General features: G+C 68.8%; 112 protein-coding genes (2 of these 112 cut by a window edge). 42 read left to right on the top strand and 70 right to left on the bottom strand.

The features are described 5' to 3' along the window. Both T333_RS30695 and dapA read right to left on the bottom strand, forming a co-directional pair. A protein-coding gene (locus T333_RS30695; protein WP_496426667.1) for a ribonuclease J crosses the window boundary here: on the bottom strand, positions 1 to 550 show its 5' portion. The gene continues 1,580 nt to the left of window position 1, outside the view; the window shows 550 of its 2,130 coding nt (coding positions 1-550); it begins with the start codon at positions 548 to 550; the stop codon falls past the left edge of the window. 43 nt (positions 551 to 593) lie between these two features. Continuing rightward, positions 594 to 1,502, bottom strand: coding sequence for a 4-hydroxy-tetrahydrodipicolinate synthase (gene dapA, locus T333_RS30700; protein ID WP_354999495.1), 909 nt, complete (start codon positions 1,500 to 1,502; stop codon positions 594 to 596). Between the two features lie 147 nt (positions 1,503 to 1,649). Between dapA and T333_RS30705 the strand changes: the two genes are divergently transcribed. Beyond that, entirely contained in the window at positions 1,650 to 2,093 is a 444-nt protein-coding gene (locus T333_RS30705) for a toxin-antitoxin system HicB family antitoxin (RefSeq protein ID WP_354999494.1), read from the top strand. Between the two features lies 1 nt (position 2,094). Here the strand turns inward: T333_RS30705 and T333_RS30710 are convergent, their stop codons facing one another. Further along, on the bottom strand, positions 2,095 to 3,294 hold the full coding sequence (locus tag T333_RS30710) for a winged helix-turn-helix domain-containing protein (RefSeq protein WP_496426668.1): 1,200 nt from the start codon (positions 3,292 to 3,294) through the stop codon (positions 2,095 to 2,097). Between the two features lie 64 nt (positions 3,295 to 3,358). Here T333_RS30710 and T333_RS30715 point away from each other — a divergent pair, with 64 nt between their 5' ends. From T333_RS30715 to T333_RS30730, 4 genes are all read left to right on the top strand, one after another. Then, positions 3,359 to 4,327 (top strand): haloalkane dehalogenase, encoded by a 969-nt coding sequence (locus T333_RS30715; RefSeq protein ID WP_496426669.1) that lies wholly within the window; start codon positions 3,359 to 3,361, stop codon positions 4,325 to 4,327. Positions 4,328 to 4,530: 203 nt separating this feature from the next. Beyond that, positions 4,531 to 5,427, top strand: a complete 897-nt coding sequence (locus T333_RS30720; protein WP_496426670.1) for an RNA polymerase sigma factor — start codon at positions 4,531 to 4,533, stop codon at positions 5,425 to 5,427. 190 nt (positions 5,428 to 5,617) lie between these two features. Further along, positions 5,618 to 5,776, top strand: coding sequence for a hypothetical protein (locus T333_RS30725; protein WP_496426671.1), 159 nt, complete (start codon positions 5,618 to 5,620; stop codon positions 5,774 to 5,776). 43 nt (positions 5,777 to 5,819) lie between these two features. Beyond that, the gene (locus T333_RS30730) at positions 5,820 to 6,851 is read left to right on the top strand and encodes an RNA polymerase sigma factor (RefSeq protein WP_496426672.1); all 1,032 of its coding nucleotides are present in this window, start codon (positions 5,820 to 5,822) and stop codon (positions 6,849 to 6,851) included. Between the two features lie 6 nt (positions 6,852 to 6,857). Here the strand turns inward: T333_RS30730 and T333_RS30735 are convergent, their stop codons facing one another. The 7 genes from T333_RS30735 to T333_RS30765 form a co-directional block, all read right to left on the bottom strand. Further along, positions 6,858 to 7,877, bottom strand: a complete 1,020-nt coding sequence (locus T333_RS30735) for a DUF8320 family protein (protein ID WP_496426673.1) — start codon at positions 7,875 to 7,877, stop codon at positions 6,858 to 6,860. Then, on the bottom strand, positions 7,870 to 9,192 hold the full coding sequence (locus tag T333_RS30740; RefSeq protein ID WP_496426674.1) for an ATP-binding protein: 1,323 nt from the start codon (positions 9,190 to 9,192) through the stop codon (positions 7,870 to 7,872). The genes T333_RS30735 and T333_RS30740 overlap by 8 nt, the downstream gene beginning before the upstream one ends. Continuing rightward, positions 9,156 to 9,842 (bottom strand): DNA-binding response regulator, encoded by a 687-nt coding sequence (locus tag T333_RS30745; RefSeq protein ID WP_253798495.1) that lies wholly within the window; start codon positions 9,840 to 9,842, stop codon positions 9,156 to 9,158. The genes T333_RS30740 and T333_RS30745 overlap by 37 nt, the downstream gene beginning before the upstream one ends. Positions 9,843 to 9,973: 131 nt before the next feature. Then, positions 9,974 to 10,426, bottom strand: coding sequence for a flavodoxin family protein (locus T333_RS30750; protein ID WP_354999486.1), 453 nt, complete (start codon positions 10,424 to 10,426; stop codon positions 9,974 to 9,976). Between the two features lie 6 nt (positions 10,427 to 10,432). Beyond that, a complete protein-coding gene (locus T333_RS30755; RefSeq protein WP_496426675.1) occupies positions 10,433 to 10,936 on the bottom strand; it encodes a hypothetical protein in 504 nt (167 codons plus the stop codon). 25 nt (positions 10,937 to 10,961) lie between these two features. Then, positions 10,962 to 11,708 carry a 4-hydroxy-tetrahydrodipicolinate reductase gene (gene dapB, locus T333_RS30760; RefSeq protein WP_496426676.1) on the bottom strand — a complete coding sequence of 249 codons (747 nt, stop codon included), beginning with the start codon at positions 11,706 to 11,708 and terminating at the stop codon, positions 10,962 to 10,964. Between the two features lie 232 nt (positions 11,709 to 11,940). After that, positions 11,941 to 12,351, bottom strand: coding sequence for a winged helix DNA-binding protein (locus tag T333_RS30765; protein ID WP_496426677.1), 411 nt, complete (start codon positions 12,349 to 12,351; stop codon positions 11,941 to 11,943). A gap of 52 nt (positions 12,352 to 12,403) precedes the next feature. Between T333_RS30765 and T333_RS30770 the strand changes: the two genes are divergently transcribed. Further along, the gene (locus tag T333_RS30770; RefSeq protein ID WP_496426678.1) at positions 12,404 to 12,865 is read left to right on the top strand and encodes a MarR family winged helix-turn-helix transcriptional regulator; all 462 of its coding nucleotides are present in this window, start codon (positions 12,404 to 12,406) and stop codon (positions 12,863 to 12,865) included. Here T333_RS30770 and T333_RS30775 read toward each other — a convergent pair. Both T333_RS30775 and T333_RS30780 read right to left on the bottom strand, forming a co-directional pair. Then, a complete protein-coding gene (locus T333_RS30775) occupies positions 12,846 to 13,730 on the bottom strand; it encodes an NAD(P)-dependent oxidoreductase (protein WP_496426679.1) in 885 nt (294 codons plus the stop codon). The two genes, T333_RS30770 and T333_RS30775, sit on opposite strands and share 20 nt — an antisense overlap. A gap of 145 nt (positions 13,731 to 13,875) precedes the next feature. Then, positions 13,876 to 14,982, bottom strand: a complete 1,107-nt coding sequence (locus T333_RS30780; RefSeq protein ID WP_354999480.1) for a zinc-binding dehydrogenase — start codon at positions 14,980 to 14,982, stop codon at positions 13,876 to 13,878. Positions 14,983 to 15,176: 194 nt separating this feature from the next. On the opposite strand from T333_RS30780, the gene T333_RS30785 reads away from it, so the two are divergent. After that, positions 15,177 to 15,572, top strand: a complete 396-nt coding sequence (locus T333_RS30785; RefSeq protein WP_496426844.1) for a VOC family protein — start codon at positions 15,177 to 15,179, stop codon at positions 15,570 to 15,572. 133 nt (positions 15,573 to 15,705) lie between these two features. On the opposite strand, the gene T333_RS30790 is transcribed toward T333_RS30785, so the two are convergent. Then, positions 15,706 to 17,211 (bottom strand): pentapeptide repeat-containing protein, encoded by a 1,506-nt coding sequence (locus T333_RS30790; RefSeq protein WP_496426680.1) that lies wholly within the window; start codon positions 17,209 to 17,211, stop codon positions 15,706 to 15,708. On the opposite strand from T333_RS30790, the gene T333_RS30795 reads away from it, so the two are divergent. Then, complete coding sequence (locus T333_RS30795; protein WP_496426681.1) at positions 17,201 to 17,611, top strand: hypothetical protein; 411 nt, start codon at positions 17,201 to 17,203, stop codon at positions 17,609 to 17,611. The two genes, T333_RS30790 and T333_RS30795, sit on opposite strands and share 11 nt — an antisense overlap. A 152-nt stretch (positions 17,612 to 17,763) precedes the next feature. Here T333_RS30795 and T333_RS30800 read toward each other — a convergent pair whose 3' ends face one another. Then, complete coding sequence (locus T333_RS30800; protein WP_496426682.1) at positions 17,764 to 18,981, bottom strand: MFS transporter; 1,218 nt, start codon at positions 18,979 to 18,981, stop codon at positions 17,764 to 17,766. Between the two features lie 94 nt (positions 18,982 to 19,075). Here T333_RS30800 and T333_RS30805 point away from each other — a divergent pair, with 94 nt between their 5' ends. Beyond that, the gene (locus T333_RS30805) at positions 19,076 to 19,417 is read left to right on the top strand and encodes an ArsR/SmtB family transcription factor (protein WP_496426683.1); all 342 of its coding nucleotides are present in this window, start codon (positions 19,076 to 19,078) and stop codon (positions 19,415 to 19,417) included. A 127-nt stretch (positions 19,418 to 19,544) separates the two neighbouring features. On the opposite strand, the gene T333_RS30810 is transcribed toward T333_RS30805, so the two are convergent. The 5 genes from T333_RS30810 to rpsO form a co-directional block, all read right to left on the bottom strand. Then, a complete protein-coding gene (locus tag T333_RS30810) occupies positions 19,545 to 20,921 on the bottom strand; it encodes a tetratricopeptide repeat protein (RefSeq protein WP_496426684.1) in 1,377 nt (458 codons plus the stop codon). A 186-nt stretch (positions 20,922 to 21,107) separates the two neighbouring features. Further along, a complete protein-coding gene (locus tag T333_RS30815; protein WP_496426685.1) occupies positions 21,108 to 21,851 on the bottom strand; it encodes a tetratricopeptide repeat protein in 744 nt (247 codons plus the stop codon). Between the two features lie 50 nt (positions 21,852 to 21,901). Beyond that, the gene (locus T333_RS30820; RefSeq protein WP_354999852.1) at positions 21,902 to 23,197 is read right to left on the bottom strand and encodes a M16 family metallopeptidase; all 1,296 of its coding nucleotides are present in this window, start codon (positions 23,195 to 23,197) and stop codon (positions 21,902 to 21,904) included. Positions 23,198 to 23,292: 95 nt separating this feature from the next. After that, the gene (locus T333_RS30825; protein ID WP_496426686.1) at positions 23,293 to 25,563 is read right to left on the bottom strand and encodes a polyribonucleotide nucleotidyltransferase; all 2,271 of its coding nucleotides are present in this window, start codon (positions 25,561 to 25,563) and stop codon (positions 23,293 to 23,295) included. A gap of 524 nt (positions 25,564 to 26,087) precedes the next feature. Next, positions 26,088 to 26,357 (bottom strand): 30S ribosomal protein S15, encoded by a 270-nt coding sequence (rpsO, locus tag T333_RS30830; protein WP_067782467.1) that lies wholly within the window; start codon positions 26,355 to 26,357, stop codon positions 26,088 to 26,090. A 162-nt stretch (positions 26,358 to 26,519) separates the two neighbouring features. Here rpsO and T333_RS30835 point away from each other — a divergent pair, with 162 nt between their 5' ends. Next, a complete protein-coding gene (locus T333_RS30835) occupies positions 26,520 to 26,789 on the top strand; it encodes a nuclear transport factor 2 family protein (protein ID WP_496426687.1) in 270 nt (89 codons plus the stop codon). A 15-nt stretch (positions 26,790 to 26,804) separates the two neighbouring features. On the opposite strand, the gene T333_RS30840 is transcribed toward T333_RS30835, so the two are convergent. Continuing rightward, positions 26,805 to 27,797 carry a bifunctional riboflavin kinase/FAD synthetase gene (locus T333_RS30840; RefSeq protein ID WP_354999471.1) on the bottom strand — a complete coding sequence of 331 codons (993 nt, stop codon included), beginning with the start codon at positions 27,795 to 27,797 and terminating at the stop codon, positions 26,805 to 26,807. A 455-nt stretch (positions 27,798 to 28,252) separates the two neighbouring features. Between T333_RS30840 and T333_RS30845 the strand changes: the two genes are divergently transcribed. Further along, the gene (locus T333_RS30845; protein WP_354999470.1) at positions 28,253 to 29,023 is read left to right on the top strand and encodes a metal-dependent transcriptional regulator; all 771 of its coding nucleotides are present in this window, start codon (positions 28,253 to 28,255) and stop codon (positions 29,021 to 29,023) included. 81 nt (positions 29,024 to 29,104) lie between these two features. Here T333_RS30845 and T333_RS30850 read toward each other — a convergent pair whose 3' ends face one another. Next, positions 29,105 to 29,908 carry a hypothetical protein gene (locus tag T333_RS30850; RefSeq protein ID WP_496426688.1) on the bottom strand — a complete coding sequence of 268 codons (804 nt, stop codon included), beginning with the start codon at positions 29,906 to 29,908 and terminating at the stop codon, positions 29,105 to 29,107. Positions 29,909 to 30,231: 323 nt separating this feature from the next. Further along, positions 30,232 to 31,338, bottom strand: coding sequence for a LuxR C-terminal-related transcriptional regulator (locus T333_RS30855; protein WP_357253949.1), 1,107 nt, complete (start codon positions 31,336 to 31,338; stop codon positions 30,232 to 30,234). A 162-nt stretch (positions 31,339 to 31,500) separates the two neighbouring features. On the opposite strand from T333_RS30855, the gene T333_RS30860 reads away from it, so the two are divergent. Continuing rightward, positions 31,501 to 33,012 carry an FAD/NAD(P)-binding protein gene (locus T333_RS30860; protein WP_496426689.1) on the top strand — a complete coding sequence of 504 codons (1,512 nt, stop codon included), beginning with the start codon at positions 31,501 to 31,503 and terminating at the stop codon, positions 33,010 to 33,012. Here the strand turns inward: T333_RS30860 and T333_RS30865 are convergent. From T333_RS30865 to T333_RS30895, 7 genes are all read right to left on the bottom strand, one after another. Next, entirely contained in the window at positions 32,961 to 33,383 is a 423-nt protein-coding gene (locus T333_RS30865) for an EF-hand domain-containing protein (protein ID WP_496426690.1), read from the bottom strand. The two genes, T333_RS30860 and T333_RS30865, sit on opposite strands and share 52 nt — an antisense overlap. Before the next feature lie 163 nt (positions 33,384 to 33,546). Continuing rightward, entirely contained in the window at positions 33,547 to 33,951 is a 405-nt protein-coding gene (locus T333_RS30870) for a DUF4345 domain-containing protein (RefSeq protein ID WP_354999465.1), read from the bottom strand. A gap of 172 nt (positions 33,952 to 34,123) precedes the next feature. Beyond that, entirely contained in the window at positions 34,124 to 35,047 is a 924-nt protein-coding gene (gene truB / locus T333_RS30875) for a tRNA pseudouridine(55) synthase TruB (protein WP_496426691.1), read from the bottom strand. Next, complete coding sequence (gene npt, locus T333_RS30880) at positions 35,047 to 35,715, bottom strand: 4'-phosphopantetheinyl transferase Npt (RefSeq protein ID WP_354999463.1); 669 nt, start codon at positions 35,713 to 35,715, stop codon at positions 35,047 to 35,049. Before npt ends, truB begins: the two co-directional genes overlap by 1 nt. A gap of 141 nt (positions 35,716 to 35,856) precedes the next feature. After that, the gene (locus tag T333_RS30885; RefSeq protein WP_354999462.1) at positions 35,857 to 36,813 is read right to left on the bottom strand and encodes a metallophosphoesterase family protein; all 957 of its coding nucleotides are present in this window, start codon (positions 36,811 to 36,813) and stop codon (positions 35,857 to 35,859) included. Between the two features lie 256 nt (positions 36,814 to 37,069). Then, entirely contained in the window at positions 37,070 to 40,045 is a 2,976-nt protein-coding gene (locus T333_RS30890; protein WP_496426692.1) for a SaeA-related protein, read from the bottom strand. Positions 40,046 to 40,051: 6 nt separating this feature from the next. Then, complete coding sequence (locus tag T333_RS30895) at positions 40,052 to 41,734, bottom strand: Hsp70 family protein (protein ID WP_496426693.1); 1,683 nt, start codon at positions 41,732 to 41,734, stop codon at positions 40,052 to 40,054. 104 nt (positions 41,735 to 41,838) lie between these two features. Between T333_RS30895 and T333_RS30900 the strand changes: the two genes are divergently transcribed. Next, a complete protein-coding gene (locus T333_RS30900) occupies positions 41,839 to 42,321 on the top strand; it encodes a nucleotide exchange factor GrpE (protein ID WP_496426694.1) in 483 nt (160 codons plus the stop codon). A gap of 1 nt (position 42,322) precedes the next feature. Here T333_RS30900 and T333_RS30905 read toward each other — a convergent pair whose 3' ends face one another. The 10 genes from T333_RS30905 to rimP form a co-directional block, all read right to left on the bottom strand. Next, positions 42,323 to 43,072, bottom strand: coding sequence for a TIGR03943 family putative permease subunit (locus tag T333_RS30905; RefSeq protein ID WP_496426695.1), 750 nt, complete (start codon positions 43,070 to 43,072; stop codon positions 42,323 to 42,325). Beyond that, positions 43,069 to 44,070, bottom strand: coding sequence for a permease (locus T333_RS30910; protein ID WP_496426696.1), 1,002 nt, complete (start codon positions 44,068 to 44,070; stop codon positions 43,069 to 43,071). The genes T333_RS30905 and T333_RS30910 overlap by 4 nt, the downstream gene beginning before the upstream one ends. Positions 44,071 to 44,122: 52 nt before the next feature. Next, a complete protein-coding gene (locus tag T333_RS30915) occupies positions 44,123 to 45,496 on the bottom strand; it encodes an MATE family efflux transporter (protein WP_496426697.1) in 1,374 nt (457 codons plus the stop codon). Continuing rightward, positions 45,493 to 46,494, bottom strand: coding sequence for a DHH family phosphoesterase (locus T333_RS30920; protein ID WP_496426698.1), 1,002 nt, complete (start codon positions 46,492 to 46,494; stop codon positions 45,493 to 45,495). The genes T333_RS30915 and T333_RS30920 overlap by 4 nt, the downstream gene beginning before the upstream one ends. Before the next feature lie 12 nt (positions 46,495 to 46,506). Then, the gene (gene rbfA, locus T333_RS30925) at positions 46,507 to 46,950 is read right to left on the bottom strand and encodes a 30S ribosome-binding factor RbfA (protein ID WP_354999454.1); all 444 of its coding nucleotides are present in this window, start codon (positions 46,948 to 46,950) and stop codon (positions 46,507 to 46,509) included. Positions 46,951 to 46,998: 48 nt separating this feature from the next. Beyond that, on the bottom strand, positions 46,999 to 47,289 hold the full coding sequence (locus tag T333_RS30930) for a DUF503 domain-containing protein (protein ID WP_067782782.1): 291 nt from the start codon (positions 47,287 to 47,289) through the stop codon (positions 46,999 to 47,001). Positions 47,290 to 47,401: 112 nt separating this feature from the next. Continuing rightward, positions 47,402 to 50,416, bottom strand: coding sequence for a translation initiation factor IF-2 (infB, locus tag T333_RS30935; protein WP_357253970.1), 3,015 nt, complete (start codon positions 50,414 to 50,416; stop codon positions 47,402 to 47,404). A 109-nt stretch (positions 50,417 to 50,525) separates the two neighbouring features. Beyond that, on the bottom strand, positions 50,526 to 50,804 hold the full coding sequence (locus T333_RS30940; protein ID WP_354999452.1) for a YlxR family protein: 279 nt from the start codon (positions 50,802 to 50,804) through the stop codon (positions 50,526 to 50,528). Between the two features lie 188 nt (positions 50,805 to 50,992). Beyond that, positions 50,993 to 52,021: a transcription termination factor NusA gene (nusA, locus tag T333_RS30945; protein ID WP_067782429.1), complete on the bottom strand. Its 1,029-nt coding sequence runs from the start codon at positions 52,019 to 52,021 to the stop codon at positions 50,993 to 50,995. Then, positions 52,018 to 52,686, bottom strand: coding sequence for a ribosome maturation factor RimP (gene rimP, locus T333_RS30950; protein WP_354999451.1), 669 nt, complete (start codon positions 52,684 to 52,686; stop codon positions 52,018 to 52,020). The genes nusA and rimP overlap by 4 nt, the downstream gene beginning before the upstream one ends. 301 nt (positions 52,687 to 52,987) lie before the next feature. On the opposite strand from rimP, the gene T333_RS30955 reads away from it, so the two are divergent. Continuing rightward, positions 52,988 to 53,494, top strand: a complete 507-nt coding sequence (locus T333_RS30955; RefSeq protein ID WP_496426845.1) for a hypothetical protein — start codon at positions 52,988 to 52,990, stop codon at positions 53,492 to 53,494. Then, positions 53,491 to 53,925 (top strand): ferritin-like domain-containing protein, encoded by a 435-nt coding sequence (locus T333_RS30960; RefSeq protein ID WP_357253974.1) that lies wholly within the window; start codon positions 53,491 to 53,493, stop codon positions 53,923 to 53,925. The genes T333_RS30955 and T333_RS30960 overlap by 4 nt, the downstream gene beginning before the upstream one ends. A gap of 214 nt (positions 53,926 to 54,139) precedes the next feature. On the opposite strand, the gene T333_RS30965 is transcribed toward T333_RS30960, so the two are convergent. After that, complete coding sequence (locus tag T333_RS30965) at positions 54,140 to 55,891, bottom strand: acyl-CoA dehydrogenase family protein (protein ID WP_496426699.1); 1,752 nt, start codon at positions 55,889 to 55,891, stop codon at positions 54,140 to 54,142. Positions 55,892 to 56,124: 233 nt separating this feature from the next. Then, a complete protein-coding gene (locus tag T333_RS30970; RefSeq protein WP_354999447.1) occupies positions 56,125 to 57,882 on the bottom strand; it encodes a proline--tRNA ligase in 1,758 nt (585 codons plus the stop codon). A gap of 135 nt (positions 57,883 to 58,017) precedes the next feature. Between T333_RS30970 and yaaA the strand changes: the two genes are divergently transcribed. Continuing rightward, complete coding sequence (yaaA, locus tag T333_RS30975; RefSeq protein WP_496426700.1) at positions 58,018 to 58,761, top strand: peroxide stress protein YaaA; 744 nt, start codon at positions 58,018 to 58,020, stop codon at positions 58,759 to 58,761. Positions 58,762 to 58,841: 80 nt separating this feature from the next. On the opposite strand, the gene T333_RS30980 is transcribed toward yaaA, so the two are convergent. Beyond that, positions 58,842 to 59,477, bottom strand: coding sequence for an HD domain-containing protein (locus tag T333_RS30980; RefSeq protein WP_496426701.1), 636 nt, complete (start codon positions 59,475 to 59,477; stop codon positions 58,842 to 58,844). Positions 59,478 to 59,765: 288 nt separating this feature from the next. Between T333_RS30980 and T333_RS30985 the strand changes: the two genes are divergently transcribed. The 3 genes from T333_RS30985 (at position 59,766) to T333_RS30995 (ending at position 62,709) form a co-directional block, all read left to right on the top strand. Further along, positions 59,766 to 60,341, top strand: a complete 576-nt coding sequence (locus T333_RS30985; RefSeq protein ID WP_496426702.1) for a DUF7873 family protein — start codon at positions 59,766 to 59,768, stop codon at positions 60,339 to 60,341. A 268-nt stretch (positions 60,342 to 60,609) separates the two neighbouring features. Continuing rightward, on the top strand, positions 60,610 to 61,422 hold the full coding sequence (locus T333_RS30990) for a hypothetical protein (protein WP_496426703.1): 813 nt from the start codon (positions 60,610 to 60,612) through the stop codon (positions 61,420 to 61,422). Between the two features lie 111 nt (positions 61,423 to 61,533). Further along, positions 61,534 to 62,709, top strand: a complete 1,176-nt coding sequence (locus T333_RS30995; RefSeq protein WP_496426704.1) for a protein kinase family protein — start codon at positions 61,534 to 61,536, stop codon at positions 62,707 to 62,709. A gap of 533 nt (positions 62,710 to 63,242) precedes the next feature. Here T333_RS30995 and T333_RS31000 read toward each other — a convergent pair. The 6 genes from T333_RS31000 to T333_RS31025 all read right to left on the bottom strand — a co-directional run bounded on the left by T333_RS31000 (position 63,243) and on the right by T333_RS31025 (position 66,479). Continuing rightward, a complete protein-coding gene (locus tag T333_RS31000; protein ID WP_496426705.1) occupies positions 63,243 to 64,397 on the bottom strand; it encodes a hypothetical protein in 1,155 nt (384 codons plus the stop codon). Positions 64,398 to 64,444: 47 nt separating this feature from the next. Next, on the bottom strand, positions 64,445 to 65,011 hold the full coding sequence (locus T333_RS31005; protein WP_496426706.1) for a hypothetical protein: 567 nt from the start codon (positions 65,009 to 65,011) through the stop codon (positions 64,445 to 64,447). 156 nt (positions 65,012 to 65,167) lie between these two features. Further along, the gene (locus tag T333_RS31010; protein WP_496426707.1) at positions 65,168 to 65,476 is read right to left on the bottom strand and encodes a hypothetical protein; all 309 of its coding nucleotides are present in this window, start codon (positions 65,474 to 65,476) and stop codon (positions 65,168 to 65,170) included. A gap of 6 nt (positions 65,477 to 65,482) precedes the next feature. Continuing rightward, positions 65,483 to 65,848: a hypothetical protein gene (locus T333_RS31015; RefSeq protein ID WP_496426708.1), complete on the bottom strand. Its 366-nt coding sequence runs from the start codon at positions 65,846 to 65,848 to the stop codon at positions 65,483 to 65,485. Positions 65,849 to 65,853: 5 nt separating this feature from the next. Beyond that, positions 65,854 to 66,084 (bottom strand): hypothetical protein, encoded by a 231-nt coding sequence (locus tag T333_RS31020; RefSeq protein WP_496426709.1) that lies wholly within the window; start codon positions 66,082 to 66,084, stop codon positions 65,854 to 65,856. Further along, positions 66,081 to 66,479, bottom strand: coding sequence for a DNA-directed RNA polymerase subunit beta (locus T333_RS31025; protein WP_496426710.1), 399 nt, complete (start codon positions 66,477 to 66,479; stop codon positions 66,081 to 66,083). Before T333_RS31025 ends, T333_RS31020 begins: the two co-directional genes overlap by 4 nt. Positions 66,480 to 66,754: 275 nt before the next feature. On the opposite strand from T333_RS31025, the gene T333_RS31030 reads away from it, so the two are divergent. After that, positions 66,755 to 68,119, top strand: coding sequence for an NsdA family TPR-like regulatory protein (locus T333_RS31030; RefSeq protein WP_496426711.1), 1,365 nt, complete (start codon positions 66,755 to 66,757; stop codon positions 68,117 to 68,119). A gap of 446 nt (positions 68,120 to 68,565) precedes the next feature. Continuing rightward, positions 68,566 to 68,979: a PPOX class F420-dependent oxidoreductase gene (locus T333_RS31035; protein WP_496426712.1), complete on the top strand. Its 414-nt coding sequence runs from the start codon at positions 68,566 to 68,568 to the stop codon at positions 68,977 to 68,979. A gap of 51 nt (positions 68,980 to 69,030) precedes the next feature. On the opposite strand, the gene T333_RS31040 is transcribed toward T333_RS31035, so the two are convergent. Both T333_RS31040 and cobA read right to left on the bottom strand, forming a co-directional pair. Further along, on the bottom strand, positions 69,031 to 70,491 hold the full coding sequence (locus T333_RS31040; RefSeq protein ID WP_354999851.1) for an MFS transporter: 1,461 nt from the start codon (positions 70,489 to 70,491) through the stop codon (positions 69,031 to 69,033). 220 nt (positions 70,492 to 70,711) lie between these two features. Further along, a complete protein-coding gene (cobA, locus tag T333_RS31045) occupies positions 70,712 to 71,977 on the bottom strand; it encodes a uroporphyrinogen-III C-methyltransferase (protein ID WP_496426713.1) in 1,266 nt (421 codons plus the stop codon). A gap of 466 nt (positions 71,978 to 72,443) precedes the next feature. On the opposite strand from cobA, the gene T333_RS31050 reads away from it, so the two are divergent. Further along, positions 72,444 to 73,907: an MDR family MFS transporter gene (locus T333_RS31050; RefSeq protein ID WP_354999429.1), complete on the top strand. Its 1,464-nt coding sequence runs from the start codon at positions 72,444 to 72,446 to the stop codon at positions 73,905 to 73,907. A 102-nt stretch (positions 73,908 to 74,009) separates the two neighbouring features. On the opposite strand, the gene T333_RS31055 is transcribed toward T333_RS31050, so the two are convergent. After that, the gene (locus T333_RS31055; RefSeq protein ID WP_496426714.1) at positions 74,010 to 75,365 is read right to left on the bottom strand and encodes a DoxX family protein; all 1,356 of its coding nucleotides are present in this window, start codon (positions 75,363 to 75,365) and stop codon (positions 74,010 to 74,012) included. 346 nt (positions 75,366 to 75,711) lie between these two features. Here T333_RS31055 and T333_RS31060 point away from each other — a divergent pair, with 346 nt between their 5' ends. The 3 genes from T333_RS31060 (at position 75,712) to T333_RS31070 (ending at position 78,231) form a co-directional block, all read left to right on the top strand. Further along, the gene (locus T333_RS31060) at positions 75,712 to 76,842 is read left to right on the top strand and encodes a phosphotransferase family protein (RefSeq protein WP_496426715.1); all 1,131 of its coding nucleotides are present in this window, start codon (positions 75,712 to 75,714) and stop codon (positions 76,840 to 76,842) included. Then, on the top strand, positions 76,839 to 77,954 hold the full coding sequence (locus T333_RS31065) for an Rv3169 family protein (RefSeq protein WP_496426716.1): 1,116 nt from the start codon (positions 76,839 to 76,841) through the stop codon (positions 77,952 to 77,954). The genes T333_RS31060 and T333_RS31065 overlap by 4 nt, the downstream gene beginning before the upstream one ends. A gap of 142 nt (positions 77,955 to 78,096) precedes the next feature. Next, positions 78,097 to 78,231: a hypothetical protein gene (locus tag T333_RS31070; RefSeq protein WP_496426717.1), complete on the top strand. Its 135-nt coding sequence runs from the start codon at positions 78,097 to 78,099 to the stop codon at positions 78,229 to 78,231. Between the two features lie 73 nt (positions 78,232 to 78,304). Here T333_RS31070 and T333_RS31075 read toward each other — a convergent pair whose 3' ends face one another. The 6 genes from T333_RS31075 to mqo form a co-directional block, all read right to left on the bottom strand. Continuing rightward, entirely contained in the window at positions 78,305 to 78,685 is a 381-nt protein-coding gene (locus T333_RS31075) for a cobalamin biosynthesis protein (protein ID WP_496426718.1), read from the bottom strand. Between the two features lie 381 nt (positions 78,686 to 79,066). Then, positions 79,067 to 80,767, bottom strand: coding sequence for a cobyrinic acid a,c-diamide synthase CobB (locus T333_RS31080; protein ID WP_496426719.1), 1,701 nt, complete (start codon positions 80,765 to 80,767; stop codon positions 79,067 to 79,069). Positions 80,768 to 80,804: 37 nt separating this feature from the next. Beyond that, positions 80,805 to 81,419 carry a cob(I)yrinic acid a,c-diamide adenosyltransferase gene (cobO, locus tag T333_RS31085; protein WP_354999422.1) on the bottom strand — a complete coding sequence of 205 codons (615 nt, stop codon included), beginning with the start codon at positions 81,417 to 81,419 and terminating at the stop codon, positions 80,805 to 80,807. A gap of 42 nt (positions 81,420 to 81,461) precedes the next feature. Next, positions 81,462 to 83,429, bottom strand: a complete 1,968-nt coding sequence (locus T333_RS31090) for a magnesium chelatase subunit D family protein (RefSeq protein ID WP_496426846.1) — start codon at positions 83,427 to 83,429, stop codon at positions 81,462 to 81,464. A gap of 250 nt (positions 83,430 to 83,679) precedes the next feature. Beyond that, positions 83,680 to 84,129, bottom strand: a complete 450-nt coding sequence (locus T333_RS31095; protein ID WP_141809591.1) for a GNAT family N-acetyltransferase — start codon at positions 84,127 to 84,129, stop codon at positions 83,680 to 83,682. An 18-nt stretch (positions 84,130 to 84,147) separates the two neighbouring features. Next, complete coding sequence (gene mqo / locus T333_RS31100) at positions 84,148 to 85,656, bottom strand: malate dehydrogenase (quinone) (RefSeq protein WP_354999421.1); 1,509 nt, start codon at positions 85,654 to 85,656, stop codon at positions 84,148 to 84,150. Between the two features lie 297 nt (positions 85,657 to 85,953). On the opposite strand from mqo, the gene T333_RS31105 reads away from it, so the two are divergent. Then, positions 85,954 to 87,018 carry an alpha/beta hydrolase gene (locus T333_RS31105; RefSeq protein WP_496426720.1) on the top strand — a complete coding sequence of 355 codons (1,065 nt, stop codon included), beginning with the start codon at positions 85,954 to 85,956 and terminating at the stop codon, positions 87,016 to 87,018. Here the strand turns inward: T333_RS31105 and T333_RS31110 are convergent. The 3 genes from T333_RS31110 to T333_RS31120 are packed head-to-tail and all read right to left on the bottom strand — an operon-like array spanning position 86,998 to position 89,169. After that, positions 86,998 to 87,561 (bottom strand): alpha/beta hydrolase, encoded by a 564-nt coding sequence (locus T333_RS31110; RefSeq protein WP_357253998.1) that lies wholly within the window; start codon positions 87,559 to 87,561, stop codon positions 86,998 to 87,000. The two genes, T333_RS31105 and T333_RS31110, sit on opposite strands and share 21 nt — an antisense overlap. A gap of 56 nt (positions 87,562 to 87,617) precedes the next feature. After that, the gene (locus tag T333_RS31115; protein WP_354999418.1) at positions 87,618 to 87,890 is read right to left on the bottom strand and encodes a hypothetical protein; all 273 of its coding nucleotides are present in this window, start codon (positions 87,888 to 87,890) and stop codon (positions 87,618 to 87,620) included. 46 nt (positions 87,891 to 87,936) lie between these two features. Beyond that, a complete protein-coding gene (locus tag T333_RS31120) occupies positions 87,937 to 89,169 on the bottom strand; it encodes a serine hydrolase (RefSeq protein ID WP_496426721.1) in 1,233 nt (410 codons plus the stop codon). A 118-nt stretch (positions 89,170 to 89,287) separates the two neighbouring features. Between T333_RS31120 and T333_RS31125 the strand changes: the two genes are divergently transcribed. Further along, positions 89,288 to 89,977, top strand: coding sequence for an LppP/LprE family lipoprotein (locus T333_RS31125; RefSeq protein WP_496426722.1), 690 nt, complete (start codon positions 89,288 to 89,290; stop codon positions 89,975 to 89,977). An 86-nt stretch (positions 89,978 to 90,063) separates the two neighbouring features. On the opposite strand, the gene T333_RS31130 is transcribed toward T333_RS31125, so the two are convergent. Together T333_RS31130 and map are read right to left on the bottom strand one after the other, a co-directional pair. Further along, positions 90,064 to 91,635 (bottom strand): cobyric acid synthase, encoded by a 1,572-nt coding sequence (locus tag T333_RS31130; RefSeq protein ID WP_496426723.1) that lies wholly within the window; start codon positions 91,633 to 91,635, stop codon positions 90,064 to 90,066. 43 nt (positions 91,636 to 91,678) lie between these two features. Further along, entirely contained in the window at positions 91,679 to 92,542 is an 864-nt protein-coding gene (gene map, locus T333_RS31135; RefSeq protein WP_357254007.1) for a type I methionyl aminopeptidase, read from the bottom strand. Between the two features lie 115 nt (positions 92,543 to 92,657). Between map and T333_RS31140 the strand changes: the two genes are divergently transcribed. After that, positions 92,658 to 93,668 (top strand): LLM class flavin-dependent oxidoreductase, encoded by a 1,011-nt coding sequence (locus tag T333_RS31140; protein ID WP_496426724.1) that lies wholly within the window; start codon positions 92,658 to 92,660, stop codon positions 93,666 to 93,668. 4 nt (positions 93,669 to 93,672) lie between these two features. On the opposite strand, the gene T333_RS31145 is transcribed toward T333_RS31140, so the two are convergent. Beyond that, entirely contained in the window at positions 93,673 to 94,440 is a 768-nt protein-coding gene (locus T333_RS31145) for a GntR family transcriptional regulator (protein WP_496426725.1), read from the bottom strand. A gap of 97 nt (positions 94,441 to 94,537) precedes the next feature. Between T333_RS31145 and T333_RS31150 the strand changes: the two genes are divergently transcribed. From T333_RS31150 to T333_RS31180, 7 genes are all read left to right on the top strand, one after another. Further along, the gene (locus T333_RS31150; RefSeq protein ID WP_496426726.1) at positions 94,538 to 95,665 is read left to right on the top strand and encodes a TIGR03364 family FAD-dependent oxidoreductase; all 1,128 of its coding nucleotides are present in this window, start codon (positions 94,538 to 94,540) and stop codon (positions 95,663 to 95,665) included. A gap of 10 nt (positions 95,666 to 95,675) precedes the next feature. Then, a complete protein-coding gene (locus T333_RS31155) occupies positions 95,676 to 96,365 on the top strand; it encodes a phosphonatase-like hydrolase (protein WP_496426727.1) in 690 nt (229 codons plus the stop codon). Positions 96,366 to 96,421: 56 nt separating this feature from the next. Then, positions 96,422 to 97,483, top strand: coding sequence for a 2-aminoethylphosphonate ABC transporter substrate-binding protein (locus T333_RS31160; RefSeq protein WP_496426847.1), 1,062 nt, complete (start codon positions 96,422 to 96,424; stop codon positions 97,481 to 97,483). Between the two features lies 1 nt (position 97,484). Continuing rightward, positions 97,485 to 98,705 carry an ABC transporter ATP-binding protein gene (locus T333_RS31165; RefSeq protein WP_496426728.1) on the top strand — a complete coding sequence of 407 codons (1,221 nt, stop codon included), beginning with the start codon at positions 97,485 to 97,487 and terminating at the stop codon, positions 98,703 to 98,705. A 175-nt stretch (positions 98,706 to 98,880) separates the two neighbouring features. Further along, positions 98,881 to 99,774: a 2-aminoethylphosphonate ABC transporter permease subunit gene (locus T333_RS31170; RefSeq protein WP_496426729.1), complete on the top strand. Its 894-nt coding sequence runs from the start codon at positions 98,881 to 98,883 to the stop codon at positions 99,772 to 99,774. Positions 99,775 to 99,776: 2 nt separating this feature from the next. Next, positions 99,777 to 100,574, top strand: a complete 798-nt coding sequence (locus tag T333_RS31175; protein ID WP_496426730.1) for an ABC transporter permease — start codon at positions 99,777 to 99,779, stop codon at positions 100,572 to 100,574. A 101-nt stretch (positions 100,575 to 100,675) separates the two neighbouring features. Further along, positions 100,676 to 101,293, top strand: coding sequence for a DUF4126 domain-containing protein (locus tag T333_RS31180; protein WP_496426731.1), 618 nt, complete (start codon positions 100,676 to 100,678; stop codon positions 101,291 to 101,293). Between the two features lie 237 nt (positions 101,294 to 101,530). Here T333_RS31180 and T333_RS31185 read toward each other — a convergent pair whose 3' ends face one another. Further along, positions 101,531 to 101,890 carry a DUF4254 domain-containing protein gene (locus T333_RS31185; protein ID WP_354999847.1) on the bottom strand — a complete coding sequence of 120 codons (360 nt, stop codon included), beginning with the start codon at positions 101,888 to 101,890 and terminating at the stop codon, positions 101,531 to 101,533. A 619-nt stretch (positions 101,891 to 102,509) separates the two neighbouring features. Here T333_RS31185 and T333_RS31190 point away from each other — a divergent pair. After that, entirely contained in the window at positions 102,510 to 102,998 is a 489-nt protein-coding gene (locus tag T333_RS31190; RefSeq protein ID WP_354999405.1) for a PaaI family thioesterase, read from the top strand. 9 nt (positions 102,999 to 103,007) lie between these two features. Here the strand turns inward: T333_RS31190 and T333_RS31195 are convergent, their stop codons facing one another. Continuing rightward, positions 103,008 to 105,965: a protein kinase domain-containing protein gene (locus T333_RS31195; protein ID WP_496426732.1), complete on the bottom strand. Its 2,958-nt coding sequence runs from the start codon at positions 105,963 to 105,965 to the stop codon at positions 103,008 to 103,010. A gap of 186 nt (positions 105,966 to 106,151) precedes the next feature. Further along, positions 106,152 to 106,421 (bottom strand): hypothetical protein, encoded by a 270-nt coding sequence (locus tag T333_RS31200; RefSeq protein ID WP_496426733.1) that lies wholly within the window; start codon positions 106,419 to 106,421, stop codon positions 106,152 to 106,154. Positions 106,422 to 106,563: 142 nt separating this feature from the next. Here T333_RS31200 and T333_RS31205 point away from each other — a divergent pair, with 142 nt between their 5' ends. After that, positions 106,564 to 107,154, top strand: coding sequence for a hypothetical protein (locus T333_RS31205; protein WP_496426734.1), 591 nt, complete (start codon positions 106,564 to 106,566; stop codon positions 107,152 to 107,154). 13 nt (positions 107,155 to 107,167) lie between these two features. Here T333_RS31205 and T333_RS31210 read toward each other — a convergent pair whose 3' ends face one another. Next, on the bottom strand, positions 107,168 to 108,124 hold the full coding sequence (locus T333_RS31210) for a helix-turn-helix transcriptional regulator (RefSeq protein ID WP_496426735.1): 957 nt from the start codon (positions 108,122 to 108,124) through the stop codon (positions 107,168 to 107,170). Positions 108,125 to 108,187: 63 nt separating this feature from the next. Between T333_RS31210 and T333_RS31215 the strand changes: the two genes are divergently transcribed. Then, a complete protein-coding gene (locus T333_RS31215) occupies positions 108,188 to 108,604 on the top strand; it encodes a VOC family protein (protein WP_496426736.1) in 417 nt (138 codons plus the stop codon). Positions 108,605 to 108,663: 59 nt separating this feature from the next. Here the strand turns inward: T333_RS31215 and T333_RS31220 are convergent, their stop codons facing one another. Beyond that, positions 108,664 to 109,149, bottom strand: a complete 486-nt coding sequence (locus tag T333_RS31220; RefSeq protein WP_496426737.1) for a hypothetical protein — start codon at positions 109,147 to 109,149, stop codon at positions 108,664 to 108,666. A gap of 45 nt (positions 109,150 to 109,194) precedes the next feature. Beyond that, positions 109,195 to 109,500, bottom strand: coding sequence for a hypothetical protein (locus T333_RS31225; RefSeq protein ID WP_496426738.1), 306 nt, complete (start codon positions 109,498 to 109,500; stop codon positions 109,195 to 109,197). Positions 109,501 to 109,714: 214 nt separating this feature from the next. Between T333_RS31225 and T333_RS31230 the strand changes: the two genes are divergently transcribed. Both T333_RS31230 and T333_RS31235 read left to right on the top strand, forming a co-directional pair. Next, positions 109,715 to 110,341, top strand: coding sequence for a hypothetical protein (locus T333_RS31230; protein WP_357253654.1), 627 nt, complete (start codon positions 109,715 to 109,717; stop codon positions 110,339 to 110,341). Positions 110,342 to 110,394: 53 nt separating this feature from the next. Beyond that, a complete protein-coding gene (locus tag T333_RS31235; protein ID WP_496426739.1) occupies positions 110,395 to 111,864 on the top strand; it encodes a hypothetical protein in 1,470 nt (489 codons plus the stop codon). 63 nt (positions 111,865 to 111,927) lie between these two features. Here the strand turns inward: T333_RS31235 and T333_RS31240 are convergent, their stop codons facing one another. After that, complete coding sequence (locus tag T333_RS31240; protein WP_354999396.1) at positions 111,928 to 112,692, bottom strand: oxygenase MpaB family protein; 765 nt, start codon at positions 112,690 to 112,692, stop codon at positions 111,928 to 111,930. A 388-nt stretch (positions 112,693 to 113,080) separates the two neighbouring features. On the opposite strand from T333_RS31240, the gene T333_RS31245 reads away from it, so the two are divergent. Together T333_RS31245 and T333_RS31250 are read left to right on the top strand one after the other, a co-directional pair. After that, the gene (locus T333_RS31245) at positions 113,081 to 113,812 is read left to right on the top strand and encodes a DUF8817 family protein (protein ID WP_496426740.1); all 732 of its coding nucleotides are present in this window, start codon (positions 113,081 to 113,083) and stop codon (positions 113,810 to 113,812) included. 288 nt (positions 113,813 to 114,100) lie between these two features. Continuing rightward, positions 114,101 to 114,609, top strand: the 5' portion of a protein-coding gene (locus T333_RS31250; RefSeq protein WP_354999392.1) for a TetR-like C-terminal domain-containing protein. Its footprint extends 109 nt past the window's final position; only the first 509 of its 618 coding nucleotides appear in the window; its start codon is at positions 114,101 to 114,103; the stop codon falls past the right edge of the window.

Consider the following 114,609-nt stretch of genomic DNA (forward strand, 5'->3'; position numbering starts at 1 on the left):
AAACGGTCATGTTGCGGCCGATCTCGCCGATACCGCCGAGCGCGAAGACGCGCAGACCGTTCTTGGGCAGCTTCGGCGGAGTGCCGAGCCGGTCCTGCGCCGCCACCACGGGCGTCGGGGCGGGCGGCTGTTCGCCGCGGCGGCCCTGGCGACCGCGGCCGGATCTGCGGCTCTGGCCGTTCTGCCGTGCTTGTTCCGGCTGCCGTTCCTGCGGGGCCTGCGATCTCTTGGCCTTGTCGGACCTTCTGCCCGACTCCGCACGCGGGGATTCGGCGGGCTCGGGCCGCTGTGGGGTTTCGGCCCGGCGCTGGGCGGCGGTCTCCGGCTGCGCGGCGACTTCAGGTTGCGTGGAGACCTCGGGCTGCGCCGGGGTCTGCGGCGGCGCTGCGGTCTCGGGCTGCGCTGCGGTCTCGGGCTGCGCTGCGGTCTCGGGCTGCGCGGCCACCGGTTCGGCGGCGGGTCTTTCGGTGCGTTCCCGTTCGACGGGAGCGGGTTCGGGCGCGCCCGCGGGGCGGGACGCGGTGCGACGGGGGCGGCGCGGAGTCGTCATGCCGACACCTCCTGTGCTGCGGCGGATTGGTCCCGTAGGTCGTTCATGCCAGCACTCCCGCGGTCTGCAGGTCCGCGGCGAGGCGGTCCAGGGCGTCGGTATTCGGCATCAGCTGCGGCAGTCGCGGCTCGCCCACGTCGACGCCGAGCAGGCGCAGCCCGCCCTTGGTCATCGCGACGCCGCCGAGGCGCGCCATCGCGTGGTTCAGCGGGACGAGTCGCGCGTTGATGTCGCGGGCACGCGCCACATCGCCCGCCTGGTAGGCGTCGACGAGTTCACGCAGCCGTTCGGGCACCAGATGGCCGATGACGCTGATGAATCCGACCGCGCCGATGGACAGCCACGGCAGGTTCAGGCAGTCGTCGCCGGAGTACCAGGCCAGACCGGTGCTCGCGATCAGTTCGGCGCCCGCGTTCAAGTCGCCCTTGGCGTCCTTGACCGCGACGATGCGGGGATGCTCGGCGAGCGTGCGGATCGTGTCCGGACCTATGGGGATGATGGAGCGCGGCGGAATGTCGTAGAGGGTGACCGGCAGGTCGGTGGCGTCGGCGACCGCGGTGAAGTGCGCGATCAGGCCCTCCTGCGAAGGGCGCGAGTAGTACGGCGTCACCACGAGCAGACCGTGCGCGCCCGCCCGCTGCGCGTTGCGGGCGAGTTCGATGGAGTGGGCGGTGTCGTAGGTGCCCGCTCCCGCGATCACGGTGGCGCGATCGCCAACGGCGTCGACGACGGCGCGCAGGAGGTCGTACTTCTCCGACTCGGTCGTGGTCGGCGATTCACCGGTGGTTCCGGAGATCGCGAGCAGATCGACACCGCGGTCGACGAGACGGGCCGCCAGCGCGACCCCGGCATCGACATCCAGCTTGCCGTCGGCACTGAAGGGGGTCACCATCGCGACACCTACTGTGCCGGACGCGCGCAGCTCCGCTGGCGTCGATTCACCGTTCGTCATGGTCAGAAAGGCTACCCGGTCCACAGGGCACCCTCGACACCCTGACCGGCGATCCGGCTGCCCGCGCGGGTGATTCACCTCCCACCGACGCCGCCGAGACATCAATCCTTCCTTGAATGATGTCATTTTTGACGCCACACTGATGTCATGGATCTGAACAAGTACACCGCGCAGCTGCGCGAGAACCTGGTGGCGGCCGCGGCGCTCGGCGACGAGAAGACCCAGGCCACCGCCGCCGCGCTGGCCTCGGCGACCGAGGCGTCGGCCCGGCTCGTGCTGCTCGCGGCGCTGTCCGAGCTGGCGGGCGAGGTCAGCTCGGCGCTGGAGGACCGCACCGTGCACGTCTCGGTGGATGGCACCGACGCCACGGTCGACGTCCGCAAGAACGCCACCGCCGAGGAGCATCCGACCTTCGAGGAGATGACCGGTGACATCAGCCGCGTCACGTTGCGCTTGGTCGAGCAGATGAAGGCGAAGGCGGAGGAGGCGGCCGCGGCGAGCGGGGTCTCGCTGAACTCGTGGCTGTCCAACGCGGTGCACGGCGCGTTGCGCGACCAGATGCGAGGCTACGGACCCAAGCGCGACTTCTGATCTACAGCAGCGCGGCCAGCTCTCCGCGCTCGCCGATCACCACCTCGTCCAGCTCGAGCCAGTCCGCCATCTCGCGCAGGGCCGTGCGCAGCGCCGCCGCGGTCTCCGCGCTGGCGCGGCTGGGCTCGGCGAACGCGCCCGGCACGAGCAATCGTCCGCTCGCACGTTCGGCGCGCAGGTCGACGCGGCCGACCAGCTCCCCGTCCAGCAAGAAGGGGAAGACGTAGTAGCCGTGCACCCGCTTGTGCTCGGGGGTGTAGATCTCGATGCGGTAGTGGAAGTCGAAGATCCGCTCGGTGCGCGGCCGGAAGAAGATCAGCGGGTCGAACGGGCACAGCAGCGCGGCCCCCTCGACGCGGCGCGGCGTGGCGGCACCGGACCGCAGGTAGGCGGTCTTGCCCCAGCCCGCGACCTCGACCTCTTCCAGTTCGCCCGCGTCGACCAGCGCCGCGATCGCCGGTTCGGTCTGCGAGCGGTGCAGGCGGTAGTAGTCGCGCAGGTCGGTCTCGGTGCCGATGCCCAGCGCGGTGGCGGCTCTGCGGACGAGTTCCACGACGGCGTCGGCCTCCGAAACGTCGCGTGCCAACACCTCCGGGGGTAGCACCCGCTCGGCGAGATCGTAGTGCCGGGTGAAGCCGACGCGCTTGTCGACGGAGAGCTCACCCGCGGCGAAGAGTTGTTCGCAGATCATCTTGGTGTCGCTGAGATTCCACCAGGATCCCTTGGGCCGCGGCTTGTCCAGCTCCAGATGCCGCTCCACCTCACCGGCGGTGGCGGCGCCGACATCCCGGATCACGTCCAGGATGTCCTTGCCCAGCGTCGGATTGCGGTCCAGCACCTTGCGCATCCCCGACCAACGGCCGTGCTGGTACTGCACCATCCGCCAGCGCATCAGCGGCCAGTCCTCGACCGGAATGAGGGCGGCCTCGTGCGCCCAGTACTCGACCAGCCGCCGCGGCCGCTTGGCGCTGTGGCTCCAGGCCGCCTCGTCGAGCAGCGCGCGGTCGTAGCCGCCGATCCGGCTGAACACCGGGGCGTAGTGCGCGCGGACCACCGCCGACACCGAATCGATTTGCAACAGCTGGGTTCTGGCGAGCACGTCGGCCATCGTCCGGCGCGTGACGGCGGCCGGGCGCCGCCTGCCGAACCCCTGCGCGGCCAAGGCCGTTCGCCGCGCGGCCGCCGCACTCATCTTCCGCATATCCGAAGGATGCCATGGGGGTCCGACATTGTTCGGTCGGCGCATTTCTACCCCGAATCCTTCGATGAGGCGCGATGTGTCGAGCGTCACATGTCGCGCGGTCACAGTCTGCGCGGTCGCTGTGTCGAAACGGGTGCAAGCAGCTGAAAGGAGCTTTCCCGTGGCCACCATCGACGTTCTCGATTCCTTCATTTCCTACACCGACACCGGCTCGGGGTCCGTGCCCGTGGTGTTCCTACACGGCAACCCGACCTCGTCCTATCTGTGGCGCAAGGTGATTCCGCACGTCACCGACCAGACCAGGGCGCTCGCTCCCGATCTGATCGGCATGGGCGACTCGGGCAAGCCCGACATCGGCTACCGGTTCGTCGATCACGCGCGCTACCTGGACGCCTGGTTCGACGGCCTCGGCTTGGACGAAGTGGTCATCGTCGGCCACGACTGGGGCGGCGCACTCGGAATGGACTGGGCCGCGCGTCATCCCGGCCGGGTGCGCGGCATCGCGCTGATCGAGACCTTCCTGCGGCCGATGGAGTGGTCCGAGATGCCGCCGCTCGGCGCCGAGCTGTTCCGCAAGTTCCGGACCGCCGAGGGCGAGCGAATGGTGTTGGAGGAGAACATGTTCATCGAATTCAATCTGCCGAGGGGTGTGACGAATCTGTCGCAGGAGGTCCACGACGTCTACCGCGCCCCCTACCCGACCCCGGCCACACGCAAGCCGCTGCTGATGTGGCCCAGGGAGATTCCGCTCGGCGGCGAGCCCGCCGACGTGGTGGACATCGTGCGGAACTACGGCCGGTACCTCGCCGAGACACCCGAGATCGCGACGCTGATCATGGTGTTGGAGAACGGCGTCGGCCTCGGCTCGGCGGAGTCGGCGCGGTGGGCGGCAACCACTTTCGCCAGCGCGGAGGTGGTCTCCATTCCGCCCGCCGGGCACCACGCACCGGAGGATCGGCCGCACGAGATCGGCTCGGCGGTCGCCGAGTGGTTGCGCGAGCACGCGCTGGTCTCGGCGGTCGCGCGATCTTGAATCCGCCCGCGCGGTCCACGACGCCCCGGACACTCGTGGGGCGCACCACGGTCATCGCAGGTGCGCCCAGGTCCACGCGGAAACGATCTGATGGAGCTGCACGGCTCCGCGCACGGAAGGGGGTTCACGTACCCGACATTCACGCCGAAAGCCAGAGTCTCAGCGGGCTTGCGGGACCGCGGCAGGCTACCGAAGATGACCCGATGAGCAGTGCAGACGTCGCGGCGGGCGACGATCCGGTCGACGACACCGCGACAACCGAGGAAGTCCGGCGCGCGGAAGCGGAATTGGTCGCCCGCGCGGTGGACGGCGATCGAGACGCAGTCGCCCAGATCATCCGGATGCTCCAGGACCCGATATACCGGCTGGCCCTGCGGATGGTGTGGCGTCCCGCCGAGGCGGAGGACGCCACCCAGGAGATCCTGATCCGCGCGGTCACCCGCCTCGCCACCTTCCGCGGCGAGGCGAAACTGCTCACCTGGGCCTACCGCATCGGCGTCAACTACCTGATCAATCTGCGCACGCGGACGCCGCAGGAGGAGCGCCAGCTCAGCTTGGAGGAGTTCGGCGCCGGTCTCACCGACGGCTTGGCAGCGGAGGACTATCAAGGGCCACAGGCGGCGTTGCTGTCGAGCGAGGTCCGGCTCACCTGTAGCCAGGGCATGCTGCAATGCCTCGCTCGTGCGGAACGCGTCGCGTTCGTGCTCGGCCAAGTCTTCGAACTGAGCTCGCCGGACGCGGCGTGGATCCTCGACATCACTCCCGCCGCGTACCGAAAACGACTGGAGCGAGCCAAGAAACGCCTCGGCGCGTTTCTCGGATCCTCGTGCGGCCTGGCCGACCCGCGGGCGGCGTGCCGCTGTTCGAGACGGGTCGAGAAGGCGGTCCGGCTCGGCCGCATCGATACGGCGGCGCCGCAATTCGCCACCCACCCGGTCAGCCCCGGCGGGCGGACGGTGCTCGAAGCCGAGGAACAAATGATCCGCTTGCACGATGTCGCCGCGGTGCTGCGCGGGCACCCGGATTACGCCGCGCCACGGGAACGGATGGACGCCATCGCCGGGCTGTTGCGGTCGGGGCACTTCCCGCTGCTGACCTGAGCGGGCCAGCCGGACGCTGGGACGAACTGCCGCAGGGCTCGGCCGACATGTTCCGCACCTTCCGCTCGCCGGCGAACCCGCCGACGTCGCGCAGCGGGTCCGTGACTATGGACGATGGATGGCGGAGAGCCCGGAGGTGCCCAAGCTGCTGATGCGCGTCGAGCCCGGAGTCGGCCTCGGGTAGCCCGAGGTGATCGCCTGGGCGGCAAAGACTTTCGCCGCCGTCGAGGTCGAATCGGTGGGGCCGGGCGCGCACCACAGCCCGGAAGACCAGCCCGACGCCATCGGACAGGCAGTCGCGAGCTGGCTGCGCAGGCACGCATTGGTCGCGCGGCCCGTCCCGGTGTGACAGACGCGGCCCGCCGCGGTGTGAGCAGAGAGGAAGAAGAACGATGCACGAGGCGCGCGAGCCGATCGACCGGCCCGGCGAGAGCACGATCGGGGGCGCGCCATCGGGCACCACGACGGATGCGGCTCGGCGCGCCCTGCGGCGCCCAGCGCGCGGCGTCCATGGCTGTGCCGCCTCCCCGGACACGATCGGCTTGCCCGATGAACTCGCCGACGTCGCGATCGACGACAGTGCGACCGGCCCGGACCAGGAAGAACTGCGGCTGGTCGCGCTGGCCGTCGACGGTGACACGGCCGCGCTGCGCGAGGTGATCGGCCGCTTGCAGGATTCGCTGTACCGGCTGGCGCTGCGCATGGTCGGGCGGCCCGCCGATGCCGAGGACGCCGTGCAGGAGATTCTGCTGCGCATAGTCACTCGGCTGTCCACTTGGCGCGGCGAGGCGAAACAGCTGACGTGGGCCTACCGGGTCGGCGTCAACTACCTGCTGAACCTGCGCAGGCGATCACCGCAGGAACACGCCGAGATCGGCCTGGACGACTTCCGCGACGACCTCGCCGACGGTCTCGCCGCCGCCGACTACCGGGGACCGGAGGCCGCCCTGCTGGCCGAGGAGACGCGGCTGAGCTGCACGCAGGCGATGCTGCAATGCCTCGGCCGCGAGGAGCGCGTCGTCTTCGTCCTCGGCGAGATCTTCGAGCTGACCGCCGCCGAGTCCGCCTGGATCCTCGACATCACCCCGGCGGCCTGCCAGAAACGGCTGGAACGGGCCAAGCAGCGCCTCGGCGCGTTCCTGCGTTCCACCTGCGGACTGGCCGAGCCGAAGGCGTTCTGCCGCTGCTCGCGCCGCGTCGACAGGGCCCGCGCCCTGGGCCGTGTCGACCCCGGCAAGCTCGCCTTCGCCACCCACCGAATCAGCCCGGGCGGACGCGATGTCGCCGAAGCCGCCACCCAGCTGCACCGGCTCCGCGACGCCGCGGGCGTGCTCCGCGCCCACCTGGATTACGCCGCGCCGCAAGCGAAGATCGACGCCATCACCGGCTTGCTCACCTCGGGTCGTTTTCCGCTGCTCGAGTGAGCGGGCTCAAGTGGTGACGGTGACCTCGCCCGCCGCGTCGATCTCGGTGCGGCGGGCGGTGGCGGGGGCGTTGGCGAGCACCGTCGCCAGGATGCGGCGGCCCATCGGAAGCACGCGGACGGTGACCGTGCCCGCGTTCGCCGCGTCCAATTCCTTGATCGCGGCGTCGATCACCCGTTGCCGCACCCAGCGCGGCACACCGGCGAAACCACCGTCGTCCAGCAGCACCACCTCCACGCCGCGGGACCGCGCGCCGCGGGCGGCGCTGCTGAGTTCGTCCGTGACCAGCTGGGGCGCGCGCAGGCCGTCGCGCAGTTCGGCTTCCAGCAGTCGGCACTGTTCGCGCTCGGCGGCGGTGAGCTCGACGCCGTCGGCGATGCGCTCCAGAATCGGCCGCGCCACCTTGTCCAGCCTGGCCAGCTGCCGATCGCGTTCGCCGTTCTCCGCAGCCATGGTGGCCTCGGCCGCCGCGCGCATGGTCGCTTCCTCGCGCAGCAGACGCAGTGAGCGCTGGGTTGGTCGCATGATCGCGGCGCACACCGAGACTCCGGCGACCGTCGCGATCGGCACGACGGTCCCGGCGATGAACCCGCCGCGCAGCCCGGCCGTTGCGCCGACGGCAGCGACCACAAGGGCCACGCCCGCGACGCCTAGCCACGCGGCGCCGAGCCTGCCGCGCAACACGAGCACCGCGAGCACGTACGAGGAGGCGAACGCCGACCAGACCGGCTTCGACCAGCCCTGCTCGATGTGCGTGGTGGTCAACGCGGTCGCCACCGGCCCGGACGCGGCCACGAAAACCGTTGCGGGCCATGGCAAGGGGTCCACGGGGATGACCAGCACCAAAAGGCCCGCCACCGCGAGCAGGATCAGCCCCGTGACGGCGGCGAACGGCGACGCGTCGGAGAAGTTGCGGACCATGTACAGGACGATGGTCACCTCGAGGATGAGCAGGAACAGCCAGGCCGCCGCGTCGCGCAGACCGAGCAGATCACGCACCCCTAGGTTGGAATCGGCGTCAACCATCGCTACCCCACACCAGCGTCACCGACGTGCCCTCTCCCGGCTGCGATTCGACGAACGCCGCGCCGCCGGGCAGCTGCCGCATGCGACCCAGGATGCTCACCGAGATGCCGAGCCGGTCCGCGGGCACCCTGCCCGGGTCGAAACCCGCGCCGTCGTCGCGAAAGACCACCCGGATGCCGCCCGCGCTCACCGTGACCGTGACGGTGCGCTGCACCGTGCGCCCCGGCACCGTGCCGTGCCGCAGACTGTTGCGCATCGCCTCGGCCAGCGCGGCGGCGATCGTTCCCGCCGCGTCCACCGGCAGCCGCAGGTCGTCCACTCCCGACCAGCGCCGCGCGCTGAACCCGATGCCCGGATTGACCTCGTGCACCGCCGCGCGCAGGAAACCGACCGCGCCCTGCGCGTTCAGCCGGTCGGGTTCGGTCTCGCCGCCGCGCAATTGGTCGAGCTGGGCGAGTGTGCGCTCGGCTTGCTTGCGCAGCACCGGCGAATCGGTGCCGGTGCGCGAGGCGTCCAGCAACGTCGAGAGCACCGCGTCGTGGATCAGCGCCGCGAAACGGGCCCGCTCCCGGTCTCGCGCCGCGGCGCCCGCCACGGCGGCGGCCCGGCTGCTCGCGATCGCCGACTCCCGGTCGACTCGGGCGGCCGCCGCCCTGGCATAGACCGCGCACCACAGGAACAGCGCGCACAACCCGACCGATCGCGCGAAATCACCGAGCAGCGCGAAGGTCGATCCGTCCGGCACCACGTACTTGTTGGCGACAGCCGCCACCGCGCCGCCGATGATCAGATAGCCCACCGCGACCAGCGGCCGCCACGCCAACGCCGCCGCGAGCACGCCGAGCGCGAACACCCGGTACAGCCACACCGAGGTGGCGTCGGTCGCCGGCTGGCGGTAAGCGAACGGGATCAGCGCCATCGCGACGACGTAGCCGATCGCCGCGGCGCCCGCGACGGACTGGATGACGTACCTGCTCATGCCGACCGACACCACGGCGAGCACCGGGAACAGCCCGAAGGCCAGCACGAACGCGAGCACGGTCCAGCCGAACGGTGCGAAGCGACTCTGATCGGCGATCTCCGGCAGCTCGACCACCGCGGCGATCATCCCCGCGATGCCGAAGGTCAGCCCGAGCCTGCGCAGGATCCGGTCCGAGGCGGCCTCGTCGATGTCGCTTCCGCCCACCACACGCAGCAGTCGACGCCACCGGCACGCCGACGTCGAGTCGGGGCCGGGTTCGAGTGCGGTCGTTGCGGTGTCCAGCGCGCTGGACGGGATCATCCGCGCGGATGCCGCTCGGGAACCGGTAGCCATCCGTCCTCCACGGCGCGCTTGTAGAGGTCGGTCTTGGTCGGGGCGGGACGACCCGCGTCGGCGTACTTCTGGCGGATGCGGCCGAGGTAGTCGTTGACGGTCTGCTCGGACAGACCGGTCAGGCGCGCCACGCGGGAGGCCTTCTCACCCGAGGCGTACAGGGTGAGCACTTCCTCCTGGCGCGGGCTCAGACCGACATCGGAGAGTTGCGGGTCGCCGTCGATGGCGGCGGCCCAGTCGGTGGTGACGACCTGCTGACCCGAGGCGGCGCGCCGCACGGCCGCCACGACCGTCGGGACGTCCTCGGATTTGCGCACCACCCCGAGTACACCGGCGCGGGCCGCGGAACGGACCAGGAAGGCGTTGTCGGCGCCCGTGAACACCAGCACCTCGATGCCGCGTTCGCGCAGCGCGCGCACGTTGTCCTCCGGCGCGGAGCCGTCGGCGAGGCGCAGATCCAGCACCACCAGGTCCAACGCCGGAGCCGGTCCGGCCGCCGCGAGCAGCTCCGGCACCGTTCCGGCCGTACACACCAGATCGAGGTCAGGCTCCGGCGCAAGCATCGCGGCGAGACCGATCGCGACCGATTCGTGGTCTTCGACCAGCCCGATCCGTCGCACCGCTCTCTCGCCGCCGTCGGCCCACGTCACCCTCGACACTCCCATCCCGAGCAAATCGCCCACAGTCCCCCCGCTACAACGTCACCACGCAGTATGACCGCCGCGGGCGCCCGGTGGTCAGACACCAAAAATCGGGGCCGACAGGTCCGTGGTCACCCACGTCAGCCCATCAGCTGCGCCGCGACGGTCGCCCCCAACTCCCAGCAGCGCTCGATGTCCTCCTTCGACGGCGGCCCCGAAACCACCACCGGCGCAACCACCTTCACCCAGCCGAGGCCGGTGGTCACCCGGTCGACCCCGCGCTCGGCGCCCTCGGTGCCCTCGTTGCCGTGCAGGTACAGGCCGAACGGGCGGCCCTTCGTGGAATCCAGGCACGGGTAGTAGAACGTGTCGAACGCGTGCTTGAGCGCACCCGACATGTAGCCGAGGTTGGCGGGGCTGCCGAGCAGGTAGCCGTCGGCCTCGAGCACGTCGGGCGCGGTGACGGCCAGTGCGGCGCGGCGCACCACCTCGACGCCCTCGATCTCCGGATCGGTCGCGCCGGACACCACCGCCTCGAACATCGCCTGCATGTGCGGGGACGGGGTGTGGTGAATGATCAACAGTCGGGCCACGTTTCGCTACCCTTCGCGCTGCTCGCGTTCCAGTTTCTCCAGCGCCACCGCGCGGCGCATGGTCTCGCGGGCCCTGGTGCGGTCGCCCGCGTAGTCGTAGGCGCGGGCCAAGCGGTAGGAGACCCGCCAGTTGTCCGGGTCGGCCTCCCATTCCCGCTTCACCTGCTCGAACAGTTCATCGGCCGCGCCGCGCTCGATGCGCCCGGACGGTCGCCGCGCCAGCGTGGAGGTGTCCAGTTCCAGACCCTCCTCGTGGATGCGTCGGGCCAGGTACTGGTGGGCCAGTGCGGCACGCACGGTGGCGGCCGTGACCCACACGCCGAGAATCGGCAGCAGAAGCACGCCGACGCCCATCGCGATTCCGGCCGCCTCGCCGGAACCGATCAGCGCGAACGCGATTCGACCGAGCAGCAGGAAATAGAACCCCAGCGCGAACACCAGCGCCGCGATGAGACCCACGACGCGGAAGATCTCACCTCGGCCGGCATTGGCCTGCTGTTCGGCGTTCACGGGCATGCCTTCGGCTGTTCGGCGTTCACAGGTCCAAGAACGGATCGAGCCCGACGGTCAGGCCCGGCCGACCGCCGATCTCCCGGACACCGAGCAGCACGCCCGGGGCGAAGGAGGAGCGGTCGATCGAGTCGTGCCGGATGGTCAGCGTCTCGCCCTGGGTGCCGAAGAGCACCTCCTGGTGCGCGACGAGTCCGGCCAGCCGCACCGAGTGCACCCGCACGCCGTCGACGTCGGCGCCGCGCGCGCCCTCCAGTTCGGTGGTGGTCGCGTCGGGGCTGCGGCCCACGCCCGCGCGCTCCCTGGCCTCGGCGATCAGGCCCGCGGTCCGGTAGGCGGTGCCGGACGGCGCGTCGGCCTTGTTCGGGTGGTGCAACTCGATGACCTCGACGGATTCGAAGAACCGCGCGGCCTGCTCGGCGAAGCGCATGGACAGCACCGCGCCGATGGCGAAGTTGGGGGCGATCAGCACGCCGGTCTCGGGACGCTCGGCCAGCCAGCCGCGCACCTCGGCGAGCCGCGCGTCGTCGAAGCCGGTGGTGCCGACGACAGCGTGAATGCCGTGCTCCACCAGGAACTTCAGGTTGCCCATCACCACGTCGGGGTGGGTGAAGTCGACGACGACCTGGGTGCCGCTCTCGGTGAACGTCTCCAGCGCGTCGCCCTTGTCGGCCTCCGCGACCAGTTCCAGATCGTCCGCCGCCTGCACCGCCGCGCAGATCGCCTGACCGACTTTCCCGCGTGCTCCGAGCACTCCGACCCGAATGGTCACCGCACCTCCTCGTTCCGCTGGTGTTGCGGCAAGCCTATCGAGGGGTGTGTGGACCGCACCGCCCCGGGTTTCCACCCGCTCGCGCCAGCCGCGTGGCAAAGCTGCGGCGGCGCTGTCGTCCAGCCGCCGATGTGCCATACGGGTCGATCCATCAATCGATGCGCATAGCCCCATATGGCTATGTCCAGGGCTCCCGCTTCGGATAGCAAGTCCACTCCCGTGCGGATCTCCCCTAGCTTGCGGCGGCCAGATTTCCGATCATCCGTTCCAAGACCCGCAGGGTGGTCGCGAATTGATCGGGTCCGATTCCCCGCGCCATTGCGCGGCGGCGATCGCCGATGCGGAGGAAGGTGGCGTCGTGGATCGCCCGGCCTGCGACAGTCAGGGCAAGCGCATCGGCATCCGCGGCGACCAGGCCAGCCGACGACAAGGCGCGGATCTCGATGGCCCACTCCCCCTGGGCTTTCCAGAAAGGAGCCAGCGCCTCGCGCAACTCCGCCGCCGAGCGCGGCCCCTCGGACAGCGAATGCAGCAACTGCCAGTGCCGTCGGCTCAGCCCGCCCACCGCGAGGTCGTCGTCGAACCGCGCTTCGATCAGGCGGTCGAGTTCCTTCAGCAGGTATCCGATTCTGCGCTCGGCCATCGGGCCCTCCATATACATGTAGAATTACATCTATATGTAGTCTGACATGGAGATGAGTTCGATGGAAGAGCGCGATGCGTGCACCGAGGCGGTCGCGGCCGCAATGGTCCGAATCCGGCGCAGGCAGACGCGCGGCGCGCTGGCGGGCGAGAGTCGGGTTCCCCCTACGGTTTTCCGCGTCCTCGACGCCGTGTCGTCCCTCGAAGACGCCACCGTCGGAGCGCTGGCCCCCGCCCTCGGCGTGGACCAGCCACGCGCGAGCCGGCTTGTCGCCCAGGCCGTTTCGGAGGGCTGGCTGGAGCGGGTCGCCGACCAGCACGACGGCCGCCGGGCGGTGCTGCGGCCGACCGCGCTCGGCGACCGGATCCTCAGCGAAGCCCACCGGCGTCGCGCGACGGCGACCGCAGCCGCGATGGCCGACTGGACCGAGCGCGAACGCGCCGAATTCACCAGGCTGCTAAGCCGTTTCGTGGACGCGATGGATGCCGCGGAAGCTACGCCGCCGGGGTCTTGAGCACCTCGATCAGCGCTGTCACGCTGTGTTCGCGGTGCCCGCGCGCGATCGCGCGGCGCAGCAGTTCCGCCATCGGCGCGTGCCACGACATGTCGACGCCCGCTTCGACACCGATCCGCACGTCGCTGTCGATGGTGTCGTGGAACAGCCCGACCGAGGAACCGAGCTTCGTGTAGTCGCCGGTGTCGATCTCCTCGGCGAGCAGCGGCAGCAGCGACTCGATCATCCGCAGCCACTTGGTGGAGTACGGCACCATCGCGCGGGCTTCGATACCGCGCGAGGCGAGCACCGCGGCGCCCTCGAAGAAACCGAGCAGGGTCGGCAACAGCGTCGCGCCGACGGCCGCCTCGTACAGCGCGGCGAGATCGGGTTCGGCACCCAGGTGGACGTTCTCGCCGCCGAGAACGCCCAGGACGGAACGGTATTCGTCGTACACGCCGCGGTCGCCGCCGTAGTACAGCAGCGTGTCGGCGGCGCCGACGGCCGCGGGCACGTTCTTGATCGCGCCGCCGAGGAACCGCGCACCGTGCGCGTCGGCCCATGCGGCGACATCCCGCGCGCCCGCCGGTGTGCCGCTGTTCAGCGTGATCAGTGTGCGTCCGGCCAGCGCCGCACCCGCCGGGGCGAGCGCCTCCAGGGTGGCCTCGAATCCGGTGAGCACCGAGACGATCAACGGGCTCGCCGCGACCGCCTCGTCGATCGTCGCCGCGTGCGTCGCGCCCAGCGCCACCAGCGGCGCGGCCTTGCCAGGGGTGCGATTCCACACGGTGGTCGGGTGCCCGGCCGCGACGAACGCCACGGCCACCGCGCTGCCCATCGAACCGAGACCCAGCACGGTCACGGGCCCGCGTGTCTCGTCGGTCATCTTGCCTCCCAAGCTGTTTCGTCCCTTGCGAAGGCGAGTCTGCGCGGGGCCGCGGGTGGCCGACAAGTACCTACTTTTCGGTCGAATACGCACGTCCGGGTAAGGAACGAGCTACCGGCGACGAGGTGGTGACGACCGTCACCGGTCAGTCGAAGACGATCACCTGCCGCAGCGCGTGTCCGGCCGCGAGTTCGTCCATGGCCCGGTTGATCTCGTCCAACCCGATGTGCGCCGACACCAGCCGCTCCACCGGAAGCCGACCCTCCCGCCACATCCGCACGTACTCGGGGATGTCGCGCGAGGGCACCGCGGAGCCGAGGTAGCTGCCGACGATCGAGCGACCCTGCGCCACCAACGCCAACGGGGAGATGCTCGCGCGGGCGTCGGGGGCGGGCAGACCGACGGTGACGGTGGTGCCGCCCGCCGCGGTCGCCGCTACCGCGGTCTCGAACGCGCGCACGTTGCCCGCGGCCTCGATCACCACCTCGGCCTGCACGCCCTGCTCGGCGACCTCCGCGGGGGTGTAGGCGGCAGTGGCGCCGAGATCCTTTGCCAGCGCCAATTTTTCGGGGACGGTGTCGACGGCGATCACGTCCTTCGCCCCCAGCGAGACCGCCACGAGCACCGCGGCCATGCCCACCCCGCCGAGACCGACCACCATGATCCGGTCCGCGGGCCCCGGACGCGCCGAATTCAGCAGTGCGCCACCGCCGGTGAGCACCGCGCAACCGAGCACGGCCGCGACCTCCGGCGGCACGTCGTCGTCGACCGGGACCACCGAGCGACGGTCCACCACGGCGTGCGTCGCGAACGCGGAGACACCGAGGTGGTGATGCACCTCCGCGCCCGCGCGCCGCAGCCGCCGTCCGCCGTTGAGCAGCTCTCCGGCGTTGTTGGCCGCGCTGCCTGGCACGCACGGTGTGCGGCCCTCGCTCGCGCAGCCCGCGCACTCGCCGCAGCGCGGCAGGAAGGTCATCACCACGCGCTGTCCGATCGCGATATCGCCGTCGCCGGGGCCGACCGCCTCGACGCGGCCCGCGGCCTCGTGGCCGAGCAGCATGGGCACCGGCCGCACCCGGTTGCCGTCCACGACCGAGAGGTCGGAATGACACAGCCCAGCGGCCTCGATCCGCACCAGCAGTTCGCCCGGACCGGGTTCGCCGAGCTCCAGCTCACAGACGTTGATCGGCGCCGACTCGGCGAACGGTACCGGCGCCGCGATCCGCTCCAGGACCGCCCCACGAATCTTCATGGCTGCGACGCTACCGGGCACGGCCCCGAGCGGAGCCAGCACCGCCGAAACTCGGTCGGCGCGAACAGCCCCGGTAACCGGGGGTTGGCGAGACCGGGAATCGACCGCTATCGTCGATCGACGTGACGGTGCTCCTGTAGGCCGCCTTGTACCGAGCCCAGGGTCGGGACCGTCACGATTCGAGGAGAAATCCACTGTCCATTCAGTTCAATCACACCATCGTCGGCTGCCGCGACAATCGAGTTTCGGCGGAATTCTGGGCCGACATCCTGGGCCTGGAAGTAGGCAAGGAGTGGGGTCCGTTCATCGAGCTCCGGATGAGCCACGGCGTCGGTTTCGACTTCGCGGTCGTGCCGGGCGAGGACCCCGAAATCCAACCCCAGCACTACGCCTTCCTGGTCTCCGAGGCCGAGTTCGATGCGGCCTACGCCAAGATCCAGCGCTACGGGCTGGAGCACTGGGCCGATCCGCGCCAGCAGGCGCCCGGCGAGATCAACCACAACGACGGCGGGCGCGGGGTGTACTTCCTCGACCCGAGCGGTCACTTCATGGAGTTGATCACCGTTCCGTACGGCGGTTGGCCGGAGTAGCGGCCTGAAGCCGAGCGCACAGCGTGGGGCGTAACCTGGCGGCGTCCGTCGATCGACGCGGCGTTCGCCGCTGGGTTACGGCCGCAGGACGCTCCAGCGGCGGGTGGAATTCCTCGGAGAGGCCACCCGCACGTCATGCGCTCGGCGTGGGTGCGGATTCCGGGACCGGCGGCCACGGATTCGGCTTGACGGAAGTCGGTTTGCCGGTGGGATTGTCGTCCCAATCGAAACGCACGCCCACCCACGCCTTCGGCCGGTCGAAATCGGTTTCGCCCGCGGTGAAGCGGGTCGCGGCGAAGGAGATCTCGCCGAAGAAATCGCCCTCGCGGAAATCGGCGGCGCGTCCGGCGATGGTGCTGCGGGCGAAGCTCACCGCGCCGTGGAATTCCGCTCCGACGAAATCGATCTCGCGAGTGCCGCGGCCACGGAGGCGCGGTGCGGCGCCCAGCTTGGCTTCCTCGAAGCTGACGGTCGTGGCGTAGAGCTGTGTCGCGGTGAACGCGAGGTGTTGGCCGGCGAAGACCGCCTCCTCGAAGGAGACGTGCTCGCCGTCCAGGGTCGCGTGCGCGAAGGAGGTCCGTTCGGCCTGGAAAGCGGCTGCCCGCCAGGATGTTCGGGCACCGAGGAAACGGGTTCCGATGAAGCCGGTGCGCGTGCCCGCGAAGGTCGCTTCGTCGAAACGGGTCTGCGGACTTTTGAACGTCGCTCCGTCGAAGGTGGTTCGCGCCGTACGGAACTCGGCGCTACCGAAGTGTGCGATCGGAACGGTGAAGCGGGCGTCGCGGAAAGTCACGTGCTGGCCGGTGAAGCGGGCCCGGTTGAAATCGGCCGAGCGGTCGCCGACGAATCGCACACCGGTGAAAGTGGTCCGACGCCCCGCGAATTCGGTCGCCTCGAAGTCGGCGTTCTCCAGAACCGCGCCGGTGAAGTCGAAATCGCAGCGCGACCAGGATGCTTCGCCGTACGGCCGCAGGTGTGCGGCGATCACGCGGACGATGGTGCCGCGCACCTCACGATCGTTGTGCCGCACCCGGTAGACGCGCTCGATCTCGCGACCCGATTCCTGCGCGGTCTCGGCGCGCGAGATCAGATGGTTGGCTCCGTCGTCCGGCTCGTAGGGCAGGCGCAAGTACCCGCACAGCACGTCGACGCACTGCTGCCTTCGCACGGGTGCCGAGAATTCGTCCGCCACACCGGCCATCGCGTAGACACCGGCGAGCCGCACGGCCGGATCCTCGTCGCCCAACTGCCGCGCCGCCGCCCCGAACAGTTCGGCGAACCGGCCGCGCTCCAGATCCCGCTGCCGCCGGTATGCCACGACCAACGCCACCGCGCCGCCGACGCCCGCCGTCACCGACAGCGCGATCTTGGTGAGATCCACCTGATTCGGCGTCTCGGCCTCGGCGCCGAGCCCCAACCACAACAACCACCAGGTGAGCCCGGCGACGGCCAATCCACCGAGCACCGCGGCGAGCACCGCGAACAGCAACGCCGCACGGTGCAACCGGCGCCCCAACCTCCCCCACCATCGCATGAGCTGCATGGTAGCCCGATTGCGGTACGCCGCGCAGCCGGTGGGCTGCCGCGCGGCATGTGAAGCGCGGCAGCGGCTTTCGTATGATGCGGAGGTGGACGTCAAGGACTCGATCGACTCACTGCACGCCGACCTCGCCGCTTGGCTGGGGTCGCCCGCACCGTTCGAGGTCTTCGAACGGTTCGCCGCGGCGCAGCATGAGCAGTTCTCCATGGTCAGCGTTTCCGGCGCGGTCCTCGAGCGCGACGCACTGCTGGCCGGGTTGCGGGAAGCGCGAAATGCGCGGCCCGGATTGCGGATCGAGATTTCCGAGGTCACCGAGCTCGCCCGCTTCGGCGAGCAAGTGCTGGTGCGATTCTTGGAGCAGCACCTCACCGACGACGACAAGTCCTCACGTCGAGTGACAGCGGTGCTGTGCACGCCGGACGACACCACCGGTGCATACCAATGGCTGACGGTACACGAGACCCCCGTGGAATTACCTGACCGAACCGCCACACCCTGACGCGCCGGGTCCCCACCGCCGCACCTGCTCCCACACACCCGGTGTACGCGTCACATAGCCAGCGCCTGTGTGAGGAGTGCGAACCCTGTGTGGGATGACCCACTTGTACGGGATGTGGGGAGGGGCGGGTGACTGCAGGGTCTGGTTCGGAGTTACACCGGCTCGATCGCTTTCTCGCGGCTTCCGCGCAGGCCCAGCGCCGCTGCTACCAGGCACGCCATCGCGACCACTCCCACGAACCACGGGAACACCGTCTTCAGGCCCCAGGTTGTCGCGGCCCAGCCTGCCAGGATCGTCGGCAACGCCATCGCCGAATACGCCAGCAGGTAGTACGCCGACATCGTCTCCCCGCGCTTGTGGGGTGGCACGACGTTGGACAGATGCCGTAGCGATCCGCCGAAGCCGAGGCCGAAGGTGGCGCCGAGGGCGACGCCGGCGCCGAGCACCGCGACCCAGCTGTGGGTGGCCAGTACGGGCACCGTGAGCAGCAGGGCCAGCGCCATGCCGGTGTCGCCGAGGATGGCGGCCCTGCGGGCTGGGATGCCGGTCGCGAACAGCTGGGCGGTCGCGCCGGAGAGGGCGGTCGATGCGACGACCGCGCCGCCGAAGACCAGGTTGTGGATGCCGGTCTGCTGCGCGGCCAGCGACGGGTACAGCGAGAGCAGCACGCCGAGCACCGACCAGGCGGCCATCACGCCGATCGCGGAGAACCAGAAGTCCGCGCGGATCTCGTGGGGCACGGCGGGTTTCGCGATGCGGATGCGTCCGGCCTGCCTGGCGCCGTGTGGTTCGCGCAGGGCGAGCACGCCCGCGGCGATCGCCAAGCAGACGACCGTGATGACGACGTAGGGCGTGCGCAAGGGATGTGGCGCGTATTGAGCGAGCAGCGCCGAACCCAGAATCGCCACGGCCATACCGACATTGAAGGCGACGCCGCTGAGCTGCCCCGACCGCGCGCCACGATGCGGACGCAGGTCGAGCAGCGCGGCGGCGCCCGCCACGACGGTGGAGCCGACGGCGATCCCGTGCAATGCCCTGGCCAGCAACAACATCGGGACCGAGTCGGCGAGCACGAACACCACCAGGCCGGCGATCATGGTGGCGAAAGCGCCGAGCAGCACCGGCTTTCGGCCCACCACATCGGAGATGCGACCGGAGACCAGCACCGCGCCGAGCGCGGCGACGCCGTACACGGCGAAGACGATGGTGGTGGTCAGCGGCGTGAAGTGCCACTGCGTTTCGTAGATCCCGTACAACGGCGCGGGCACGCCCGACACGCCGAGCGCCACGCCGCTGGCGACCAGTACCAGCCCGTAGGCCCAGCGTTGCGTGGTCTGTTCGTCGGCGGCCACTGCCATCGGCGCTGCCATCGATAACCCCGATCAGGTAAGTTTGATATTGATCGAACTCCATCGACCATACAACCCGGTTCGATGATCATCAAACCCCCGAGTGAGGTAGATCATGACCGACGCCACCGAAGCCGCTCCGCCCATCGCACCGCTGCCCACCGTGCTCGGCGCCTTGCAGGATCCGGTTCGCCTGGAGATGGTGCGCCGACTGCGGAACGCCGGTACCGCCGTGCGCTGCGGCGCCCTATACGACGTGATCAACAAATCCACCGCGACCCACCACTTCAAGATCCTGCGCGAGGCGGGCGTCATCGAGCGCCTCCTCATCGATGGCCAGACCTGTCAGCGGCTGCGCGCCGAAGACCTCGACGCCGCGCTCCCCGGACTACTCGACGTGGTGGTCGACGCCGCCAATCGCGCCCACGACAGCGCGACAGCCGCGGTGCATCGCTGACGGGCTCGATCGCCCCCGCCGACCAGTACAGACGCGGCAGCCGACATGCACCTCTGACGGCTCGGTCGCCCCGCCGAGCAGTAAGGGCGCGACGGCCGAGGCTCCCCGACCACGCCGGACCGTCGGGTCAATCCGATCCGGTGAACGTCTCGGACGCCATCCATAGAAAACTCCACCGGGTCCCCAGCACTGCGAGGGCCAGTAAGGTCAGCAGCACGGTGCAATAGGCCACCGGCCGTCGCCAGTCCCTCGGCCCCGTCAGGAAGACGATCAGCGACTCCGCCAGCAACGTCACCACCACGATGCCGAGTAGCCCCGCGAGTACCGGATAGGCCTCCGGCGCGCGCGCCCACGACCGCAGCACCCCGAGCACGCCGAGCACCACGAATCCGAAGCCGACCACCGCGATGACGGTGAACAGGGCATAGCTGTCCGCGGCGTCGCGGTCGGTCTCGTCGCGGAAGCGGCGCAGCCACCCCGCGAACAGCATCAGATGCGCCAGACTCGCCCCGAGCACCCCGACGATCAGCAGCGCGTAGCCCACGCCCGCCACCACCCGCAACGCCACCGCGCCGAGATCCGCCAGCAGGCTCGCGAAGAACAACACGCACAGACCGAGCAGCGCTTCGGGGCGGCGCAGCAACCGTTCTCGCAGGTAACGCGGCGGCAGCTGCCTACGCAGGTGGCGGAACACCCGGAACCAGGCGACGAGCACGATGACGAACAGCACCGGGGTCACCACTCGCAGTACGCCGGGACCGGCCCACATCGCGAGCGCGGCGACCGCGCACGCGAAGAACCACACCCAGACCGCCAGCCGCAGCAGCGCCCGCCACATGATCTCGGCGAGGAGCCGCCGCGCGGGTGCGTGGTTCGGGCTGGCGCCGAGCAGGCCGCGTAGCGTCGCCACCGCCTTGTCTCTGGTGGAGAAGTCCGCGAACTCCAGCCGGGCGCGCAGTGCGAGCAAGCCGACGTGCGCCGGGTCCTCGGCGAGGCCCCGCTCCACGTGGCGGCGCGCCTCGGCCGAATCCGGCAGGTTTCGATAGCTTTCGGCGGCGTGGGCGAGGACGTCCGCGTTCTGCGGCGCGTAACCACATGCGCTCTCCAACGCCGTGCGAGCCTCGGCGCGCATCGCGTCCGTCATCGGCCCACCGACGATGACCCGGGCGAGGACGAGCAGCGCGCCGACGTCGTGCGGCGCGCGCCCCACCCCGGCACGCGCGTATCGCAACGCCTCGTCTCGCTCGTCTTCGTAGTGGTGAACGAGAGCGGCCGTCAGGTAGGGATCGACCCGGTCCGGATTCGCCGCGATCGCCGCCCGCGCATGACGCAGCGCCGCCGCGTGATCGTCCAGCCGATACTCGACATCGGCAAGTTCCGCGAGCACCACCGGATCCTCCGGCGCCGCCGCCAGCGCCTCCCCGAGAATTCGCCGCGCCTCCGGCAACCGATCCAGTTCGCGCGCGGCCCGCGCCCGCGTCACCGCCTCCCATGCCGTGCGCATCGACTCCCCCTCCGCAGCATTCGTCGACCGCACGCTACCCGCTCGACTTCAGTACGAGCACGCCGATATCCGAGAAGGCGCCTGCCGCACCACCGCCGCCTCACGAGTTCCGTGCCACCAATCGGCGATACACACGAGAACCAGCGCCGAGACCAGCACGAGCCACAGTCGATACCAGCCCCACACTCACCAGGGCCAGGCCGCCAATCGAACGACACTCCAGCATGTTCCGAGAAGCAACGTCGAGAACAGGACGAGCCGCGCGACGCCGACACCGCCACGGAGCCGCTGCCGCGGCGGTAGCGTCAGCGCCACGCGGGACTCGAGCTCGAAGGCGATCGCCACTCCGCAGCCGAGCACGACGAGGCGCAGCCCACCTGGCCCGGCCCATGCCGAGACCACCGTGACGACGGCCGAGTACACCCATACACACGCGGCCAGACGCAGCAACGCCTGCCACACGAGTTGCTCCAGCAGCACCAGGGCCTCACTCGAACCGGGCCGATCGTCGAGGAGGCCGCGCATGACACGGAAGGCGGTCCGGCGCTGGTGGCGCAGAGTACTCATCTGCGCCTGTGCCAGCAGTAGTCGGGTGTCCTGCGGCGCGAGCGCCAGACCGGCCTCGACCCACGGCCGCGCCATCGGGTAATCGCCAAGGCGCAGGGCGGTTTCCGCGGCGTGGCCGTAGACCCACGGATCGTCGGGTGACCACGCCACCGCCTCCGGCGCGGCGGCCAGCATCGCGCCCGCGTGGTCCTGGCTCTCGGCCCATTCACCCTGATTCGCGGCCACCATGCACATCATCCGCAGCAGCTCCGGGGCGTCCGGTGACCCGGCCAGCGCGGCACCCAGGATCTGCCGCGCCTCGTCCAGCCGCCCCAATTCCATTGCCACGCCCGCCCTTTCGATGGCGAGCTCGATCTCCGGCACTGCCCTCCCCGTTCACCCCGACCGCGCGACAGCTTACGCGGACGCGGCGGTCAGTGATCGACCAGGCGGCGCACCGCGGCGGGGAGGTCACGGGTGCGGCGGTAGGGTCCGGCGACCGAGGCTCCGAACGGCCGGGCTAGCAGGGTACGGGCGATGGCGGTGACCTCTTCGGTGGTGACCGCGTCGATCCGGGCCAGCGTCTCCGAGACGCTGCGGTGATTGCCGTAGCTCAGTTCGCTGCGCCCGATCCGGTTCATCCGCGACGCCGAATCCTCCAGTCCCAGAACCAATCCGCCGCGCAGCGAGCCCTTGGCCCTGGCGCATTCGGCGTCGGTGATGCCGTGCTCGGCGACCTCCTCGAGCACACCGCGCGCCAAACCGGCGACCTTGCCGAGGTTTTCGGGCTGGCAGCCGATGTACACCGAGAACGCGCCGGTGTCGGCGAAGGTGTCCACGCTGGAGTACACCGAGTACGCCAGGCCGCGCTCCTCCCGGATCGCTTGGAACAGACGGGAACTCAGCCCGCCGCCGACGACGGTGTTGAGCACCGACAGCGGCCATCGGCGATCACCCTCGTGGCGGCCGAACGCGCGAACGCCGAACGCGAGGTGTGCCTGTTCGCTGTCGCGGTGGTTCCACTGCAATTCCGGGTCGCCGTGCGGCCGAAACCTGCCCTCCCTGCGCGGCGCCGGTTGCGCCTCCGGATCCAAGCGGCTCTCGAACGCACGGTGCACCAGCTCCACCGTGTGGTCGTGCTCGACATTGCCCGCGACCGCGACGACCATCCGATCCGGCCGGTACCTGCGAACGTGGAAACCCCGCAGCTGACCGGCCTGCATGGCCTCGATGGACTCCACGGAACCGATCACCGGGCGGCCGATCGGATGGTCGCCGAACAGCGCGGTGAGGAAGGCGTCGCCGACCAGGTCCTCGGGATCGTCGTCGCGCATGGCGATCTCCTCGAGCACCACCTGCCGCTCGACGTCCACGTCCACCGAACGGCACAACCCGTTGAGCACGACGTCGGAGACCATATCGACCGCCAGCGGCAGATCCTCGTCGAGCACGTGCGCGTAGTAGCAGGTCTGCTCCTTGGCGGTGAAAGCGTTCAGCTCACCGCCGACCGCGTCCATGGCCTGCGCGATGTCCAACGCGCTGCGGGTCGGAGTCGCCTTGAACAGCAAGTGCTCCAGGAAATGCGCCGCGCCCGCGACCGTGCGCCCTTCGTCGCGCGAACCGACGCCCACCCAGACGCCGATCGAGGCCGACCGAACACCCGGCACGTGCTCGGTGACCACCCGCAGTCCACCCGGTAGCACCGTGCGCCGCACGCCGGTATCCGCCATCCGCGCCTCGTCCACCCGCCGCTGTAGTGACGAACCCCCCTGCCCGGTCGGGAGCAGGGGGGTTGCCGTCTTCTTCTTCGTCACACCGACAAGTACTACTCGTTTTCGGCGTCGACGGCATCCGTGGCGGCGGACTCCTCGGCGCTCTCGTCGACCGGGATCAGCGAGATCTTGCCGCGGTTGTCGATGTCGGCGATCTCCACGCGCAGCTTGTCACCGACGTTCACCACGTCCTCGACCTTGGCGACCCGCTTGCCGTTGCCCAGCTTCGAGATGTGCACCAGACCGTCGCGACCCGGCAGCAACGAGACGAACGCGCCGAAGGCAGTGGTCTTGACGACCGTGCCGAGGAAGCGCTCGCCGACCTTCGGCAGCTGCGGGTTGGCGATGGCGTTGATCGCGTCGATCGCGGCCTGCGCCGACGGGCCGTCGGTCGCGCCGACGAACACGGTGCCGTCGTCCTCGATGGAGATGTTGGCGCCGGTGTCCTCGGTGATCTGGTTGATGACCTTGCCCTTGGGGCCGATCACCTCGCCGATCTTGTCGACCGGGATCTTGATCGCGGTGACACGCGGCGCGTACGGGCTCATCTCGTCCGGGGTGGCGATGGCCTCGGCCATCACGTCCAGGATCGTGGTGCGAGCGTCGTGCGCCTGGCTCAGCGCACCGGCGAGCACCTGCGAGGGGATGCCGTCCAGCTTGGTGTCGAGCTGCAGCGCGGTGACGAACTCGCGGGTGCCCGCGACCTTGAAGTCCATGTCGCCGAACGCGTCCTCGGCGCCGAGGATGTCGGTCAGCGCGACGTAGCGGACCTCGTCCTCGCCCTTGTCGTTGGTGACGGTGTCGGAGACCAGACCCATCGCGATACCGGCGACCGGGGCCTTCAGCGGCACACCGGCGTTCAGCAGCGCCAGCGTGGAGGCGCACACCGAGCCCATCGAGGTGGAACCGTTGGAGCCCAACGCCTCCGAGACCTGACGGATCGCGTACGGGAACTCCTCCTGGCTGGGCAGCACGGGGATCAGCGCCCGCTCGGCCAGCGCGCCGTGGCCGATCTCGCGACGCTTCGGCGAACCGACGCGACCGGTCTCACCGGTGGAGAACGGCGGGAAGTTGTAGTGGTGCATGTAGCGCTTGGAGGTCTCCGGGCCGAGCGAGTCGACCTGCTGCGCCATCTTCACCATGTCCAGCGTGGTGACGCCCAGGATCTGGGTCTCACCGCGCTCGAACAGCGCCGAACCGTGCGCACGCGGCACCACGGCGACCTCCGCGGACAGCGCGCGGATGTCGGCGAGGCCACGGCCGTCGATACGGAAACCATCGGTCAGGATGCGCTGGCGCACCAGCTTCTTGGTGACCGAGCGGAAGGCGGCGCCCAGCTCCTTCTCACGACCCGCGAAGTCGTCGCCGAGGCGCGAGAGCACGTCGAGCTTGATCTCGTCGATCTTCGCCTCGCGCTCCTGCTTGTCGGCGATGCTCAGCGCCTCGTTCAGCTCGCGCTTTGCGGTGCCCTCCACGGCCTCGAACACGTCGGCCTCGTAGGGCGGGAACAGCGGGAACTCGCCGGTGGGCTTGGCGGCCAGCTCGGCGAGGTCGGCCTGCGCGCGGCACAGGCGGGCGATGAACGGCTTGGCGGCCTCCAGGCCCTCGGCGACGACGGCCTCGGTCGGCGCCTGCGCGCCGCCCTCGATCAGCTCGATGACCTTGTCGGTCGCCTCGGCCTCGACCATCATGATCGCGACGTCACCGGACTCGACAACGCGACCCGCGACGACCATGTCGAACGTGGCGCTCTCGAGCTGCTCCACGGTCGGGAACGCGACCCACTGGCCCTCGATCAGGGCGACGCGCACGCCGCCGACCGGGCCGGAGAACGGCAGGCCCGCGATCTGGGTGGACGCGGACGCGGCGTTGATCGCCACCACGTCGTACAGGTCCTTCGGGTCCAGGCTCATGACGGTGACCACGACCTGGATCTCGTTCCGCAGGCCGTCGACGAACGACGGACGCAGCGGGCGGTCGATCAGGCGGCAGGTCAGGATCGCGTCGGTGGACGGACGGCCCTCGCGACGGAAGAACGAGCCGGGAATGCGGCCCGCGGCGTACATGCGCTCTTCGACGTCGACCGTCAGCGGGAAGAAGTCGAACTGATCCTTCGGCGACTTGCTCGCGGTGGTCGCCGACAGCAGCATGGTCTCGTCGTCCAGGTAGGCGACGACCGAACCGGCGGCCTGGCGGGCCAGCCGACCGGTTTCGAAACGCACGGTGCGGGTGCCGAAGGAACCGTTGTCGATCAGCGCGACGGATTCGAACACACCCGGCTCGACCTCTACGGCCGAGGACTTGCGTTCAGTTGTTTCGGACATTCTCTTCTCTCAACCTCTCGTCTCGCCGGCTCGAGCGCGCGGTGGCGCGAACCGGCTGTCGTCAGCCGTACCCGGGTACGGACGCGCGGCAACCCTCCTGGCTGCGACGCGCACACCCGGCCGAATCCCCTTGGACGCGGCGACGCGGAGGCGGTCATCGATCGAAGCCCGCCGGCGACGCCGGGAGGCCACTACCGAAGACCGACGCCACGCGGGCGGGTGCATACGGCTGTCCATGTTGTCGTACGACGGGATGCTCTCCACCCCTCATACACAAATAGCCAACGGGGAGATTGTACGTCTCGCCGTTGGCGATATGACCACCGCCTCTGGTAGGCAGCGTGTCGCCGGGACCCACCGCCTCGCTCGAGGCCGTCGAACCCCGGCTCATCCCCGCGGGCGCGGGGAGCACAGCGCGATCCGGGAGATGGAATCCCGCGGCATTCGCGGTCCGCGCCCCGCGGTCGTTGGACCGCGGGGCGCGGAAGCCGGGAATTACGCCGCGCCGTGGGCGCGGCGGGAGATCACCTGCGCAGACCCAGGCGCTCGATCAGCGAGCGGTAGCGCTCGATGTCGTTGTCCTGCAGGTACTTCGAGAGGCGCTTGCGACGACCGATCAGCGCCATCAGGCCGTGGCGGGTGTGGTGGTCGTGCTTGTGCTTCTTCAGGTGCTCGGTGATGTCGGCGATCCGCTTGGACAGCAGCGCGATCTGCGCCTCCGGCGAACCGGTGTCCTTCTCGTGCAGGCCGTACTCGGCGAGAATCGCCGACTTCTGCTCGGTGGTCAGCGCCACGTGGCATCCACTCCTGTTTCTCAGTTCCGCGTTCGAAGGTTCCGGTTACCCGGGGCGGGCGCCACCGCGGACCGCAGCAAACCCGAGGATCCACCCTACCGGAGCGTCTCGCGCGAACCCAATCGCGGTGCGGGCGCCGGATCGACGTGTTGCAATCGAGCCATGGACCCCGCCGTGCGCGACGTGCTGGACACCCTTGCCCGCGAGGACTACGCGGCGTTACGCCCGCTGCTGCACCCGTATCTGCGGTGGACCGACGGCCCGGACACGATCCGCGGGCGCACCAGGGTCCTCGCGCACATCGCGGCGAATCCGACCAGCGCGCCGCCGGTCTCCTACGAACTGCGCGACGGTCAGATCTACCGCTGGACGGTGCCGACCGAGGAACCCTCCGCCACGTCCGACGATGCTCAGCACACAGCGCTCGACTGAACTCGGGCGACCGACCTAGGACTCCGTGCCCGACGGGGCTTCCGCGTCGACGGCGGTGAGCACCTTGCGCGCGTTCTCGACGTCGCGGCCCATCGCCTCGATGAGGTCGTGCATCGTGTCGAACTTGCGCATGCCGCGCAGGTGCTCGACGAAGTCGACCGCGACGTGCTGGCCGTAGAGGTCGGCCTCGCCGTCGATGACGTACGCCTCGACGGTGCGGGCGCGGCCGGAGAAGGTGGGGTTGGTGCCGACCGAGATGGCGGCCATCGCCCGCTCACCGGGGGTGACCGTGCCGATCGTCGGCCCGGGGCCGAGCACCGTGAACCAGCCCGCGTAGACGCCGTCGGCCGGAATCGCGGCGTGCATGGGCGGGGCGACGTTGGCGGTCGGGAAGCCGAGTTCGCGGCCGCGGCCGTCGCCGTGCACCACCACGCCCTCGACGCGGTGCGGTCGGCCGAGCGCCTCGGCGGCCGCGGCCATGTCGCCCGCGTCGACGCAGGCCCTGATGTAGGTGGAGGAGAACGTCACCGCGTGTTCGGCGAGCAGCTTGACGCCGTCGACCTCGAAACCGAAGCGCTCGCCGAGTTCGCGCATGGTCTCGACCGTGCCCGCCGCCTTCTTGCCGAAGGTGAAGTTGTCACCGACCACGACCTCGGTGACGTGCAGCCGCTCGACCAGCAGGTCGTGCACATAGCGGCCGGGGGTGAGCTTCATGAATTCCTGGGTGAACGGCATCACGCAGAACACGTCGACGCCCAGTTCCTCGACCAGTTCCGCGCGCCGGGTCAAGGTGGTCAGCTGCGCGGGGTGCGAACCGGGCCGCACCACCTCCATGGGGTGCGGGTCGAAGGTCATCAACACCGAGGGGACACCGCGCGCGGCCGCGGACTTCACCGCTCGGCTGATCAACTGCGCGTGACCGCGATGCACTCCGTCGAACACACCGATCGTGAGCACGCACCGTCCCCAGTCCGCGGGCACCTCGTCGAGGGATCGCCATCTCTGCACGTTCGCAGCCTACGCAAGTCGAGGTCCGAACAGTATTCGGGCGTACCAGATGTCACAGAACGCTTGCCCGCCGTCCACCGGGGCCATGTCCGATTCCCTCGATACTTTCGCGCGCGGCCTGCGATCGAATGGTTCTCGACGCGCCTCCGCCGCGCGCCGTCCATGCGTCTTCGCGCTCGAGCACGGGTCGCCGCGCGGCGCGAGTCGCGCGGCGGCTTGCGCACGACGCGCTCGTCGACGTAGCCGCCGAGGACGGCTCGAATCGGCCGAGGGCGCATGAACTTCCACTGAATTCTGTCGCGCTCCGCACCGTCGGATGGCATCGACGACCGCGTCCGCGACCTGCGATTCCACGCTCGAAATGGCAGCGAGATGGCCGGTCCGCGACGGGCGGAACACGAGTGGCGAACGAGTTCGCCGCATCCCGGCGTCCGACTGTGTGAATCGCGACGGAAATGCATAAGCTCGGGTATGTGCCCGGTAAACGAGATATCGCCACCCGCCGCGAGCTGACCGACAGCTCCGCGCCGGGCGAGCCGCACGGCAGCACCGCCACGCTGGCGCCGGAGCTGACCTCGGTCGCCCAGGACTACCTGAAGGTCATCTGGACCGCACAGGAGTGGTCGCAGGAGAAGGTCTCGACGAAGCTGCTCGCCGAGCGCATCGGCGTCTCGGCCTCCACCGTCTCCGAAGCCGTGCGCAAACTCGCCGACCAGGGCTTGGTCGAACACGCACGCTACGGATCGATCACCCTCACCGAGCACGGTCGCCGCGCCGCGGTCGCCATGGTGCGCAGGCACCGGCTGATCGAGACGTTCCTGGTCAACGAGCTCGGCTACGGCTGGGACGAGGTACACGACGAGGCCGAGGTGCTCGAGCACGCGGTCTCCGAACTGCTCATGGCCCGCATCGACGCCAAGCTCGGCTATCCGGACCGCGACCCGCACGGCGACCCCATCCCGTCGGTGGACGGCGCGGTGCCGACACCGCCCGCGCGCCAGCTCAGCGATTTCGAAGCGGGCCAGGCCGGGCGCGTCGCCCGCATCTCCGACTCCGACCCGGACATGCTGCGCTACTTCGACTCCGTCGGCATCGCCTTGGACACCGCCATCGCCGTCGTCGAACGCCGCGATTTCGCGGGCACCATCGCCATCCGCATCGGCGACGGCGACGCCACGACCGACCTCGGTCGCCCCGCCGCGGAAGCCATCTGGCTCACGACCTGAAATCTTGTACGCCTCGCAAGAGGCCAGGCCCTGTAGGCGGCCGTGCCCAGCCGTGGCGCGGGTAACTGGTTCGGAGAAGGTTCAGCAGGGCTGGAAGTAGGACTCGAGCCGGGCGGGGACGCCGTCGGCGGCGGCCGTGGACCAGCAGACGTCGTGCGGGAAGGCGACGTAGGTGCGCCAGCCGTCGGCTGTGCGGTGGACGATGCGCTGGCTGTCGCCGGGGACGTCCCAGACGATCACCGCCCAGGTGCCGTCACATTCGCTGACCGTCGCCCCGTCGGCGGTCAGGTCGCCCACGTCGTCCAGCTCGTCGACGATGGTCTCGGCGGCACACGCGGCGGGGGCCGGATCGTTGAAGCGCAGCTGACCGGTCACGACCTGACCGGCCGCCGTGACGAACAACGAGTGCATGCCCTCGGGCACCGGATCGGTGCCGGGCGGTGGATCCATCCGGAACCGGAAGCAGCCGACCGGAACCACGAACATCGCGCGCCCTTCGGCATCGGTGACCGCGTCCCAGCCCGCGATCTCGGTGGCGCCCAACGGAATATCGAGCTGGGCCATATCGCACGGCCGCATCTGACGCACGCTGACCGGAACGTCGGGCACCGCGACGCCGCCGAGCGTTACCGTCTCGATGATCGCGGTGCCGAGCACCGGTGAGGTGGGCGGTCGCGGTGCGGGAGCGGGCGCCGGCGGCGCGGGTCGGGGTTGCGGTGCTTTGGTAGCGGCGGGCGCCTCGGCGATCTCGGGTGTGCGATCGACGGTCGTCGCGCCCATGATGACACTCGCCCGCGGACGCTCCGCTTCGTCGGCCTCCCCACCGCATCCCACAACGAGCGCGCAGACCGCGCACACCACCCCGACGATTCCCACCGCACGCATCGCCAAGCCTCCGAGTCGCGCCACTTTACCCGGGTATCGACCGGGAGGAAAGCGCGTTAACGCAGGTCAACAGGGCTGTACGGGGTGTTGTGCCTACGTGTTCCACCCGTAACCAGACCGTGCTCGTGCGGGGCACGTCCGCCGACGCGGAATCAACTCCGCGTCGAGCAGACAGACGATGATGCGGCAGCCGGATGCATCCGTGGCTCAGATCGCCGCGCAAGGCGGAGGAGGAGCCGATACCGGAGTGGTATCGGTGGCGACGACAACGCGGCCAGGCGGCGATCTGAGCCGCGGCGCCGGATGGGACTTCGAGACAGTGCCTAGCTCGCCGCGTCGAGGACGCGCACGGTGGTGGGGGCGGCGAGGGGTTCGCGGTGTTCGGTGAAGAGTTTGGCGACCAGCTCGCCGCGGCTGGTGACGCCGGCTTTGTCGAAGATCGACTTGAGGTGGTCGCGCACGGTGTGCGGGGAGAGGAAGAGGCGGGCGGCGATGTCGGCGGTCGGCAGGCCGCGGGCGACGAGTTCGGTCACCTCCAGTTCCCTCGGCGTGAGCTCGTAGGCGGCGGCGATCAATTCGGCCACCTCGGCGGGTTTTGCGGGTTCGATGACGAGAGCCGTTGTGCCGGTGCGGCCTTCGGCGTCGCGCAGGCAGGTCGCGTGGCATACCAGCCAGCGCCCTGCGGTCGTGCGGACCCGGATCCGCGAGGCCGCGCCGGTGAGCCGGGCGCGGCCCGCCGTGTTCAGAATCCAGACCGGCAGCGGTAGATCGATGCCCAGCGGCGTCGGCGCGGCGGGACCGGGCGGCATCTCGGCTAGCAGGTCGCGGGCCTCGTCGTTGAGCGACAGCAGTTCGCCGCCCGCGCCGAACAGCAGCAGGCCGGGGGCAGTGGCGGCGGACGGTGGCGTCACCGCTGGAAGCCCGAAGGCTCGCAGCCGCTGCGCCATCGGCGTGCAGAGCGCCTGGACCAGGGTGATATCCGCGGCGCGGAACGGCGGCCGTCCGCGCTCACGGAACAGGCTCAGCTGTCCCCACGGCTGGCCGTCCGCCCGGAACACGGCGCGAAGTTCGTCGTCGAACCCGCGCGGACGCATGAAACCGCGGTACAGCGGGCTCAGTGTCGGCCGGTCGCCCGTCACCTCCCGCAGCCCGGCGACCGGGACCTTCGCCACCGCCAGATCCCGGAACAGATTCACGTGTTCGGCGAAAAGCTCCGATTCCCAATAGGTTCCGCAACCGCCCTCGTGCAGGTTCTCCACCCGGACGGGAGCCGTGGTGAGGCCGTTGACCGGATCGGTCGCCACCCACACCGCGGCGTCGAACGGCGTGATCCGCCGCAGGCGAGCCGAGGTGTCGGCGAACAGCGCGTGCGCGTCGGGCGCGGCGGTGATGCTCGCGAGCAGTGCGTCGAGGGCGGGCGTACCGGTCATGGGTGCCATCGTCCGCTGTCCGTCGCGTGTCCGCCATCCCGCAGATGAGGGGGTGCGCGTCCATCGAAATTCCGGCACCGCGAACCCCTCGATCGCGGGATGTTCCGCACCGCCGATTCCCGCGACGCTGGGCTTTCCCGATCACGAAATCGAAGGAGCCCCATGCACATCGGAATCATCGGAGCGGGCGCGGCCGCCGTCGCGCTGCTCGACGCGCTCGCCGCGGCCGACGACGAACCCAGTGGCGTCACCGTGTTCGACGGCGCGCCCGTGCCGTGGCGGGGTCGTCCGTATCAGCCGGATCTCGACGCGGTTCGAGTGAACGCGCCTCCGCCGATCATGTCGGTGCGGGCGGGCGATCCGGGGCACTACCAGCGCTGGCTGGAGGGACGCGATGTAGCGGGCTACCTCGACGAAGGGCTGGGTCAGCCGCTCGTTCCCCGGGCGGTCTACGGCGAGTACCTCGAGGACACCGCGCGCGCGGCGATCGCACGACTGAGCCGGGCGGGCTGCCCGGTTCGAGTCGTGCGCTCGGCCGTCACCGGATTCTCCCGTGACGAACGCCCGGTGCTGCACACCGCGAGCGGCGAGCGAGTCTCGGTGGACCGTGCTGTCCTGGCAGTCGGCGGCGGAGGTCCGCGCGACCACTACGGGCTCACCGGCGCACCCGGTTACGTGAACGAGCCCTATCCGCTCGCCCGCACCCTGGCCGAACTCCCCGCGGACCGGCACGTCGCCGTGATCGGCAGCGGACTGACCGCGGTGGATATCGCCGTCGCCCTGGCTGCCAACGGTCACACCGGTCCGATCAGCTTGCTCTCGCGCAGCGGTCGGCTCCCGTTCGTCCAGCAGCGCCCGGCCCGGCTGGATCCGGTGCACCTGACACCCGCGGCGGTGCGCGGGCAGGCCGCGCACGGCGAACTCCGCTTCGCCCAGCTGGTTTCGCTCATGCGGGCCGAACTCGCCGCGCTGGGACAGGATTTCGACACGCTAGCCGCCGAGATCACCGACGACGAGGATCCGGTCCTTCGGCTGCGCCGCCAGCTCGACGCCGTCGACGCACCGCACCTCGGGCGACGCCTGCTCGCCATGGTCATCCGCACAGTTGGCCCGACCGCCTGGCCGCTGCTTGCGGAGCGTGATCGAGAGATGCTGCGCTCCGCACATTTCCGCACGATCAACAGCCTGAGCTCGCCGATGGTCCCGCACAACGCGCGTATCGTGCTGCGGCTGCTGGATTCCGGTCAACTGCGGTTGTGCGCGGGTGTCACCAAGATCGAGGCGCGCTCCGGGGGCGGTTTCACCGTGCACGACGGGCGGAGCTGGACCGCGGACACCGTGTTCAACGCGGTCAACCCGCCCGCCTACACGACGCCCACGGAAGCCCAGTCGCTGATCAGCGCGTTGCTCGCGGCGGGCGCGGCCGAAACGCATCCGGCGGGAGGTCTGCGCGCCGAACCCGGTTCCCGTCGGCTACTGGTCGGCGGCACACCGGATCCGAGCTGGCACGTACTCGGCAATCTCGCGGCCGACTCGATGTTCATCGCCACGAACCCACCGGGGCTGGCGGCCGAGGCGTCGGGACTGGCCCGGGCGCTGCTCGGTGGTCGATCGATCCCGGCTCAGCGGGCGAGTTTGTCCAGCAGGGCGCGAAATTCGGCCGGGGAGAGATAGCCGTCCGCGTCTCGGTCGGCGGCGGCGAGCAGGTCGGACGCGGGGATGTCGACGAGGCCCGCGCCGACGTGGCGGATGAGGGATTCGAGTTCCTCGACCGAGATCCGCCCATCGCCGTTGGTGTCGAACACGCGGAAGGCGGCGTCCGCGTCGGTCACCTCGAGGCGTCCTGTCACCAGTGCCGCGTCGAATTCGGCCTTGGAGACCAGGAAGTCGCCGTTGGTATCGGCCGCGGCGACCAGGCGCTCGATCGCGTCGGCGTCGACTTCCAGCCCGAGCGCGCGGATTCCGTCGGTGATGTCCTGGACGGAGACGAGTCCGTCACCGTCGCGGTCCCACAGCTCGAACGTGTCGACCGATTGTTCACTCATGCCACTGCCTTCCCACGGCCGCCGGCGATTTCGGACGGCGAACCCACGACCACTGTACGGTTCCGTTGTCGGCGTGGGCGTACCTCCGCATCCGCTCCGGCCGTCCGTGGTCTGTCGACGGACTCCGTCCGGCAGCGCCTGCCGTGTTCGGTAGTCGCCGCCGCTAGGGAACGGCGACCCGCTCGGCCGCCACCCGCTTCTCATCGGCATCCGCCAGCCAGAAATACACCGGAGGGAAGGCGAATTCGATGACGGTGAGCACGATCTGGAACCAGTGCGGCCACCCGTACACGGCGACGGACAACACCCGCCCGACCGCGCCGAGCAGGAAGATACCCGCCAGCCACCGCACCGCCAGCGCCGGAATCGGCGTACGGCGCGCGGTCCAGATCCACGCCACGCCGTACCCGACGAAAATGGCGCCGAAGAAGCGACTCTGGCTGTCGGCGGTGACACCGGAGGAACCCATGTCGGGCACCGAGTCGATGCCGAGCGCCAGGTGGAGGAAGCCGATCGCGACGCACGCTACGCCCATCGTCATCGCCAGGATCTTCAGCAGCTTCGCCATGGCTTCCCTCCAGAGGACATAACCCCTTGCCGCACAACGGTCTTGACCTGGAAGATCGCGCCGATGTGCGACTACTACAAGCGATAGTAGGGCCAGGGCAGACCTGCGTCAACATCCGGAAACCGGACGAGCCGCGCGGCCTGTCCGATGACCGTCGGCGGCCGGAGTGCCGTCAGTCCACGAGTCCGCGCGGGCGGATGACGAAGACCGGCGAGGAGCGCTTGCCCTTCTCCTCGAGCAGCGCGATGGCGGTGCCGTCGGCGGTCAGCGCGGCATGCACGCCCGCGATGCCGATCGGATCCAACCACCGTCCGTCGCGCAGGGATTCGGCTTCGCGGTCATCGATCGTGCGGTGCGGGAACGCGATGCGGACCGCCTCGTCGATGCCGAGGTTCAGCGTGGGATCCCCGGCGAGCCGATCCAGCGTTCGCGCGTGTTCCAGGGTGAAGGGGCCGACCCTGGTGCGGCGCAAAGCGGTCAGGTGACCGCCGACGCCCAGCGCGGCGCCGAGGTCGCGGGCCAGCGCGCGCACGTAGGTGCCGGAGGAGCACTCCACCACGACGTCCAGATCGACGAAGCCGTCCGAAACATCGCGCCGGGCAAGCACATCGAAGCGTGACACGGTCACCGGACGGGCGGTGAGGCGCACTTCCTCACCCGCGCGGTGGCGGGCGTAGGCGCGTTCGCCGTTCACCTTGATGGCGCTGACGGTGGCGGGCACCTGCTCGATGTCACCGGTCAGTTCCGCGATTCGCGTGGCGATGTCGGCGTCGGTGAGGTGCAGCGCGGAGACGGTCGCCAGGGTCTCGCCCTCGGCATCGTCGGTGGTGGTGGACTGGCCGAGCCGGATGGTGGCGGTGTAGGCCTTCGTGGTGAGCGTCAGCAGGCCGAGCAGCTTGGTGGCCCGTTCGACGCCGAGCACCAGCACCCCGGTCGCCATCGGGTCGAGCGTGCCCGCGTGCCCGACCTTCTTGGTACGCAACAACTTCCGGCACTTGGCCACCACGTCGTGGCTGGTCCAGCCCCCGTCCTTGTCCACGATCAACAGGCCGCCGAGCACGTCGGGGCGCTGCGCCTGGGTGGTCGGCTCGGTCATCAGCCGTGCGCGATCGCGGTCAGGATCAGCCCGTCGGCGATCAGCCAGCGTCCGTCGAACGAGGTGAGCGGCAGCCCGCCGTCGTTGGTCTGGCCCGGCACCAGCAGCTGGCTGCGGAAAGTGCCCGAACCGGTGCCGTCGGCGTTCTCCTCGACGGTGAAGGTGATGTGCGCCTCCTCGAAACCGAGCCAGCGGGTGGTCAACGGGAACCACGCCTTGTAGGTGGCCTCCTTGGCGCAGAACAACAGCCGATCCAGGTGCAGGCGAGAATCGATGTCGCGCAACCACTCCCGCTCGGCGGGCAGACTCACCGAGTCGAGCACGCCGTCCGGCAGCGCGCCGTGCGGTTCGGCGTCGATGCCGATCGAGCGGAAGCGCATCTTGTGCGCCAGCGCCGCGGCGCGGTAGCCGTCGCAGTGCGTGAGGCTGCCCGTGATGCCGCGCGGGAACATCGGCATGCCCCGCTCGCCCTTGCCGATCGCGACCGGCGGCTCACCGAGTTCCTCCAAGCACAGCCGCGCGCAGTGGCGGGCGCCGATGAAATCGCGACGCCGCTTCTCCACCGACTGCGCGATGAGATGCTCTTCGGCCGGATGCGGCTTCAGATCCTCCGGGTACGCCAACAGCTCGGCCGAGGCGACGCCATTGGGCAGAATGTTCTCGATCATCGGCTCCGAGCCTAGTCGAGGCGAACCTCCGCATGCGCTGCGGTCGTTCGCGGGCCGACGAAGGACTTCATCCGGCTGTCCGGTCGGGCGCACCTCCGCATGCGCGACGAACTCGGTCCGACAGCGCCCGTCAGGGCCGGATCAGACGCCGCGCCTGCGCTGGGCGCGGCTGCGCATCTCGGCCGCGGCCGCCTCCATCTCGGGGGTGACCTTGAAATGACCGCCCCACTTGTTCAGCGTGCCCGGTGGATACTCCGGGGCGGGCAGGATCTGGCGCAGCAGCTTGTCGGGCAGGCCGCGGCGCTGCCATTCGCGCGGGTAGCCGAGCGAGACCTCTTCGAAGCGGACGCCGTCGTAGTAGGAGGTGCGCGGAATGTGCAGGTGCCCGTACACCGAACACACCACGTTGTAGCTGGTGTGCCAGTCGGCGGTCAGGTCGGTGCCGCACCACAGCGCGAACTCGGGATAGAACAGGACGTCGGTGGGCTGGCGGACCAGCGGGAAGTGGTTGATCAGCACCAGCGGCGTCTCCGGCGGGAGCGCGTCCAGCTTGCGCTTGGTGACCTGCACCCGGGCGTGACACCAGGCGTCCCTGGTCAGATACGGCTCCGAGGAGAGCAGGAACTCGTCGGTGGCGACCACGTTGCGCTCGCGGGCGATGGCCAGGCCCTCGGCCTTGGTCTTCGCGCCCTCGGGGAGGAACGAGTAGTCGTAGAGCAGGAACATCGGGGCCAGCGTCACCGCGCCGCCATGTGCCTCGGCGCCGGCCCCGCGCCACACCGGGAACGGATCCTCGGGTGTGACGACGTCCAGGTCGCGGCAAATCGACACCAGGTACTCGTAGCGGGCGACGCCGTGCATCTGCACGGGATCCTTCGCCGTGGTCCACAGCTCGTGGTTGCCGGGCACCCAGATCACCTTGGCGAAGCGCTGGCGCAGCAGTTCCAGCGCCCAGCGGATGTCCTCGGTCTTCTCCCCCACGTCACCGGCGACGATCAGCCAGTCCTCCGGCGAGTCCGGCTGGATCTGCTCCACGATCGGCCGATTCCCCTGATGCCCGACGTGTACGTCGCTCACCGCCATCAACTTGGGTATCACCACACCCACCTTGTCACATCCGAGACGACCAGCCGCCGCCCGCCTCCGCCAACACGATTCATCCCCGATCGGAACGCGGTGAACGCGGGCGGCATTCCGCAGTGCCCCGAGGCTGGGCGCGGTGATCAGTGGATCCGAGCGCTCGGCGCGAAGCCCGCCGCCACGGTCGATCTGCCGTTGGGTTCGCGGCGACACGACGCCACGGCGAGTGACACGGACTCTGTAGACCCGGGCGGAACCCGGACGCCGCCGTCGACTACGCGTGCGTCCAGTGGATCCGAGCGCCCGGCGCGAAGCCCGCCGCCACGGTCAATTTGCCGCTGGGCTCGCGGCGGCACGACGCCACGGCGATGTGGCAGGGGCGCGGCAGGTCCGGCGGAACCCGGACGCCTCCGTCGAGCTCGTATCGCATGTTGGTGACCTTCCACGCGCGTGCTTCCGGCTCGTCCGGTGCGAGGGGCGGACGGTCGGGACGCGCCACCACCATCACTTCGGTGATCCCCGTCGGCCACACGAAGGTCAACAGACCCGCACGCTCGGCAAGATCGGTGACCACCGGGATGCCGCTCGGCATGGGATCGTCCGGCACCACTGGCGCGGTGGGCTCGACGCCGGAGCCGGTCGCGGTCCCCGCCTCGAACTCGGCGGACTCACCGGACCCCGCCGACCGCGCGACCGGGCTGGACTGAGCCGAATCCGGCGACCACCCCTGCTCGGCAGGCGAACCGGACCAAGGAACTCCGCTGGAGTCGGCTGTCTCGCCCGACTCGACCGCCGAGCCGGGCAGACCGTCGGCATCCTGCCGAACCGTGGGTTCCTCTGTCGGAGAGCCGGACCGATCGACAACCTCGTGCGGCATCGCCTGCGAATGCCCGCCGGTCGAGTCGGGCCGCCTCATCGGGGCGGGATCACCGGCAGCACCGGCGTCGGCTGCTCCATCGTGCCCGTCCACCGGCGCGGACTGGCTCGTGCTGGCCGGTTGGAGCACCGAGCTCGGCGGCACCGGCGCGGAAGCGGCTGGGGCGGCCGAAGCAGACCGGTCCAGCGACTCGGGCTGGGCCGCGTGTTCGCCGTCGGCACGCGCGCCCGGCACCATCGTCGCGCTGGGCTCAGCCGTCGAACCCACGTCGGCAGCCCGACCGTGCCCATCCACCGGCGCGGGCTGACTCGGGGCCGAGCCGGTTCGCTCCAGCAACTCCGGTTGGGCCGAGTTTTCGCCGTCGGCACGCCCGCCCGGCACCATAGTCGTGCCAGGAGGAACCGCGGGAGTGGCCTGGTCGTGGCTGCCCACCGGAGCGGACTGGCTGGCCGAGGCCGGTTGGACGACCGAACTCGGTGGCATGCCGGAACCGCCTGAGTCGGCCGACCCGGAGCGGTCTACCGAGGCGTGCCCCGACACCGGAAGTGGTTGCGCGGCTCGGCCGTGCGTGTCCGTCGAGGCGGTCGGCAACGACCGCGGATCGGGACCGGCGTCCGAACGTGTGGCTTCGGAGTAACTCCCCGATATAGCGGCGGCGACGGCGTACACCGGCACTTCGCCGGGCGGAGCGCCTCCGTCTTCGAGTTCGGTGCCTCCGGTGCGGCCGACCACGCGCCAGGAGCCGTCCGGCTGGAGGCGGGTGACGCGGTAGGCCACGTCGTCGGCCGGAGCGGGCGTCCAGACCACCTGCACGGAGCCGTTCGTCATGCGGGTGGCCGTCACGCGGCCGGGGGCGGGAACGGGGGTGGCGGCCAGCGCCTCGCTCGCGCCCGGGTGGTCGACGCAGGCGGCTTGGGCGGCGCGCAGGGTGCGGGAGCGTTCGGCGGACGGCCCCGCGGCCGCGGCCGCGACCAAGCGGTCGGCCTCGGCGACGGCCCGTTCCGCCTCGGCGAGCAGTTCGTCCAGGCCAGCGGCCGATCCGGTGGGCGGCGGCACGTCGGCGGCGACGCGTCGCAGCTGCCGAAGGTGTTCGAGCGCCTCCACGTAGCGTGTCGCCGCGCGGGCCGCGAGGGCGACCCGCCAGAGCCGGGCCGCGTCGGCGAGCACCCGTTCGACGTCGTCGGACACCGAGCGGATCGGTGTGGTGCCCTCGTTGTGCGGATCGAGGCCCCTGGCCTCGGCGATGTGGCGCGCGGCCTCCTGCGGACGACCGCTTCGCAACGCCGCCCGCGCGGCCTTGAGCGGCTCCTCCCACTGCCGCCGCGGCGGAGCGGGCACGACGGGTGCCGCCGCTCGGCCCGTGCTCGACGCGGAAGGCGCGGGCGTCGGCCGCGCGGAACCGACTGCGCGCGAACCCAATTCGACGGCCAGGTCTTCGAGCAGTCGTCCCGCGGCGTGCGGGTCCATGCCGAGCGCGATCGCCTCGTCGAGCAGGAACTCGTAGTCCTCCCCCACCAACTCGTCCTCGACCAGCACGGCGGCCCGCACCTTGGGCCGCAGCTCCGCGGTGACGTCCTCGACGATCGAGGCGACGTACTCGGCCACCTCGGGGCCACCGGGCTCCAGCAGGTCCTGCACGTGCACGAGCAGTTCGTCGAGCACCACGCGCATCCGTCCGGGCGGCAGCTCGCGGGACCGGGCGCGCAACGCGTCGGCGCGCAGCCGGATCTCGCCGGTGTGCGTGGCGCGGCTCGGATCCAGCCCGAGCAGCCCGAGCAACGTCGGCGCGGGCGGACCGTCCACCAGGCGCCCCCATTCGGCGAGCAGCCCGCGAATCTGTTGACGCCGTTGGTCGGTGAGTGTGCTGGCGGACGCGGTGGGCCGCGGCGCGTCCTGGATGATCCGGTGGCGGCGCAAACGAGTGGCGACCTCGGCGGCGGACAGCCCGCCCATCGCCCCGATCTCCTCCAGCCCCGGCACCTTCGCGGCGGGCACCCCGCCGTGGCGCTGCACCAGCCGGGAGATCGCGGTGTCCAGCATCTCGTAGCGTTCGGCGTCGCGCTGTTCGCGCTCCTGCCGGATCCGGATCGCTTCGGCCCGCCGCGTCGACGCGTCGAGCAGCAGATAGGACAGGTGGTCGTGGCTTTCCACCAGCAATCCGACGAGCACGCGGTACTTCGGATGGTCGCGCTGGCGCTGCCAGAAGCCCCACACCTCGCTCACCCGAGCGGAAACCTCCGCGTCGCTGAGGGTCTCGGCCTCGTCGAGCGGAATGTCGTAGAGCTCGAACGGGTCCGACTGGTCGATGCCGCCGCGGCGTTCGACCGCGGCGAGCACCCGCTTGCGGTAGTCGTTGGGGTCGAAAGCGTGCATGGCGGCTCAGCTGTCGCGACGCCGGGAACGCTGCACCTGGTCGAGCTCGCGCGCGACATCGGCCTGGGACAGGGTTGCTCCGGTCTGCGCCGACAACGTCAGCGGCATGTCGGCGTCGACGTGGTGCGCTGTCACGTGCAGCACGCCGTCGAAGCCCATCTCGAAGGTGACGCGCACCTCGCTACCCGCGGGGTAGCCCGGGGGAATGCCGCGAATCCGGCCCTCCACAAGCACTTTGGTGTCCTCGGGACGCATCGAGGCGGCCTGTCCCTGCTGTTCCACGATGGTCAGCTCGATCTGATCCTGGTCCTCGCGCACCGTGCCGAACGACCGACGCACCCGAACCGGCAGCGTCTGGTTGCGGTGCACCAGCCAGGCGGCCGCCAACCCGTAGTGCGAATCCAGTGCGAGCACACCGAATCCGCGCGAGACCACCGTGTCGACCTGGATCTCCAGCATCCGCCGCACCAGGCTCACCGGCTGGCCGAACGACTCCGCGACCCGCGCGACCGACTGCTCGAGATCCGCGGGCGCCGCCTCGTTCAGACCGGAGCCGTCGCGCAGCCGACCGCGGGTGACGAGATCGGCGACGATCAACCGCTCCATCTCGAGCTTCTCGCCGTAGAGCGCCGCGCCGCGCGCCACCGACAGATCCGGGTCGCGCAACTCGCCGATCAGGCCGAGTTCCTTCTCCAGCTCACGGGCGACCATCGGCATCCGGGAGGAGCCGCCGACCAGCAGCAGCCGGTCGACCGACGCCACGCCGCGCTTGCCCGCCGCGGCCAGACAATCCCTGGTGAGATCGAGCGTGCGGCGCATCAGCGAGGCCGTCATCGACTCGAGTTCGTCCCTGGTCAGCGTGATGACGGCGCGGGCGCCGTCGTGCGCGACGACGACCTCCGTGCTCTCCTGGACACTGAGCTCGCGCTTGGCACGCTCGGCGGCCAACACCAGCGTCTGCGAACCCGCCGAATCGTCCAGTGGGTCTTCGGCATCGGGATTGGCCGCGCAGAACCGCTGAGACAGATACAGGGCGATCCGCTCGTCCCAGTCGGCGCCGCCGAGCTGGTGATCGCCTTCCACGGCGAGCACGGAGATGCGGCGATCGGCCAGCTCGATGACGGTGGCGTCGAAGGTGCCGCCGCCGAGGTCGTAGACGAGCACGGTCTCACGCGCACCGGATTTGCCGATGTCGACGCCGCCGTCGAGCCTGCCGAAACCGTAGGAGAACGCCGCGGCGATCGGCTCGGACAGCACGCCCGCGACATCGAAGCCCGCGTAGGTTCCCGCCTGAATGGTGGCGCGCCGCTCCTCGTCGCCGAAGTACGCGGGCACCGTGATCACGGCCCGGCGCACCGGCTCGCCGCCGCCGAATTCCGCGTCGGCGGCGAGACTCTTCAGGATCAGCGCGGAAACGGCGGGCGCGGACCAGGTCTCGCCGTGCGCGGCGAAACGCCACTCCGCGTCGCCCATTCGACGCTTCACCAGCGAGCACACGTGCTCGGGATCCAGCCGGGCCTGCCGCCGGGCGCCCTCGCCCACCAGATGATCGAACGCGGACGCGAACAGCACGACGGAGGGAACCGTCGGTTCCCCGTTCATGCCGATCATTACTTCGGGCCGACCGTCGGCGTCGATCCGCGCGATCGCCGAGTTCGTTGTGCCCAGGTCGATGCCGTAGACCCCCATGGCAGGCGATGGTATCAGCCACCGCCGACAGTGGCGCAGCGACCGATGGGCGAATCCGGCTGACGCTCAAAACAATCGACTCGCGTCCGGGCTATGGTGCGAGCATGACGGAACCAGTCGCGGAATCGCTCGCCCAACTCGTCGAACGCGTCGAGGACCTGTCCCGGATCGTCGCCCGCCAGGCCGCCACCATCGAGCGCCTCGCCGACGAAGCGAAGGCCCGCGCCCGCCAGGACCGCGCTGGCGCCGATCTTCCGCTGGTCGTCGAGCTGTTCGCCCTGCACAACGACACCGCCGCCTGCGCGGCCACCGCCGAATCGCCCAGAGAGCGGGCGGCGTTCGAGGTCATCGGCGCACGCGTCGAACGGCTGCTCACCGGTCGCGGGGCGGCGATCGTCACGCCGCGTCCCGACGACCCCTTCGACTCGCTCACGATGGAGGCCGCCGACGTCACCGCCACCACCGACCCGGACGCCGACCGCACCGTCGACGGGCTCGTGCACCCCGGGCTCACCGTGGCGGGCCGGTCGGTCCGTCCCGCGGGTGTCGTCGTCCGCCGCTATCGCGCGGTCGAAGAGTCCGCGTGAGTCAGCGGCCCCGCTCGTAGGAGTGGTCGGGCCGTTCGACGCGGTGGTACTCGCGGACGACGAGCGTCGGGATCGAGTCGCGGTCGCGGCGCGCGCTGCCCGGTTCCACGACGCCGCGCACCTCGAGCCAGGTGTCCTCGTCGAGCGGCTCCTCGATGCCGGACATGTGCAGCCGAATGTAACGGGCATCGGCCACACAGCAAGTGATCACCACGCGACCGAGGTCGATGCCGTAGCCGCGCATGCGGCGCAGCACGAAACCGCTGACGGTGATCTCCCGGCCGTCCAGCGACCGGGTGGAGTCGAGCGTCGCACGGTTCACCACCTCGGAGATCGAGAGGAAAGGAGCGGGCTCGTCGGGCAACGGCGGGTAGGCGATCAACTCCGGTTGCGCGACAACGGTATCCGGCGGACGAATCGCCGAGCTGGTCACCGCCGCCCCCGCGCCGAGTGCGGGCGGCGCGACCAGCAGCAGGGTGGCGACCGGCGCGAGCAGCAGCCACTGCACGCGCCCATGCCCGTGCTCGTGTCCGTGCTCGTGCTGATGGCGATGGTTGCTGCCGCGCGACGACCCGCGATACAGGTCGCCGATGACCGCCGCGGTGCCGAGCGCGACGATGCCGATCCCGCTGACCAGCAGGAACGGAAAGAGACCCGGCTTCACGTAGCGCAGGTAGGTGCCGTCGAAGGTGATGCGCAGCACCGCGATTCCGATCAGCAGCAACAGCAGGTTCTGCGTTTCCCGCCTCATCGCGCACCCCCGAGGAAGACGTAACCCGCCACCGTCGCGCAGACGATCGCGACCGCGAAGGTCGACGGCGCGAACCACAGCGCGAACCGCCGCCCGAACGCGCCCGCCTGCATCGCGAACAGCTTGACGTCCACGGCGGGCCCGACGACCAGGAACACCAACCGCGGCAACAACGGCAGCGTCGACATGCTCGCCGCGACGAACGCGTCGGCCTCCGAACACAACGCGAGCACCACCGCCAGCACCGCGAGCACCACGATGGCCAGCAGCATCCGGGTGGCCAGGTGCTCGAACCAGCGCGGCGGAACCAGGACGTGCAGCGCCGCAGCGGTCGCCGCGCCCAGCACCAGGAACGCCCCTGCTTGGAGCAGATCGTGGCGGGCCGCCTCGGCGAAGACCTCGGCCCGGGTGCGGCCGGTCACGCAGTGGTCCGGTCCGCCGCGCGGCAGCATCCAGGCGGGGCTGCCGAACCGCGACCACAGCAACCCCATCACGAGGGCGGTGGCCAGCGAGCCGACGAACCGCGCCGCCACCATTCCCGGTTCGCCGGGAAACGCGACCGCGGTGGCGATCAACACCACCGGGTTGATCGCGGGCGCCGACAGCAGAAAGGCCAGCGCCACCGAACTCGGCGCGCCCTGATCGATCAGCCTGCGCGCGACCGGAACGACGCCGCATTCACAGCCGGGCAGCGCGAGCCCCGCCAGCCCGCCGACACCGATCGCGGCGGTCTCATTGCGCGGCAACACCTTCCGCAGCAGCGCGGGCGAGACGAACGCGGCGATTGCGCCACTGACCACCACACCGAGCACGAGAAAGGGAATGGCCTGCACGAAGACTCCGACGAACATCGTCAGCGCGGTCTGGAGCCGCAGCCGCGCGTCGATCGCCGAGGCGAGCTGGGCCTGCCAGACGATTCCCGCCACCAGCAACCCGGCGAGAACGTAGGTCGACGACACCCGGATTCGCGTGCGGCGCGCTGGCAGCTGCTCGAGCATTCCCCCATCTTGCCAGGAATGAATATCGTTTTCGAAATAGCGAACCGGACGGTCAGGCGCTGCCGCGCGGAATCTCCGCGCCCACCTGCGCCCAGCGACCCGTCAGCGTCCGCCAGACCACCGCCGCGAGCCGCAGCACCATGAAAGCGACCAGACCGGACCAGATGCCCGCGATTCCCCAGTCCAAGACGAGCGAGAGCCAGATGGCGGGCAGGAAGCCGATCAACGCGGCACCGAGCGTCGCGGTCCGCAGAAACGCGGCGTCACCCGCACCGAGCAGCACGCCGTCGAGCGCGAACACCACACCGGCGACCGGAATGATGCCCACGAAGAACCACCACACCACGTGGGTGCGATCCAGCACCGCAGGGTCGTCGGTGAACAGCGGCGGGACGACCGCGTACCCCGCGGCGAACGCACCGGCCAACGCGAGCGCGAAGACCTCCGACCACCGCGTGACGCGCCACGCGAGCCGCCGCGCACCCACGGCGTTTCCACCCCCGAGCGCCGCACCCACCAGAGCCTGCGCGGCGATGGCCAGCGAATCCAGCGTCAGCGCAAGGAAGTTCCACAGTTGGAGGACCAGCTGGTGCGCCGCGACGGACGCAGCACCGAACCGCGACGCCACGGCCGCCGCCGACACGAAACATGCCTGAAAGGCCAAGCTGCGCATGATCAGGTCGCGGCCGAGCACCAGTTGGGCGCGCATCACCGCCCACTGCGGAACCAGCGAAACGCGTTCGCGCACCAAGGCTCCCAGGAACAGCGCGGCCGTCACCGTCTGCCCGGCGACATTCGCCACCGCCGAGCCGGGCAACCCGAGTGTGGGCGCGCCGAGCAAGCCATGCACCAGCACCGGGCACAGCACCGCCGAAAGCACAAGACCGGCAACCACATACAGCAGCGGACGACGGGTCTCCTGAACACCGCGGAACCACCCGTTGCCCGCCATCGCGATCAGAATGAGCGGCACGCCGAACAGCGCGATCCGCACCCAGGGCAGCGCCTCGGCGGCGATGTCCCCGCCGCCCGCGATGGCGCTGGTCAGCGGAACGGCGAACGCCTGCACCGTGATCAGGATCAGCAGGCCGACCAGCACCGCGAGCCAAGTGGCCTGCACGCCCTCGGCCACCGCGCCGCGCTCGTCGCCCGCGCCGTGCCTGCGCGCGGCCCGCGCGGTCGTTCCGTAGGACAGGAAGGTCAGTTGGGTGCTCACCTGCGCGAGGATCAAGCCGCCGACGGCCAGTCCGGCCAGCGCCAGCGCGCCGAGCCTGCCGACCACCGCGAGATCGAACAGCAGGTAGATCGGTTCGGCGACCAGGACGCCCAGCGTGGGTAGCGCGAGGCCGAGAATGCGCCTCGGCCCGGCCTCGGCGGGATCGGCATCGCTCTCGGCACTGACGCCCGCGATATCCCGCGTGCTCATCCGAGCGCCGCGAGCAGGGCCCGCACCACGTCCTCCGGGCGTCCGTCGGTGGTGTACCCGGCCGCGTAACGATGCCCGCCGCCGCCGAGCGCGGTCGCGACCTCGGCGACATCGACCCCGTCCTGCGCGCCGGGCCCGGAATCGCGGGACCGCAGCGACACGGTCCAGCGGCCGTCGACCGTGCGCGACTCCTTGAACACCGCGGCCACCCCGGCTTCGGCCGTGGTGCGAACGATATCGATGACGCTCTCGACCTCCTCCGACCGCACGCCGGTGACGTCGTCGCGGCGCACGAACGCGTACGCCAACCCGGTCCCGCCGCGCGCGCCGGGCTCCAGCCGGGCCGTGCCGAGCACCCGTGACAGCATCGGCAGCCAGTCGAACGGATGGGTGTCCAGCAGCGTGCGCGCGATCTCGGCGCCGTCGATCCCGGTGGCGAGCAGCCGTTCGGCCAGCTGGTGGGTTCCGGGCCGCACCCAGCGGAACGAGCCGGTGTCGGTGACCAGGCCCGCGTACAGGCAGTGCGCGACCTCGGCATCGATCGGCACGCCCCAGGCGTCGAGCAGCCGGGCGATCAGGCTGGTCGTCGACTCCGCGCCCGAGTCCACCACGTTGATCGCGCCGAAGCGGGTGTTCGAGCGGTGATGGTCGAGCACCAGCGTCGTCACCGCGCCGGACAGCCGGTCGGCCAGCGCGCCGAGCCGCCCCGCGCTGCCGCAGTCCACCGCGACGAGCAGGTCCACTTCGCGCGGCACCGCCGCGGGCCGGACCAGATGCTCGATCCCGGGCAGCGAGCGCATGGAAGCGGGCAGTTCGGCGGGCTCGGCGAACGACACCCACACCGGGATCCCGCGCCGATGCAGCACGAGCGCCAGCGCCAGACCGCTGCCGATGGTGTCGGCGTCGGGTTGCACATGGCACAGGATGGTGACCGATCCGGCGGCGTTCAGCGCCGCGACGGCCGCGTCGAGTTCGGCCTTGTTACCGCTCGTCGTCATCCGTGTCGCGCGTCACTCGGCGCTGTCGCGCTCGACCTTGTACGGATCGGCCTCGCCCGCGGGCCGCGCGTTGGCGGCCGTCCTTGCCACCGCGTCGTCGGCGGCCCTGGCGCGGGCCAGCAGCTCCTCCATCTCGCGCGCGGCGTCGGGCACCTTGTCCAGCACGAACGCCAGCGTCGGCGTGAACTTCACCCCGGTTCCCGCCCCCACCTTGGAACGCAGCACACCCTTGGCCTTCTCCAGACCGGCGGCCGCGGCCGCGTAATCCGGTTCGGCTTCGAGGGTTTCACCCATCACCGTGTAGTACACCGTGGCCTCGCGCAGATCACCGGTGACCTTCGCGTCGGTGACCGTCACGAAACGCAGCCGCGGATCCTTCACCTCGTATTCGATCGCGGTGGCGACGATCGAGGAAATCCGCTTCGCGAGTCGGCGTGCCCTGGCTTGATCCACCATGGCCGTCTCCTCCTCACTGTTGTCTGTATTCGGTTGGCGTCGCGGGGCTCAGTCTTCGGGCCCGAAGATCCGGCGGCGTACTGCCAGCAACTGTAACTCCGGGCGCGCCGCGACGTGCCTCTCACATTTGTCGAGCACCTCGGTCAGGTGATCCATGCCGGCACTGACCATGGCCACTCCCAGCAACGAGCGCCGGTACCGATCGTGTTCCCCGCCCTCGGCCGCGCTCACGCCGAAGCGTTGCAACTCGGCCAGTATCGGCCGGATGACCGACCGCTTCTCCTTCAGCGAATGGACGTCGCCGAGCAGGATGTCGAACTCCAGTGCACCTAGGTACACCCACACACCTTTCAGTGTTCTAGGCCGAACCGAACACCGCACCTCGCGCCCGGCGCCTCGCCGAAAAAGCGGGGCCTCGGACGCTGGTGCGGTGTTCGAATACTCGGACCGGTCAGTCGCGCGGCTTCTCGCGGAGCTCGTACGCCTCGATGACGTCGCCCTCCTTGATATCGGAGTAGGTCAGCGTCATACCGCACTCGTAGCCCTCGCGGACCTCGGTCGCGTCGTCCTTCTCCCGCTTCAGCGAGGAGATGGTGACGGTCTCGGCGATCACCACGTTGTCGCGCAGCAGACGCGCCTTGGCGTTGCGCTTGACCGACCCGGAGGTGACCATGCAGCCCGCGATGTTGCCGACCTTCGACGAGCGGAAGATGGCCCTGATCTCGGCGCGACCCAGCTCGACCTCTTCGTAGATCGGCTTGAGCATGCCCTTGAGGGCCTTTTCGATCTCGTCGATGGCCTGGTAGATCACCGAGTAGTACCGGATGTCGACGCCCTCGCGGTTGGCCAGCTCGGTCGCCTTGCCCTCGGCGCGCACGTTGAACCCGATGATGATCGCGTTCGACGCCGAGGCCAGGTTGACGTTGGTCTCGGTGACGCCACCGACACCGCGGTCGATGACCCGCAGGCGCACTTCCTCGCCGACCTCGATACCCATGAGGGCCTCTTCGAGGGCCTCGACGGTACCGGAGTTGTCGCCCTTGAGGATCAGGTTCAGCTCCGAAGTCTCCTTCAGCGCGGCATCCAGATCTTCCAGGCTGATCCGCTTGCGGCTGCGCGCGGCCAGCGCGTTGCGCTTGCGCGCGTTGCGGCGGTCGGCGATCTGGCGAGCGATACGGTCCTCGTCGACGACGAGCAGGTTGTCACCGGCGCCGGGCACCGAGGTGAAACCGACGACCTGGACGGGCCGCGACGGCAGCGCCGCCTCGACGTCGTCGCCGTGCTCGTCGACCATGCGGCGCACGCGACCGTAGGCGTCGCCCGCCACGATCGAGTCGCCGACGCGCAGCGTGCCGCGCTGGATGAGCACGGTCGCCACCGGACCACGGCCGCGGTCGAGGTGCGCCTCGATGGCGACACCCTGGGCGTCCATGTCCGGGTTGGCGCGCAGGTCGAGGGCCGCGTCCGCGGTGAGCAGGACGGCCTCGAGCAGTGCGTCGATGTTGGTGCCCTGCTTGGCGGAGATGTCGACGAACATCGTGTCGCCGCCGTACTCCTCGGCCACCAGGTTGTACTCGGTCAGCTGCTGCCGGATCTTCTCCGGGTTCGCGCCTTCCTTGTCGATCTTGTTGACCGCCACGACGATCGGCACGTCGGCCGCCTGCGCGTGGTTGATCGCCTCCACCGTCTGCGGCATGACGCCGTCGTCGGCGGCGACCACCAGGATCGCGATGTCGGTGGCCTTCGCGCCGCGGGCACGCATGGCGGTGAACGCCTCGTGACCCGGGGTGTCGATGAAGGTGATCAGTCGGTCGTCGTCGCCGAGGTGGGTCATCACCTGGTAGGCGCCGATGTGCTGGGTGATGCCACCGGCCTCGCCCTCGCGGACGTTGGCCTTGCGGATCGTGTCCAGCAGTCGGGTCTTACCGTGGTCGACGTGACCCATGACGGTCACGACCGGGGGACGGACCTGCAGGTCCTCCTCGTCGCCCTCGTCCTCGCCGTAGGTGAGGTCGAAGCTCTCCAGCAGCTCGCGGTCCTCGTCCTCGGGGCTGACCACGTGCACGACGTAGTTCATCTCGCTGCCGAGCAGCTCGAGGGTCTCGTCGTTCACCGACTGGGTCGCGGTGACCATCTCGCCGAGGTTGAACAGCGCCTGGACCAAAGCGGCCGGGTTGGCGTCGATCTTCTCCGCGAAGTCCGACAGCGACGCGCCACGGGCGAGCCGGATGATCTCGCCGTTGCCGCGCGGCAGCCGCACGCCGCCGACGGCGGGCGCCTGCATGCTCTCGTACTCGGCGCGCTTCGCCCGCTTCGACTTGCGACCACGACGCGGGGCGCCACCGGGACGACCGAACGCACCGGCCGCACCGCCACGGCCACCGGGACCACCCGGGCGACCGCCGCCGCCACCGGGACGACCACGGAAACCACCGGCCGCGGGAGCACCCGCACCGGCACCGGGCGCACCGGTGCCGCCGCCACCACCGCGGTAGCCGCCGCCACCGCCGGGACGACCGGCGCCACCGGCGCCGCCACCCGGACGACCGGGACGACCCGCACCGGCGCCGCCGGGACCCGGACGGGCCGAACGCTGCGGCATCGCACCGGGATTCGGACGCGGAGGCATCGAGCCGGGGCTCGGACGGGGACCACCGGGACGGGGGCCGCCACCCTGGGCAGCGGCCGGACGCGGACCGGCCTGGCCGGGACCCGGACGCGGGCCGCCCTGAGCCGGACCGGGACGCGGGCCACCCTGAGCGGGACCCGGACGCGGGCCGCCCTGGGCCGGACCCGGGCGGGGACCGCCCTGAGCCGGACCCGGACGCGGACCGCCCTGGGGCGCCGGACGCGGGGCGCGCTCGGGCGCGGGCGTCGACGAGTAGGGGTTGTTACCGACGCGCGGGGTCTTGGGGCCGGGCTTCGGCCCACCGGGACGCGGACCACCCTGCGCGGGCGCACCGGGACGCTGCTGCTGGCCCGGACGCGGCGCACCCGGGGTCGGGCGCGGACCGGACGGAGCGGGCGCGGCCTTGGCGGCGGGCGCCGAGTCCTGCGCGGGCGCGGCGGGGCCCGGCTTCACGGCCGGACCGGGGCGCACACCGTCACCGGGACGGGTGGTGGCCGGGCCGGGAGTCGCGGCGGCCTGGGCCGCGGGCGCGGCCGGGGACGACGCGGCGGCTTGCGCCGGAGCCGGGGTACGTGGGCCGGGGCGCGGACCGCCCGCGGCGGGCTTCGCGGCCGGACGGGCCGACGAAGCGGGCCCGGGGCGTGCCCCGGACTTGGAGTCTGCCGCCGGCGCGGACTTCGCCGCCAGCGACTCGCGCAGCCGACGGGCGACGGGCGCTTCCACCGTCGAGGACGCCGACTTCACGAACTCGCCCTGCTCCTTGAGCGTTGCGAGTAGTTCTTTGCTCGTGACACCGAGTTCTTTGGCCAACTCGTGCACGCGGGCCTTGCCTGCCACTGCTCTCCTCACTGAGAGGTCGAGCAGTGCCACCGTTTCAGGGGACGGCGGCCCGCACGACCTCGGGTTATCTCCGATGGACGTTCATCGTTGGTACTTCACGGTGTGCTCATGAGTGCTCGTGCCTGTTCTCGAGGTAATGCTCCAGGGCTGAGATATCCAGATGTCCGGACACTCGTAGTGCTCTGCCGAATGCTCGGCGCCGTTCTGCGGTGCTCAGACAAGACGAAAGGGGGTGCAACCAGGCACCCCTCCCGGGAAGTCTGTGCCGCGGATCGGGAACGATCACGACGATACGGGATCCGTCGCCGGTTTCCCGATCTTGTGCCACGATCCGCAACAGATCGACGGCCAACTCGCGCTTCCGACATCCGATACACGTGCGCACCGGGGCCGACCGCCGCTCGGAAGCGGGGAGTCGATCGGTGGTGCGTTCGAGCGAAGAAGCCGAAGGCTCGTGCTGAACCTGGGACCACTGTACCGCTGCCCGGCCCCGAACGCCGAACCCCTCCCCCGCGGAAGTTACCAACATGTCATCCCCGGGGCGGGATTCCCTGTTCGCGGTGTGAGCTTCGCTCAACTGCGATGCGCCTCCGTCCGCACGCCGCCGCCCACGTCCGGGGCCGCGTCGCTGCGAATATCGATCCGCCAGCCGGTCAAACGCGCGGCCAAGCGGGCATTCTGGCCCTCCTTGCCGATCGCGAGCGAGAGCTGGAAGTCGGGCACCACCACGCGGGCCGCGCGGGCGTCGGGGTCGACGATAGTGACGGAAACCACTTTCGACGGCGAGAGCGCGTTGCCGACGAAGGCGGCCGGATCCTCGGCGTAATCGATGATGTCGATCTTCTCGCCCGCCAGCTCGCTCATCACGTTGCGCACGCGCTGGCCCATCGGGCCGATACAGGCGCCCTTGGCGTTGACGCCAGGCACGGTGGAGCGCACCGCGATCTTGGAGCGATGCCCGGCCTCGCGGGCCACCGCGACGATCTCGACCGAGCCGTCGGCGATCTCCGGCACTTCCAGCGCGAAGAGCCTGCGCACCAGATTCGGGTGGGTGCGCGAGAGGGTGATCTGCGGGCCGCGCGGGCCGCGGGAGACGCCGACCACGTAGCACTTGATGCGGTCACCGTGTTCGTATGTCTCGCCGGGCACCTGCTCGGCGGGCGGGATCAGCCCCTCGGTGCCGTGCAGCTCGCTGCCGATGCGCACCACCACGGTGCCGCGGGCGTTGGCGCGCGCGTCGCGCTGCACCACACCGCCGACGATGTCGCCCTCGTGGGTGGAGAACTCGCCGAAGGACTTCTCGTTCTCCGCGTCGCGCAGCCGCTGCAACACGACCTGGCGCGCGGTGGTCGCCGCGATCCGGCCGAAACCCTCTGGGGTGTCGTCCCATTCGGAGATCACGTTGCCATCGGCGTCGAGTTCGCGCGCCATCACCCGGACCACGCCGGTCTTCTGGTTGATGTCGATGCGCGCGTTGGGCTGGTGGCCCTCGGTGTGTCGATAGGCGGTCAGCAGCGCCGACTCGATCGCGGAGATCACCGTCTCGATCGAGATCCCCTTGTCGGCGACGATCGCGCGCAGGGCTTCGATTTCGATGTTCATTCCACGATCCCTTCGGTCGAATCGGACGCTGTTACGGGTAGTGCATCGGTGTTTCCTCGGGCATCCGCGGCGTCGTCGACCGCGAGAGCGTCGTCGTCGTGCCCCGGTTTGGGACGACCTGGCGTCACCCCGCCCGCCAGCTCCAGCTCTCGCTCGCCGGGCGCGGAGAACTCGACCTGGACGACAGCCTCTGCGATATCGGCCAGCGGCACGTGCACCCGGTGCGGGTTGCGTTTGCCGCCGAGCACCAGCGCCACCGAATCCTGCGCCAGCGCACCGACTCGCGCCTCGAACCGCGCCGAACCCCCCGGTTCCGGTGGTTCGGCCCCCGGTCTGAGCGTGACGCGGACCTTGCGGCCCTGCGCGCGGCGCCAGTGCCGGTCGGCGGTGAGCGGGCGGTCGATGCCGGGGGTCGTGACTTCCAGCAGGTAGGGCGTCTCGCCGAAATCGCCCGCGTCGTCGAGCAGCAGCGAGAGTTCCGAGCTGAGGGTGGCGATGGTGTCGAGATCGGCGGTACCGTCGCTGTCGACGGTGACCTTCACCTTGGCCTGCGCGTCCGCGTGCTTGCCTGCCCTCGAGATCTCGACGCCCTCGAGGTCGAATCCCCGGCGTTCGACGAGCTCAGCAACGAGCTGGCTCACCCTTTCCTCGGTCGGCATCGGCATGTGGGGCGGCTCCTGGTTCAGTTGTGACGCGGTCGGAATTTTCTGTACCGAAGGTCTAGCGTAACGCGCCACGAGAGTGTAAAGGACCAGCGGCCCGAGACATGCGTCCCGGGTGCGCGGCGCGCAGGGCGGGTCGCTCGGCGCGACCGGAGTGGTCGGACCGGTCTGGCACGATGGTGCCGTGCCTCTCCGCCTCCTCGCCCCGCCATCGGCCGGGCGCACCTTCGGCAGCCGGGTCGACCGGCACGCGTCCCAGGACCCCCTAGCGCATCGCGTCCCGCTCGTCGACCGCCGCACCGCGTTGCGGCTCGCGGGCGGCGGAGCGTTCGGCGCCCTCGCGCTCGGTGCCGCGACGGGCTGCGCGGACGAATCCGTATACGAACCCGATCCGCTTGCCGCACAAGAGATCTCGGCCCGAACCGACGCCGCGGCGGCGACCGCGGCGATCGCGCTCGCTCCCCAGCGGCAGGCCGCGCTGAGCACGATCGCGAACGAACGCACCGCGCACGCGGACGCGTTGCGAACCGAGATCGCCCGCGCCGTCGGCGTCTACGGCGACGGGACCACCCCGGCGCGCAAGACCCGGGACAACGCCCTGCCGTTCGCCGCGGTCACGACCGGCCCCGAGACGACAGGTACGGACGTGCCACCGATCTCCCCGCCGAGCCTCGACCAGTTACGCGAGCAGCTCGCCCGCTCCCGCAAATCCGCGGCCGATCTCGCGGTGACCCAATCCGGTTACCGCGCGGGCCTGCTCGCCTCGATCAGCGCGGCCTGCGCCGCACACGCCGGGGTGTTGCTGGCATGACCGACGCCGAACGCCAAGCCCTGCTCGACGCGCTCACCGCCGAGAACGCCGCGGTCTACGCCTACGGCGTGATCGCCGCGTTCGCCTCCGCCGAGCGGGATCGCCTCATCGCCGAGAACACCGCGGCGCACCGGGCCCGCCGCGACACCACCGTCGACGCGCTGCGTGCGGCGGGAGCGAGCGCACCGCCGCCGGAACCCGCCTACACGATGCCGTTCCCGGTGGACGGTCCCATCGACGCGGCGAGACTGGCCGTCACCGTCGAGAAGGACACCGCGGTCGCCTGGCGCGCGGTCGTCGAGCACGGCGAATCCGAACCGACCCGCCGCATCGGTGTCGACGCGCTCACCGAATGCGCACTGCGCATGGCCGCGTGGCAAGCGATTCTCGGCGCGAACCCGCCGACCGTCGCCTTCCCCGGCCAGCCCTGAGACCGGTCCGGTAGCCCGACGTTCGCCGCTCGCTCGGCGAGCCGCCCACGCGGCTGAGGTCTTCCAGCTGCGCGACGGTCTTTCAGCTGCGCGCGACCTGGCAGCTTCGACCATCGGTCGCTGGGCGAAGTCCCGACTCGTGCGCCTCGGCCACGGTCCGATCGAGGTCCGAAAGCAGGTGCGGCCGAAAAGTATTCGGCCGCACCCGGCTCGCTCAGGGGCGCATCTCGTAGGCGCCGTCGTAGGACGCCACCTGCGCCCACACCCGGTCGAAACGCTCCCGGTCGACCTCGGGGGTGCGCAGCGCCGCAACCGCCCACTCCCGCTGCGCGGCGGTGGCGGACGCCTTGCCGTACAGGGTGGTGGCGTGCGCGTTGAAGTCGCGGATCTGGAAGTCGAAGATCTGGTCGAGCACGTCGCGGTCCAGGCCGGTGATCGCGGCCTGTTCCAGGATCAGCTGGCCGTAGACCACCAGGGAGAACAGGTGGCCGATGGTGAGCATGAAGTCCAGGTCCTGCTGCTGCGCCGCGTCGGGGGCCGCGGTGGCCATCAGGTCGCGCAGCGCCTTGGCCTGCTCGTAGAAGCGCGCGACGTTCGCGGAGTCGGAGTGCTTCTGGTACACCGGGTTCCAGTCCGCGAACTGCACTCGGCCCGCGCCGCGAGCCGGGCCCTGCCGCCAGAAGAACTCGTCGTCGGCCGCGTCCTGGCGGGTGCCGACCTCGGGGTAGTCCTTCGCGTTGAACAGGTAGTTGGGCAGGAACTTCAGGATCTGCCCGACGTTCACGTGCACCGTGCCCTCGAGCCGGGGCAGGGTGTTGATCAGGCGCTGCACCTCGTTGAAGTAGGTGTTCTTCTCGAAGCCCTTGGCCGCCAGGACATCCAGCAGCAGGGTCATGACCACCTCGCCCTCGGAGGTCACCTTGGACTTGGTCATCGGGTTGAACAGCAGGTAGCGCCGGTCGTCCAGGCTCGCGGTGCGGAAGTAGTCCACGGCGCGGTCGCTGAACAGCTTCATGGCGATGATGCGGCTGTAGGCGTCGACGAAATTGCCACGCACATGCGGGAAGTCGGTGACGAGTTTGCCGTAGAGCACGCGGTTGTTGGCGTGCGTGATGGCCTCGTAGAAGGAGTGCTCCACCATGCCGATACCGCCGTGGCACAGGTTGAACTTGCCGACGTTGACGGTGTTCAGCGCCGCGGAGAACGCCTCGGGACCGGTGTGCAGGATGTCCTCGGCGCGCACCGGGTAGTTCTCCAGCCGGAACGTGCTCACGTACATCTGCTCGTTCACGACGTTGTCGATGAGGTGGTAGTTCTCGTGGCGGCTGTCCGCGGCGAACCAGATGTAGCCGTCGGCGCCCTCGATGTCACCGCGCCGGGAGAACACCGAGACCATGCTGGCCACATTGCCGTTGCCGATGTAGTACTTGGCGCCGTTGGCGCGGAACAGGATTCCGGCCTCGGCGTCGGCACTGCCCGGCTCGGTGGGGGTGAGCACCATGTCGGTGTTGTAGATGTCCGCGCCGTGCGACTGCTCGGACAGCGCGAAGGCCATCACCTGTCCGTCGGCCAGGTCGCCGGCAGCGCGCCGCTTGGCCGCCTCGTTGTCGCTCTGCCAGATCGGGCCGAGGCCGAGGATGGTCACCTGCTCTGCGTACCAGTAGGCCAGGCCGTAGAAACCGAAGATCTCCGAGAGCGCGGCGTTGCGCGCGGCGTCCCAGCGGCGGTTCTCGTCGCCGTCGGCGTACGCCGCGGGGGTCAGGAAGGTGGCGAAGAGCTTCTCCTTGGCGACGAACTCGAGGAAGTCCGCGGTGAACACGGCGTTGTGATCGTCGGCTAGCAGCTGCCGCTTGCCGCGGCTCTCGAACCACTCGATGGTGGCCTTCAGCAGGCGGCGGGTCTCCGCGTCGAAATGCTGCGGATCGTAGGTGGCCGGGTTGAACAACAACGCGTCGGTGTTCGTCATGCCGGTTAACTTACCAGCGGGTAACAGCAGCGTGTGGTGGGTATGTCAGTTAGCAGACCGGCAAATCTAGCCTACGGAAGCGTAAGGAGAGGGCGACTGTCCAACCTTCTCACGCCGGGCGGACCCGGATGCGAGACTCAGTCGAGGCCCGGAGTTTCCGAGACAGTCCGAAAACGAACGCCGCCCCGGTCCCACCGTGGGGACCGGGGCGGCGAACAGAATGCTCGGGCGAATCAGCCGCGGATCTTCGCGACCACCGTCTCGACGGCGGAGCCCGCCGGAATCTCCTCGGCCTCGCCGGTGAAGCGGTTGCGCAGCTCCACCTTGCCCTCGGCCCAGCCGCGGCCGATGACGAGAACCCAAGGCATGCCGAGGAGTTCGGCGTCCTTGAACTTCACGCCGGGCGAGGCGGTGCGGTCGTCGAAGAGCACGTCGAGACCCTGCGCGTGCAGGCCGGACACCACGTCCTCGGCGCCCGCGCGGGCCGCCTCGTCCTTGTTCGCGATGACGACGTGCACGTCGAACGGCGCGATCTCGGCGGGCCAGCGCAGACCCTTCTCGTCGTGCTGCTGCTCGGCGATCACCGCGACCATGCGCGAGATGCCGACGCCGTAGGAGCCCATGATCAACCGCACCGGCTTGCCGTTCTCGCCGAGCACGTCGACCTCGAAGGCGTCGGTGTACTTGTAGCCGAGCTGGAAGATGTGCCCGATCTCGATGCCGCGCGCGGACACCAGCGTGCCGCGCCCGTCCGGTGAGGGGTCGCCGTCGCGGACCTCGGCGGCCTCGATGGTGCCGTCCGGGGTGAAGTCGCGACCCGCGAGCAGGCCGACCACGTGCTTGCCCTCGCTGTCCGCGCCGGTGATCCAGGACGTGCCGGTCACCACCCTGGGGTCGACCAGGTAGCGGATGCCGTTCTCCTGCAACGCCTTCGGACCAATGTAGCCCTTCACCAGGAACGGGTTGGCGGCGAAGTCGGCCTCGGTGAGCAGCTCGACCTCGGCGGGCTCGATCGACGCGCCGAGGCGCTTGTCGTCCACCTCACGGTCGCCGGGGATGCCGATGCCGACGATCTCGGTCTTGCCGTCCGGGTGGCGCAGCTTGACCATCACGTTCTTCAGGGTGTCGGCCGCGGTGACCGGCCTGCCGTACTGCTCGGCGATGCCCGCGGCGTTGGCCCACTCGACCAGCGTGGCGATGGTCGGGGTGTGCGGGGTGTCGTGCACGACGGCCTCGGGCCTGCCCTCGATCGGCTGCGCTTCGGGAGCGGGCGTGATCACCGCCTCCACATTGGCCGCGTAGCCGGACTCGCGGCAGATCACGTAGGTGTCCTCACCCACGGGGCTGTCGGCGAGGAACTCCTCCGAGGCGCTGCCGCCCATCGCGCCCGAGGTGGCGGCCACGATGACGTACTCGACGCCGAGCCGGTCGAAGATGCGCTGGTAGGCCTCGCGGTGCGCGTTATAGCTGGCCTTCAGGCCGTCCTCGTCGAGGTCGAAGGAGTAGGAGTCCTTCATGACGAATTCGCGCCCGCGCAGGATGCCCGCGCGGGGACGCTCCTCGTCGCGGTACTTGGTCTGGATCTGGTACAGCGCGACGGGCAGATCCTTGTACGAGTTGTACTCGCCCTTCACGGTGAGCGCGAACAGCTCTTCGTGGGTGGGGCCGAGCAGGTAGTCCGCGCCCTTGCGATCCTGCAGCCGGAACAGCGCGTCGCCGTATTCGGTCCACCGGTTGGTGGTCTCGTACGGGTCGCGCGGAAGCAGCGCGGGCAGCGAGATCTCCTGCGCGCCGATGCCGTTCATCTCCTCCCGGACGACGTCCTCGATCTTGCGCAGCACCTTCAGACCCAGCGGCAGCCACGAGTAGACGCCCGGGGCGATGCGGCGGACGTATCCGGCGCGCACGAGAAGTTTGTGACTGGGCACCTCGGCGTCGGCGGGGTCGTCGCGCAGGGTACGCAGGAAGAGGTGGGAGAGGCGGGTGATCACGGGTCCACAGCGTAGTCTCCGGCCACCGCGTCTCCGCAACGCGTTATCCATTTCGGGGCGCGTGGGCCGTGTTCATGAACGCGTCGCGCTACCGCGTCCGGTTCGCGGCGACTCGCGCCGGTACCGTATCGCCTCGTGCTGGTGCTGCTACCTCCCTCCGAAACCAAGTCCGACGGCGGCGCGGGCGGGCCCCTGGACCTGGACTTGCTCGCCATGCCGCAGCTCACGCCGGTGCGCGACAAGCTGGTGACCGAACTGGTGGAGCTGGCCGCCGATCCGGCTGCCTCCCGCGCGGCGCTCGGGCTCGGCAAGGGGGCCGACGCCGAGATCGCCAGGAACGCGGCGCTGCGCACGGCCGCGACCCGGCCAGCGCTGGAGCGCTACACCGGCGTCCTCTACGACGCGCTGGACGCGAAGTCCTTCACCAAGGCGCAACGCGCCAAGGCGTACGCGCGGCTCGGCATCGGCTCGGCGCTGTTCGGCGCGGTGCGGGCGGGCGACCCGATCCCCGCCTACCGTCTCTCCGGCGGCTCCAAACTGCCGGGTCTGCCGACCCTCTCCGCAGTCTGGCGCGACGTCCTGCCGGACGCCCTGGTGGCCGAAGCCGCGGGCGATCTCGTCGTCGACCTGCGCTCGGGCACCTACCAGCAACTCGGCCGCGTCCCCGGCGCCGTCACCGCGAACGTCCTCACCGAGCACCCCGACGGCAGCCGCACCGTGGTGAGCCATTTCAACAAGCACCACAAGGGTCTGCTGGCTCGCGCGCTGGTTCTCACCCGCGCCGAACCGACCGACGTTCGCGGTGTGGCCCGAGTCGCGGAGAAGGCCGGGCTGCGCACCGAGATCGCCTCTCCCACCGAACTTCTCATCATCACCTGAGGCGCTCGGGCAGCTTGTCGTCGACTCACCCACGTCGAGAGGTCACAGCGTCTGCGCGGCGTGGCCTGCGAACCGCGAGCTCAGTGGGGCCGCTCGGCCAATGCGGCGATCTCGCGGCTGAGGTTGCCGCGGGCGGCGGATTCGTAGCGCCGCCTGGCGGATTCGGTGTGGAACAAGTGGGGTTGGCGGGCAAGGCTTTCGAGGACGGCGGCGCGGCCCGCGCGGAAGAGGTCGTCCGGAACGTGGGCGTATTCGGCGCGGACCGCTGCCGCGTACGAGGCATAGCCGGGCTCGTCGGCGGCAAGCACGGCGAGGTCGGCGTCGCACAGGACGCCGCCGTTGTGGTCCTCCGGTTCTGGGTCGTGGGATTTCGTGAGACGCACCAGACGGCCCACTTCGCGCACGAGTTCGGTTGGCGCGCCTATCTTCTCGAGCATCACCTCGGCGAGTTCGGCGCTGAGCTCCTCGTTGTCGGCGCGGTCGACGGCGTACACCGCATCGTGGAAGAACGCCGCGTAACGCACGGCGTCCGCGTCGTCGGCCTGGTCGGCCAGCTCGTCGATGACGCGGAGCATGGCCGCCAAGTGCTCGACGGTGTGATAGCGCCGGTGCGGTTCGCTGTAGCGGCGCACGAGGTCTTTCCCGACCGGCTCGGCAGCTGGACCGGCCAGCGCCGTCCACCGCTCCAACAGCGCCCGCTCCACCTCAGGTGACATCTGCCCAGTCTTCTCCACGGGAACGCTGGCGACAACGCCTCCGGCGATGGAATTCGTCACCGCACAAACCCATTCACTGCCGCCGAAAGAGCACGGGTTACCCGCGCTGATCGCACCACCGCGACAGCCGACGGCCCACCGACTACCTGCTCGGAAAATGAGATGCGCCGTCCACCACCCCGCCGGTACCGTCACCACAGCGACGACGGGGGGATTCCGAAATCTGGCGTCGCCCGAATTCAATCGAAGCGTCCGGGCACCTCGCCGTGGCGCGATCGGGGAGGACGAATGACCAAGCTGAATCAGATCATCGCGGTGGAGAAGGGCGTCAAGAGCGCCGCGTTGCGCGAGCTCGCCGAGACCCAGAACCTGCTGCAGAAGCCGTCGCTACTGGCCGGCATCACCCGCACCTACCAGCCGAAGGACGAAGAGGGCGAACAGCTTCCGCCGGAGGCGACCCGGGTGCAGGTGAAGTCCGAGGAGGTGCTGCGGCAGACCGCCGCCACGCTGACCCGCCTTTTCGACGTGACCGCGACCAAGGACTGGGCCAACCGCACCGCCGCGGCCGACGTGGTGGTGGACGGCGAGACCATCCTCGACGACGTCCCGGTGCCGTACCTGCTGTTCCTGGAGAAGCAGCTCGCCGATCTGCTGACCTTCGTCAAGCGGCTCCCGGTGCTCGACGCCGCCGAGGCCTGGGGCTTCGACGATTCCCCCGACACCTGGCGCACCGAGCCGGTCCGCACCATCCGCACCAAGAAGGTGCCGCGCAACCACGTGAAGGCCGAGGCCACCGACAAGCACCCGGCCCAGGTCGAGGTGTACTACGAGGACATCGCCGTCGGCTACTGGACCACGGTCTAGTTCGGATAGTGGGAGCAACGCCCTGATCACGGCAAACGCCGATCAACACACGCCCGACCTGCACATTTCAACTCCATATGACGTGTGACACACTCGGCGCAAACATTTGCTATTGCACCGCGCACCTTCGGCAGTACGCGCGAGCGGCGCGTACCAATCGCTCGATATGAGCGCGACAGGCACACCCGGATCCGCCGCCTTGGGGCTGTCGGTGCCTGGTTATAAGCTGTAGCGCTAAGTAGCAGGCCATTGCCACGGAGGAGCCCCCTTGGCCGACCAACACCTGTCCGAGTTGACCTATAGCGAAGTTCGCGATGACACCACGGTCAGCCAGGATCAGAAGACCGAAAAGCTCATCGACGAGACACTCGGAACAATGATCACTCTGCTAGTACACCGAGGTCGCTCTGATATCGCCAATACGCTTGCGGCGGTTGTGAACGCGAGAATTGAATACGACTCGGATTCACATAGCCGCGACTTATGGCTTGAACATCAGCCAGAGGACAAAGAAAGCTTTCAATCTAGCATTGAAGGATGGCGACAGGTATTCGATGAGGTCGTAGAGCGAAAACGATTCCCTCTCGACTGGCTGGGAACTCGCGAGATCATGCCGCCAGTTCCTTTTGGTTGGCGAAAAATTTTGGCGGGATCAGAACAGAACGGCAAGCGACCCACAAACCACGCTCGTAAAGTACGAACGATGTCAGCTTTCGCGCAAGATTGGCTTGCCTTCACGAATGATGGAGAATTGCAAGTCTATTGCGCATTGAAGAAAATCCAAGAGTCAGTTCTGCCTCGCGAAGAGACGATCGGGATATTTCCGCTAGCTGGCGGTAGAATTCCCGGCCACACATGGGAGCCGGATTTTCTTGTCACATACAAAGGTCGTGCAGGCGTTCTTGAGGTTGACGGACCGCACCATACAAATCGTCGGGCCCTGGACACCACTCGGGAGCACCTGCTGAGGGATGCGGGAGTAGCATACGTCGACCGGATAATGGTGGAGTCGCTGCGCGATCCCGATGAGCTGAATGGTGCACTCCGCCGGTTTCTGCGTCGATTAAGCGAAACCAGATAGCCAACTAGCCGCTTCAGCCGCACAAAACAGCAGCTCGATACGGCAAGGCATTCTTGATGCTGTACGCCGAATTAACTCACCGATAGAGGACTGCACTCCTGAAGGAATTGAATGCCTGATCCCACCCAGCTACTCCTAGACGATCTGACGGCGAAGTACGATGCCACGCCGGTCTCAGAGGGCTTCCTTCGCCTATATGGCACTGAAGTATTGCTGGGGCGAATGTTTGCGAGCCTACACCAAAAATTGAATGAACACTTCGAGTCGATCAATGGCCGCATTAGAACGACGCACCACTACTGGGCCTCAAACAGCCGCGAGCTGATCGAGTTATTCTCCGAATTAACCGATATCCTTCAAAATTTAAAAGCAGCGGGTATCACCGTAGATTTTTCTGACGAGTATCGTGCACATATATTTGATTGTAGGAAGTGGCTGTCGCCAAGTGGAGGTAGCACGATCCCAGACGAATTTTCAGAGCTAAAGATCATAAAATATCAACCTATTTTCTTCTTTCCTGAAACAGTCACCGATATCATGCAACGTCCCACTGGCCAGAATTTGACAATGATAGGCGAAGGATCGTATGCCATCGTCTACGAATATACAGACGTAAACTATGGCAAGAAAATTGCATTAAAGCGCGCCAAGAAGGATCTCGGCGAACGAGATCTCTTCCGCTTTCGGCAAGAGTTCGAGACACTCAAGAAACTTAGCTTTCCCTATATCGTTGATGTATACAATTACAACGAGAACCGCAATGAGTACACTATGGAATACTGCGATACTACGCTGCGGTCTTACATTCGTAAACACAATAACTCGTTGTCATCGGCTACCCGTAAGAGGATCGCACTTCAGTTCTTATATGGCATCAACTACATACACCGCAAGAATTTGTTGCACCGGGATATAAGCCTACAGAATGCATTGATAAAGGCGTTCGACGCAGGTGCTGTCCTGGTCAAATTGTCCGACTTCGGTCTTGTAAAGGATCTGGAATCAGCATTCACCAGAACAAGAACTGAAATGCGCGGAACGATTCGTGATCCATATCTGCATAACTTTAAAGACTACGGTCGCGTCAACGAAATCTATGCGGTCGGCTGGGTGCTTTCATATATTTTCACTGGCAGAGAATCGCTAAAGACCGGAAAGGATGATGTGAGCCACATTATTCATAAATGTACGTCCAGCAATCTTCGCGAGCGGTATCAGAATGTCGCAGATATAATTTCCGACGTTGAACGTCTAGATATGCTCGCCAGCTCAGTCGCACCCGTGTGATTCATGGCCTCGCAGTATAAGAGAAGCCGACGAGGCATAGCGCACAAATCATGTGGCAAGCCCCGGAGGGGTGCGGCAGCAACTTGCGTCTAAAGACGGCGATTGTTGCGGAGAGTACCGGTTTCCGCGCGGTCGCGCTGCGAGGGTGAGCGTGATGGTTCGGTTTTCCCTCCTGAGCCCGGGCCAGGGTGCGCCGACCGGAGCGGAGCGGAGGGCGGGGCGACCCTGGGCGGCGCGCGCATGCGCGCCGCTCTTGACTCTGTAAAGAGAAATTCGGCAAGTTCTGATCTGTTGGGTTACCGGTTATCCTTTCCTTCTTTTTCCTACTGATTCCCGGGGGTTCCCAACTTCTCTCACTCTCTCCCAAAGAGCCTTCAAGCTTGCGGTACAACACTTTTCGCGAATCAGACCATAGATTGCCTTGCTTCACGCGACGCGACGGAACGGCCCAACCCTGGGACCCGGGAACCAGTGAGGCGGTGGCCGAATCCGGCACGCCCCAGCCTCCGCGCAGTCGCTCGGCCTTCTGACGGTCAGCTGGTGCCGGGGTTGCGGCCGTGTATTCGTTCTTGGCGTGCGCGTTCGTCGCGTTCGCGGACTTCCCGTGCGCCACGTTCGCGGCGTGCGAGGTCGGCGGGTGTGATGGTGGTGCGATCGGTGTCCGGGATCGGTTGGGGGCCGCTGAGGTTGAGGACGTGGGTGACTTCCGGTGTCAGTCCGAGGGCGTTTCGTTCGCGCGTCTGCTCACGGTTGGCGGCCTCTTTGGCGCGTTCCTCGACGACACGCTCGGCCTCCCGGGGGGCGGCTCCGATGGCTTCGATGCCCCGCACGGTTTCGGCGCGTGTCTCCTCGCGATTCGCGCGCAAGATCGGTTCCATTTGTTGGATCTGGTCGCGGGTCAAGCCCGCGGATTCGAGCGCTTGGCGGGCTTGCGCGTTCTCCGTCTCGCGGATGATGTGCAGCTGTTGGGACAGGTTGTTGTGGGTCTGGCGTAGATCTTTGGTCGGTATCAGGTTGCCGCGCTCCTGGGCTTCGGCCAAGCGTCGGGTCTGCTCGGCCACCTGCTTGGCAAGGACTTGTTTCTTGTCGGCGAGCTCCTGTTGTGGTGTGCGGGCGGGTGGCTGCTTGTCGCGGGCCTGCACCTGTTTGGCGGGGCCGCGTGACTCGCGTTCTTTGGCTTGGGCCTTCTGTTGCGTTCGCTGCTCTCGGGCCTTCTCGCCGATGCCGGGCAACTCAAGCTGCTGACCGCGTTCCAGTTGCATCCCTCGTGCCCAAATCTCGCGGGCGTCACTTCGGGAGATGATCTGGTGCGTGAACCGGTCCGGGTAGTCCCGAGCCAGGTTGTCGATGAGTTCTCGCGCTTCTTTGGATATATGCTCGCCTTCGACAGAGCGCAGCAAGTGTTGGTGGACCTCCCCTCTTTCGAGAAGAGCTCGCAGGACTCTCAGTTGCTTCTCGTCCTTTTTCCCGCCGATCCTCCCGGATTTCTCTTCGATTGTGGAGGTAAGCCCCTCAGCTTCCTTCTCCTTGTCGAAACGAATCTTTTCGTCTCCGGCTTCGTATGTTCGGGATTGGTGGATGTAACCGTTCTCGCGGTCGCGGAAGAATCGATCGGTGCCGTTCTCGAAGATTCGGCCCCGCTCGTTGCTGTCGTAGGGCCCACGATCTCTGTCATATCCGTCCGACATGGTCGAAACCCACCCCCGAGGTTCACGAAACCAGCCTGATCACTTACTCACATGAAAGGAGGATGATCAGGAAAACCAGTGCTCAGATCCGAAAACAATGGACCGCCTTCGTCTTTACGAAGGCGCCAGAACGCAACCGACACCAACTCGGCCATGTCGATGAATTCGTTCTCGACAACGAACTGAACGAGCAGCTCAGCGCTACATGCCTTCCAACCCTCGAACTTGAAGGCGATACCCGGCTTGACGTCACCGTATATCGACAGTTCGCAGTCGTTATAGCCCGTAGGAATCTTCGTCAAGTCGATCCATCGGGCATCGAGATACCGGATACACCATTCCCCAATGAGGCACACGAGTTGATCGGCGTTATCTGCGTTCTCGGGGAGGGTGACGGCTTCCATATCGGGAAACAGCTCCGCGATCGTCTCGCTGAGCTGGATTACCTCGCTCGATTCGAAGTCCCATGGTTCCTGCGGCAATGCAGGCAATTCGGCGCGCTTGCAGAGTTTTCGTGCCTGTGTCGCACGCCGTTCCGCGTCGACCCACTTGTCCCATGCGGTCAGCTCAACCTCGACCCCGAGGTCCATGCTCAACTGATCGTCGGTCCCCATCCCGTTCCTCCTCTGATGTGTATTCGGTTGCCGCTCATGCCAGTGCCGCAAAACTCCGCGCTCCGCGGAGCGCCGTACACAGGGTAGGGGCGGCAACCCTCCAGCGGCGCGCAACACCAGCGGCCCGCGGCCGAAGTTGCTGTACCGGGGCGAATCTCATGATGTGTGGGCTTCCAGCGGGGGAATGGTGCTTGTGGGTGTCACCAGGGCACAGGCCAAGGCGACCGCGTTTTGGATGCTGGCGTTGGGGAAGTGCTCCACGCTCGGGGCGACGACGACGGTTGCGGCGTACTGGTGTGCGGTCCACATGATCAACGTGGTTGGCATGTAGGTGTCGGCGTCGATGGTCACCGTGTGCGCCAGCCGGTACCCGCGCGCGTGGCTCAGATCGATAATCATTCGCTCGTCTCGTAACCAGGAGTCGCTGACGCTCCGGTTGAGCAGACCGATTGCATTGATGGGCATGCGTTCTCACTTCCACCACTCGGGGGCTTCTGACGGCCGGACTGCCGGTGTGTGAGTGGTGAGGCGCTGAGAGGCGGCGCGGCCCTCATCAGTCAGCTCATAGACCGGCTCCGGGCGTTCGGCACCTCTCGGTCGGCGGACCTCGGTGCGGACGTGGCCCTTGGTAGCAAGCCATTGCAGAGTCAGGGTGATCGGGCCGATGTGGTGCCCACCCGCCAGCTCCCGCGCCGAACACGCCCGCCCGGCCTCTGCCAGACCCGTCAATGCGGCGGCTTGCGCGCGGCTGAAGTCGTCCCGGCTCAATTGCAAATGTGCTGTTTCACTGCGCTTTTCGCGTTCGGAATGATTCTGTTGGGTCACGTGGTTGGTCACAGGTGCTACCTCTCGAGGTACAGGATTTCGTTCGGCAGGCGCGGGAACTCGCGCGTGTCCAGGTCGACGGTCACGGCATCGACGTAGTGGCGGGCCTGGTGCTCCTGAACGAAGATCAACGCGGCGGTCAGGCAGGCAACGAAGTCCATGCGCTGCCCGTGCAGGAACACACTCAGGTGCACATCGGGTTCGGTGGGCGACGGCGACCCGGCTGGGGTCGGCGCGGTGGCGCTCATAGCGCGGTTTGGCGGGGCGGGGCCAGGCAGGCGTGCACCGCATACAGCACCGCACGTCCAGAGGGACGGAACACCGAATGCGCGGCGGTGATCCACACTCGATGCTCCGAACCTTGATCGGCGGGGGACGGTAGCGCGACGTGATCGCCGTTGCCCAAGACGGTGATTCGGCGAGCATGGAACAACGCCGCCTCGGCAGCGATCATCGTGGCCGGAATATCGGAGCGAACCAAGAGCGTCCACGTGTGCGAGCGCGGATGGGTCACGATCGGCCCACCACCCTGTTTGTGCCGCTCGAGGTGGACCTTCACCATCTGCCCCAACTCCGCAGGCATCGCCACTGCCCACACCATGCCCGCGGTGAAACCGATACGGCCCGTGTGAGGGTCAACCACCGCAGGCAGATTGCACACTCGCCGGTAGTAGGTGCACCGGGACGCTGGCGTGTCCCCGAAACCGACTTCATCCATCCGTAGTCCCCTGCTCGTATCAGAGTGGCTTGGATGCGCCCGGCCCCCTGGACGTATCCGCAAAGCCAGGGACGGGAGCCGATGAGGGATTGGGCGAAGCCCCCCAGCCGGACGCATATTCAGCACACACCCCGAAACCCCTGGGAGTAAGGTCGTTGCGGGTGTTGAAAGGTGGTGGATCGACCACTGCCGGTGACCAAATGGCGGGTGTGATGAACAGTCCGAACATGCACCTTTCCGAGTGGCTCGCCCGTTCAGGGTGGAGCCGTGGCGAGCTGGCACGCCGCGTGCGCTCCCTCGCGATCGAATGGGGGGAACCCCATATCAGACCGGACGCATCGAGTGTCCGGCGTTGGGTCGACGAGGGAGAACGGCCCCGGCATCCGGTCCCAGCGATACTGGCCGATCTATTCTCCGCCCGGTTCGGGCGTCGCGTGACAACCTATGACCTCGGTTTAGGTGATGCGCCGATGCTGGACCGCTCCCTCAGCTACAGCGCATCGTGGCCTGAGACAATCGAAGCAGTTGCCGACCTTGGAAGGGCAGACGTGGATCGTAGGAAGTTCCTGACCACCGCGTCGTTCGCTGCCGTCGCGGCCATCGGGCCATCCCGGGATTGGTTGCTCGATACCCTCGACCAATTGCCCGAAGATGGGCAGCGGGTCCGGCTCGAAGATGTGACCGCCGTGAAGAATATGTTCACCACGTTCCAGGAGGTGGATATCTTCCAGGGCGGCGGATCGGGCCGCCTAGTGCTCGCGGCGTACATGAACGAGCATGTGTATCCGCTGCTACGGCGGTCCCACGCCGAAGACGTCCGTCTGGCACTGTGCGGCGCGGCGGCCGAGCAGACATATCTTCTCGGTTGGATGGCTTTCGACAACGGCGAGCACGGGACAGCTCAGCGCTACCTGATTCAGGCGCTTCGCCTGGCCGAGGAGTCGAGAGATGCGGCGCTGGGCGCTCACGTGCTCGCTGGAATGGCCGACCAGGCAACCCTTCTCGGACATCCCGACGAGGGTCGACGTCTTGCACAAGCAGGCCGACAAGGTCTTTCGAAAGTGAACGCACCCGCCTGCCTCGCAGACCTCTGGACCCTTGAAGCGCGTTCGCTGGCGGCCGTCGGCGACAAGGCGGGCGCTGCTCATGCGGTCAATGCTGCCGAGGACGCCTTTGCGCGCATCGAACCCGACCGCGAACCGGAATGGGCACGGTTCATCGATGAGGCGTACATCTGTGGCGAGTGGGCCAACACATTCCGTGACCTCGGCCAGCCAGCAGACGCCGAACCGCACGCACGTCGTTCGATCGCATACGCACGTCGGCAGAACCGAGCACGGCGAGGCGCGCTATCCCATGCTGCACTCGCGGTTACCCACCTCCAAGACCGCGATCTGGAATCCGCCCACGCCGCCGCGGTGCGGACGCTGGACCTCTCCCGCAAGGTCAAGTCGTCGCGCTCGGTCGAGGCCGTGCGCGACGTACAACAAAAGATGATGAGATTTGGGCCGCATCCACTCGTCGCCGACTTCAGTGAACGAGCACGGGCACTGCTCGCTGCCTGAGGCGCGTAAGCCGCTCTGCACCGGGCGGTGATCTTCGCGGTGCGGAGCTTGCTGTGCCGCACGGTATCCAGATGGATATCCTGTCCAACCTGCGCGTATGGCATGATTTTCGCGGTTTGGACATACTCTGCAGTTGGTCACCGGCTGTGATGGGTTTGTGCTGCCACGACCGGTTCTCGAGGAAGGGCGCGAAGCGACGAGGTGCAGGTTCCAAATCGCTCTCCGCGCGCGCGGAGATGAGCCCGACGCGTCGCGGTGAGAGTGATCCGATCCCACCGACACCGGTAGGCGACATGGGCGGCACACCGAGGCCCGGGGGCGGGCAAAGCCCCCGGGTCTTCCATATTTCGGCCCGCCGAAACCGTTCCGCGACAAGGGGTTGAAGCCCGAGCGCGGGTTCACGACATACGGGAATGCGCGGCCGCGTCCGGGTGTTCCCCCGAGACATGACCGGTACAGCTGCGCTCTCCGACGACCTGAAGAAGTACCTCGACGAGTCGAAGGTGTTCGCCACGGTGGCCACCGTCGGCGCGAACGGGCAACCGCATCTCACCGTGATCTGGCTCGAGCGCGACGGCGACGACCTGCTGTTCTCCACCACGGTGGCGCGTCAGCAGGCGAAGAATCTGGCCAGGGACCCGCGAGTGACCCTGCTGATCAACCCGCCCGAGAACCCCTACGTCTATGCCGAGATCCGCGGCACCGCCACCCTGACGCCGGATCCGGACAAGACCCTGCCCAACAAGCTTTCGCTGAAGTACACCGGCAAGAACTACGCCGACTTCAACCCGGCCTCGGTCGAGGACGCCGAACGGCTCATCGTCCGCGTCACCCCGCGCAAGGTGGCCGGACGGCTCTGACTCACGTCACCCGCACCAGGTGGCCGGACCGTGCTGAGACAGGAATCGAGCTCAGGCCCGCTGCGCTTCTTCCTGGGCGTGGTGGGCCTGCGCGACCTGCTGCGGCGTGTACCGCAGCGTCAACGCGATCAGGCCGATCACCACGGCGACGCCCGCGCAGACCGCGAGCACGAGCGTGTACCCGCTGCCGAGCGCGACGATCTCCGCCGAGTTCATATCCGAGGCCTTACCGGTCTTGCCGCCGAGCGACAGCGTGCGCGAGACCGCGATCGGCGTGAGGACGCCGATCGCCAGCGGCGTGCCCAGATTCATGAACATCTGTCCCACCGCGGCGAGCGGACCGATGTCGTTGGGCGGCACGCCGACCAGCACGCACAGCGGCGAGACCACCATCGCGACGCCGACGCCGAAACCGATGACGACGAGCAGGATCAACAGCGTCGGCCAATAGGTCACGTCGCGTTCCAGAGTCGAACCGAACAGCAGGCCGAGGGCGAGCACCACGGCCGAGCTCGCGAGCAGCCAGCGCGGCGCGACCATCATCGCCAGCTTCGACGCCATCGCCCCGCCGAGGCCGATGCCGACGGTGAACGGGATCGAGGCCACGCCCGCTTCCAGCGGTCCGTAGCCGACGACGTTCTGCAGGAACTGCGCGACGAAGTAGGTCATCGCGCCGAGGACACCGCCCGAAAGCAGGATCAGCAGGAAGGTGGTGACGCGGTCGCGGCTGTCGAACAGCGACCACGGCAGCAGTGGATTGTCGACATTGCGCTCGGCGAGCACGAACACCACGAGCAGCACCGCGCCGCCGATCAACGAGCCGATGATGACCGGGTTGCTCCAGCCCATCGCGGGCCCCTCGGTGGCGCCGAAGACGATGGCGGCGCAGGCCAGGGTGCCCAGCACGGCGCCGCGCACGTCCAGAGTCACGCGGTGATGGGCGGTGTCGGACAGGCAGTACACCGCGCCGAGCACGATGAGCAGACCGATCGGCACGTTGATCAGGAAGATCCAGCGCCAGGACAGCTGCGTCAGCGCACCGCCGACCACGAGACCGCCGACCGACCCGATGCCGACCATCGAGCCGACGATCGCGATCGCCTGATTCCTCGGCTTACCGGGCGCGAAAGTCGTTGCGACCAGCGCCAATGCGGCGGGCGCCGCGACCGCCGCGCCTGCGCCCTGCACCGCGCGCGACGCGATCAACATCGCGGGCCCTTGGGCGAGCCCGCACGCCAGCGACGCCAGTGTGAACAGGCCGACGCCGTAGATCAGCATGCGTTTGCGGCCGAAGGCGTCGCCGAGTCTGCCGCCGAGCAGCATGAGTCCGGCGAAGGTGAGTCCGTAGGAGGTGACCGTCCACGCGCTGCCCGCGCTGGTCAGTCCCATCTGATCCTGCAGACGCGGCAGCGCGAAGATCACCACCGTGCCGTCCAGCACGACCATGAGCTGCAGCCCGCTCAAGACTAGGATCGCGAGCCCGAAGGCCCGCTGCGTCACCGGGTACTGCATCGTCGCAGCGGGATTATCGAGCACAGGGAGTCACTGTAATTGATAGCCGAGGCGCGTCGACCCCGGCCGCGGTGAAGGCCGACCCTCGCCGCACACGAATCTCCCGCGCCGCACAGCGGCGTGCGGCGTCGACTTTGCCCGTCGATCCTGCCGGTGCCGCGCTCATCGCTGTTCGACTGGATGGCGGAGGCGAGCGCCCGCGCCAGCCGGGCCGATGGGGTTATTTCGCGGAGAACCCGGCGGTCGGTCCGATCACCACGATCGCGGGCGGCCGGATGCCCTCCTCACGAACTCGCGCGGCCACGGTGCCGAGCTCCGCGCGCAGCACCCGCTGGGTGCGCAGCGTGCCCTCCTGGATGACGGTCGCGGGGGTGTCGGCGGGGCGTCCGCCGTCCAGCAACGCGGCGGCGAACTGCTCGATCCGCTCCACCGCCATCATCAACACCAGGGTGCCGCGCAGCCGGGCCAATGCGGGCCAGTCGACCAGCGAATCCGGGTGATCCGGCGCGACGTGCCCGCTGACCACCACGAACTCGTGCGTGACGCCGCGGTGAGTCACCGGGATGCCCGCGGCGGCAGGCACCGAAATGGGGCTGGTGACACCGGGAACGACGGTCACCGGGATGCCCGCCTCCACGCAGGCCTCCAGCTCCTCGTAACCGCGACCGAACACGTACGGGTCGCCGCCCTTGAGCCGCACCACGAACTTGCCCGCCTTCGCGCCCTCGATGAGCGTGGCGTTGATCGCCTCCTGCGCCATCGCGCGGCCGTACGGGATCTTCGCCGCGTCGACGACCTCGACATCGGGGCCGAGTTCGGCGAGCAGTTCCGGGGGCGCGAGGCGGTCGGCGACGACCAGGTTCGCCCGCGCCAGCAGCCTGCGGCCGCGCACGGTGATCAGGTCCGGGTCGCCGGGGCCACCGCCGACCAGAGCGACGCCGGGCGTGACGGGCGACGAATCATCGGTCACCACACCGGATTGCAGCGCCTCGAGCAGCGCGGTGCGCACCGCGGCCGAGCGGCGGTGCTGTCCGCTGGCGAGGACGCCGAGGGTCAGACCGTCGTAGCGGGCGGTGGCGGGGGTGACCGCGGTGCCGAGCCGGGCGACGTCGGCGCGCACGCAGAACACGCGACGCCGGTTGGCTTCCTCGACGACGGCGGCGTTGGTCTCCGGTTCGTCGGTGCAGGCGATCGCGTACCAAGCGCCGTCCAGGTCGCCGTCGGCGTAGGCGCGCAGTGTGACGGTGAGCTGCCCGGAGGTGGCCATGCCCTCGACCGCCGGGGTGACGTCGCGACTGATGACGTGCACGTCCGCGCCCGAGGCGATGAGCAGGCCGAGCCTGCGCTGGGCCACCGTGCCGCCGCCGACCACGACGACGCGGCGGCCGTTCAGATCGAGCCCCACCAGGTAGTTCGGGTCGCCCGTTTGCTGGGCGGCGGACTGGGATACCGCCTGTTCCTCGGCGTTGTCTGACGTGTTCGGCACAGTGTTCGAGCCTACGGCCTGCCTGCGACGCACCGGCAATCAGAGGCGGGAATCGTGCCGAACTGGTGCGTTGTCGCACTGCGGCGGGTCTGCGGCGGTGAGAAGCGAGACGGCCCAGAGGCTCTCGGCCCGGCCCGGCAAACGGTGGGCTGTTCATGCTGTAGCTCAGCTGGGGCAGCCGGTCGAGTTCGGTCGGCGGCAGGCCGATCGAGGACAAAGTGACGAGCGTCACCACGACGGTTGTCGATGGACGAAAAAGGCTGGTGAAGGGGTACTTTCGACGGTGCTCCACGGAGCTGGTCGTGGGAAAATCGGCTGAATCTTGTCAGAGGCGACTGGAACACTGGCGCGGCCCGATGAGTTGACCGGACCATCCCCGTCTTCTCCTGTAGGCCGAGACACACGGTGGTGACTCGTCCAGGGCCAACCCCTCGTCTTTCGCTCACGACCACCCCGGAGGTAACCGATGTCAGCCGTCCAATCCGCCAGCCCGACCGGGCGGCGGACGCCGACCGTCATCCTCTTGTTGGTGCTCGCGACCTTCGTGGTGATCCTCAACGAGACCATCATGATCAACGCGATTCCGCGTCTGATGGCCGACCTCGAGGTCACCGAGCGGTCGGCGCAGTGGGTCTCCACCGCGTTCATGCTCACGATGGCGGCCGTCATCCCGGCCACGGGCTGGTTCCTGCAGCGGGTCACCACCCGCCGCGCCTACGCGATCGCGATGGGCGTCTTCCTCGCGGGCACCGCCTTGTCCGCCGTCGCCCCGACGTTCGAAGTGCTGCTGCTCGGGCGGATCGTCCAGGCGGGCGGCACCGCGGTCATGATGCCGCTGCTGATGACCACCCTGATGACGGTGGTGCCCGAACACGATCGCGGGCGGGTCATGGGCAACGTCACCCTCGCCATCTCGGTGGCGCCCGCCATGGGACCGGTCCTGTCCGGACTGGTGTTGCAGGTCGGCTCGTGGCGCTGGCTGTTCGTGCTGGTGCTGCCGATCGCGGGCGCGGTCACCTGGCTGGGGCTGCGGCGACTCGAGAACATCGGCGAACCGCAGACCGGCGCGATCGACGTGTCCAGCGTGGCGTTGGCCGCCATCGGCTTCGGCAGCCTGGTGTACGGCCTCAGCCGGTTCGAGGCGGACCGCATCGCCGCGCCCGCGGTGATCGTCGCGGTCGGACTCGCCCTCATCGGCGTGTTCGCCGCCCGCCAGCTGCGCCTGCAGCGCACCGGAACGCCGCTGCTGGATCTGCGCATCCTGCTGATCGGCACCTACGCCAAGGCGCTGCTGCTCATGTCGATCGCGTTCCTCGCGATGCTCGGCTCGATGATCCTGCTGCCGCTGTACCTGCAGAACCTGCGCGGCCTGAGCCCCCTCGCGACGGGTCTGCTTGTCATGCCCGGCGGCCTCGCCATGGGTCTGCTCGGCCCGACCATCGGCCGCCTGTTCGACCGCTTCGGTGGCCGTGTCCTGGTGATCCCCGGTTCGGTCGGCATCGCCGCGTCCCTGGCCGGTTTCACCCAGATCTCGATGACCATGCCGTACTGGCAGCTGCTCGGCCTGCACATCCTGCTCATGGTGTCGCTGGCCGCGGCGTTCACGCCCGTCTTCACCCTGGGCCTCGGCGCGCTCCCGCAGCACCTCTACTCGCACGGCAGCTCGATGCTCGGCACGCTCCAGCAGGTCGCCGCGGCCTTCGGCACCGCCTTGGTCGTGACCGTCATGTCCGCCCGCAGCACCACGCTGATCGAGGGCGGCGCCGAACCGGTCGCCGCCCACCTCGACGGCATGCGCCTCGCCTTCGGGATCTCCGCCGCGCTGGCGCTGGTCGTGATCGTGATGGCGGTTCTGCTGCCGAGCCGCTCGCACGCGCCGGAGGAGTCGCCCGAGACCGAGCAGGACGCCGTCGAGCTGATCAAGGGCTGATCCGCTCGCCTTCCGTCCGCCAATCCGGCCGGGTCAGCTCACGGGCTGACCCGGCCGGTTCAGTTCTGACTCCACCCCCTGGTCGACCGCTGACCCACCGGATCAATTCAGGTTCGGAATCTCCTGAATCCAGTGAAAACGCGGTCCGCGCAAAGGGAATTCGTCCAGATCGAACTCTTCCAGCGTCACCGTGACCGCCCTCCCGCCGAGATCGCCACGCAAGGCGAGCCGGTCGGGCGCGGGCTGCTCGAAGGTGAACGTCGCCACCGGCGTCGGCTGAGCCTCCGGCGAGGTCGGCGGCGCGGTCATCGTGATGGTGCGCGCGGTGGTGTCGACGTCGGCGATGGTCGGCACGAAAGTATCGTCCATCCGCTGATAGCTGGTGACGAACTGGTCGAACACCAACCGCTGCCAGCGGGTGGGTTCGGTCGTCAACGGCGGAAGGGGGTGACCGTCGACGGTGAACTCGGTGACGTTCCAGATCCCATAGAGCGCGGGTTTCGGTGCGCCGTAACCGTATTCGTGCCAGGATTCCCACGCGACATACGTCGCGCCGGAACAGGTCCACACTCCGAGCGCTACCTGCAACCCCGCCGCGATCCGGTTCGCCCGCGCCGAACGGAACAACAACGGCTGTGCGGCCGGTTCCGAAGGTCGTTCCAGCACAAGCACATTCGCCAACCGCCGAGTCTGCGGCGCGAGCACCACCAGCGAGAGCAGCATCAGGTGGAAGGACAGTATCTTGACCGGCACGTCATAGGTCATGTTCAGCACGAAGACCTGCGCCATGCTCACCAGACTCAGCATCGCGCCGACGGTCGCGGTGCGCGGCCAGAACAGCAGCAGACCGCCGAGCACCTCCGCGATGCCGAGCAGCATCTGGTAGGACGGCGACGCGCCGACCTGATTCCACAGGACCTCGGTCATGCTGAGGTTGCCGTAGGGCTGGAGCAGTGTGGTGAGCGAGGGATAGGGCATCTGGTTCGGCACCGCCTTGGCGAAGCCGTACCACAGCATCTGCCCGCCCAGGCAGAGCCGGAGGAACACGACGAACCAGCGGCCGAGGACCGCGTAGTCGGCACGGCGGCGGTCGAGCACCGACCACACCGCCGTAGCGACGGCCGCGACGACCAGCATGCAGAAGATCAGCACCCAGACGATGGTCTGATCACCGCTGCCGCTTTCGTGAATCATCGCGTCGACGCCGAAGACGCGCTCGCCCACCCACCTGACCACCGGCTCGACCGCGTTCATCTGCCACTGGATCGCCGAGTCCGGCAGCCAGCGCATAGCGATGCCCGCGAAGACGAACAGGATCTGCGCGAACGTCAGACAGAACAGCAGCAGATAGACGAAGCCGAACCGGAAACCGATCCGCGCCGGTAGCGACCATCGGGGCGACGGATCCACCGCACCCTCGCTGTCTCGCTCGAGCACCTGCGTGCCGATGGCGCTCACAGCGACACCCCGCCGAGCCTCGACCCCGCGAAACACGCGGACACCGAGTTCATGGTTCGCTCCCGCACGGATCCCTCCTCACTCCCCTGGACGACATTCCGTGAGGACGGTATCCACGCGAACCGCCCGGCCGCTTCCGGCAGGATCCCGATTTCCGGCTCCGTCGCGCGGGGTAGCCGCCATACTCCGAAAGGATGAGGCGAACCCGTGTCAACCCTGGAGTTCGGTCAGCGAACCAATCCCGCGATTCCCCGTGACCCCCGATTAGAACGCGTTACAGTTCGGTTGTTCCGGGAGGAAATGCCGGGTGGTGGGCGGTCCGCCGCCCGACTACAGGAGGACGATGATGGCCGACGAGCCCGATCCCACCGAGCGGCGCCAGCTCACGATCAGCGAACGCGATCTCCAGGGCCTCGCCGAGGACCTGTCGCGCTGGCTGGCGGGCAAGGTCGCGGCCGACGAGCCGCCGCGCGTGCACGAGCTGACGCTGCCGCAGGGTTCCGGGATGTCGAGCGCCTCGGTGCTCTTCGACGCGGAATGGAGCGTGGGGGGTCGCAGCGAAGGCGGCTCGTTCGTCGCGCGGCTGGCCCCGAGCGCCGCCGACTTCCCGGTCTTCGAAACCTACGACCTGGCCAAGCAATACCGCGTGATGGAGGGCGTCGCGGCCGCCACGGACGTGCCGGTGCCGCCGCTGTGCTGGCTGGAGACCGACGAGAGTGTCCTCGGCACACCGTTTTTCGTGATGCGCCGGATCGACGGACGGGTTCCGGCCGACAATCCGCCATATGTCTTCTACGGCTGGCTGTTCGACGCCGAGCCCACCGAACGCGCGCTGCTGACCGACAACACCCTCACCGTGCTGGCCAAGATCCACGCCATCCCCGACCCCGCCGCCAGGTTCCCCATGCTGGACGGGCCGGGCCAAGCCTTGCGCAGGCACGTGGACTGGCATCGCGCCTGGTACCGCTGGGCGCTGGCCGACGACGGATATCCGATCCCGTTGATCGAGCGCGCTTTCGACTGGCTGGACGCGCACTGGCCCGCGGACCCCGGCCCGGACGTGTTGTCCTGGGGCGACTCCCGCCCCGGCAACATCATCTACGACGGGTTCGAGCCGGTCGGCGTATTGGACTGGGAGATGGTGGGTTTGGGGCCGCGCGAGCTGGACATCGCCTGGATCATCTTCATCCACCGGTTCTTCCAGGATCTAGCGACCCGCTTCGAGCAGCCAGGCCTGCCGGACTTCCTGCGTCGCTCTGACGTGGTGGCGAAATACGAAGAGCTGACCGGTTATACGGTACGCGACCTGGATTTCTACCTCGTCTACGCCGCGCTGCGGCACGGGATCGTGATGGCCAGGGTCAAGCGCAGGATGATCCACTTCGGCGAGGACACCGACACTCCCGACCGGGACGACTACGTGATGCACCGGGCAAGCCTGGAGGCGCTGCTCGACGGAACCTACGACTGGACATGAGGAACACCATGGCCGCACCCGCGCCCCTCGACGAATACCCCATCCATCAGACGCCGCTCTCGCTGGCCAGGGTCGGCACCAGCGACCGAAACTTCTACGACCGCAGCTACTTCAACGCCCACGACCGCGACGGCGGCACGCTGCTGATCACCGGCCTCGGCGTCTACCCGAACCTAGGCGTGACCGACGCCTACCTCGCGGTCCGCCGCGGCGACGAAGTGCGCTCGGTGCGGTTCTCCGATGCCCTCGGCGACCGCGGCTTGGACATGCGGGTCGGCGGCTACCGCATCGAGGTGCTCGAACCGCTGAAGCGGCTGCGCGTCGTCTGCGAGCACGACGAACTGAGTTGCGACCTCACCTGGAACGGGGCCTTCCCCACCGTCCAGGAACAGCCACACCTGATCCTCACCGGCAACCGGCCCATCATCGAGGCGTCCCGCTTCGCGCAGGTCGGCTCCTGGGCCGGAACGCTGAGCGTGGACGGCACCGACATCGCGGTCGACCCCGCGGTGTGGACCGGCACCCGCGACCGCTCCTGGGGCATCCGACCGGTCGGCGAGACCGAGCCCGCGGGGCGCGCCGCCGCCGAGCCTTCGGGCGGATTCTGGTGGTTGTACGTGCCGCTGCGCTTCGACGATTTCGCGATCGTGGTGATCGTGCAGGAGGAGCCGGACGGCAGGCGCACCCTCAACGACGCGGTGCGCATCTGGCCGGACGGCCGCACCGAACAGCTCGGCTGGCCCCGCGTCAGCATCCGATACCATTCGGGCACAAGGATTCCCGTCGCCGCCCGGCTCGACCTCACGACCCCGGACGGCAAATCGCTGGAGGTCGAGATCACCCCCGGCACCGGCGTCCCGCTGCACATCGGCTGCGGCTACGGCGGCGACCCGGACTGGCTGCACGGCCAGTGGAAGGGCCGCGACTGGTCCGAATCCCGCCGCTACGACCTCACCGACCCGACCATCGCCCCCCGCATCCCGTACGGCGTCATCGACCACGTTGCCCACGCCCGATGCGGATCGGCCGAAGGTTGGGGCCTGTTCGAACACGCCTCCCTCGGTCGCCACGATCCCACCGGGTTCGCCGACTGGGCGGCGGTCGCGCCGTAGTCTGCCGAACTGCGATCAGCCGCACAACGAACCGCTCGACCGGCTCCACCGAGCCGGTCGTGCGGGCACCGCACGTGACACTGCTCTACGACGGGCGCGCAAGTCTCGGACACGATCGCTGAGCGCCCCGAAGCGCCCTGCCGTGACTTACACGATAAATGGCGCTGATTTCGCGTTGTTGGATGGCGCTGTCGGTCGGTTGCGCTCGGCTGAGTCAGTACTGGCCGCCGGCGTCGTCGAAACCGGCCGCAGCACCCTCGTCATCGGCACCACCTGACCCTGCGAAAGACCGCCACTCATCGCTGCGAGTCACACCCTCGCGCCCCGGTCTCCGTGTGCCATGCGAATGATCAGCCGCTGAGACGCGCCACCGCGACCGTGACGTCGCCGTGCACCTCTTTGGTACGCACCAGTAGTCCCCCGGCGGCAGCAAGGACGGCCGCGGCCTCCGCGACACCGGCCGCGCCAACCGCCGCCTTGGTGCGGGCGGCCGGGTTGGGCACGGTGACCGTGTCCAACTCCGCAGCGGTGAAGATGCGCACCGGAACACCGAGTTCGGCCGCCGCCGCGCGCAGGCCTGGCTCCTCGCCACGCCGGTCGATGGTCGCGAGGCAGGCCAGGGACTCGTCGCCGACCGCGTGTCGTACGGCCGTGAGGATCGCCGCAGCCGCGGTCCCTGGCCGCATACCGACGCCGACCGCTATCCGGCGGTTGAGCTCAGCGGGCGACATCCGTGCGGGCCTGGTCGACGGCGGTGGACGTGCGCAGCGGAGTACCGGGTTCAGCTGCCGCGCGCAAACCCGGCTCCTCCCAGCACAAGTCGATGGTGGCGAGGCAGACGGGTGACTCGCCGCGGACCATATGTCGCGCGGCGGCGAGATTCACAGTGGTCGCGGTTCCCGGCCGACTGTTCGACGCCGACCTCGATCGAGAGGCGAAGCCCAGCGAGGGTCGGCGGCGCGAGCGTAATCGACAGCTGCGGACGAACGGGCTGTCGCCACGAGGCTTCTGCTGAACGGCGGAGCTCAGCGGGCGACATCGGCGCGATGATATTCGACGGCGGCTGCGGGCAAACGGGCTGGCGCCACGAAATTCTCGCTGACCGGCGGAGCTCAGCGGGTGACATCAGCGCGGGCGTAGTCGTCGGCGGCAGCGACGAAACGGGCTGTCGCCGAAGGGTTCCCGGCAGGATGGGTGTGCAGGTAGGAGGCGTGCACGCGGCCGACGAGCGCGCCCTCGCGGATGCGAGCGCCCGTGCCGTCGCGCCAGCCCCAGGCGGGGGCGTCCGGTGCGGCGGTGACCAGTCGGGTGCGGTGGAATTCGTGCCCGCGCACGCGCTCCCCCGCCCGCCAGAGCGCGGAGTCGGCCAGCGCGACGGCGTCCCGGTAGCCCAGGGTCAGGCGCGGGCCGAATTCGGCGTCGGCGTCGACGACGCCCGCCATGGCGTGGCCGTCGAGGGATCGGGTCAGATACAGCAGGCCCGCGCATTCGGCGTGGATCGGCAGCCCGGCGCGGGCGTGTTCGCGGACCGCGGTCAGCAAGGGTTTGTTCGCCGCGAGGTCAGCGGCGTGCTCCTCGGGGAATCCACCGGGCAGTACGAGACCCGCTGTCCCCGAGGGCAGCTCGTCACGCAACGGATCGAAGACAACCACCCGCGCCCCGGCCGCGATCAGCAGTTCGCGATGCTCGGCATAGCCGAAGGTGAACGCGGGCCCGCCCGCCATAGCGATCACGGGACCGTCACCACAACGGCCGGTTTCCACCACACCGTCACGGCCGAAGCTGTCCGAGATCGGCCCAGCGGAGACCCACCCCGAGGTAGCGGCCGGGCCGACACCGATCGCGCGTGCGGTGCAAGCACGATGGTCGTCGGCGGGCCCCTCGCCGTGCGCCGCGGTCGGCCACCGCGAAATCGGCTCGCCGCCGCCCGCGCGGCCAGGACCGGTCGTGGCACGGCCTTCGATCGGCCTACCTGGTCCACCGAGCGGCGCGGATCCGGCAGCTCGCCGTGGCACGCCGGTTGTGTACGCACCGACGCCGGTCGCCGAATCACCCTCGCTCGCCTCACGAATGGCCGACACCGGATCCCACGCGGACCCGCCCGACGTCGGCCGCGCCAGCGCCGCTACCGCCGCCAAATCCACATGGGCGGCAACGAGATCGGTCATCGCCTCGACCGCCGCCGACGCCGCCGCACCGTGCTCGACGGCGGGAATCAGACCGAGGTGGCGGGACGGCACTTCGAGCGCGTCCATCCGCGGCAGCGACCCGAGCACCGGCAACCCGACCCGCGCGCAGGCAGCGCGCAGCACCTGGTCGTGGCGTTCACTGCCGACGCGGTTCAGAATCACGCCCCCGAGCCGCACACCGCTGTCGAAGGTGGCGAATCCGTGCAGCAGGGCGGCCAGGCTCTGGCTGTGACCGCGAGCGTCCACCACCAGCACGACCGGCGCGCCGAGCAGTCCGGCCACCTGGGCGGTGGAACCTTCGGCGACAGGGCCGGTTTCGTGCTCGTCGATGCGGCCGTCGAACAGGCCCATCACGCCCTCGACCACCGCGAGATCACAACCCGCCGCCCCGTGGTGGTACAGCGGCACCACCCGGTCCGCGCCGACCAGCACCGGGTCGAGATTGCGTCCGGGACGTCCCGCCGCGAGCCCGTGGTATCCGGGGTCGATATAGTCCGGTCCGACCTTGAAGGGCGCGACCCGGTGCCCGGCTCGTCGGAGCGCACCGATCAAACCCGTTGCGAGCGTGGTTTTCCCGCTCCCGGATGCGGGAGCGGCGATGACAACAGCGGGCACCGTTCCCATCACGCCACCGACGGGCGCGCAATCGCACTGCGCCGGTTCACCATTCGATACCCCGCTGCCCCTTGCGCCCCGCGTCCATCGGGTGCTTGATCTTGGTCATCTCGGTCACCAGGTCGGCAGCGTCCATCAACGCCTGCGGCGCGTCGCGGCCCGTGATGACGACGTGCTGGTTCCCCGGCCTGTCGACCAGCGTATGAACCACCTCGTCCACGTCGACCCAGCCCCACTTGAGGGGATACGTGAACTCGTCGAGCACGTAGAAACGGTGCTGTTCGGCGGCGAGCCTGCGAGCGATCTCCCGCCAACCCGCCAGCGCGGCGGACGCGTGGTCCTCCTCGGTGCCGTGCTTGCGGGTCCACGACCAGCCCTCACCCATCTTGTGCCACTCGACGGCGCCGCCCGCGCCGGTCTCCTCGTGCAGCCGCCCGAGGGTGCGGAACGCCGCCTCCTCGCCGACCTTCCACTTCGCGCTCTTCACGAATTGGAAGACGGCGACGTCGAATCCCTGATTCCAGGCCCGCAGCGCCATCCCGAACGCCGCGGTCGACTTACCCTTGCCCGGACCCGTGTGCACCGCGAGCACCGGCTGGTTGCGCCGCTGCCGCGTGGTCAGTCCATCGTCCGGAACCGTTTCCGGCACACCCTTGGGCATCGAATCTCCTTGTGCCTCGTGCAACTGATCGGAGCGGCGAGATCAGGCGGCGCGCGCCGAGCCGCCGCCGGATCCGGTGCGAACGATGTCCGCGACCGCCGAGCCGGTCAACTCGGCGAGCCGCACGTAGCCGCCGCCCAACGCGCCAGCCAACTCGGTCGCCAGGCCGAGCCGCACCATGCCACGCTCACAGTCCACCACCATCGCGGTGACCGCGTCCTTGGCGAGCATTGCGGCGGCGGCACGGGCCCGCGGCACCGGATCGACTCCGCCCGTGGCGCGTCCGTCGGTGAGCAGCACCAGCATCGGGCGACGACGCGGGTCACGCACGCGCTCGCGCTGAATCACCTCGCGCGCCTTCAGCAGTCCCGCCGCGAGCGGGGTCTTGCCACCGGTGCGCAGGCCCGCCAGGCGGCGTACCGCGATGTCGACCGAGGACGTCGGCGGCAGCACGAGTTCGGCGTCCTGGCCGCGCACGGTGATGACGGCGACCTTGTCGCGGCGCTGGTAGGCGTCGCGCAGCAGACTGACCACCGCGCCGGTGACGGCGGAGAGCCGGTCCCTCGCCGCCATGGAGCCGGACGCGTCGACCACGAAGACGACCAGATTGCCTTCGCGCCCTTCGCGATACGCCCCGCGTAGGTCCTCGGCGGCGAGTGCGAGCGGGCCGTCCACCCGGCCACGGTCGTGCTGGTGCGGCGCGGCGGCGAAGACGGTGCCGAGCAGATGCAGACCCGCGGTGGTCTCGGTGGTGGAGCGGACGACCCGGCCGTGCCTGGTCTGGGCGCGAGACCGGCGGCCCGGCGCGCCCTCGCCGACTCCGGGGACTTCCCAGCGCGGCGGCTTGGCGGCGCCGGGATTCGGTGTGCCGGTGCGTCCTTCGCGCGGCGCGGGTCCGCCGCCGGGGCCTTCGGGTGGTGCGCCGGGTCCGTCGTCCGGATCCTCGGGGCCGCGATCACCCTCGGAATCGGCCGAATCGCCGTCGAATTCCGTTGGCGGTGCGGGTTCCTCGGCACGGTCGGCCTCGGCGGCCGCTTCCTTCATGGCTTCGTCGAGTTGTTCTTCGCTGATGCCCGGCTCGTCGAACGGGTCGCGCCGACGGCGGTGCGGCAGTGCGAGTTCCGCGGCGATCCGCACGTCCTCCTCGGTGACGGCGTCGCCGCCGCGCCAGGCCGCGTGCGCGGTCGCGGTGCGTGCCACCACGAGGTCGGCGCGCATGCCGTCGACGTCGAAGGACGCGCACAGGGCCGCGATCCGCCGCAGCTCCACGTCGTCGAGGGCGACCTCGGGGAGCCGGTCGCGCGCGGTGCGGATGCGGTCGGCGATCTCCCGGTCGGCGGCGGCGTAGCGGGTCGCGAATCCCGCCGGATCGGCCTCGTAGTCGAGCCTGCGGCGCACCACCGCCATCCGCACGTCGACATCGCGCGAGGCGGCCACATCGACGGTCAGCCCGAACCGGTCCAGCAGCTGCGGGCGCAACTCGCCCTCTTCCGGGTTCATGGTGCCGACCAGCACGAAACGCGCGGGATGCGAATGCGAGACGCCATCGCGTTCGATGTGCACGCGACCCATGGCCGCGGCGTCGAGCAGCACGTCCACCAGGTGGTCGTGCAGCAGGTTCACCTCGTCGACGTAGAGCACGCCGTGGTGCGCGGCCGCAAGCAGACCTGGCCGGAACGCCTGCTCGCCGTCGCGCAGCACGCGCTCCAGGTCGAGCGAGCCGACGACACGGTCCTCGGTGGCGCCGACCGGCAGCTCGACCAGCCGCGCGGGCCGCGCGCCCGTCTCGTCCACCACCGGCGGCAACAGGTGCGCCAGCGCGCGCACGACGGTCGACTTCGCGGTCCCCTTCTCACCGCGCACCAGCACGCCGCCGATACCGGGATGCACCGCGCACAAGATCAACGCCAGCTGCAGGCGCTCCTGCCCGACCACCGCGGAGAACGGAAACCCTGCCTCGGCGTCTACACGAGGCGAGCGGGACGACGGAGCGGTCTCTACACGGGACAAGGACACGCCACTAGCCTAGGCACGCCGGTCCGTCCCAAGGAGACCCACCCCGCCAGCGACTCCGATACACGGCCATCCGCCAGTCGGCCACCGCCGGTACCCGATGGAGATACACGTTGTCGCCCGACGGCTGCCTGGACCGAGACACGCACGGCCTGCGTCGAACCCCCGCACCATCCACGCACTCCCGACCACCTCCGAGGCGAGTCTTACGAGCCCGTTCGCGCGCGCCAGCGCGCCAAAGACACAGCTACCCGCGCCGCATCGGCATGTGCATGATCCCGTCGTCCTCGAACTCCTCGCCGTCCGGCTGGAAGCCGTGCTTGGCGTACATGTCGACGAGGTAGGTCTGCGCGTTCAGCCGCACGGTGGCCGAGCCGACCTCGGCGAGCGCTGCCTGCAGCAGGCGGGTGGTGTAGCCGTGGCCACGGGCCGGGACGGCGGTACAGAGGCGGCCGATGCGGAACGACTTGACGCCGTTCTCGTGCTCCTCCAGCAGGCGCAGGGTGCAGATGACCTCACCTTCGTCGTCGAGCCAGAAGTGCCGCGTTTCCGGAAGCAGATCGAGTCCGTCCAACTCCGGGTAGGCGCACTTCTGTTCGACCACAAAGACTTCGACGCGAAGTTTCAACAGCTGATACAGGGTCGCCGTATCGAGATCCTGCGCCCATGACCGTTTGAGAGCAACCGTTGACATCATCGCGCCTTGCTATCACACCTACGGCGTCAGCGCGACCCCTGCGTGCTTGGGCGTGTTCGCGTTGGTGAGGTTGAGCGCCTTGTTGGTCCAGTCCCACACCTCGTGGAACAGGGCCTTGTCCTCGGAGAGCTTCACGCCGAGCGACGGGATCATCTCGCGCAGGCGCGGGGTCCAGTCGGCGTACTCGCGCGGGAAGCAGCGCTGCAGGACGTCGAGCATGGCGGTGACGCAGGTGGACGCGCCCGGCGAGGCGCCGAGCAGACCCGCGATGGAACCGTCCTTGGCGGCGATGACGGCGGTGCCGAGTTCCAGCACGCCGCCGACGCCCTTGCGGCGGATGATCTGCACGCGCTGACCCGCGGTGATGAGTTCCCAGTCGCGGCCCTCGGCCCGCGGGATGAACTCCTCCATGGTGTAGACCTTGCCGGACTGCGACTTGAGCAGCTCGGAGACCAGGTACTTGACCAGCGACATCTCGGTGAGACCGACGCCGAGCATGGGCGCGAGGTTACCGGCGCGGATGGACTTGAACAGGTCGGTGTTGCTGCCGTCCTTGAGGAACTTCGGGGTCCAGCCCGCGTACGGGCCGAACAGCAGCCCCGGCTTGCCGTTGATGACGCGAGTGTCCAGGTGCGGCACGGACATCGGCGGGGCGCCGACGGCGGCCTTGCCGTACACCTTGGCCTCGTGCTTGTCGATCAGGGCCGGGTTGGTGCAGCGCAGGAACTGGCCGCTGACCGGGAAGCCCGCGAAGCCCTTGATCTCCTTGATCCCGGACTTCTGCAGCAGCGGCAGCGCGCCGCCGCCCGCGCCGACGAAGACGAATTTGGCCTCGATGGTGCGGGTCCGGCGGGTGCGCACGTTGCGGACCCGGACCTTCCAGCTGCCGTCGGACTGCTTGTCGAGGCCGAGCACCTCGTGGCCGAAGGCCAGGTTCGCGCCGGTGGCGCCGAGGTGGGCGAGCAGCTCCTTGGTGAGCGAACCGAAGTCGATGTCGGTGCCGCCGTCGGTCCAGTTCAGCGCGACCGGATCGGAGAAGTCGCGGCCCTTGGCCATCAGCGGCAGCCTGCGGGCGAACTCGTCGGGGCTGTCGATGTACTCCATGCCCTCGAACAGCGGGTGCGGAGCCAGCGCCTCGTAGCGCTTGCGCAGGTACTGCACGTCGTCGGCGCCGTGCACGAAGCTGACGTGCGGGATCGGGTTGATGAAGCGGGACGGGTCGCCGAGCACCCCGTTCTCCACCGCGTAGGCCCAGAACTGGCGCGAGACCTGGAAGCGCTCGTTGATGTCGATGGCCTTGGTCACGTCGACCGAGCCGTCGGCGTTCTGCGGGCTGTAGTTCAGCTCGCACAGGGCCGAGTGTCCGGTGCCCGCGTTGTTCCACGGATCGCTGCTCTCCGCCGCCGCGGCGTCCAACCGCTCGAACAACGAAATCGACCACTCCGGCTGCAGCTGACGAAGCAGCGCGCCGAGAGTGGCACTCATGATCCCGGCACCGATGAGTACTACATCGGTCTTTTCAGTCATGGCAGCGTTCGGCACGGGTAGATCGACTTCCTTGTCACTTCTGGCGCGGCCACCGGCACGGTGGTTTGCCTGGGCACGGGCGCTATGTGGTTGTTGCGACGGGGCGCATTGCAATTGTTGCGAGCCTGGCGTGACTCGGCGGTCGATAAGGTTACCCGCCGTTCACCTATCGCCAATTGTGCACCTCGAAAGATCGCATTCCGGCAACGAACCCGGCGAATGTGACGTAGATTCCTCCCTCCTTCCAGGTCGTGCGCGATCTTCATTCCGGGCCGGACCTCGCCTACATTGGGTCTCGTGACGAACGAAACCTCGCTAGACGTGTCCGAGATCACGGAGCAGACGGGGAGCAAGTGGCGGCCGGATGTCTTGGGAGCGGGGTACGAGCAGCGGTCCATCCCGCTGGGCCCGGATCCGGACGGTGAAGCCGACATCTCGGCGACCCTCGTGCGCTATCTCCCCGACTCCGGCGCGGCGGCCACCGAGTGCGCCGTGATCTACGTGCACGGCTTCACCGACTACTTCTTCCAGCAGCACCTCGCCGAGCATTTCGCCGCGCGCGGTCACCGTTTCTACGCACTCGACCTGCGCAAGTGCGGCCGCTCGCTGCGCGACGGGCAGAGCCCGCACTACGTCACCGATCTCGCCTTCTACGACGAGGAGCTGAACGAGGCGCTGCGCATCGTCAAGGAGGAGGCAGGCGAGCAGGTGCTGCTGGTCGCGCACTCCACCGGCGGTCTGATCATGCCGCTGTGGCTGGACCGGCTCAACCGGACCGCCGGCGTCGCCGCCTCGGGCATCGTCGGGCTGGTGCTGAACAGCCCCTGGTTCGACCTGCAGGGCCCGTCGTACTACCGGACCATCGGCACGCCGATCATCGGCGCGCTCGGCCGGTTCCGTTCGATGCTGGAGATGCCGGGCTCCGCGATCAGCACCTACGGCGACAGCCTGCACAAGAGCGCCTCGGGCGAGTGGGACTACAACCTGGACTGGAAGCCGCTGGCCGGTGCGCCGGTGCGCTTCGGCTGGCTACGCGCGATCCGCCGCGGCCACTTCCGGCTGCACCAAGGCCTCGACATCGGGGTGCCCGCGCTGATCCTGCGGTCCAGGTTGACCAAGTTCATGCGCAAGTACGGCCCGGCCGCCGACGTGGCCGACACCGTGCTGGACGTGAAGCAGATTCAGCGCTGGTCCGGCTGCCTCGGCGATCGCACCAACATCGTGCCGATCGAGAACGCCCGCCACGACGTGTTCCTCTCCGCGGCCGAGCCGCGCGCCAAGGCGTTCGAGGAGATGGACAACTGGCTGGACTGGCTGGCGGTGTACCGGCGCAAGGCCGAGTCACCAGAGGCTGGTGCGTAGCACGATTTCGGTGGCCAGTTCGTGGTCGGCCTCGGTGGCCACGTTGTCGACGTCGACCTGCACCACGCGGAACTCGCCGTAGACGAAGCGTCCCGAGGCGTCGGCGACCGTGCGCGGCAACCGCTTGGTGACTAGCACGGTGACCGGAAGCTCGAGCGGACGGCAGCCGGGGTCGACGACCACACCGTCGGCTCCGGCGGCCGCCGGGTGGCCGCGGTCGGCCACCACCAGGCTGATGAAACGTCCGAACGGGCCGGAACAGGTCTGCCAGGCCACCGTCGCACCCTCGCCGCGCCCGGCGACGTGCGCGTAGGGAACGTTCAGCTGGTCGAGGATGGCGTGCACCGCCGCGGGATCGAGGCCCTCGACGGACTCGACCACCAGGGTGCGCAGATCGGAAGTGTGCAGCCGCGCGGCGACCTGGTCGTACACGTCCATCGGATCGCCCGCGTCGGGCAACAGCAATACCGTGTGCCGTGATTCCGGGCCGTCGACCCGCACGGTCCAGGACCGGTCACCGACCGTGATCCGCCGAGACTCCATGTCCGAGTACGCTACACCGCCGCTACCCGCTCCGACGGCGTGTCCGGACGACCGGCTCACACCAGCAATCGCATCCCGGTGGTGGTCGCTGCCGTCGGGTTCAGCGTCACGGTGAGATCGCACCCCGCCTCGCGGCCCAGCTGCTCGACGAGCGCGTCCTCGAAGTCGGCTCCGTCGGCGCAGCGCCGCAGGGCCTGCCGCACGGTGTCGGCCCGCTCGACCACGATCTCGGCAGAGGCGAGCAGGCCCAGCATGATCTCGGTGACGGTCTCGGCGTCCAGCCCGTACCGGCGACGCAGCGCCCGATGGATCTCGGTCAGCGCGACCATCGTGACGTAGCCGGGCCGGTTCTTGCTCAGCCCTGGCCAGGACGGTTCAGGGTTCGTGGCGCGGGATCGCCGCCGAGATCTGGGCGACCAGTTGCCAGGGGCGGTTGGTGTCGCCCGTCGCCTTGCCACTCGTGAGGATGGCGCCGGAGAGCCCGCGGGCGGGGTCGGCCCAGCCGTACTGGGTGGTGAGTCCGCTACGGCCGAAATGGGTTTCGGTGTGGCGGCCGAACTTCGAACGGCTGCCGCCGAGTTCGTAACCCGCCGCGCTGACCCGGCCCGCCGCCCCGGGTATCCGGCTCGCCGGGCGCACCGCCGCGTGCAGCGTCTCCGGTCGCATGATCCGGACGCCGTCCAGTTCCCCTCCGCGCGCGAGGATTTCGTAGAAGCGGGACAGTTCGTAGGCAGTGGTGACCAGATTGCCGGACGGCAATTCCGCGGTGAGGAACGCGCGAGTTCCCTCGTCGTTCATCCCGCCACCCATGCCGCCGCCGAGCGCCTTGCGCGCCAAGAACTTCCACACCCGCGACGGACCGGGACCGACCGGTACGCTCGGCGCCACCTGGTCGACTTCCTCGGGCCGCACCCCGAAGTTGGTCCAGCGGAAGCCGAGCGGCGCGAGCACCTGCTCGTGCAGGTGATCCCGCATCCTCTTCCCCGTGGCCCGCTGCACCAGAAGCCGCTGGATCAAACCGCTGGTCAGCGCGTGGTAGACGCGGAAACGACCGGGCGGCCAGCTGGGCCGGAGATCGGCGAGCGCCCGCACCGCCAGCTCCTCGTCGACCACCAGCTGGTAGCCCCGATACGGCGCGGTCACGAACGGCACGCCCGCCGAATGCGACAGCACGTCGCCGATCGTGATGCGCTCTTTGCCGTTGGCGGCGAACTCCGGAATGTATTCGCACACCGGGTCGTTCAGCGCGAACGCGCCCTGCTCGGCCAGCATCGCCATCAGCGCCGCCGAGACGCCCTTGGCGGTGGAGAATCCGCAGAACGGCAGATCCGGCGTCGCGAGCACCCGCGCCACCTCCGGACCGTCCCCCGGCCCGTTGCCCCACCCGTGCCCGATCGCCCGGTTCAGCAGGATCTTCCCGTCGCGCCGCAGGCACACCTGAATCGCGGGTGTGGTTCCCAGCCGGTACCAGGCGCGCACCGACTCCCACACGGCGTCGATCGCGGCGCGGCTCACCCCGGCATCGGCCGGATCGTCTTCCGGGCCGGTCGTCGTCACCGAATCCAGATCCGCGGCGACCGTCACCAACAAACCAGCGGGCGTATTCACCCTGCCAGCCTAACGATGCCCCGATTTCCTCTGTCTAACGTGCCGATAGCGCCCCGCGATGGAACAAGAGAGCGTGCGATGGCACGGTCTCGACAGAATCGAGGGGACGATGAACCACATGGTTCGCATAGCCGCGCTGATAGCCACCGCGGCCGCACTGGCAGCAGGCTGTAGCAGCGACGACTCGGGGCAATCCACGCCGAGTACACAGCGGACGACGGTGGGGGCCGCGTCCACGCCCGGCGGAACGACCGCACCCGCGGCGCCCAGTCCGCAGGCACCCGGCGGAGCAGCCGCACCCGAGCCAGGGACGAGCCCACCGCCCGCCGCGACACAAGCGCCGCAGCAGCCCGACCCGTCCACCCCTGTCGTCACCACGCCCGCGCCGACCGACGACATCAGCGGCCCCGGGCGCTGCGTCGACCCCGCCTCGGCGGGTGTGCGCACCGCGCTGGCCGGACTGGGCGAAGGCTGGCATGCCACGCAGGCCTCGACCGACCAGCCGGGTAGCTGCGGGCAGTTGCTGTGGGTGCGAGCCGTGGGCGGAAATTCGGCGGGCGCGCCCATCCACGTGATGTTCTTCCACGACGGAAAGTACCTGGGCACAGCGACTTCCGAAGCCTACGCGTTCACGCACGTGGCGGGCTCGAACGGCAACTCGGTCAGCGTCCAGTACAAGTGGCTGGTGGCCGACGAGCCGTTCGCCGCGCCGCAGGGCGGTCCGGTCACGATCACCTACACGTGGACCGGTTCGGGTGTCGCCATGAGCGACCCCCTGCCGAAGGAGGTCACCCAGCCGCACCGCTAGCGGTCGGGGACGTTGGCGGCAACGCCGCGCCCAGTCGTCGCGCCCACCACTCGGCCGGGACCGTGGGCCGGGTGGCAGGCCTCGTCCTAGCGCCGATCCGCTACGTCGGGCGCGTCGAGACTCGAGGTGAGCGTGGGCATCGCGCCGGGCGCGCCCTCGGCGATCAGCCTCTCGAGCAGGTTCGTGTCGAGGTGGTTCTCCATCAGATCCGCGAGCAGATCCAGTTGGGCGGTCCGCACGGCGGCGACCGAAGTCGCTTCGGCGGCAACGAAACCCGCGCGGCCCGCCCGGTGGGCGACTTCGCGCAACCACGCGCGGCGGAAGTCGTCGGATTCCATCAGTCCGTGCAGGTGCGTTCCCCAGATCGCGCCGCGAACACTGCCCTCCGGCTCCCCCGCCGCCACGAGCCACGCCGGGTCGCCGCTGCGCGTCACCCGGCCGTGGTGAATCTCGTAGCCGTGCAACGGAATACCTTCGGTCCCGGAAGAACTGACGGCGTCCGCCGCACCGTGACCTTCGCTGCGACGCAACACCTTCGGTTCGGCGAACTCGACGTCCAGGTCGAGCAGGCCTAGTCCGTCGACCGTGCCCGCCGCCGATTCCACGTCGTCGACGATGCGGCGGCCGAGCATCTGATAACCGCCGCAGATGCCGAGGATGGGCCGTCCGGCCGCGGCGCGCTCAGCGAGGGCGGCACCGATTCCGCTGCGGCGCAACCAGTCCAGATCCGACACCGTCGACTTGCTGCCGGGCAGCACCACCAGGTCGGCGTCGGCCAGCCGCGAGGGATCGCGCACCCAGCGCACCGCGACGCCGGGTTCGCAGGCCAGCGCCTCGGCGTCGGTGGAGTTCGAGATGCGGGGCAGCCGGATGGCGGCGACCGTCAGCCATTCCGTGCCCGCGGGTGTGGCCGGACGACCGACCGGTGCGTCGGCGATGGTGCCGAGCGAGTCCTCGGCGTCGATCCACAGTTCTTCGGCGAACGGGACGACACCGAGAGTGGGTCGCCCGGTCAGCTCGGTGAGCCGGTCGAGGCCCGGCCGTAGCAACTCGACGTCACCGCGAAACTTGTTGATCACAAAGCCCGCGATGAGCCGCTGGTCGTCGGGTTCCAGCACCGCCAGCGTGCCGAACAGATGCGCGAGCACTCCGCCGCGATCGATGTCGCCGACGACGAGCACCGGCAGCCCCGCGGCCTCGGCCAGCCCCATGTTCGCCAGATCGGTAGCGCGCAAGTTGATCTCGGCGGGCGATCCGGCGCCCTCGCAGATCACCACGTCGAATTCGGCTCGCAGCGCGTCGAGTTCGGCCGCGACGACCGCGCGCAACTCCTGCCGGTGCCGGAAATAGTCGGCCGCGCCCACGGTGCCGACGGCCTTGCCGCGCACCACGAGCTGCGAGCGACGGTCGCTGCCCGGTTTCAACAGCACCGGGTTGAACCGCACGCTGGGCTCCAGACCGCAGGCCTGCGCCTGCAACGCCTGCGCGCGTCCGATCTCGCCGCCGTCCAGCGTGACGACCGAGTTGTTGGACATGTTCTGCGCCTTGAACGGCGCCACCCGCACGCCCTTCCTGGCCAGCATGCGGCAGATCCCCGCCACCACAACGCTTTTCCCGGCGTCGGAGGTGGTGCCCGCGACGAGCAGCGCGCCCTTCATCGGGCCCGCTCCCGTCCGTGGAGAGCGGGGCCGCGGCGGGCGCTCACGGCAGGGTGAGGATTTCCGCGCCGGTGTCGGTGACGACCAGGGTGTGCTCGAACTGCGCGGTCCACTTGCGGTCCTTGGTGACCACGGTCCAGCCGTCGTCCCAGATCTCGTAGTCGATGCCGCCGAGGTTGATCATCGGCTCGATGGTGAAGGTCATGCCGGGCTCGATGACCGACTCCACGGCGGGCTGGTCGTAGTGCAGGATCACCAGGCCGCTGTGGAAGGTGGGGCCGACGCCGTGGCCGGTGAAGTCGCGCACCACGCCGTAGCCGAAACGATTGGCGTAGGACTCGATGACGCGCCCGATCACGTTGAGCGCCCGGCCGGGACGGACCGCCTTGATGGCCCGCATGGTGGCCTCCTCGGTCCGTTCCACCAGCAGCCGGACCTCCTCGTCGACGTCACCGGCGAGGAAGGTCTTGTTGGTGTCGCCGTGCACGCCGTCGATGTAGGCGGTGACGTCGATGTTGACGATGTCGCCGTCCTCGATCACGGTGGAATCCGGAATGCCGTGGCAGATCACCTCGTTCAGCGAGGTGCAGCAGGACTTCGGAAAGCCCTTGTAGCCCAGCGTCGACGGGTACGCGCCGTGGTCGCAGAGGAATTCGTGGGCGATGCGGTCCAGTTCGTCGGTGGTGACGCCGGGCGCCACCGCCTTGCCCGCCTCCTCGAGCGCCTGCGCCGCGATCTTGCCCGCGACGCGCATCTTCTCGATGGTCTCCGGCGTCTGCACCCAGGGCTCGCGCCCCTCGTTGACGGTCTTCTTCCACGCGTACTCCGGTCGCTCGATGGAGCGCGGCACCTCCCGGGTGGGCGAGAGCGTGCCGGGAACGAGGGGCTTACGGGTACGCACGGACATGGGACAAGAGTATCCGCACCCGGTCGGCGGTACCCGTCCGCCCGCGTCGAGACGGAATAGGACCGGACCGCAGTCCGTTTATTCTGGACAACTACTCAGGAAGAGGACTAGAGCTGTGGAACTGGGACTGACGACGTTCGCCGAGCTGTACCCGGCGGGCGACCGGCCCGCGCCGAGCGCGGCGCAGCGGCTGCGCGAGGTGGTCGAGGAGGCGGTGACGACCGAGCACGCCGGGCTGGATGTATACGGCGTCGGCGAGCATCACCGCAAGGACTTCGCCGCGTCGTCGCCCGCTGTCGTGTTGGCGGCGATCGCGGCGCGCACCGAGCGCATCCAGCTGACCAGCGCGGTCACCGTGCTCAGCTCCGACGACCCGGTCCGGGTCTACCAGGACTTCGCGACGCTGGACGGCCTGTCGGGAGGACGCGCCGAGCTGATGGCGGGGCGCGGCTCGTTCACCGAGTCGTTCCCGCTGTTCGGCTACGACCTGGCCGACTACGACGAACTGTTCGAGGAGAAGCTGGCGCTGTTGCTGCGCCTGCGTGAGGACGAGCCCGTCACCTGGTCCGGGAAGTTCCGCGCCCCGCTGCGCGACGCGGTCGTCTATCCGCGCACCGAGGACCGGCCGCTCCCGGTGTGGATCGCGGTCGGCGGCAGCCCGGAATCGGTGATCCGCGCCGGGCTGCTCGGCCTGCCGCTGGCCATCGCGATCATCGGCGGCCAGCCCGCGCGCTTCCAGCCGCTGGTCGATCTGTATCACCGGGCCCTGACCGAGGGCGGTCACGAGCGGCAGCCGGTGGCGGTGCACGCGCACGGCTACATCGCCGACACCGACGAAGCGGCCGTCGCCGACTTCTATCAGCCGTACGCGCTGGCCATGAGCACCATCGGCCGCGAGCGCGGCTGGGGTCCGATGACCCGCGCGCAGTTCGACGCGCTGCGTTCGCAGAGCGGCTCGCTGTTCGTCGGAACGCCGGACTACGTCGCCGAGAAGATCGCCGATGTGCGCGACACCCTCGGCCTGGACCGGTTCATGCTGCACACCAGCGTCGGCACGCTGCCGCACGAGAAGGTCCTCCGCAACATCGAACTGCTGGGCGAGAAGGTCGCACCGCAGGTCCGGTGACCGGCTACTTCGACAGTCGCGCCTCGAACGCGATCCGATCGCCGCGATACAGGGCGCGCACCCGCTCGATGGGCGCGCCCTCGTCGTCGACGCTGCGCCGGTGCAGTAGCAGCAGCGGCAACGCCGTCGTGCATTCCAGCAGGGCGGCCTCGCGCGGGGACGCGAGCACCGTCTCGATGCGCTCGGTGGCGGCGCCGAATTCCACCCCCGAGGCGCGCACGGCCGCATAGAGGGAGGTGGTGGGGTCGTAGCTGTCGCGGAGTCCGGCGAAACGCGACAGCGGCAGGAAGGTGCTCTCCAGTCCGATGCGCTCACCGTCGGCGAGCAGCACTCGCTCCAGATGCATGACCGACGTGCCCGGAGTCACGCCGAGATCGCGCGCGGTGTCGGCGTCGGCGGGGACGTCCTCCCACGTGACAAGGATGCGCCCCGGCACCCGGCCCAGACTCAGCGCGCCCTCGGTGTAGGAGCGCAGCGACAACGGCTGCACCATCTTCGGCCGGGAGACCACCGTTCCGCGCCCCTGCCGCCGAATCCTCCCTTCCACCAAGAGATCTCGCAGCGCCTGCCGAACGGTCTCCCGCGCCACCTCGAATCGCACGGCGAGTTCGCGCTCCGAGGGGACCGGATCGCCCTCGGCCAGCTCGTCGATCATCCCCTCCAGCTCGGTGCGCACTCGATACGACTTCGGCAAGCGCTCCGGCAGGACCAATTCGGTGCTCCCGCCGGATGTCTCGCCGCGCCGACCGCGCGTCACCTCCGTTGCTTCCATGCCCGACAGCCTACCCGCAATTGGTCTATACCAATTGTTAACCCGCCGTTCGTTCGGGCAATACCCATCGGTCTAGACCATTGCTCACCATGGGTCCATGCGAGTGGTCATCATCGGAGGTGGAATCCTCGGCACCGCCCACGCCCTTGCCGCGGTCCGCCGCGGACACGAGGTCGTGCAGCTGGAGCGCGAGACCGAGGCGCGCGGCGCGACGGTGCGCAACTTCGGGCTGGTGTGGGTGTCCGGGCGGTCGGCGACGGAGCTCGACCTGACCTTGCGTTCGCGCGAGCTCTGGGAGGAGATCGGCGGCAGGGTCCCCGGCGTCGGTTTCCGACCGACCGGGTCCGTCACGCTCGTGCGCACCCCCGAGGAACTGACGGTGGCGAGCGCGGCGGCCGCTGGCGACAGCGCCGAGGCACGCGGATTCGAACTGCTCGAGCCGGAGCGGGTGCGTGCGATCAACCCCGCGCTGCGCGGCAAGTATCTGGCCGGACTGCACTGCTCGACCGACGCCGCCGTCGAGTCGCGACAGGCCATGCCCGCGCTGCGCGCCTATCTCGCGGCCTCCGAACGCTATTCGTTCCACGCCGGTGCCGAAGCGCGATCCGTCACCGACACCGGTTCCGGCGCAAAGGTTCTCGACGACCAGGGCCGCGCCTTCCCGGCCGACCTGGTGCTGGTCTGCCCCGGCGCCGCGCACTCCGGGCTGACTCGGGAACTCGTCGGCACGATCCCGGTACGCCGGGTCCGGCTCCAGATGATGCAGACCGCGCCGCTCGGCGAGCCGCTGACCACCGCCATCGCCGACGGCGACAGCTTCCGCTACTACCCCGGCTTCGCGGGGCCGGAGGTGTACGCGCTCGAACGCGAGCAGTCCCAGACCGCCACCGCGGCCGAGCACCGGATGCAGTTGCTGTGCGTGCAGCGCCTGCACGGCGGACTCACCATCGGCGACACCCACGAATACACCGAGCCGTTCGCCTTCGACGTGGACGAGGCGCCCTACGAGCACCTCACCTCCGTCACCGAGGAACTGCTCGGCCGCAAGCTGCCGCCGATCGTGCGCCGGTGGGCCGGGGTGTACAGCCAGAGCGTCGATGCCGCCGCGATCGTCACCCGGGCCAAGGCCGACGAGCACGTCTGGGTGATCACCGGCTCCGGCGGCCGCGGCATGACCCTCGGCCCCGCCCTCGGCGAGGAAACCGCCGACCTGCTCGGCCTCTGAAGGAGACACGATGCCGGACAACACGATTCAGCTCGCCGTGCTCGACATGGCGGGAACCACCGTCGCCGACGGCGGCTTGGTGCTGCGCGCCTTCGAAGCGGCGGCGACGGCCGCGGGCATGGAAACCGACGGGCCGCGGCGAGAACAGGCGCGCCAGTATGTGCTGGACACCATGGGGCAGTCCAAGATCGCCGTGTTCCGAGCGCTGCTCGGCGACGAGGAACGCGCGCAGGCCGCCAACCGCGTCTTCGAGGACGCCTACGACGCCCTGATCGACGAGGCCGACATCGCGCCCATTCCCGGTGCGGCCGAGGCGATCTCGGCGCTGCGTGACGCCGGTGCGCGGGTCGCGCTGACCACCGGTTTCAGCCGGAGCACCCAGGATCGGCTGCTCGACGCGCTCGGCTGGCGGGACATCGCCGATCTCACGTTGGCGCCCTCCGACGCCGGTCGCGGCCGCCCGTACCCCGACATGGTGCTCACCGCGCTGCTGCGCCTGCGCGTCGACGCCGTCGACCGTGTCGCGGTGCTCGGCGACACCACCAGCGACATCGCCACCGGCCGGGCCGCGGGCGCGCGCATCGTCGCTGGCGCGCTGACCGGCGCGCACGACGAGCGGCGGCTGCGTGCCGCGGGCGCCACCCACGTGCTGCCCTCCGTCGTCGAATTCGCCGAACTGATCCGCGCCGAGCGCGCCTGAGCCCTCGCCCCTTCGACCATCGACACCACCAAGCGAAAGTTGCTCCCACCGTGCATATTTCCCCCACGCGCCTGTCCCGCATCCGGTCCAGGACCGCCCTGCTGGTCGTCACCGCCACCGCCGTCGCCCTGACCGCGGCTTGCGGCGGCACGGGCTCCGGCGGCTCCGACGGGCAGACGGTCACCGTCTACTCCGCCGACGGCCTCGACGCTTGGTACCGGACCCATTTCGAGAAGTTCCGGTCCGAGACCGGTATCGCGGTGAACGTCGTCGCGGCGGGCTCCGGCGAGGTGGTCAACCGCCTCGACAAGGAGCAGTCCAACCCGCAGGCCGACGTGGTGGTCACCCTGCCGCCATTCATTCAGAAAGCGGACGCCGCAGGCCTTTTGCAGCCACTCGGCGTCGACACCTCGGCCTACCCCGCCACCGAGAAGGACCCGAACGGCAGGTTCGTCAGCCTGGCGGGCAACTACCTCGACTTCATCGCCAACCACTCCGTCGACACCTCGAAGCTCACTTGGGACGACCTGCTGAAGCCGGAATACCGAGGCAAGCTCCAGTATTCGACGCTGGGCCAGGCCGGTGACGGCACCGCCGTCCTGATCCTGCTGCAACAGCTGCGTGGCAAGGACGGCGCGCTGGAGTACTTGAAGCGGTTGCAGGTCAACAATGTCGGGCCGTCGGCGTCCACCGGCAAGCTGCAACCGAAGGTCGACAAAGGCGAGTTGCTGATCGCCAACGGCGACATCCAGATGAACATGGAGTCGATCACCTCGAAGGGCTCGAAGTTCGGCATCTTCTTCCCGGCCTCGGCCGACGGCGCCAAGCACACCGTCGCGCTGCCCTACTTCATGGGACTGGCCAAGGGCGCCCCGCACGCGGAGGCCGCCAAGAAGCTGATGGACTACCTGCTCAGCAAGGAGGTGCAGCGGACGCTCGGCCCGGACGCGTTCGCCGTCTCGGCCCGCACCGATCTGGCCGACGCCGCCGCCACCGGCCCCGGCCCGAGCCCGGCCGCGCTGTTGCAGGGCGTCCAGATCGTGCACCCCGACTGGACGAAGGTCCTCACCGATCTGAACGACGACGTAGCCGCCTACGAGAAAGCCATCGGAGGCTGACATGACCCGCGGCGACACGCTCACCGGAACGTCCACCGCCACAACGGCTGCACGCCACGACGCCGACAGCGAACCCGCCATCGTGTTCGACCGGGTCGGCGTCCGGTACGGAACCAGACGCAAGTCCACCGTCGCCCTGGCCGATTTCACGTTGCGCGTCGCCGCTGGCGAGACCGTCGCCTTGCTCGGGCCAAGCGGCTCCGGCAAGTCGACCGCGCTGAAGGCGCTGGCGGGGTTCGTCCGGCCGACCTCTGGGGCGGTCCGGCTGGCCGGGCGCGACGTCACGAATCTGTCACCGGCCAAGCGCGGTATCGGCGTGGTGGTGCAGTCCTACGCGCTGTTCCCGCACATGACCGTGCACGGCAACGTGGCCTTCGGGCTAAAAGCGCATCGCGTGCCGAGCAATACGATCGCGGAGCGGGTGACCGAGGCGCTGACCATGGTCGGCATGGCCGAGTACGGCAAGCGGCTGCCGCGCGAGCTGTCCGGCGGGCAGCAGCAGCGCGTGGCCATCGCCAGGGCGCTCGCCATCCGGCCCAAAGTGCTGCTGCTCGACGAGCCGCTCGCGGCGCTCGACGCCCAGCTGCGCCAGACCATGCTGGGTGAGTTGCGACGGTTGCGGAAAGCGTTGCCGGACACCGCGATGCTGTACGTGACGCACGATCAGGCCGAGGCGCTGGCACTGGCCGACCGGATCGCGGTCATGCGCGACGCCCGCCTCGTCGACGTGGACACCGCCGAGAATCTCTGGCAACGGCCGCCCAGCGATTTCACCGCCGCGTTCCTCGGTGGGGCGAATCTGGTGCCGTGCGTGGTGAATCGGGTTTCCGGCGGCACCGCGCTGGTGACCGCCGGGTCGCGCACGCTACGCGCCCATGCGCCCGAGCCCGGCGTCGGCAGACTGGCTTTGGAACCGGATTCGGCTGCGCTGCTGTGTATTCGGCCGCACGCCGTGACTATCGGCGGGTTGTCCGACCGGAACGCGTTGCGCGGTGTCGTGGTGTCGAGCGTGTGGCGCGGGCCGGCTACGCGGCTGGAGGTCGGTGTGGACGGAATGCCGGATCCGATCGCGGTCGACGTACCGGGCCGCTCTGCGACGGCTCCCGGCTCCGCGATCGGCATCCGGTTCCCTGATCCGGCGGGTGTGCTCATCCCGCGACCGGTCGTTGCCGGGCTTACCACTGCGCCAGGTACTTCGGATGAGTCAGGAGCGCGGTCATGAGCGGGCTGGTGGGCGAAGGCACGAGGAGGCCCGCCGCTACATGCGCAGGTGTTGCGATCGGCTGGCCGCGAGTCCTCCACCGCGGCGCGGCGTCCGCGCGAGGCGGCAGCGGGAGCCCGCTCGGGCTCGCGGTGCCGTCCAGTTGGCCGAACGGCCGTGCACAGGAGGGTCCGGCATGAGCGCGGTACTGCTCGAACATCCGGTGGACAGGGTCGAGCCTGCACCGGACGCCACGCGGCGGACGTGGCGCGCGGTGCTGTGGACGCTACCGCCGGTGGTCCTGGTTCTCTTGGTCGCCGGATATCCGATCCTGCGGGTGCTCACCGAGTCGACGGTCACCTCGGACGGGCGCGGGACCGAGGTGTGGTCCTCGGTGCTGGGTTCGGAATCGTTCCGAAACGCGCTGTGGCGCACCGTTTCCATCGCGTTCGCCTCGACCGCGGGGTGCCTGGTGCTCGGCGCGTTCCTCGCCATCGTGCTGGCGTTCGTGCCGTTCCCGGGTTCGGCGGTGGTCGGCAGGCTGATCGACACGGTGCTCACCCTGCCCTCGTTCCTGGTGACGCTGGCGTTCACCTTCCTCTACGGCACCGCGGGCGCGCTCAACACGCTCATCGCCGAAATCACCGGACGCGACGCTCCCCTGCTGAATTTCCTCGACACCCCGCTCGGCGTGATCGCCGCCGAGATCACCTTCTTCACGCCGTTCGTGGTGCGTCCGCTGCTCGCCGCGTTCGCCCGGCTGCCGCGCGAACAGCTCGACGTGGCGGCCAGTCTCGGCGCTTCGCCGTGGCGGGTGCTGCGCCAGGTCGTCCTCCCGGAGGCCTGGCCCGCCATGGCCGCGGGCGGCAGCCTCGTTCTCCTGTTGACGCTCAACGAGTTCGGCATCGTGCTGTTCACCGGCGCCAAGGGCGTGCTGACGCTGCCCGCGCTGATCTACACCCGCGGCATCGTGACCTTCGACCTGCCGGGCGCGGCGGTGCTCGCTTCGGTGCAGGTGGCGCTTTCGCTGACGCTGTACGCCGCCTATCGATTCGTCTTCGCGCGCCTCACGGCGGGGAAAGGACAGTGATCATGCTGGTGTGGACCCGAACCGGCCGGGCAGTGCTGCTGACGGTGTTCGGTCTGGTCGTCGCGATCGTGTTCGTCGCCCCCATCGCGACCGTCGTCGCGGCGTCGCTGGCCGGGAGCTGGACCGGCCCGCTTCCTTCGGATCTCGGGCTCGCCAATTTCCGGCAGGCACTGTCGGGCGAGGAGGCGGCGAGCCTGTCGGTGAGTTTGCAGACCGCGCTGCTGGCGGGCGCCTTCGCCTTGGTCGTCGGCACTTGGGCCGCACTCGCCGCGCGGGAGGCGCCGACGTGGTGCCGCAGGCTGACCGACGCCGTGTTCCACCTGCCGGTCGCGGTGCCTTCGGTCGCCATCGGCCTCGGCATGCTGATCGCGTTCAACGAGCGGCCGCTGCTGCTTGGCGGTTCCAAGTGGATCGTCATCGTGGCGCACGCGGTGCTGGTGCTGGCCTACGCGTTCAGCGCGGTGTCGGCCGCGCTCGACCGGCTCGACCCGGACTATCAGCAGGCCGCCGAATCCCTTGGGGCCGGGCCGGTTCGGGTGCTCTGCCAGGTGACTCTTCCGTTACTGCTGCCCGCCCTCGGCGCGGCGGCGGGCCTGGCGATCGCGCTGTCGATGGGCGAATTGGGCGCGACCATCATGGTCTATCCCGCCACTTGGCGCACCCTGCCGGTCACCATCTTCGGGCAGACCGATCGGGGGGATGTGTTCGACGCGGCGGCGGGGACGACGGTGTTGGTGGTGGTCACGCTGGTGGCGCTGGTGCTGCTCGGCAGGGTGAGAGGACGCGCGGCCCTGCGGTGAGTGCGGGGCACCGCAAAGGCGGGCGGCGCCGGGCGGGTTGAAGGGGGCCTTCGGCCGGTTTGCCGCGCCGAGCGTTCCGGGCGCGGCACTAGGATCGAGGTGTGTCCCTGCTCCCCTTGATCTTCACCGCGGGTTGGGCCAGCGGTATCAACGCCTACGCCGTGGTGCTGTTGTTCGGGTTGTTCGGCGTCACCGGGCTTTCCGACGAGGTGCCGGAGGGTCTGCAACGCACCGACGTGCTGATCGCGGCCGGGGTGCTGTTCCTCATCGAGGCGGTGGCCGACAAGGTCCCGTACCTCGACACGTTCTGGGACACGTTGCACACCGTGGTGCGCCCAGCCGCGGGAGCCGTGGTCGCGGCGCTCATCGCGGGCTCCGACGATTCGCTGTCGCAACTGACCGCGGCGGCGGTGGGTGGCACCACCGCGCTGGTCAGTCATCTCGTCAAGGCCGGACTGCGGATGGCGATCAACACCTCGCCGGAACCGGCCAGCAATATCGTGACCAGCGCCGTGGAGGATCTCGCCGTCGCGGGCGTCATCACGCTCGCGATCTTCCACCCGGTCGCCGCGGCACTCGTGGCGGGATTGCTCCTGCTGACCGGCCTCGTTTTGATCATGTTGCTGGCGAGCCGGATTCGCCGCTACCGCCGTCGGCGTCGCGAACGCCGCCGAGCCGGACGGGTGCCCGCGGTAGGCGCGGACGGCAATCGACCGTAGTCGAAGTATGGCTTGCTTTCGATTGCCACCAGTCGGCTACCGTCGATGTGCGGCAACCACATCCAGCGGGCGTGCCGCGCCAGTCGACCACGCGGCACGCCGGGCGGGGCGCCCCGTTGCGCCCGCCGTCACTACGGGCGGCGACGCTTCCGGGCGGACGCACTGGTCGGATGACATTCCACCCGGGACGTCGCCGTCGTGGCGGTGGCGCGGTAGCCCGTCGGCCGTCGTGAGCAGCTACTGCTCGGGCAGTCGACGCCGGCCTCCGGCCACGTCGGTTACCAAATCAGTGTAGCCGTCGACGAGTTCGGCCAAGTGGTACCAGTGTTTATGGGTGTTGTCACTGCGCGGCCCGTCGACGTCGATGGCCTGGTTCGCGTTCACCCAGCTGCGCGCCATACGGTCGACCACGGCGCCGAGACTCTCGGTGTGCAGTGAGGCGCCGTTGCGATGCTGCGGCATCTCCTGGGCGACCCAGTCGTTGATATCGTCGACGAGTTCCCCACGCCGACAATCTATTTCGGCGACCAGATGGGCGTCGCGCACCTCGGCGCGCCGAGCGTGCAGCTCGGCGAGCGCGTGCGCGGACCGCAACAGCTCGCGGTCTTGGAAGCGCCGTCCCTGAAACGCACACAAAATCTGCGGAGCCGTCGGCAGCACCCCCACCGTCGGCGCGCTCATGCCTTCGCCTCGCTGACGCTCGGCTCCGGCATGCGCGATGCGCGCTGGCACATGATTCGCTCACTGCGTTCGCTCATCGCCACACCCCTGACTCACCCGACACCAAAGCTCTATATACCAACATCATTGGCTCTCGATTCGGTAATTCCCGCTCATCGGATCGGTTGTTCGTACCCAGGCTAGCTGGATCATGCTCTTACAGATGCAAGAACACAACAGAAAACGCAATATTGCGTTCCCGCTGCGGCGATCAGCTTCCGCGTGCCGTCGGCACATCCCCAGCCATGCAGGTCGGACGGGTTCCAAGCGGGCCCGATGAGCCCAATATCGATGCGTAAGGGGGCTTTCCACCCCGCGATAGGACGAACTCGAGAACCATTGCCAAATCGTGTATCTCGGTCCACTCCCGAGTGCGCAACACTTGAGAGCGACGTCAAGTTCATGTCACGATTCTGGGAGCGACCGGAGCGCGCGGAGTAGCTGCCCCCACAGGACCGGCGGGTGGAGCGTCGGCGGCACGCACAGGAGGAATGCGATGAGTGAACGACAAACGGAAAATCCGGAGTTCGCGCAGATAGTGCAGGCCGTGGTGCTCAGCATGCCCGCGGCGCGGCATCTGGGTTTCTCGTTCGGTCGAGTGGCCCGGGGCGAGGTGGAGATCGTTCAGCCGTATCGCGTCGAGTTGACCGAGCACAACGGCAACTTCCAGGGTGGCGTGATCGGTTCGCTCGCGGACTTCGCCGGTGGATCGGCGGCGGGCACGTTGCTGCCTGCCGGGTGGGTGAATATGACGGTCGACTACACGGTCAAACTTCTCGCGCCCGCGCGAGGTGAAAAGCTGGTGGCGCGCGGGCGGGTCGTGAAGCCCGGTAAGGCGATCACCGTCGCAGCCGCTGATGTCTTCGGCGTCGACCAGGGCGAGGAAACGTGGTGTGCGACATCGTTGGTCACGATGCGCAATATCGAACTCCCCCTCGCCGGAAACCCGTCACCGGTGTCCCCCGCGAGTCGTGAAGGTTCGTGACCGCGTTGCTCATCCCTCGCCGAGGGCGTAGGCCACCGCGTCGTCGAGGGTCAGCGAACGGCCCTTCTCGCAGGCGGCATCGTAGGCTTGCGCACCGATCGCGTTACGGACGCGCTGGTCGCACTCCTGATGGAAGACAGGCAGATTCGGAAAGAGGAATGCGTAATTGCCGACGGTGCCACCCATTGCCTCTGCGGCGGACATCATGACCGCGGCAGACACCGGCTCACTGTCCTCGGCGGCTTTCCAGGCAAGCACCTCCAGATACGACGCGGCGGACCTCGTGTCCCGCAGCCGATGAGTCAGCCGTAGCCCGCGCTCGAGCAGTTCGGCCGCCCGTTCGCGGTCGCCTTTGCGCCAGCTGTCGATGCCGACACTCCACAACGCCCAGGAGCGGATCACCGATTCGCCGTGGGCTTCCGACAATTCGAGGACCCTGAGATTGCAGGCGAGCGCCGCCTGCGCATCGCCGCGCGAGTCGTGTGCTCGTCCGAGCAGTACCAGCGCGGTCGCCTGCGACACGAGATCAGGGCACTTTTCGACGGCACCGCCGAGGAGTCCGGACGCGCGATCGGGATCGCCTCTCAGGAGAGCCGCGAATCCCTCGGCGGCGTCGACGAGTGCACGCGCCGAGGGAACTGTCAGCCGCTCGGTCAACGCCCGCGCCTGCTGCGCCCGAGCGGCCGCGGCCTGCACATCACCTTGGTTGCCTGCCAGCACACTGGCGTTGAACAGCATTGCGACGCGTTCGAGTGTCGGCTCGTGCGGCGTCGCGGCCAGCGCCCGGTCGAGCCAGCGGCGCCCCTCGCCGAGCAGGCCGCGCGTCGCACAGAACAGGGCCAGGTCGCTGGCCATACGGGATGCGATCTCGGGGGAGTCGGTCACGGCGAACTCGATCGCCTCGCGCAGATTCGGTAGTTCCCGGTCGAGGCGCTCGATCCAACGGATCTGCTGGACGCCGAACCACTCGGCCGCCGCCGCACGGGTCAACCGCCGGTACCACTCGAGGTGCCTGCGACGCAGTTCGAGATGCGCGCCCGCGTCCCGAATTCTCTCGCGGCCGTAGTCCCGCAGGGTCTCGAGAAGCCGAAAGCGCACTACACCGTCCGATTCGGTTCGGATCAGAATCGACTTGTCCACCAACGACATCAACAGATCGATCAGATCCTCCGGATGCTCCGCACCGCAAAGAGCTTCTGCCGCTTCGAGTTCGAAGCTGCTCGCGAATACCGACAGCGACGCCCAGAGCCGCTGCTCGGCCGGAGTGCACAAGTCATAGCTCCAGCCGACGCTCCATGCGAGCGTCTGCTGCCGCTGCGGGGCGCCCCGGCTGCCACGGGTCAGCAGCGCGTACCGGTTGTCCAGCCGCTGGAGAATCTGTTCGAGCGACATGGCGCGCAGCTTCGCAGCCGCCAGCTCGATCGCCAAGGGCAGCCGATCCAGCCGGGAACAAATCCGGGCGACGGTGGCCTCGTTCTTCTCGGTCAGCGCAAATCCCGGCACGGTGGCGGCCGCGCGCTCGGCGAACAGGGTCACCGCGTCGTCCGTCAGCGGGGACAGCGGCAGTACCGCCTCCCCGCCGATGCCGAGCCCTTCCCTGCTGGTGGCCAGGATTCGCAGATCGGGGCAGGCGCGCAGCAGCGTCTCGGCGACTTCCGCCGCGGCCTCGACCACCTGCTCACAGTTGTCGAGCACCAGCAACACCTTGCGGGGACGCAAGTATTCGATCAGCACTGCTTGCAACGGGGTGGCCGCGTCGTCGCGCAGACCCAAGCCGGCGGCGACCACGTCGACCACCACGGACCCGTCGCGGAGTTCACCCAATTCGACCAATTGCACCCCGTCGGGAAAGGCTCCTTCCGCCTCGACAGCGGCGCGCAGCGCGAGCCGGGTCTTGCCAACCCCGCCCACCCCCGTCACCGTGACCAGCGGGAACGTCGCGAGCAGCTTCTTCAGCTCGGCCAGTTCCGCGCCACGGCCGACGAAACTGGTCAGCTCCAGCGGAATACTCGGCCTGGAGCGGAAGCCTGGCCGCGCGATCGGGCGCCGCGCCGGTTGGTCGGGCTCGGCCACGCCCTGGACTGCCGCCTCGTCGAGCGGGAAGCCGAACTTTTCCTGGAGCTGCCGGAGTTGCTCGCCCAACGCGAGGGTCGAGGGGCGGTCGCGCGGATCCCGCGCCATGGCCTTTTCGACGACGGCGGCGACATCGCCGGGGATGCCGTTGTCACGCAGATCGGGGGCCGACTCGGTGGCGATCCGCAGGAACTGGGTCACCACCTGTTCGCCGGTGCGGCGCTCGTACGCCGCATGCCCGGTGAGCGCGCAGAACAGCGTCGACCCCAGTCCATAGACATCGGACGCCTCGCTCGGTGGATCACCGCCGAGGATCTCCGGGGCGGTGAACGCGGGCGAACCGGCGAATGTGCCTGCCGCGGTCTCGAACGCCCCGGTGACATACGCGATCCCGAAGTCGGTCAAAGCGGGCTCGCCATAGTCGGAATACAGGATGTTGCCCGGCTTGATGTCGCGGTGCAGGATCCCGGCGCGGTGCGCGGTCTCCAACGCGCCGGCCATCTTCACCCCGAGCCGCAACACATCGGCCAGCGGCAGCGGACCGTGCCTGCGAATGCGCGCCTCCAGAGAACCGCGCCGGTAGTACGGCATCACCAGATAGGGATGACCGCTGGCGGTTTCGCCGATCTGCAGCACGCCGACGATGTTGGGGTGACCCGTCAACCGGCCCATCGCCCGCTGCTCGCGCACGAACCGCTCCCGGTCCTCGTCGAGATGCGCGGTGAGCACCTTCACCGCGACCGTCCGGTCCAGCTCGGCTTGGACGCACCGGTAGACAACGCCGAATCCACCGCGGCCGATCTCGTCGGCCTCGTCGAACCCGGCCGCATGCATCTCCGAGCCGACGGCGGGGCCCACGTCGCGCTGCGTTGTGAAAGGATCGGCCTCCGGCATCGGCTACCTACGATTCACTCCGGGTGCAGGTCCAGCGTACCCACCGCAGCGCGCGATCCGACCTGGCCGGTTTCGAGGCTCGCCGTCGCGGGACAGAGGCTCGCCCGGTGCCGACGCCATCCGGGCAATGCGACGTGCCCGCAACGCCGAACTCTCCCCGGCGCAGGTCGACGCCGTGAAACAGAACTACGAGGCGATCTGTGAGGTGTGCAGGCACTCACCCGGCGGCACCCCGATCGTCCCGTCACCGACAAGGCCTTCGACATCTCCGCCGAGGAGCGCCGACGGCGCTACGAGGATGCCTACTAGCGCAGCGGCTACCAGGACGCTGGCGCCGAGTTCGCCGACCTGCTCCTCGACGCCGAGGCGAACCGGACCGTGTCGGAATTCCTCCACGACAAGATCCGGGCGATTGTCGAAGATCCGGCCACCGCCGAGCTGCTGGTGCCCCTTCACCGGCCCGCTGTACGGGCTCGGTCTCACCGGCGCGTCCGGCAAGAAGCTGCAGGAGACCTGGCGCGACGGCATCCGCTCCTACCTCGGGACATGGCCGCGGACTTCCCCAACTTTTCATGGTCGGCGGCCCGCTGAGCCCCGCGTGGCGAGCAACGTGGTGGTGAGCATCGAGCAGGCCGTCGACTGGATCGCCGATCTCATCGAGCACGCCCACGACACCGGCGCCACGCTGATCGAGGCCACCGCCGAGGCCGAGAACGAGTGGGTCGCGTTCGCCCTCGCGGGCGTGGTGGGCTTCCTCCTCAGCCAGTTCGCCGAGGAGATCGGCACCCTCGGCAAGATCTTCTACATCGTGGTCAACGTGCTCCCCACGCTCTTCCTGATGTATTTCGTCAAGCGCCTGTCGGACATCGACGAGCGCGGGCACGCCGTGTGGGCCGCCGTCGCCACCGCTTGCGGCTTCGTGATCGCCGCGACCTCCGACTTCGTCGTCCGCATCTCGGGCGACGACGCGGAGCACCCGATCTTCTACATCTTCACGCTGTCCACGTCGGGCGGCACAGGCACATTGACCGACGCCCTCGACCGGCACGGCATCGAGATGGGCTCGCTGGCGGGCGAGGGCGTCGCGCTGTACTTGAACGGCGGGTTGGTCGACACCGCGAATCCTCCAGCCGCTTCGGGCGAGCGCGCGGCGAAGGCCGCACTGGCGAGCCTCAGCGCTGCGCGATAGCGGAACAACACCGCTACAGGTTGTCGAGCCGCAGAGCTGCCACCCTGTCCAGGAGGGCTCGGCGGACGGTGTCGGGACTCAGCACGCGCAGTGTGGTGCCCAGGCCCATCAGATAGGTGACGAGACAGTCGATGTCGTTGGCGCCGATGTCGACGAGGGTGGCGTCGGGGCCGTCGGGGCGGTGGGTTCCGATGGTGGCTGGCACGATCTGCAAGGCTTGCTGGAGAGGCACGGAGAGCCTGATCGTGGCGTAGAGCGGGTAGGTGACCGCGGCGATCGCTTCGGTGACCAGCGTGGCGGGGTCGGGCGGATTGTCGTGTTCGATGCGGTGTCCGGTGAGTTCGGTGCGCACAACCCGGTCCACCCGGAAGGTCCGCCATTGCTGTTTGTCGACGTCTTCGGCGAGGAAGTACCAGCGGCGGTTGGCGCGCACCAGACGATAGGGGTCGACATAGCGGCGGGTGATGCGCTGGTGATGATCGCGGTAGGTCAGCGCGAGGCGTTCGCTCTGTCGGCATGCCGTGGCCAGAGCCCACAGTACGGACGCGTCGGCTTGCGGGGATACCTCCGCTCCGTCGGCGGTGTGGGCGAGGGTGCGGTTCACCGCGTCGAGGTGGCGCGCGAGCCGTTCGGGTAGCAGGGTTTGCAGTTTGAACAGCGCCGACAATGCCGAGACGCTGCTGCCGAGCACGCCGCCTGCCGCGGTTTCCCGCAACGCCACCGCCACTGCGAAACCCTCCTCTTCATCGAGGGCGAGTGCTGGAACCCGTGGTCGACGAGCCAGGCGATAGCCTCCCCACGGGCCGGGATCGGAATCGATGCCGTATCCCAGTTCCCGCAGACGTGCGATATCGCGGCGCACCGTACGGTCGGTCACTCCCAGCCGCCTGCTCAATTCCTGACAGGTCCATGCTGGGCGGGAGTCCAGCAGAGCCACTACACGCAGCAACCGCGAAGTAGGTCCGATCACAGTCGGTATTCTCGTCCGAATCCAGGACCGGACCTGTCCTGGTCGGCCCCTAGGGTCTGGACCATGACTGCTGAACCGACAACCCAGAGCCGTGCCGCCGTCGAGGGACGGCCGATAATCCGTTGGCTTTCAATCGATTTCGACTGCCCCGACCCTGTCGAGCTGGCGCAGTTCTACAGCCGCGGACTCGGCCTGCCGGTGCTCTACACCAGCGATGACTTCGTCCTGCTCGGGACCGAACCCGCCGGGCCGGGGCTGGGTTTCATCCGCATCCCGGACTATCAACGCCCGAGCTGGCCGGAATCGGTGGTGGCCAAGCAGGCCCATCTGGAGTTCGGGGTCGACGATCTGGATTCCGCGCAAGCGTGGATGAGCGAGCTGGGCGCGGTCCCGACCACCTTCCAACCCGACCCGAACCACCGCCGGGTGATGCTCGACCCCGCAGGCCACCCGTTCTGCCTGACCACCCACGATGTCTGAAGCGGGGCAGGGCAACTCTCACTCAGGTGCGAAGCGCCGGAAACGCATGATGGGCGAGGTTAGACGCCGCGAAATTCTATGTGGACGACCCGAGTGTTCTCGTCCCGCACATCGACAGTGACGTCGCGAATCATCACCCGCCCCGCCGACGAGGTGAACCACGCTTCTTGGCCTTGCTCCACCCGAGGTGACGATTCCAGCGGTGGCCCGGCGATCGTCTTTCGGAGGTAGGGCGGTTCGCTAGGACTGAGCACAGCGGGGAACCGGGATTGCTCCAGCATCAGGGTGAGGTCGGCGGGGGAGGTTTCCACCGCGATCCGATATTTCCGGTCCCGAACGATTTCACGCCTGACCAGCAGCACCTTGGCATTCGCGGGCAGCACCCACCCGCCGTATTCGGTTGCCTCCCGGAGCAATTCCGGGCTCGTCGACTCCTCGACATCAGGCACCATCATCTGATCGATGGCGTGGTCGACCGCGCGACCGAACCCGTACAGCCCGAGCAAGGCCAGCAGACACAGCCCCAGCGTCCCGGCTGCCCACACCCGCCACCGGCCTCGCCTGGGACTCCGAGTCTGGGCGGACACGTTCTACCGCCTCTGTTCGGAGCGCTGGTGCTCGCGCCACGCCTTCTGGGTCGCGGTCAGTTTCATGCGAGGGGTTCGGTTCCGGAAGAAGTCCACCACCAGTAGTACCGGCACGATGAACGCCTGGAAGAAGATCAGGTAGGAGCCGCCCTCGAAGAGGAAAGCCAGGTAGAGGGCGTAGCCCAGGTAGAGGGGTCCGAGAATCCCGTTGATCAGGCGCGAAACGTTGCCCTGCCGGTTCTCCGACAGGGCCATGGCGATCATGACGACGCCGCTTACCGCGAGCAGCCCTACATACCAATTGAACATGTGACCCCCCAGAAAGATTCGGCCGTACCGGTCGGTCTGGCCGAGGCGTCACGATAGCACCGTCCACGGCAAGACAGCCATCGGCTTTCGGCACCGCGGAAGCTGGGCGTCCTGGCAGGGTGCCGAGAGCGTCTTGCGATCTCGTTACAGGTTGACGTTTGGTGTCGATGTGTAATACTCCCCTGGACCGGCGACCAGGAAGTGAGTTGCGCCGTTGACCGACAACGCCCGAGAGGCGCTCGAGATCCTTCGGGATGCGAGCCAATTCCAGTGGTATGTGATCCCGCTGCTGCTGATCGTCATCTACATCTATGCCGTCGAAGTCGAGCGGCGGAACTGGAATGTCCTGTTCGCCGGGCTGGCGCTGTGGGGCATGGACTGGTTCAACGAGATCTGGAACTCCCTGGTCTTTCACGCCACCGGCCGTGCGCCGGTCTGGGGCGCCACCGGACCCACCGCCTACCAGATCCTCATCGGCCTCAATATCGAGATCTGCTTCATGTTCGCCGTCATGGGTGTCGCGGCGGCGAAAATGTTGCCGCCCAAAGAGACTCGCATCCTCGGCCTGCCCAACAGGCCGGTGCTCATCGCCGCCAACTCGGCCGCGGCGGTCGGCGTCGAAGTGCTGCTCAACAAGGCCGGTGTACTCACCTGGGAATGGTCCTGGTGGCAGCCGAGCTTTCCCTTCCTCATCTGGCTCATCGGCTACGTGCCGTTCTTCGCCGCCTGCTTCTTCGTGCACGACCTGCCGACCGTGCGGGCCAAAGCACTCACTGTTGGAGCGATTCTCGGTGTCGACGCCGTAGCGATCGTCGGTTTCGGCGCCGCGGGGTGGTTGTGATGCGAAACGTCCGACGTACGGCTTTCGCTGTGGCCGGGCTGGTATTCGCCAGCATGACAACGCATTCGGTAGCCGTCGCGGATACCGGCTGCATGGTGGTGGGCACGGTCGGCACTCCGGAAGTCACTGTCGACGAAACCACCGCTGGGCTGGAGGCATTGGCCCCCGCCGATGTCGCACTGCCGGAGCGGGTCCACTTCCGCACCACCACGGAGTCGTTCAACCGGCGCTGGACGTTCGCGAATCGCGACGGCCGGGTCTACGTGAAAGAGACCGCCGCCAACGGTGGTTGGCGCACTGTGGCACTACCGGGCTGTCTGGAGGGCCGCATCGTAGGCGTGTCCGCCGATGACGACGAGGTCATGATGATCGACCGCGACGGCCGGTTCTTCACCATGGATCACGCGCTCAGCGCACCCCGAGACTGGAATTGGAGCAGCCGCTACGGCACCCCGCTGTGGACCGGACCCGGAAACTCGCTGCCGCCCGGCACGAGCACTTGGTCCTGGTCGGTTCTCTCACCCAACGAAGACCACGTCTGGCGGGATACGGCGGGCAACGATCATCCGGTCGGCGGAGCGAAGGTGTCGCACGTCTTCGCGCTCACCGACGACGGTCGGCGGATCCGATACATCGATCCCTGGCTGCCGGTGGATCACAGCTACGAGATGGCCACGCCGCACGGCGGCCGGTTCCAGGCGGTCGCGCTGTCGACGAGTGCGTCGACCTCGCTGATCGTCAACCGCTTCGGCGACTTCTACACGCGCCTCTACGATTTCGACATCTCCGGCGCCGACAAGGTGTTCTTCCGCTACTCCTATTCCGACCAGAGCGGACTGCCCGAGGCTCCCGACATGCTCGCGGAACGAGTGGACAGCCGGTATGCCGCGATCCAGCTGCCCGCACCGGACTGGGTGCGGCAGCCGAAGGTGCCGGGCGACATCACCGACCGCATCTCCATCCACCGAACCGCACCAGGTTCGGCGGCGCGGGAACTGCGCGTCGAAGGTCGCGACGGCGGTCGAAACGGTTACTGGACAAAGCAACTCACCGACGACTCGTGGACCTTCGTCCCCACCGACCAGGCCCCCGTCGGGACCGCGCTGGAGAATTCGCCGACGGATCGTTCGCTCGATACGCTGGCGGCCCCATCGCCGTACGACTACCACGGCGTCGCGAGGCAGGGGTGGAGCGCGCGAGTGCGCACCTTCGACGCGGCCGTCACCCCGACTCCGCTTCTGATCGACTTCGGCGACGGCAAGCAGCTGGATCTGATACTGCACACCGTCGATGGCCTGCGCCAGACGCCGCAGTTGCCGGGGATCTCCAGTCAGCCCAGGCATTTCGACGGAACGATCGAGGTACCTCCGGAGCTGTTGGCGAATCTCGACGCGCAGCCCGCAGAGGTGCGTGACTTCGTTCGAAACGTACTGGAAGGGAACCGTTTCACGGACACCCCCGTCGAGGTCACCGATGCTCGGTTCCGCATCGACCGGTTGGATCTGACCCTGAACCGATCCTGATTCGGCCCCCGCCTCGAATGCTTCGACCGGAGGCCGGGGCGATGGTGCGCCGCCGTCCCGTGGTCATTCCGCGAGCCGAGCCTGCCGCACGAGTCGAATCCGGCCCGGAGCGGCCGTCATCGCGGCGCGCACGGTTCCCGCGTAGACGGCCAGTGCGGCGCGGTCGGCCTTTCCCGACCGCACGTCCAGCAGCTCTCGCGCCCGTTCGTGCTGGAGCGCGCGGACGGCGAAGTCCGGCAATCGGCGCGGGGTCCACGCGTCCGGGCGCAGCACCTGCGCAGCCAAGCGATCGCTGTGCGCACTGCGGCGCAGCACCGAATCGCAGGCGTCGGCGAAGTACTCGGTGAACTGCGGCCAGGTCTCCGGCACGTGCCGCGTCGAGATGCCGTAACGGTCGTACCACGCGCGGCATTCGGCGTAGAGGCGCTCGCGTTCGAGCATGGTGAGGGGCCGCGCGAAGGTCTCGATCGCCGTCATCAGAGTGTCGACGTAGGTCGCGTGCTGAAAGAAGAAGACCTCGGGATGCAGGGCGTGGTACCGACGTCCGGCGTCGTCCACACCCTTCACGTGCTCGTGGCCATACCTGATGAGGGACCGCAGATCTCGCGAGGAGTAGGCGATGGTGATCATGCTCGAGACCGTGCGTTTCTTGTGTTCCCACAACCGCACATGCGTGTGCTCGACCAGACCGGCGGCGATGGTGGGATGCAGGATCTGTAGCGCGACAGCGCGTGGCAGCGCCAGCGCGAAGCGGCGGTCGCCCAAATAGCGATGAAGCAGCGAGGCGGTTGTCCGCTCGGGCGCGGCGACGTGCGACAGGCTGGTCATCGCGCCGACGGGTTGCCGAATTCGACCGCCCGCCCCTCCCCCTTGCCCCGCATCGCGGCCGTCGGATTCGGCAGGATGATCCGTCGCGCATGCCGTTCGAACCGGCCATTCGGCGTGATTCTCATATCTACCTCCACGAGTCCATGAGAGAATTTCGTTACCACTCTCTCACCGGTTGCCAGTCGCGGCAATGGCGGCACGTCCCGGAAAACGCGGCGGTCGACCGTGCACTCGATTCGGTTCCCGCAGTCCCCGCACTAGCCAAATTTGTATAGCGCGCGTACCTTCGTCCCAACTAGCCAACTTTGGCTATCGAGAGGAAGAGCTCGATGAAGTCGGTACGACTGTTGGTACTCGGCGCGCAATCCACCACGGAACGGAGAGATCCATGGCCAACGAAGTCACCGTGCCGCTGCTGCCCTGCCGATCCATCGATGAGATCGTCGACTTCTACACCATGCTCGGCTTCACCCGGACCTACTACCAAGTCCGCCCGAACCCATACGTCTCACTCAGACGCGAAGACTTCCAACTGGACTTCTTCGGCATGCCGGACTTCGAGCCCGAGGATTCCTACGGGACCTGTGTGGTCCTCGTGCCCGACACCGGAGAACTCTTCGACGCGTTCGCCGCGGGCATGCGAAAGGCACACGGCAAATTGCTGGTCTCCGGAATCCCCCGCATGACCCGCCCACGCAAACGCAAGAACGCCGAGAACCGCTCCGGATTCACCGTCATCGACCCCGGCGGGAACTGGATCAGGATCATGTCGGCCGCGCCCCTTCCCAGCGAAAATGCCCCAACCACAGGCAAACTCATTACCACGCTGAACAGGGCCGTCGTCATGGGCGACTCGCACGGCAAGCACCAACGAGCGGCCCAGATCCTGGACGCGGCCCTCGATCGGGACAAGGACACCGCGACGGCGACCGAACTCCTCCAAGCCCTGGCCTACCGCGCCGAACTCGCGGTCCGCGCCGAAGACCCCGCCGCCGCCCGCGACGCCCTCACCCAAGCGCGTGCGCTGCTCCTCTCCGAAGCCGAGCGCGCCGAGCTCGCGGAAACACTGGGCGCGCTCGATGACATCGAAGCCATTTTGCCGCCCGCGGCACACCCCTGACCGGCAGCCGCCACGCCTCACGAACGGCTGGACAACTGCCAAGCAAGGAACACCTTCGCCGGGAACTCGTCGGGCAGTCCGAGAGCCGGACAGCCACATCCCCGAGCAATCGCCCGATCTCGAACTGGGCACAAGCGAGGACTCGGCGGGCCCAGCGGACTGGCATCATGCCGCCGCCGCGACGAACACCACGGGCCGCAAACTGGCAGCGCTCCAATCGTTTTCGTCCTCGATATTACGATACGGATCACTCTTGTTTCGTAACACGTGGCGGGCTAGCCTGGCAATGTGGCGACACGACAGAACGAAGAGCCGAGCCCGAAAAGCGTTGGCCGCCCGCGTGATCCAGAGCGAGGCCGCGCGCTGCTCGCCGCGGTGCACGAGCTCCTGCCCGAGGTGGGGTACGACCGGTTGACGATGGATGCCGTCGCGGCGCGAGCGGGCGCCGGTCGCGCTACCGTCTACCGCCGCTGGAAAGACAAGTCGGAACTGGTCCGCGACGCGATCCGCACCCTGGGGTGGAACGAGCCGCCGCCGGATACCGGAAGTCTTCGTTCCGATCTGATCGTGGTGGGCGCGATGTATCTGGACCGCGACAGCCGGCGCGACGCGATCCTATCCGCCATCGCCACCGCGGTGCGGCGTGATCCGCAACTGCGCGAGATCGCCGAACGCGAGATCGCCGCTCCACGCCGCGCGGCCTTCGCCGCCATCCTGGAGCACGCCCGTGATCGCGGTGAACTCGTGGACGGTGCCGACACCGAGCTGATCGCGGACATCGTTCCCGCGATGATCTT

Source organism: Nocardia sp. CNS-044, from assembly GCF_059570515.1.

Coding starts and splice junctions, on each gene's coding strand:
- dapA (WP_354999495.1), bottom strand. CDS start 1,502: ATGACGAACGGTGAATCGACGCCAGCGGAGCTGCGCGCGTCCGGCACA.
- T333_RS30705 (WP_354999494.1), top strand. CDS start 1,650: ATGGATCTGAACAAGTACACCGCGCAGCTGCGCGAGAACCTGGTGGCG.
- T333_RS30710 (WP_496426668.1), bottom strand. CDS start 3,294: ATGCGGAAGATGAGTGCGGCGGCCGCGCGGCGAACGGCCTTGGCCGCG.
- T333_RS30715 (WP_496426669.1), top strand. CDS start 3,359: ATGAGGCGCGATGTGTCGAGCGTCACATGTCGCGCGGTCACAGTCTGC.
- T333_RS30720 (WP_496426670.1), top strand. CDS start 4,531: ATGAGCAGTGCAGACGTCGCGGCGGGCGACGATCCGGTCGACGACACC.
- T333_RS30730 (WP_496426672.1), top strand. CDS start 5,820: ATGCACGAGGCGCGCGAGCCGATCGACCGGCCCGGCGAGAGCACGATC.
- T333_RS30735 (WP_496426673.1), bottom strand. CDS start 7,877: ATGGTTGACGCCGATTCCAACCTAGGGGTGCGTGATCTGCTCGGTCTG.
- T333_RS30740 (WP_496426674.1), bottom strand. CDS start 9,192: ATGGCTACCGGTTCCCGAGCGGCATCCGCGCGGATGATCCCGTCCAGC.
- T333_RS30765 (WP_496426677.1), bottom strand. CDS start 12,351: ATGGCCGAGCGCAGAATCGGATACCTGCTGAAGGAACTCGACCGCCTG.
- T333_RS30770 (WP_496426678.1), top strand. CDS start 12,404: ATGAGTTCGATGGAAGAGCGCGATGCGTGCACCGAGGCGGTCGCGGCC.
- T333_RS30775 (WP_496426679.1), bottom strand. CDS start 13,730: ATGACCGACGAGACACGCGGGCCCGTGACCGTGCTGGGTCTCGGTTCG.
- T333_RS30780 (WP_354999480.1), bottom strand. CDS start 14,982: ATGAAGATTCGTGGGGCGGTCCTGGAGCGGATCGCGGCGCCGGTACCG.
- T333_RS30800 (WP_496426682.1), bottom strand. CDS start 18,981: ATGGCAGCGCCGATGGCAGTGGCCGCCGACGAACAGACCACGCAACGC.
- T333_RS30805 (WP_496426683.1), top strand. CDS start 19,076: ATGACCGACGCCACCGAAGCCGCTCCGCCCATCGCACCGCTGCCCACC.
- T333_RS30810 (WP_496426684.1), bottom strand. CDS start 20,921: ATGCGCACGGCATGGGAGGCGGTGACGCGGGCGCGGGCCGCGCGCGAA.
- T333_RS30820 (WP_354999852.1), bottom strand. CDS start 23,197: ATGGCGGATACCGGCGTGCGGCGCACGGTGCTACCGGGTGGACTGCGG.
- T333_RS30825 (WP_496426686.1), bottom strand. CDS start 25,563: ATGTCCGAAACAACTGAACGCAAGTCCTCGGCCGTAGAGGTCGAGCCG.
- T333_RS30835 (WP_496426687.1), top strand. CDS start 26,520: ATGGACCCCGCCGTGCGCGACGTGCTGGACACCCTTGCCCGCGAGGAC.
- T333_RS30845 (WP_354999470.1), top strand. CDS start 28,253: ATGCATAAGCTCGGGTATGTGCCCGGTAAACGAGATATCGCCACCCGC.
- T333_RS30850 (WP_496426688.1), bottom strand. CDS start 29,908: ATGCGTGCGGTGGGAATCGTCGGGGTGGTGTGCGCGGTCTGCGCGCTC.
- T333_RS30855 (WP_357253949.1), bottom strand. CDS start 31,338: ATGACCGGTACGCCCGCCCTCGACGCACTGCTCGCGAGCATCACCGCC.
- T333_RS30860 (WP_496426689.1), top strand. CDS start 31,501: ATGCACATCGGAATCATCGGAGCGGGCGCGGCCGCCGTCGCGCTGCTC.
- T333_RS30865 (WP_496426690.1), bottom strand. CDS start 33,383: ATGAGTGAACAATCGGTCGACACGTTCGAGCTGTGGGACCGCGACGGT.
- T333_RS30870 (WP_354999465.1), bottom strand. CDS start 33,951: ATGGCGAAGCTGCTGAAGATCCTGGCGATGACGATGGGCGTAGCGTGC.
- truB (WP_496426691.1), bottom strand. CDS start 35,047: ATGACCGAGCCGACCACCCAGGCGCAGCGCCCCGACGTGCTCGGCGGC.
- npt (WP_354999463.1), bottom strand. CDS start 35,715: ATGATCGAGAACATTCTGCCCAATGGCGTCGCCTCGGCCGAGCTGTTG.
- T333_RS30890 (WP_496426692.1), bottom strand. CDS start 40,045: ATGCACGCTTTCGACCCCAACGACTACCGCAAGCGGGTGCTCGCCGCG.
- T333_RS30895 (WP_496426693.1), bottom strand. CDS start 41,734: ATGGGGGTCTACGGCATCGACCTGGGCACAACGAACTCGGCGATCGCG.
- T333_RS30900 (WP_496426694.1), top strand. CDS start 41,839: ATGACGGAACCAGTCGCGGAATCGCTCGCCCAACTCGTCGAACGCGTC.
- T333_RS30905 (WP_496426695.1), bottom strand. CDS start 43,072: ATGAGGCGGGAAACGCAGAACCTGCTGTTGCTGCTGATCGGAATCGCG.
- T333_RS30910 (WP_496426696.1), bottom strand. CDS start 44,070: ATGCTCGAGCAGCTGCCAGCGCGCCGCACGCGAATCCGGGTGTCGTCG.
- T333_RS30915 (WP_496426697.1), bottom strand. CDS start 45,496: ATGAGCACGCGGGATATCGCGGGCGTCAGTGCCGAGAGCGATGCCGAT.
- T333_RS30920 (WP_496426698.1), bottom strand. CDS start 46,494: ATGACGACGAGCGGTAACAAGGCCGAACTCGACGCGGCCGTCGCGGCG.
- rbfA (WP_354999454.1), bottom strand. CDS start 46,950: ATGGTGGATCAAGCCAGGGCACGCCGACTCGCGAAGCGGATTTCCTCG.
- nusA (WP_067782429.1), bottom strand. CDS start 52,021: ATGAACATCGAAATCGAAGCCCTGCGCGCGATCGTCGCCGACAAGGGG.
- rimP (WP_354999451.1), bottom strand. CDS start 52,686: ATGCCGATGCCGACCGAGGAAAGGGTGAGCCAGCTCGTTGCTGAGCTC.
- T333_RS30960 (WP_357253974.1), top strand. CDS start 53,491: ATGACCGACGCCGAACGCCAAGCCCTGCTCGACGCGCTCACCGCCGAG.
- T333_RS30965 (WP_496426699.1), bottom strand. CDS start 55,891: ATGACGAACACCGACGCGTTGTTGTTCAACCCGGCCACCTACGATCCG.
- T333_RS30980 (WP_496426701.1), bottom strand. CDS start 59,477: ATGTCACCTGAGGTGGAGCGGGCGCTGTTGGAGCGGTGGACGGCGCTG.
- T333_RS30985 (WP_496426702.1), top strand. CDS start 59,766: ATGACCAAGCTGAATCAGATCATCGCGGTGGAGAAGGGCGTCAAGAGC.
- T333_RS30995 (WP_496426704.1), top strand. CDS start 61,534: ATGCCTGATCCCACCCAGCTACTCCTAGACGATCTGACGGCGAAGTAC.
- T333_RS31000 (WP_496426705.1), bottom strand. CDS start 64,397: ATGTCGGACGGATATGACAGAGATCGTGGGCCCTACGACAGCAACGAG.
- T333_RS31005 (WP_496426706.1), bottom strand. CDS start 65,011: ATGGGGACCGACGATCAGTTGAGCATGGACCTCGGGGTCGAGGTTGAG.
- T333_RS31010 (WP_496426707.1), bottom strand. CDS start 65,476: ATGCCCATCAATGCAATCGGTCTGCTCAACCGGAGCGTCAGCGACTCC.
- T333_RS31020 (WP_496426709.1), bottom strand. CDS start 66,084: ATGAGCGCCACCGCGCCGACCCCAGCCGGGTCGCCGTCGCCCACCGAA.
- T333_RS31030 (WP_496426711.1), top strand. CDS start 66,755: ATGGCGGGTGTGATGAACAGTCCGAACATGCACCTTTCCGAGTGGCTC.
- T333_RS31035 (WP_496426712.1), top strand. CDS start 68,566: ATGACCGGTACAGCTGCGCTCTCCGACGACCTGAAGAAGTACCTCGAC.
- T333_RS31040 (WP_354999851.1), bottom strand. CDS start 70,491: ATGCAGTACCCGGTGACGCAGCGGGCCTTCGGGCTCGCGATCCTAGTC.
- T333_RS31050 (WP_354999429.1), top strand. CDS start 72,444: ATGTCAGCCGTCCAATCCGCCAGCCCGACCGGGCGGCGGACGCCGACC.
- T333_RS31060 (WP_496426715.1), top strand. CDS start 75,712: ATGGCCGACGAGCCCGATCCCACCGAGCGGCGCCAGCTCACGATCAGC.
- T333_RS31065 (WP_496426716.1), top strand. CDS start 76,839: ATGAGGAACACCATGGCCGCACCCGCGCCCCTCGACGAATACCCCATC.
- T333_RS31075 (WP_496426718.1), bottom strand. CDS start 78,685: ATGTCGCCCGCTGAGCTCAACCGCCGGATAGCGGTCGGCGTCGGTATG.
- T333_RS31080 (WP_496426719.1), bottom strand. CDS start 80,767: ATGGGAACGGTGCCCGCTGTTGTCATCGCCGCTCCCGCATCCGGGAGC.
- cobO (WP_354999422.1), bottom strand. CDS start 81,419: ATGCCCAAGGGTGTGCCGGAAACGGTTCCGGACGATGGACTGACCACG.
- T333_RS31095 (WP_141809591.1), bottom strand. CDS start 84,129: ATGATGTCAACGGTTGCTCTCAAACGGTCATGGGCGCAGGATCTCGAT.
- mqo (WP_354999421.1), bottom strand. CDS start 85,656: ATGACTGAAAAGACCGATGTAGTACTCATCGGTGCCGGGATCATGAGT.
- T333_RS31110 (WP_357253998.1), bottom strand. CDS start 87,561: ATGGAGTCTCGGCGGATCACGGTCGGTGACCGGTCCTGGACCGTGCGG.
- T333_RS31115 (WP_354999418.1), bottom strand. CDS start 87,890: ATGGTCGCGCTGACCGAGATCCATCGGGCGCTGCGTCGCCGGTACGGG.
- T333_RS31125 (WP_496426722.1), top strand. CDS start 89,288: ATGGTTCGCATAGCCGCGCTGATAGCCACCGCGGCCGCACTGGCAGCA.
- T333_RS31130 (WP_496426723.1), bottom strand. CDS start 91,635: ATGAAGGGCGCGCTGCTCGTCGCGGGCACCACCTCCGACGCCGGGAAA.
- map (WP_357254007.1), bottom strand. CDS start 92,542: ATGTCCGTGCGTACCCGTAAGCCCCTCGTTCCCGGCACGCTCTCGCCC.
- T333_RS31145 (WP_496426725.1), bottom strand. CDS start 94,440: ATGGAAGCAACGGAGGTGACGCGCGGTCGGCGCGGCGAGACATCCGGC.
- T333_RS31150 (WP_496426726.1), top strand. CDS start 94,538: ATGCGAGTGGTCATCATCGGAGGTGGAATCCTCGGCACCGCCCACGCC.
- T333_RS31155 (WP_496426727.1), top strand. CDS start 95,676: ATGCCGGACAACACGATTCAGCTCGCCGTGCTCGACATGGCGGGAACC.
- T333_RS31165 (WP_496426728.1), top strand. CDS start 97,485: ATGACCCGCGGCGACACGCTCACCGGAACGTCCACCGCCACAACGGCT.
- T333_RS31170 (WP_496426729.1), top strand. CDS start 98,881: ATGAGCGCGGTACTGCTCGAACATCCGGTGGACAGGGTCGAGCCTGCA.
- T333_RS31175 (WP_496426730.1), top strand. CDS start 99,777: ATGCTGGTGTGGACCCGAACCGGCCGGGCAGTGCTGCTGACGGTGTTC.
- T333_RS31190 (WP_354999405.1), top strand. CDS start 102,510: ATGAGTGAACGACAAACGGAAAATCCGGAGTTCGCGCAGATAGTGCAG.
- T333_RS31195 (WP_496426732.1), bottom strand. CDS start 105,965: ATGCCGGAGGCCGATCCTTTCACAACGCAGCGCGACGTGGGCCCCGCC.
- T333_RS31215 (WP_496426736.1), top strand. CDS start 108,188: ATGACTGCTGAACCGACAACCCAGAGCCGTGCCGCCGTCGAGGGACGG.
- T333_RS31225 (WP_496426738.1), bottom strand. CDS start 109,500: ATGTTCAATTGGTATGTAGGGCTGCTCGCGGTAAGCGGCGTCGTCATG.
- T333_RS31235 (WP_496426739.1), top strand. CDS start 110,395: ATGACAACGCATTCGGTAGCCGTCGCGGATACCGGCTGCATGGTGGTG.
- T333_RS31240 (WP_354999396.1), bottom strand. CDS start 112,692: ATGACCAGCCTGTCGCACGTCGCCGCGCCCGAGCGGACAACCGCCTCG.
- T333_RS31245 (WP_496426740.1), top strand. CDS start 113,081: ATGGCCAACGAAGTCACCGTGCCGCTGCTGCCCTGCCGATCCATCGAT.